Source organism: Blautia luti, from assembly GCF_013304735.1.
In the GTDB taxonomy this organism is placed as follows: Bacteria; Bacillota; Clostridia; order Lachnospirales; family Lachnospiraceae; genus Blautia_A.
Genome location: NZ_JAAITI010000001.1, coordinates 173,015 through 288,357 on the forward strand (window position 1 = coordinate 173,015; position 115,343 = coordinate 288,357).

General features: G+C 45.0%; 92 protein-coding genes (1 of these 92 cut by a window edge). 79 read left to right on the forward strand and 13 right to left on the reverse strand.

What is annotated here, in order from left to right:
- From tig to G5B06_RS00850, 20 genes are all read left to right on the forward strand, one after another.
- Positions 1-254, forward strand: the end of a protein-coding gene (gene tig / locus G5B06_RS00755) for a trigger factor (protein ID WP_173761813.1). Its footprint begins 1,033 nt before the window's first position; 254 of the gene's 1,287 nt are visible here — the last part of the coding sequence; its start codon lies off the left edge, out of view; its stop codon occupies positions 252-254.
- 24 nt (positions 255-278) lie between these two features.
- Positions 279-860 (forward strand): ATP-dependent Clp endopeptidase proteolytic subunit ClpP, encoded by a 582-nt coding sequence (gene clpP / locus G5B06_RS00760; RefSeq protein WP_015527365.1) that lies wholly within the window; start codon positions 279-281, stop codon positions 858-860.
- A 111-nt stretch (positions 861-971) separates the two neighbouring features.
- Positions 972-2,285: an ATP-dependent Clp protease ATP-binding subunit ClpX gene (gene clpX / locus G5B06_RS00765; RefSeq protein ID WP_173761814.1), complete on the forward strand. Its 1,314-nt coding sequence runs from the start codon at positions 972-974 to the stop codon at positions 2,283-2,285.
- Positions 2,286-2,302: 17 nt separating this feature from the next.
- Positions 2,303-4,615: an endopeptidase La gene (gene lon, locus G5B06_RS00770; protein WP_148445160.1), complete on the forward strand. Its 2,313-nt coding sequence runs from the start codon at positions 2,303-2,305 to the stop codon at positions 4,613-4,615.
- A 69-nt stretch (positions 4,616-4,684) separates the two neighbouring features.
- On the forward strand, positions 4,685-5,296 hold the full coding sequence (yihA, locus tag G5B06_RS00775) for a ribosome biogenesis GTP-binding protein YihA/YsxC (protein WP_148444973.1): 612 nt from the start codon (positions 4,685-4,687) through the stop codon (positions 5,294-5,296).
- 13 nt (positions 5,297-5,309) lie between these two features.
- Entirely contained in the window at positions 5,310-6,161 is an 852-nt protein-coding gene (locus tag G5B06_RS00780; RefSeq protein ID WP_148444972.1) for an energy-coupling factor transporter ATPase, read from the forward strand.
- Complete coding sequence (locus G5B06_RS00785) at positions 6,146-7,033, forward strand: energy-coupling factor transporter ATPase (protein WP_173761815.1); 888 nt, start codon at positions 6,146-6,148, stop codon at positions 7,031-7,033. Before G5B06_RS00780 ends, G5B06_RS00785 begins: the two co-directional genes overlap by 16 nt.
- Positions 7,030-7,833 carry an energy-coupling factor transporter transmembrane component T family protein gene (locus G5B06_RS00790; protein WP_148444970.1) on the forward strand — a complete coding sequence of 268 codons (804 nt, stop codon included), beginning with the start codon at positions 7,030-7,032 and terminating at the stop codon, positions 7,831-7,833. Before G5B06_RS00785 ends, G5B06_RS00790 begins: the two co-directional genes overlap by 4 nt.
- A 21-nt stretch (positions 7,834-7,854) precedes the next feature.
- Entirely contained in the window at positions 7,855-8,592 is a 738-nt protein-coding gene (gene truA / locus G5B06_RS00795; protein ID WP_148444969.1) for a tRNA pseudouridine(38-40) synthase TruA, read from the forward strand.
- Between the two features lie 26 nt (positions 8,593-8,618).
- The gene (locus G5B06_RS00800) at positions 8,619-9,953 is read left to right on the forward strand and encodes an MATE family efflux transporter (RefSeq protein WP_148444968.1); all 1,335 of its coding nucleotides are present in this window, start codon (positions 8,619-8,621) and stop codon (positions 9,951-9,953) included.
- A 166-nt stretch (positions 9,954-10,119) separates the two neighbouring features.
- Positions 10,120-12,531 (forward strand): glycoside hydrolase family 2 TIM barrel-domain containing protein, encoded by a 2,412-nt coding sequence (locus G5B06_RS00805; RefSeq protein ID WP_173761816.1) that lies wholly within the window; start codon positions 10,120-10,122, stop codon positions 12,529-12,531.
- A gap of 226 nt (positions 12,532-12,757) precedes the next feature.
- On the forward strand, positions 12,758-15,787 hold the full coding sequence (locus G5B06_RS00810; RefSeq protein WP_173771137.1) for a glycoside hydrolase family 3 C-terminal domain-containing protein: 3,030 nt from the start codon (positions 12,758-12,760) through the stop codon (positions 15,785-15,787).
- A 12-nt stretch (positions 15,788-15,799) separates the two neighbouring features.
- Complete coding sequence (locus G5B06_RS00815) at positions 15,800-16,219, forward strand: hypothetical protein (RefSeq protein WP_148444965.1); 420 nt, start codon at positions 15,800-15,802, stop codon at positions 16,217-16,219.
- A gap of 35 nt (positions 16,220-16,254) precedes the next feature.
- Positions 16,255-17,706, forward strand: coding sequence for a family 43 glycosylhydrolase (locus G5B06_RS00820; protein ID WP_148444964.1), 1,452 nt, complete (start codon positions 16,255-16,257; stop codon positions 17,704-17,706).
- Between the two features lie 13 nt (positions 17,707-17,719).
- Positions 17,720-19,300 (forward strand): MFS transporter, encoded by a 1,581-nt coding sequence (locus G5B06_RS00825; RefSeq protein WP_148444963.1) that lies wholly within the window; start codon positions 17,720-17,722, stop codon positions 19,298-19,300.
- 83 nt (positions 19,301-19,383) lie between these two features.
- Positions 19,384-20,112, forward strand: a complete 729-nt coding sequence (locus G5B06_RS00830; protein WP_330384873.1) for a LytR/AlgR family response regulator transcription factor — start codon at positions 19,384-19,386, stop codon at positions 20,110-20,112.
- Entirely contained in the window at positions 20,109-21,428 is a 1,320-nt protein-coding gene (locus G5B06_RS00835) for an ATP-binding protein (RefSeq protein ID WP_173771139.1), read from the forward strand. Before G5B06_RS00830 ends, G5B06_RS00835 begins: the two co-directional genes overlap by 4 nt.
- 268 nt (positions 21,429-21,696) lie before the next feature.
- Complete coding sequence (gene rplM, locus G5B06_RS00840) at positions 21,697-22,125, forward strand: 50S ribosomal protein L13 (protein ID WP_021650595.1); 429 nt, start codon at positions 21,697-21,699, stop codon at positions 22,123-22,125.
- A 16-nt stretch (positions 22,126-22,141) separates the two neighbouring features.
- Positions 22,142-22,534, forward strand: coding sequence for a 30S ribosomal protein S9 (gene rpsI, locus G5B06_RS00845; RefSeq protein WP_021977820.1), 393 nt, complete (start codon positions 22,142-22,144; stop codon positions 22,532-22,534).
- Positions 22,535-22,734: 200 nt separating this feature from the next.
- Positions 22,735-24,123 carry a sodium-dependent transporter gene (locus G5B06_RS00850; RefSeq protein WP_173761819.1) on the forward strand — a complete coding sequence of 463 codons (1,389 nt, stop codon included), beginning with the start codon at positions 22,735-22,737 and terminating at the stop codon, positions 24,121-24,123.
- A gap of 91 nt (positions 24,124-24,214) precedes the next feature.
- Here G5B06_RS00850 and G5B06_RS00855 read toward each other — a convergent pair whose 3' ends face one another.
- Complete coding sequence (locus tag G5B06_RS00855; RefSeq protein WP_173761820.1) at positions 24,215-24,556, reverse strand: VOC family protein; 342 nt, start codon at positions 24,554-24,556, stop codon at positions 24,215-24,217.
- Between the two features lie 224 nt (positions 24,557-24,780).
- On the opposite strand from G5B06_RS00855, the gene G5B06_RS00860 reads away from it, so the two are divergent.
- The 12 genes from G5B06_RS00860 to G5B06_RS00915 all read left to right on the forward strand — a co-directional run bounded on the left by G5B06_RS00860 (position 24,781) and on the right by G5B06_RS00915 (position 42,386).
- The gene (locus tag G5B06_RS00860) at positions 24,781-26,337 is read left to right on the forward strand and encodes an ABC-F family ATP-binding cassette domain-containing protein (RefSeq protein WP_118169371.1); all 1,557 of its coding nucleotides are present in this window, start codon (positions 24,781-24,783) and stop codon (positions 26,335-26,337) included.
- A gap of 35 nt (positions 26,338-26,372) precedes the next feature.
- Positions 26,373-29,408, forward strand: coding sequence for a translation factor GTPase family protein (locus G5B06_RS00865; protein ID WP_173761821.1), 3,036 nt, complete (start codon positions 26,373-26,375; stop codon positions 29,406-29,408).
- 344 nt (positions 29,409-29,752) lie between these two features.
- Positions 29,753-30,283, forward strand: a complete 531-nt coding sequence (locus G5B06_RS00870; RefSeq protein WP_244094396.1) for a CarD family transcriptional regulator — start codon at positions 29,753-29,755, stop codon at positions 30,281-30,283.
- A 136-nt stretch (positions 30,284-30,419) separates the two neighbouring features.
- Positions 30,420-30,920, forward strand: coding sequence for a transcription elongation factor GreA (gene greA, locus G5B06_RS00875; protein ID WP_021977826.1), 501 nt, complete (start codon positions 30,420-30,422; stop codon positions 30,918-30,920).
- A 252-nt stretch (positions 30,921-31,172) separates the two neighbouring features.
- A complete protein-coding gene (locus G5B06_RS00880; protein WP_119247776.1) occupies positions 31,173-32,993 on the forward strand; it encodes a Na/Pi cotransporter family protein in 1,821 nt (606 codons plus the stop codon).
- 179 nt (positions 32,994-33,172) lie between these two features.
- Positions 33,173-33,847 (forward strand): winged helix-turn-helix domain-containing protein, encoded by a 675-nt coding sequence (locus G5B06_RS00885; RefSeq protein ID WP_021977828.1) that lies wholly within the window; start codon positions 33,173-33,175, stop codon positions 33,845-33,847.
- Positions 33,844-35,199, forward strand: coding sequence for a sensor histidine kinase (locus G5B06_RS00890; protein WP_173761823.1), 1,356 nt, complete (start codon positions 33,844-33,846; stop codon positions 35,197-35,199). Before G5B06_RS00885 ends, G5B06_RS00890 begins: the two co-directional genes overlap by 4 nt.
- Before the next feature lie 144 nt (positions 35,200-35,343).
- Positions 35,344-36,267, forward strand: a complete 924-nt coding sequence (locus G5B06_RS00895) for a sugar phosphate nucleotidyltransferase (protein WP_173761824.1) — start codon at positions 35,344-35,346, stop codon at positions 36,265-36,267.
- 135 nt (positions 36,268-36,402) lie between these two features.
- Complete coding sequence (gene galE / locus G5B06_RS00900; protein WP_173761825.1) at positions 36,403-37,419, forward strand: UDP-glucose 4-epimerase GalE; 1,017 nt, start codon at positions 36,403-36,405, stop codon at positions 37,417-37,419.
- Positions 37,420-37,586: 167 nt separating this feature from the next.
- Positions 37,587-38,702 carry a UDP-galactopyranose mutase gene (gene glf / locus G5B06_RS00905; protein WP_148444955.1) on the forward strand — a complete coding sequence of 372 codons (1,116 nt, stop codon included), beginning with the start codon at positions 37,587-37,589 and terminating at the stop codon, positions 38,700-38,702.
- 126 nt (positions 38,703-38,828) lie between these two features.
- Positions 38,829-39,527, forward strand: coding sequence for a hypothetical protein (locus G5B06_RS00910; RefSeq protein WP_173761826.1), 699 nt, complete (start codon positions 38,829-38,831; stop codon positions 39,525-39,527).
- Positions 39,528-39,545: 18 nt separating this feature from the next.
- Positions 39,546-42,386 (forward strand): C1 family peptidase, encoded by a 2,841-nt coding sequence (locus G5B06_RS00915; RefSeq protein WP_173761827.1) that lies wholly within the window; start codon positions 39,546-39,548, stop codon positions 42,384-42,386.
- Between the two features lie 115 nt (positions 42,387-42,501).
- Here G5B06_RS00915 and G5B06_RS00920 read toward each other — a convergent pair whose 3' ends face one another.
- The gene (locus G5B06_RS00920) at positions 42,502-42,948 is read right to left on the reverse strand and encodes an RbsD/FucU family protein (RefSeq protein ID WP_021977839.1); all 447 of its coding nucleotides are present in this window, start codon (positions 42,946-42,948) and stop codon (positions 42,502-42,504) included.
- 275 nt (positions 42,949-43,223) lie between these two features.
- Between G5B06_RS00920 and G5B06_RS00925 the strand changes: the two genes are divergently transcribed.
- From G5B06_RS00925 to G5B06_RS00995, 15 genes are all read left to right on the forward strand, one after another.
- Entirely contained in the window at positions 43,224-44,075 is an 852-nt protein-coding gene (locus G5B06_RS00925) for a class II fructose-bisphosphate aldolase (protein WP_118061953.1), read from the forward strand.
- Positions 44,076-44,111: 36 nt separating this feature from the next.
- Entirely contained in the window at positions 44,112-45,137 is a 1,026-nt protein-coding gene (locus G5B06_RS00930; RefSeq protein WP_173761828.1) for a LacI family DNA-binding transcriptional regulator, read from the forward strand.
- The gene (xylB, locus tag G5B06_RS00935; RefSeq protein WP_173771141.1) at positions 45,137-46,654 is read left to right on the forward strand and encodes a xylulokinase; all 1,518 of its coding nucleotides are present in this window, start codon (positions 45,137-45,139) and stop codon (positions 46,652-46,654) included. Before G5B06_RS00930 ends, xylB begins: the two co-directional genes overlap by 1 nt.
- 2 nt (positions 46,655-46,656) lie before the next feature.
- Positions 46,657-47,709 (forward strand): galactitol-1-phosphate 5-dehydrogenase, encoded by a 1,053-nt coding sequence (locus G5B06_RS00940; protein ID WP_021977843.1) that lies wholly within the window; start codon positions 46,657-46,659, stop codon positions 47,707-47,709.
- Between the two features lies 1 nt (position 47,710).
- Entirely contained in the window at positions 47,711-48,640 is a 930-nt protein-coding gene (gene pfkB / locus G5B06_RS00945) for a 1-phosphofructokinase (protein ID WP_021977844.1), read from the forward strand.
- A gap of 58 nt (positions 48,641-48,698) precedes the next feature.
- Positions 48,699-49,700 carry an aldo/keto reductase gene (locus G5B06_RS00950; protein WP_173761829.1) on the forward strand — a complete coding sequence of 334 codons (1,002 nt, stop codon included), beginning with the start codon at positions 48,699-48,701 and terminating at the stop codon, positions 49,698-49,700.
- A 249-nt stretch (positions 49,701-49,949) separates the two neighbouring features.
- Positions 49,950-51,566: a response regulator gene (locus tag G5B06_RS00955; RefSeq protein WP_173761830.1), complete on the forward strand. Its 1,617-nt coding sequence runs from the start codon at positions 49,950-49,952 to the stop codon at positions 51,564-51,566.
- The gene (locus G5B06_RS00960) at positions 51,563-53,350 is read left to right on the forward strand and encodes a cache domain-containing sensor histidine kinase (protein ID WP_173761831.1); all 1,788 of its coding nucleotides are present in this window, start codon (positions 51,563-51,565) and stop codon (positions 53,348-53,350) included. The genes G5B06_RS00955 and G5B06_RS00960 overlap by 4 nt, the downstream gene beginning before the upstream one ends.
- Positions 53,347-54,354, forward strand: a complete 1,008-nt coding sequence (locus G5B06_RS00965) for a substrate-binding domain-containing protein (RefSeq protein WP_173761832.1) — start codon at positions 53,347-53,349, stop codon at positions 54,352-54,354. The genes G5B06_RS00960 and G5B06_RS00965 overlap by 4 nt, the downstream gene beginning before the upstream one ends.
- 157 nt (positions 54,355-54,511) lie before the next feature.
- Entirely contained in the window at positions 54,512-55,486 is a 975-nt protein-coding gene (locus G5B06_RS00970; RefSeq protein WP_118070955.1) for an ABC transporter permease, read from the forward strand.
- Between the two features lie 21 nt (positions 55,487-55,507).
- Positions 55,508-57,019, forward strand: a complete 1,512-nt coding sequence (locus G5B06_RS00975; RefSeq protein ID WP_173761833.1) for a sugar ABC transporter ATP-binding protein — start codon at positions 55,508-55,510, stop codon at positions 57,017-57,019.
- An 11-nt stretch (positions 57,020-57,030) separates the two neighbouring features.
- A complete protein-coding gene (locus G5B06_RS00980) occupies positions 57,031-58,008 on the forward strand; it encodes an ABC transporter permease (protein ID WP_173771143.1) in 978 nt (325 codons plus the stop codon).
- Positions 58,009-58,157: 149 nt separating this feature from the next.
- Positions 58,158-59,327: a substrate-binding domain-containing protein gene (locus G5B06_RS00985; RefSeq protein WP_059086069.1), complete on the forward strand. Its 1,170-nt coding sequence runs from the start codon at positions 58,158-58,160 to the stop codon at positions 59,325-59,327.
- 265 nt (positions 59,328-59,592) lie between these two features.
- Positions 59,593-60,996, forward strand: a complete 1,404-nt coding sequence (gene rhaB, locus G5B06_RS00990; protein WP_173761835.1) for a rhamnulokinase — start codon at positions 59,593-59,595, stop codon at positions 60,994-60,996.
- 24 nt (positions 60,997-61,020) lie between these two features.
- Positions 61,021-62,439, forward strand: a complete 1,419-nt coding sequence (locus G5B06_RS00995) for an arabinose isomerase (protein WP_173761836.1) — start codon at positions 61,021-61,023, stop codon at positions 62,437-62,439.
- Positions 62,440-62,549: 110 nt separating this feature from the next.
- Here the strand turns inward: G5B06_RS00995 and G5B06_RS01000 are convergent, their stop codons facing one another.
- Genes G5B06_RS01000 through G5B06_RS01010 form a run of 3 tightly spaced genes read right to left on the reverse strand, consistent with a single transcriptional unit; the run spans position 62,550 to position 66,343 of the window.
- Positions 62,550-62,933, reverse strand: a complete 384-nt coding sequence (locus tag G5B06_RS01000) for a DUF3783 domain-containing protein (RefSeq protein ID WP_148444941.1) — start codon at positions 62,931-62,933, stop codon at positions 62,550-62,552.
- 21 nt (positions 62,934-62,954) lie between these two features.
- Entirely contained in the window at positions 62,955-64,778 is a 1,824-nt protein-coding gene (locus G5B06_RS01005; protein WP_148444940.1) for a sensor histidine kinase, read from the reverse strand.
- Positions 64,775-66,343, reverse strand: a complete 1,569-nt coding sequence (locus tag G5B06_RS01010) for a response regulator transcription factor (RefSeq protein ID WP_173761837.1) — start codon at positions 66,341-66,343, stop codon at positions 64,775-64,777. The genes G5B06_RS01005 and G5B06_RS01010 overlap by 4 nt, the downstream gene beginning before the upstream one ends.
- A gap of 220 nt (positions 66,344-66,563) precedes the next feature.
- On the opposite strand from G5B06_RS01010, the gene G5B06_RS01015 reads away from it, so the two are divergent.
- The 11 genes from G5B06_RS01015 (at position 66,564) to G5B06_RS01060 (ending at position 83,471) form a co-directional block, all read left to right on the forward strand.
- Positions 66,564-68,069, forward strand: a complete 1,506-nt coding sequence (locus G5B06_RS01015) for a sugar ABC transporter ATP-binding protein (RefSeq protein WP_148444938.1) — start codon at positions 66,564-66,566, stop codon at positions 68,067-68,069.
- On the forward strand, positions 68,069-69,061 hold the full coding sequence (locus tag G5B06_RS01020) for an ABC transporter permease (protein WP_148444937.1): 993 nt from the start codon (positions 68,069-68,071) through the stop codon (positions 69,059-69,061). Before G5B06_RS01015 ends, G5B06_RS01020 begins: the two co-directional genes overlap by 1 nt.
- 3 nt (positions 69,062-69,064) lie before the next feature.
- Complete coding sequence (locus G5B06_RS01025) at positions 69,065-70,072, forward strand: ABC transporter permease (protein WP_173761838.1); 1,008 nt, start codon at positions 69,065-69,067, stop codon at positions 70,070-70,072.
- A 166-nt stretch (positions 70,073-70,238) separates the two neighbouring features.
- Positions 70,239-71,303: a substrate-binding domain-containing protein gene (locus G5B06_RS01030; RefSeq protein WP_173761839.1), complete on the forward strand. Its 1,065-nt coding sequence runs from the start codon at positions 70,239-70,241 to the stop codon at positions 71,301-71,303.
- 231 nt (positions 71,304-71,534) lie between these two features.
- The gene (locus tag G5B06_RS19170) at positions 71,535-71,666 is read left to right on the forward strand and encodes a hypothetical protein (protein WP_256442549.1); all 132 of its coding nucleotides are present in this window, start codon (positions 71,535-71,537) and stop codon (positions 71,664-71,666) included.
- Positions 71,663-72,895 (forward strand): AMP-binding protein, encoded by a 1,233-nt coding sequence (locus G5B06_RS01035; RefSeq protein ID WP_173771145.1) that lies wholly within the window; start codon positions 71,663-71,665, stop codon positions 72,893-72,895. Before G5B06_RS19170 ends, G5B06_RS01035 begins: the two co-directional genes overlap by 4 nt.
- An 18-nt stretch (positions 72,896-72,913) precedes the next feature.
- The gene (locus G5B06_RS19300) at positions 72,914-73,402 is read left to right on the forward strand and encodes an AMP-binding protein (RefSeq protein WP_173771147.1); all 489 of its coding nucleotides are present in this window, start codon (positions 72,914-72,916) and stop codon (positions 73,400-73,402) included.
- Positions 73,403-73,474: 72 nt separating this feature from the next.
- The gene (locus G5B06_RS01045; RefSeq protein ID WP_173771149.1) at positions 73,475-80,500 is read left to right on the forward strand and encodes a Cna B-type domain-containing protein; all 7,026 of its coding nucleotides are present in this window, start codon (positions 73,475-73,477) and stop codon (positions 80,498-80,500) included.
- A 63-nt stretch (positions 80,501-80,563) separates the two neighbouring features.
- Entirely contained in the window at positions 80,564-81,019 is a 456-nt protein-coding gene (locus tag G5B06_RS01050; RefSeq protein ID WP_173771151.1) for a hypothetical protein, read from the forward strand.
- 222 nt (positions 81,020-81,241) lie between these two features.
- Positions 81,242-82,387 (forward strand): hypothetical protein, encoded by a 1,146-nt coding sequence (locus tag G5B06_RS01055; RefSeq protein WP_173771153.1) that lies wholly within the window; start codon positions 81,242-81,244, stop codon positions 82,385-82,387.
- A 100-nt stretch (positions 82,388-82,487) separates the two neighbouring features.
- The gene (locus G5B06_RS01060; protein ID WP_173761843.1) at positions 82,488-83,471 is read left to right on the forward strand and encodes an AraC family transcriptional regulator; all 984 of its coding nucleotides are present in this window, start codon (positions 82,488-82,490) and stop codon (positions 83,469-83,471) included.
- A gap of 17 nt (positions 83,472-83,488) precedes the next feature.
- On the opposite strand, the gene G5B06_RS01065 is transcribed toward G5B06_RS01060, so the two are convergent.
- Entirely contained in the window at positions 83,489-84,166 is a 678-nt protein-coding gene (locus G5B06_RS01065; protein WP_173761844.1) for a GTP pyrophosphokinase, read from the reverse strand.
- Positions 84,167-84,730: 564 nt separating this feature from the next.
- Between G5B06_RS01065 and trpE the strand changes: the two genes are divergently transcribed.
- The 8 genes from trpE to G5B06_RS01105 all read left to right on the forward strand — a co-directional run bounded on the left by trpE (position 84,731) and on the right by G5B06_RS01105 (position 93,482).
- Positions 84,731-86,218 carry an anthranilate synthase component I gene (gene trpE, locus G5B06_RS01070; protein WP_173771155.1) on the forward strand — a complete coding sequence of 496 codons (1,488 nt, stop codon included), beginning with the start codon at positions 84,731-84,733 and terminating at the stop codon, positions 86,216-86,218.
- The gene (locus G5B06_RS01075; protein WP_173761846.1) at positions 86,215-86,793 is read left to right on the forward strand and encodes an anthranilate synthase component II; all 579 of its coding nucleotides are present in this window, start codon (positions 86,215-86,217) and stop codon (positions 86,791-86,793) included. The genes trpE and G5B06_RS01075 overlap by 4 nt, the downstream gene beginning before the upstream one ends.
- Before the next feature lie 13 nt (positions 86,794-86,806).
- The gene (gene trpD / locus G5B06_RS01080) at positions 86,807-87,820 is read left to right on the forward strand and encodes an anthranilate phosphoribosyltransferase (RefSeq protein WP_173771158.1); all 1,014 of its coding nucleotides are present in this window, start codon (positions 86,807-86,809) and stop codon (positions 87,818-87,820) included.
- The gene (gene trpC / locus G5B06_RS01085; protein WP_173761848.1) at positions 87,817-88,611 is read left to right on the forward strand and encodes an indole-3-glycerol phosphate synthase TrpC; all 795 of its coding nucleotides are present in this window, start codon (positions 87,817-87,819) and stop codon (positions 88,609-88,611) included. Before trpD ends, trpC begins: the two co-directional genes overlap by 4 nt.
- Positions 88,608-89,246 carry a phosphoribosylanthranilate isomerase gene (locus G5B06_RS01090; protein WP_173761849.1) on the forward strand — a complete coding sequence of 213 codons (639 nt, stop codon included), beginning with the start codon at positions 88,608-88,610 and terminating at the stop codon, positions 89,244-89,246. Before trpC ends, G5B06_RS01090 begins: the two co-directional genes overlap by 4 nt.
- A 1-nt stretch (position 89,247) precedes the next feature.
- Positions 89,248-90,432, forward strand: a complete 1,185-nt coding sequence (gene trpB, locus G5B06_RS01095; protein ID WP_148444925.1) for a tryptophan synthase subunit beta — start codon at positions 89,248-89,250, stop codon at positions 90,430-90,432.
- The gene (gene trpA, locus G5B06_RS01100) at positions 90,425-91,195 is read left to right on the forward strand and encodes a tryptophan synthase subunit alpha (RefSeq protein WP_173761850.1); all 771 of its coding nucleotides are present in this window, start codon (positions 90,425-90,427) and stop codon (positions 91,193-91,195) included. The genes trpB and trpA overlap by 8 nt, the downstream gene beginning before the upstream one ends.
- 199 nt (positions 91,196-91,394) lie before the next feature.
- A complete protein-coding gene (locus tag G5B06_RS01105; protein WP_173761851.1) occupies positions 91,395-93,482 on the forward strand; it encodes a hypothetical protein in 2,088 nt (695 codons plus the stop codon).
- 90 nt (positions 93,483-93,572) lie between these two features.
- Here G5B06_RS01105 and G5B06_RS01110 read toward each other — a convergent pair whose 3' ends face one another.
- Positions 93,573-95,033: a helix-turn-helix domain-containing protein gene (locus G5B06_RS01110; RefSeq protein ID WP_173761852.1), complete on the reverse strand. Its 1,461-nt coding sequence runs from the start codon at positions 95,031-95,033 to the stop codon at positions 93,573-93,575.
- A 268-nt stretch (positions 95,034-95,301) separates the two neighbouring features.
- Here G5B06_RS01110 and G5B06_RS01115 point away from each other — a divergent pair, with 268 nt between their 5' ends.
- From G5B06_RS01115 to G5B06_RS01140, 6 genes are all read left to right on the forward strand, one after another.
- Positions 95,302-95,988, forward strand: coding sequence for an acyltransferase family protein (locus G5B06_RS01115; protein ID WP_173761853.1), 687 nt, complete (start codon positions 95,302-95,304; stop codon positions 95,986-95,988).
- Between the two features lie 73 nt (positions 95,989-96,061).
- Positions 96,062-96,466 (forward strand): hypothetical protein, encoded by a 405-nt coding sequence (locus tag G5B06_RS01120; RefSeq protein WP_148444920.1) that lies wholly within the window; start codon positions 96,062-96,064, stop codon positions 96,464-96,466.
- A gap of 127 nt (positions 96,467-96,593) precedes the next feature.
- Positions 96,594-97,607 (forward strand): SH3 domain-containing protein, encoded by a 1,014-nt coding sequence (locus tag G5B06_RS01125; RefSeq protein ID WP_173761854.1) that lies wholly within the window; start codon positions 96,594-96,596, stop codon positions 97,605-97,607.
- 86 nt (positions 97,608-97,693) lie between these two features.
- Positions 97,694-98,314, forward strand: a complete 621-nt coding sequence (locus tag G5B06_RS01130) for a hypothetical protein (RefSeq protein ID WP_173761855.1) — start codon at positions 97,694-97,696, stop codon at positions 98,312-98,314.
- Between the two features lie 63 nt (positions 98,315-98,377).
- Complete coding sequence (locus G5B06_RS01135; RefSeq protein ID WP_148444917.1) at positions 98,378-99,454, forward strand: M14 family zinc carboxypeptidase; 1,077 nt, start codon at positions 98,378-98,380, stop codon at positions 99,452-99,454.
- Between the two features lie 200 nt (positions 99,455-99,654).
- A complete protein-coding gene (locus G5B06_RS01140) occupies positions 99,655-100,395 on the forward strand; it encodes a hypothetical protein (protein ID WP_173761856.1) in 741 nt (246 codons plus the stop codon).
- Between the two features lie 115 nt (positions 100,396-100,510).
- On the opposite strand, the gene G5B06_RS01145 is transcribed toward G5B06_RS01140, so the two are convergent.
- Both G5B06_RS01145 and G5B06_RS01150 read right to left on the reverse strand, forming a co-directional pair.
- On the reverse strand, positions 100,511-101,890 hold the full coding sequence (locus G5B06_RS01145) for an aldehyde dehydrogenase (RefSeq protein WP_173761857.1): 1,380 nt from the start codon (positions 101,888-101,890) through the stop codon (positions 100,511-100,513).
- Between the two features lie 37 nt (positions 101,891-101,927).
- A complete protein-coding gene (locus tag G5B06_RS01150; RefSeq protein ID WP_148444914.1) occupies positions 101,928-103,142 on the reverse strand; it encodes an iron-containing alcohol dehydrogenase in 1,215 nt (404 codons plus the stop codon).
- A gap of 205 nt (positions 103,143-103,347) precedes the next feature.
- On the opposite strand from G5B06_RS01150, the gene G5B06_RS01155 reads away from it, so the two are divergent.
- The gene (locus G5B06_RS01155) at positions 103,348-104,268 is read left to right on the forward strand and encodes an AraC family transcriptional regulator (protein ID WP_148444913.1); all 921 of its coding nucleotides are present in this window, start codon (positions 103,348-103,350) and stop codon (positions 104,266-104,268) included.
- Positions 104,269-104,406: 138 nt separating this feature from the next.
- The gene (gene glgP / locus G5B06_RS01160; RefSeq protein WP_173761859.1) at positions 104,407-106,674 is read left to right on the forward strand and encodes a glycogen/starch/alpha-glucan family phosphorylase; all 2,268 of its coding nucleotides are present in this window, start codon (positions 104,407-104,409) and stop codon (positions 106,672-106,674) included.
- A gap of 120 nt (positions 106,675-106,794) precedes the next feature.
- On the opposite strand, the gene nudC is transcribed toward glgP, so the two are convergent.
- Positions 106,795-107,631: an NAD(+) diphosphatase gene (gene nudC / locus G5B06_RS01165; RefSeq protein ID WP_173761860.1), complete on the reverse strand. Its 837-nt coding sequence runs from the start codon at positions 107,629-107,631 to the stop codon at positions 106,795-106,797.
- A 237-nt stretch (positions 107,632-107,868) separates the two neighbouring features.
- Between nudC and G5B06_RS01170 the strand changes: the two genes are divergently transcribed.
- From G5B06_RS01170 to G5B06_RS01190, 5 genes are all read left to right on the forward strand, one after another.
- Entirely contained in the window at positions 107,869-108,594 is a 726-nt protein-coding gene (locus tag G5B06_RS01170; RefSeq protein WP_244092718.1) for a TraX family protein, read from the forward strand.
- A gap of 234 nt (positions 108,595-108,828) precedes the next feature.
- Positions 108,829-110,067, forward strand: coding sequence for an ammonium transporter (locus G5B06_RS01175; protein ID WP_148444910.1), 1,239 nt, complete (start codon positions 108,829-108,831; stop codon positions 110,065-110,067).
- A gap of 54 nt (positions 110,068-110,121) precedes the next feature.
- Positions 110,122-110,481, forward strand: a complete 360-nt coding sequence (locus G5B06_RS01180; protein ID WP_015527276.1) for a P-II family nitrogen regulator — start codon at positions 110,122-110,124, stop codon at positions 110,479-110,481.
- Positions 110,482-110,686: 205 nt separating this feature from the next.
- Positions 110,687-111,499, forward strand: a complete 813-nt coding sequence (locus G5B06_RS01185) for a GTP pyrophosphokinase (protein ID WP_244092719.1) — start codon at positions 110,687-110,689, stop codon at positions 111,497-111,499.
- 47 nt (positions 111,500-111,546) lie between these two features.
- Entirely contained in the window at positions 111,547-112,329 is a 783-nt protein-coding gene (locus tag G5B06_RS01190; RefSeq protein ID WP_173761861.1) for an HAD-IIA family hydrolase, read from the forward strand.
- 131 nt (positions 112,330-112,460) lie between these two features.
- Here G5B06_RS01190 and sdaAA read toward each other — a convergent pair whose 3' ends face one another.
- Genes sdaAA through G5B06_RS01205 form a run of 3 tightly spaced genes read right to left on the reverse strand, consistent with a single transcriptional unit; the run spans position 112,461 to position 115,245 of the window.
- Complete coding sequence (gene sdaAA / locus G5B06_RS01195) at positions 112,461-113,330, reverse strand: L-serine ammonia-lyase, iron-sulfur-dependent, subunit alpha (RefSeq protein WP_173761862.1); 870 nt, start codon at positions 113,328-113,330, stop codon at positions 112,461-112,463.
- A 20-nt stretch (positions 113,331-113,350) separates the two neighbouring features.
- The gene (sdaAB, locus tag G5B06_RS01200) at positions 113,351-114,019 is read right to left on the reverse strand and encodes an L-serine ammonia-lyase, iron-sulfur-dependent subunit beta (protein WP_173771160.1); all 669 of its coding nucleotides are present in this window, start codon (positions 114,017-114,019) and stop codon (positions 113,351-113,353) included.
- A 5-nt stretch (positions 114,020-114,024) separates the two neighbouring features.
- Positions 114,025-115,245: a dicarboxylate/amino acid:cation symporter gene (locus G5B06_RS01205; RefSeq protein ID WP_173761864.1), complete on the reverse strand. Its 1,221-nt coding sequence runs from the start codon at positions 115,243-115,245 to the stop codon at positions 114,025-114,027.
- Between the last annotated feature and the right edge of the window lie 98 nt (positions 115,246-115,343).

The window sequence follows — 115,343 nt, forward strand, 5'->3', positions numbered from 1 at the left end:
TGGAAGACATGAAGCCACAGGCTCTTAAGAGAATCCAGACAAGACTTGTTCTTGAGAAGATCGCTGAGGTAGAGAACATCCAGCCAACAGAGGAAGAGGTTAACGAAGAGATCTCCAAGATGGCAGAGATGTACAAGATGGAAGCAGACAAATTAAAAGAACTCATCGGTGAGAACGAGATGGAGCAGATGAAGAAAGATATGGCTGTTCAGAAAGCTGTTACATTAGTTGCCGATGCAGCTGTAGAGGCGTAATAAACCTCGGAAATGGAGGGCAAAATGAGTTTAGTACCTTACGTCATTGAGCAGACCAGCAGAGGAGAAAGAAGTTACGATATCTATTCAAGACTTCTTAAGGACCGAATCATTTTCCTTGGAGAAGAGGTAAACGATGTCAGCGCGAACCTGATCGTTGCACAGCTTCTCTTCCTGGAAGCGGAAGATCCTTCCAAGGATATTCAGCTTTATATTAACAGCCCGGGCGGTTCTGTAACTGCCGGAATGGCAATCTACGATACAATGCAGTATATCAAGTGCGATGTATCTACTATCTGCCTTGGAATGGCAGCCAGCATGGGAGCTTTTCTCCTGTCCTCCGGTGCCAAAGGCAAGAGATACGCACTGCCGAATTCAACGATCATGATTCACCAGCCGTCAGGCGGTGCACAGGGGCAGGCTACAGAGATCCAGATCGTAGCTGACCAGATCGCAAAAACCAAAAAGAAGCTGAACGAGATTCTTTCTGCGAATACCGGACAGCCTCTTGAGATTGTGGAGAAGGATACTGACCGTGATAATTATATGACCGCGGAAGAAGCGAAGGCATATGGCCTGATCGATGGTGTTGTCATCCACAAATAATGCGTAAGAAAAGACTCCTGTAAAGACACAGGAGTCTTATCTTGCTTTAAAAAGGAATTTTAAATGTCTGCGAGAGACGGACATTTACGTTTAGAAAGGAAACAAAAAGATATGGCAGATAAAGTAAGAGAAGGAAAGGTAAGATGCTCCTTTTGCCATAAGACCCAGGATCAGGTACGAAAACTGATCGCAGGTCCGGATGGGGCATATATTTGTGATGAATGTATCGGTATCTGTTCCGAGATCATGGAAGAAGAATTCAATATGTATGATCATGAAGCAGATTACGAAACAGGGATCAACCTTCTGAAACCGGAAGAGATCCACAGTATCCTGGATGAATATGTCATTGGTCAGGACGATGCCAAGAAGGCACTTTCTGTGGCTGTTTACAATCATTACAAGAGAATTCTTGCTTCCAGAAATCTGGACGTTGAGCTGCAGAAGAGTAATATCCTGATGCTTGGTCCTACAGGTTCCGGTAAGACGCTTCTTGCACAGACACTGGCAAGACTTCTGAATGTTCCTTTTGCCATCGCAGATGCCACTACTCTCACAGAGGCAGGCTATGTTGGCGAGGATGTTGAGAATATTCTTCTGAAGATTATTCAGGCGGCAGATTATGATATTGAACGTGCACAGTACGGAATCATTTATATTGATGAGATCGACAAGATCACAAGAAAATCCGAGAATACATCCATTACCAGAGATGTGTCCGGTGAGGGCGTACAGCAGGCACTTCTGAAAATTCTGGAAGGAACCGTTGCAAGTGTGCCTCCACAGGGCGGAAGAAAACATCCACACCAGGAGTTTCTCCAGATTGATACTACCAATATTCTGTTCATTTGCGGTGGTGCTTTTGACGGATTGGAGAAAATCATTGAGGCCAGACAGGATACCAAATCCATCGGCTTCGGAGCAGAGGTTTCCGAGAAGGAAGACCGCAATGTAGGAGAAGTTCTGAAGGAAGTTATGCCGGAAGACTTTATCAAATTTGGTCTGATTCCGGAGTTTATCGGACGAGTTCCGGTTGTTGTGACACTGGATTCTCTGGATGAAGAGGCACTGATCCGCATCTTAAAAGAGCCTAAGAATTCCCTTACCAAGCAGTATGATAAGCTTTTTGAGCTGGACGGTGTGGAGCTTGAGTTCCAGGATGAGGCACTTGAGACAGTTGCCCGGAAATCTCTTGAGAGAAAAACAGGTGCCAGAGGACTTCGTGCCATCATGGAGCATACCCTGATGGATCTGATGTACAAGACACCTTCTGACGATACCATCCGCAAATGTATCGTCACAAAAGAGGCAGTGGAGGGAACCGGAGAGCCGGAGATCATCCACGGGGAGGCCAAAACTCCTGCCAAGAAAGCAGGACACAAAACATCCCGTTCGAGAAAGAAAGGCAAGCCGGAAACAGCTTGATGAAGGGAATGACATTCATGACAAATCAGGTCAATATATTGCCAATGATCGCTCTCAGGGGGACTACGGTCCTTCCGGAGATGATCGTACATTTTGATGTGAGCAGAGAGAAATCCATCCGTGCCGTGGAAGCAGCCATGCTTCATGACCAGAAGGTTTTTCTGCTGACACAGAAAGATCCTGAGGTGGAAACACCGGGACTTACCGATCTGTATCAGGTAGGTACCGTTGCCTATATTAAGCAGGTAGTGAAACTTCCGCAGGATCTTTACCGGGTTCTGGTAGAGGGACTGGACCGGGCGGAAGTCCTGAGTCTTGAGCAGGAAGAACCCTACCTGAAAGCGGAATGTGAGATCGTTACCGCACAGGAAGAGGATTATCCGGAGCCGGTCAAGGACGCCATGCTTCGCAGCATCCGGGAACTTTTCCAGAGATATTGCAGAGAAAGCGGAAAAGTAAGCAAGGATCTGGTAACACAGATTATGATGATCGAAGATGTTAGGGAGACCATCGACCAGATTTCTGTGAATCTTCCGATGTCCTATCAGAACAAGCAGAAACTTCTGGAAGCAGTGTCTCTGAATGACCGTTATGAGATCCTGGGTGCACTTCTTGGCAGTGAGATCGAAGTGATTCATATCACAAAAGATCTCCAGCGCAAGGTGAAATCCCACATTGATAAAAATCAGAGAGAGTATATCCTCCGTGAACAGCTCAAAACCATCCGTGAGGAGCTGGGTGAGGATAATACCGCAGATGATATCGAGGAGTTTAAGAAACAGCTGAAAGAGTTGGATGCATCCGATGAGGTAAAAGAGAAGATCTCCAAGGAGATCAGCCGTTTTAAAGGAATGGCAGCCAGTGCCGCAGAAGCAACCGTGCAGAGAGGCTATCTGGAAACCGTTCTTGCGCTTCCGTGGAATAAGAAATCCGAGGATTCCGAGGATCTTGAGAATGCATGGAAAGTGCTGGAAGAAGGCCACTACGGACTGAAAGAGGTTAAAGAGCGCATCATGGAATTTCTTGCGGTCCGGAAACTGACCCATAAGGGAAAGAGCCCGATCCTCTGTCTGGTGGGGCCTCCCGGAACCGGAAAAACTTCCATCGCACGTTCTGTGGCGGAAGCCATGAACAAGAAATACGTCCGTATCTGTCTTGGTGGTGTTCGTGATGAGGCGGAAATCCGTGGACACAGAAAAACTTACGTGGGCGCCATGCCTGGAAGGATCACGGTAGCACTGAAAGAAGTCGGAGTCAGCAATCCGCTGATGCTTCTTGACGAGATCGACAAAACCAGCAGTGACTATAAGGGAGATACCTCCGCGGCACTTCTGGAAGTCCTTGATCCGGAGCAGAACAGTAAGTTTAACGATCATTATGTAGAGATTCCTCAGGATCTTTCCGAGGTACTGTTTATCGCAACAGCCAATGATGTACAGGGGATTCCAAGGCCTCTTCTTGACCGTATGGAACTGATGGAAATTCCAGGATATACGGAGAATGAGAAGGAACATATCGCAAGGGAACATCTCATTCCGAAACAGATGGAGATCAATGGGATTCCGGAAGGAAAACTGGTGATCCAGCCGGCAGCTCTCGGCAAGCTGATCAACAACTATACCAAGGAAGCGGGAGTCCGTTCCCTGGAGCGGAATATCGGACGTATCTGCCGGAAGACAGCACGTGCCCTTATGGAAGAGGGCAAGGATAAAGTTGTGGTCACATCCAGAAATATTTCCAAATTCCTTGGAAAAGAACGCTACAACTATCTGATGGCCAATGAGAAAGATGAGATCGGAATCGCACGTGGTCTTGCCTGGACACAGGTAGGCGGTGATACCCTTCAGATTGAGGTCAACATCATGCCTGGAAAAGGAGAACTGCTTCTCACCGGACAGCTGGGCGATGTAATGAAAGAATCTGCTCAGGCCGGTATCAGTTATATCCGTTCCGTAGAAGATCAGTATAAGATCGATCCGGAATTTTTCCAGAAACATGATATGCATGTACATATCCCGGAAGGTGCCGTTCCAAAAGATGGCCCGTCTGCAGGTATAACCATGGCAACTGCCATGATGTCCGCAATTATCGAAAAACCGGTGCGGGCAGATCTTGCCATGACCGGTGAAATTACCTTAAGAGGCCGCGTGCTTCCAATTGGCGGACTGAAAGAGAAGCTGCTTGCAGCCAAATACGCAAAGATAAAAGAAGTCCTTGTTCCGGAAAAAAACCGTCCGGATATTGAGGAGATGGATAAAGAGATTATCCAGGGGCTGAATATCCAGTTTGTGGACAACATGAAAGAAGTTCTTGGTGAAGCTCTTGCATAGACAAAAACAGAAAAAACCCTGCCCTGTTTTTCAGGACAGGGCTTTTCCGAGAAAAGGGAGGAACAACGAATGGTAATCAAAAACGTATCACTGGATATTGTCTGCGGAATCACAAGCAAGATCCCGGACACAGGAAGGCCGGAGGTAGCTTTTGCGGGAAAATCAAATGTAGGGAAATCCTCCCTGATCAATGGTCTGATGAACCGCAAGGCTCTGGCAAGAACCAGCGCACAGCCTGGAAAAACACAGACCATCAATTTTTACAATATCAATGAAGCAATGTATCTCGTAGACCTGCCAGGCTACGGCTACGCCAAAGTCTCCGCGGCAGAGAAGGAAAAATGGGGAAAAATGATCGAGGGCTATCTTCATAATTCCAAAGAGCTCCGGGCAGTTTTTCTTCTGGTGGATATCCGCCACAAACCTTCTGCCAATGACAAGCAGATGTATGACTGGATCTGCCACAACGGATATGAACCGGTGATCATCGCAACCAAACTTGACAAGCTGAAACGCAGCCAGGTGGCAAAAAGCCTCAAGGAGATCCGTACCGGACTGGGCCTTCCGAAAGAAGGAAAGATCCTTCCGTTTTCAGCGGAGACCAAGCAGGGAAGAGACGAGATATGGGCACTGATCGACGAGTTGACCGGACTTGCTGAACCGGCAGCTACAGAGGATTAAGGAGAACAAAAAGATGGGAATTATCAAGGCGCTCAAGCTGGGATTTGACTATCAGAGATATGATGACGATGGCAATGTGGTAGACATGCAGCGTGCAGTCAATGATGTAAACCTGGACATTGAAGCAGGAGAATTTGTGGCAGTTCTGGGACATAACGGCTCCGGAAAATCCACACTGGCGAAGCATATGAATGCGCTTCTGATCCCAACAGAGGGAACCATGCTGGTGGACGGGATCGATACTGCCAGAGAGACCAAACTCTGGAAAGTACGCCAGAAGGCGGGAATGGTATTTCAGAATCCGGACAACCAGATCATAGGAACAGTGGTAGAAGAAGATGTGGGATTTGGCCCGGAAAACATGGGAATTCCTACAGACGATATCTGGAAACGTGTGGATGACAGTCTGGAAAAAGTCGGCATGACAGCTTATCGCTATCAGTCACCAAACAAACTTTCCGGCGGTCAGAAACAGCGTGTAGCCATTGCAGGTGTGATGGCCATGCGTCCGCGGTGTATCATTCTGGATGAGCCAACCGCCATGCTGGACCCCAACGGACGAAAAGAAGTTCTGGAGGCCGTGCGGGAACTGAACCGTAAGGAAAAAGTAACCGTTATCCTGATCACTCATTATATGGAGGAAGTGATCCATGCAGACCGTGTCTATGTCATGGACAGCGGAAATGTTGTAATGCAGGGAAATCCGAAGGAGATTTTTTCCCAGGTGGATACCCTGAAGAAATATGGTCTGGATGTACCGCAGGTGACACTTCTTGCATATGAACTGAAGAAATCCGGCGTGGATGTTCCGGATGGAATACTGACTACAGAGGAGCTGGTGAGCGCATTATGTCAATCGAATTAAAAAATGTAACCTATACCTACAGCCCCGGGACAGCCTATGAGAGCCATGCGCTGAAAGATGTCAGCCTTGTGATCCCGGATGGCCAGTTTATCGGAATCATCGGACACACAGGAAGCGGAAAATCCACGTTGATCCAGCATCTGAACGCTTTGGTACAGCCCACATCCGGCCAGATTCTGTATAACGGAGAAGATGTGTGGGCAGAAAAATACGACCGGAAGCAGCTCCGAAGCGAAGTCGGCCTGGTGTTCCAGTATCCGGAGCATCAGCTCTTTGAAAACGATGTGCTTTCCGATGTATGCTTTGGTCCTATGAACCAGGGACTTTCCAGGGAGGAAGCAGAGAAAGAGGCAAAACAGGCACTGACACAGGTTGGAGTAAAAGAGTCCAATTTCAAAAAATCTCCATTCGAGCTTTCCGGCGGTCAGAAAAAACGAGTAGCTATCGCAGGTGTACTTGCCATGAACCCGAAGATCCTGATCCTGGACGAGCCAACAGCAGGCCTTGACCCGAAAGGCAGGGACGATATCCTGGACCAGATCGCGGAACTTCATAAAGTGAGAGGAATCACCATTGTTCTGGTGTCCCACAGCATGGAAGACATTGCAAAATATGTGGAGCGTCTCATTGTTATGAACCATGGAGAAGCGGTATTCGATGATGAACCCAAGAAGGTTTTTTCCCATTATAAAGAACTGGAAACCATGGGACTTGCAGCACCGCAGATCACTTATATCATGCATGCTCTGAAGGAACACGGAATGAATGTGGATGCAGATGCCACGACAGTGGAGGAAGCCAGAAACAGCATTCTTGTCGCGCTGAAAGCAGCAGATTCTCCATTACTGAAAAAAGGAGGAGCGGAAAAATGATCAGAGATATTACTATCGGCCAGTATTATCCGGCCAAATCCGTTCTTCACAGACTGGATCCACGGACCAAATTTCTGGGAACTCTGGGATTTCTGATTTCCGTGTTCCTGTTCCATACATTTCTTGGATATGCGGTGGCAACCGTATTTCTGGTAGCCATGATCGCAATCTCCAAAGTTCCTGTGAAATTCATGTTCAAAGGTCTGAAGGCCATCGTGATGATCCTTCTGATCACCGTTGTGTTCAACATTATCCTGACGCCTGGTGAAGTGCTGTGGCGTTTCGGAATCATCAAGGTTACAAAGGAAGGCCTTGTTCTTGCAGGAAGAATGGCAATCCGTCTTGTTTATCTTGTGATCGGATCATCTATCATGACACTGACCACCACACCGAATCACCTTACCGACGGTCTGGAGAGACTTCTCCGCCCACTGAACAAGATCCGTGTACCGGTTCATGAGATCGCCATGATGATGTCCATTGCCCTTCGTTTTATCCCGATCCTTCTTGAGGAGACCGATAAGATCATGAAGGCACAGATCGCCAGAGGCGCGGATTTCGAAAACGGAAACCTGATCCAGAAGGCAAAAAACATGGTACCCCTTCTTGTTCCGCTGTTTATTTCTGCGTTCCGCCGTGCCAATGACCTTGCCATGGCTATGGAAGCCAGATGTTACCACGGCGGCGATCACAGAACTCAGATGAAACCGCTGCATTATGAGAAGAGAGATTACATTGCATTTGTAATCCTTGTGGCATATCTTGCAGTTGGAGTGGTGTTCCGTGTAGTGGGACTGTAACCACAGGAGGTATAGTATTTTATGAAACGAGTAGGACTTGTAGTGGCTTACGATGGAACGCATTATTCCGGCTGGCAGACACAGCCAAACGGAACGACCATCCAGGGTGTATTAAACGATACCTTAAGTGAACTGCTTGGAGAAAAGATAGAGACTATCGGTGCCAGCCGTACAGATGCAGGGGTACATGCCCTTGGAAATGTGGCGGTTTTTGATACCGAGTCCAGGATCCCCGGAGAAAAGTTTTCCTATGCACTGAACCAGAGACTTCCGGAAGATATCCGTATCCAGCTTTCTGAGGAGGTGGAGCCGGATTTCCATCCCCGCTACTGTGACAGTGAAAAAACATATGAGTACCGTATCCTGAACCGGAAATTCCCGGTTCCCACAGAAAGACTGTATTCGTATTTTTACCATTACAAGCTGGATGTGGAAAAGATGAAGGAGGCAACTTCTTATTTGATCGGGCGCCATGATTTTGCCAGTTTCTGCGGCTCCGGCGCTCAGGTGAAGACAACCATCCGTACCATCACTTCCATGGATGTGTGGAGAGACGGGGATATGGTGACCATCCGTGTTTCCGGAACCGGATTCCTTTACAATATGGTGCGTATTATTTCCGGTACCCTGATTGAGATCGGAAACGGGCAGTATCCTCCGGAACGGATGGACAAAATCCTCAAAGCCTGTGACCGGGCTGCAGCAGGCCCCACAGCTCCGGCACAGGGGTTGACACTGATGGGAATTGAGTTTTTCTGAAAAAGGTATGAAAAAGAGGCACTGAAATGAAAAATACACAGGATCTGCTGCATGGGAATATCCGGAGGGAACTGATCGCGCTGACCATTCCTCTGGTACTTGGAAATATCCTGCAGCAGTTTTACAACACCATAGATTCTTTTATCGTGGGAAGATATGTGGGAACGGAGGCCTTTGCGGGCATTGGTGTTGCGGGCAGCATCATGAATCTGTTTATCTTTATTCTCAATGGTGGATGTAATGGAATGTCCATTATTTTTGCAGAACTCTACGGGCAGAAAAATTATGAAAAACTTCGAAAAGAAAGCTTCCTTTCGCTGAGTGCGGGAGGGGGCTTTACCATTGTTTTGAGTATTGTAAGCCTTCTGGTTCTGTATCCGGTGCTGGGCCTGATCCAGACACCGCTGGAGGTAGAGCCTTATGTTGTGGCATATCTTCGGATCATTTTTATCGGACTTCCTGCCACCTTTCTCTATAACTGGTGCTCTGCGGTGCTTCGAGCTGCCGGGGATACGGAAACACCGTTATGGACCCTTTTTATTGCCATGTGCATGAATCTGGCACTGGATGTTGCCTTTGTGCTGGGATTACATATGGGAACTGCCGGAACTGCACTGGCTACTGTGATCGCCCAGCTTTTTTCTGCAGGAGTGTGTCTGTGGATCATGAGGAAAAAACATCCAATTTTTTTCTTCAGCCGGAAGGATATGGGAATGGATCTGCCGCTTCTGAAGCGGACAGCCAATTTCGGGGCGGTGTCTGCCCTTCATCAGTCCAGTATCTACATTGGAAAGATGCTGGTCCAGGGAGCGGTAAACTCCGGTGGAACAGAGATCATTTCCGCATATACGGCGACCACCAGAATTGAAGGATTTTCCAATTCCTTCGGAGACAGCGGTTCCACAGCAATCTCTGTATTCGTGGCCCAGAACCGTGGCGCAGGAGATAAAAAGAGAGCGCTAAAAGGATTTCATCAGGGGCTTGGGCTGATGATCGTATTTGTCATCATTCTGTCTGTCCTGCAGGCAACCCTGACAAGAGGCGCGGTACAGCTTCTCATGGGGAATCCGTCAGAAACCGTAATGAAAAATGCCGTATTGTATATGAATGTGGTATCTGTCTTTTATATCCTGAATTTCATCGGAAACGCAGGGGTGGGATTCTTCCGTGGAATCGGAAAGATTTCCGTCCCGGTGATTGGAAGCACGCTGCATATATCCATTCGAGTGGTTCTGTCTTATCTGCTCATCGGCAGAATGGGACTTGAGGCTGTCGCCTTTGCCACAGGAATCGGATGGATCAGCGTTGTGCTGTATCAGATCCTGGTTTACCGGAAGGTACGAAAAAAAGGATTTATATAATTAATAACTAAAATCGTCTCTCCGTGAACGGTCAGGTTTTGACCGTCAACTGTGTTTGCATTTTCGGAATGCAGCAGTTATAGTTTATTACAGAGAGAACGCAGCCGGACAACACAGAAGAATGTGCTGCCCGGTTTTTTATTGTATGAGAGAAAAGGGATAAAAGATGGAAAAAAGAGATTTTAACAAAAACTGGATCTGCAGATGTCTGACAAGAGAAGAACCGGAGAAAAAAGTAACGCTGCCTCATGATGCCATGCGCAGTGAGCAGCGCAGCGAAGAAAGTCAGGGAGAAGGAAATATCGGCTGGTATATTGGCGGCGATTATGAATACACAAAGAGATTTTTTGTCCCGGCAGAAGATGTGGATAAAAAAGCAGTTCTGGAGTTTGAAGGTGTATATCATGATGCGGAAATTTATATTAATGAAAAAAAAGCGGCATTTCGCCCCTATGGATACACAAACTTTTATGTGGAGCTGAATGAATTTCTACAGTACGGAGCAGAGAATACGATCCGCGTGATTGCCAGAAATGCAGATCAGCCCAACAGCCGGTGGTATTCCGGAACAGGAATTTACCGTCCGGTAAATCTCTATCTGGGAGAAAAAGAACACATTCCGGTAAATGGAATCCGCATTCAGACGGTCAGTCTGGAGCCGGCGCAGATTCAGGTGGAGGTGAAAACATCAATTCCAGGGACTGTGAAAGTTCAGATTCTGGATGGAGAACAGATCGTGGCTGCGATAGAAAAAATATCGGAAAAGAGAATAGTTTCCAAAAGTAATGGCCAGGAGCAGAAAGCAGTATTCCTTCTGGAAATCCCGGATGTGAAGCGCTGGAGTCCGGATTCTCCACATCTGTATACCTTAAATGCAGCATTTGGAAACGACCAGGTGACAGAGCATTTTGGAGTGCGCACCCTTCACTGGAATGAACGGGAGGGAATGACCATAAACGGAAAGCGGGTGATTCTCCGGGGAGCCTGTGTTCATCACGACAACGGACTTCTTGGAGCATGTACATTTCCGGAAGCAGAAGAGAGAAAGGTACGTATTCTGAAGGAGAACGGATACAATGCCATCCGTTCTTCTCATTATCCGTGCTCCAGAGCATTTCTGGATGCCTGTGACCGTCAGGGAATGCTGATGATGGATGAGTATGTGGATGTCTGGTATATTCACAAGACAAAATATGATTATGCCACAGAACTGAAGGACTGGTGGAAACAGGATCTTAAAGATATGGTGGAAAAGGATTTCAACCATCCGTCTGTGATTATGTATTCTACAGGAAATGAAGTTGCCGAGACAGCACAGAAAAAGGGAATTGCTTTTACCAGATGTATGACTGAATATCTTCACAGCCTGGATGGCACAAGACCGGTTACCTGTGGAATTAACATTTTCTTTAATTTCTTAAGTTCCATCGGTCTTGGTGTATACAGTGATGATAAGGCGGAAAAAACAGCAGAAAATGCGGCAAAAGATGCTTCAAAAAAGAAAAAGCCGGTAGGAAGTGAATTCTATAATACACTGGCATGCCTTGCAGGAGATTATTTCATGAAAATGGGAGCTACCCTTCCTCCATGTGACTGGAAGACAAAAGATGCCTATGCAGCCATGGATGTTGCAGGATATAATTACGGGATCTTCCGTTATAAACATGATTTAAGAAAATATCCGAAACGTCTGATTCTGGGAAGTGAGACCTTCTGTAAGGATGCCTATGATTTCTGGGAGATTGCAAAAAAGAATAACCGGATTATCGGAGATTTTGTATGGGCCGGATGGGATTATATCGGCGAAACCGGTGATGGTGCGGCAGAGTACAGTGATTATAAAGGTTTGGAGCCGCATACCAGAATGACAGGAAATAACGGACGTATTGATCTTCTTGGAAAACCAAGAGCCGAGGCTGCTTACACAAGAGTCGCGTTTGAACAGGCAAAGGGGCCTTTTATTGCGGTGAAGCCTGTATATCAGAAAGAAAAACTTCAGCTTACAGGATGGGCACTTACGAAAGCTGTGGAGAGCTGGTCCTGGCGTGGCTGTGATGGTGAGAGTGCAGAAGTGGAAGTTTTTGCCCGGGCAGCAGAGGTGGAACTTAAAATCAACGGAAAAACTGCAGGCCGGAAAAAAGTAAAAAAATGCAGGACAAAATTTAATGTAACCTATCATGACGGTGAGATCACAGCAATCTCTTACAGTGAAAACGGATGTGAGCTGGGACGACAGACATTGAAAACAGCAGAAAAAGATACGATGCTGTCGATTCATCCGGAAACGAAAACAGCAAAACCGGGAGAACTTGTTTTTATTCCGCTGCAGTATACGGACAGTCAGGGAAACTGGAAACCCATGGAAAAACATGAGCTAAAGGTTTCTGTAGAGAACGGAACTCTGGAAGGCCTTGGCAGCGCCTGTGCGTATGTGGAAGGAAATTATGCACAGGATACCACAAAGACGTATTACGGAGAAGCTATGGCTGTGATACGTATGAGAGAAAGCGGCAATGCAGTGGTACGTGTTGAGGATGAGAAGAATACATACAGCTGTATCGTCCCGATGCAAAGATAAAGATCCACAGGCAGACTACGGAACGTGCCTACTTTATACTTGTGAAAATTGCATAAAAACTATACAAAAAATATGTGCAATATTAATAATACATGGTGAAACTATACAAAAATCTGATTCCGATTACGTTCAAAAAATTACCGTTGGCGGTAAAAATGCAAAAGAGTGAAAATTCAATGCTATACTCCATACAACTGATAAACAGAACTTCGGGAGGAAAGAGAAGATGAAGAACAAACGATCCACAAGGGCTCTGCGTGGTCTTACAGGCCTCACATCCTCGCTGCTGGTAGTGGCACTTGGAACAACGACCATTGCCAATGCATGGGCATCAAAGATCAATGAATATCTGGGAACAACGAATATTTCCGTTTCCGGTGAGACCAGCGACAGCGATGATGCCTATTATTACAAGTCGGATTATGACAACACAACAGATCTTATCAATGCCAGAAATGATGTTATGACAAAGATCCAGGAAGAAGGAACGGTGCTTCTGAAAAATGATAACCAGGCACTTCCTCTTAAAAATTCTCCAAAGGTAACTCTTTTTGGAATGACAAGTTATGCGCCTGTATATGGCGGAACAGTAGGAAGCAGTTCCCCTGCAAAACAGGATTTAAGTTTCAAGGACTGCTTTGAAAATGCGGGAATTCAGGTAAATCCTACTATGTGGAGCTTCTATGAGAAGATGAGTAAAGATTACAAGCGTATGGCACTTGCACCAACATGGTTTGGTTTTACAGGTGCCGAGATGGAAGCTCAGACGATCCGTACAGGTGAAGTTCCTGTTGAGAAATACACAGATACCGAGCGTGGGAGCTACAGTGATTATAATGATGCGGCAGTTGTTGTGATCGGACGCCAGGGCAGTGAGGCCGATGATTTCGGAACCAGCACAGATAATGTGCAGGATGGTGACGGAACACATCTGGCACTTGGACTTCAGGATGTAGAGCGAGACATGATTAATGAAGCAAAGAAGAATTTTGACAAGGTTATTGTTCTTATCAACTCTGACAATCCTATGGAGATCGAGGAACTGAAGGAGGATAAAGATATCGACAGTATTCTCTGGATCGGTGAACCTGGAACTGTAGGACTTCAGGGAGTTGCATCCGTTCTCACAGGCGAGGTAAGTCCTTCCGGACATCTGCCAGATACTTATGCAGTAAGCTCTGTTTCCTCACCGGCTATGGTAAACTTCGGAAGCTATACGTTCACAAATGCCACAGAAGACAATTTTGGGGCATCCAATTACAGTGGCTCCAACTATCTGGTAGAGAGCGAAGGCATTTATACAGGGTATAAATATTATGAAACAAGATATGAAGACACGGTTCTGAAACAGGGAAATGCAGACAGTGCGGCAGGAGCTTCCAATGATAATGGTACCTGGAACTATGATGAGGAAGTTTCCTATGGATTCGGCTACGGACTTTCCTACACAACATTTGAGCAGAATATCAAAAACTTCGATTATGAGGGCGATTCCGTAACTGTTTCCGTTGAGGTGAAAAATACAGGAGATGTGGCGGGCAAAGATGTAGTACAGCTTTATGCACAAACTCCTTATACAGACTATGACGAAGAAAACAATGTGGAAAAAGCTTCCGTTCAGCTGGTTGGTTTTGAGAAAACAAAAGAGCTGAAACCGGGTGAGTCCGAAACTGTGGAAGTTATAGCTCCGAAGGAATATTTTGCAAGCTATGATTATACAACAGCAAAGACCTATATTATGGACGCAGGTGACTATTATTTCGCAGTTGGAAACGGCGCACATGATGCACTGAATAATATCCTTGCGGCAAAAGGTTATACAACTGCAGATGGTATGGATGCAGATGGAAATAAAGATCTGGCAGTGTCCTATAAAGAGGACAGTCTTGATACAACTACTTATGCAATGTCTTCTGCAACAGGAAATGAGATTACGAACCAGTTTGAAGAGGCAGATCTTAATAATTTTAAGGATGGAACAGTTACCTATCTTTCCAGAAATGACTGGGAGGCAACCTGGCCGAAAGCTTATGACAGTGTTGAAGCTACTGAAGATATGCAGAAGCTGATCAAAGGAGATACCTATACGGTTTCCAAAGACGATGACACCTCTGAGGTAAAATGGGGACAGGATGGTGATCTTCACATTATTGATCTGAAAGGCCTTGATTATGACGATGAGAAATGGGATCAGCTGCTCAGCCAGATCAGCCTGGACGAGGCATGCAATTTTATCCAGCTTGGTGGATCCGGTATTGAGCCGATCGCTTCCATTGACCTGGTAGGTGGCTGTGATGCAGATGGACCGAATGGAATTCTGGATGCATTTGGTGGAAAAACACTTTCTACTTACTGGAAAGCAAGCGAGTCCGGGGATCCATGTTATGTTTCTTCCAAGGATGAGAATGCATCTTATGAATGCGGAACATTTCCGACAGAGCCTACACTTGCGGCAACTTTCAATAAAGATCTTGCAGCGGAGCAGGGAGATATTTTTGCGGAGGATTCTCTGTGGAGCAATATCACAACCATTTATGCACCAGGACTGAACCTGCACCGTACACCGTACTGTGGAAGAAACCAGGAGTATTTTTCCGAGGACAGTGTCCTGACAGGAGAGCTGGGAGCTTCCGAGATCCTGAAAGCGCAGGAGAAAGGATGCATCCTTGCACCGAAGCACTTTGCATTTAACAACCAGGAAGTAAACAGAAGTGGTGTTGCTACATTTGGAAATGAGCAGGCACTCCGTGAAAACGAACTCCGTGGTTTCCAGATCAGCTTTGTAAAAGGACAGGCCCAGGGTCTTATGAACGCATACAACCGTATCGGCTGTACATGGGTTGGAATGAGCGAAGGTCTGAGCGCAGAACTTGTGAGAAATGAATGGGGATTCAAAGGCTGGGAGAATACCGATATGCTTTCCTCTGAGGATTATCAGAGATGGGAAGAGGGACTTCTTGCAGGAACAGATCTTCTTCTTAATACAAGCCTGGATTCCTACAGTGATCTGAATGCAAAGACTGTGAAGAATGATCTTGCCATCCAGAATCGGATCAAAGAATCTCTTCATTACACACTGTATGCGTATGTAAACAGCAACCTTATGAATGGTGTAACAGACAGCACAAGTGTAGATTATGTACTTACTGTATGGCAGAAAGGCCTGATCGGTGTGGATGTACTCTTCGGTGTACTGACAGTTCTGTGTCTGGCACTTTACATCCGTAAGGCACGTAAGATCAGAAAAGAGCAGTAGGAGGAAGAATGGATGAGCATCAAGGAATTTTTTGGAAAAGCAGCAGCCGGCATTTATGTATCAGGACTTTCTGTGATTGCCCTTGTGGTTGCACTGATCGGATATATTATGTATGGCACTGAAAAAAATAATCTGGAAGCTGTAATTATTGTATTTACCGTAATCGCTGTTGTGGCAGGACTTATGGAGATGATTCTGACACTGGCAAAGGGATACCGCCCCATGTGGGATAACATGACAATTGTTTATGCGATTCTGGAAGCTGTTGCAACTGCCATTTTTGCAAAAAACGCAGCATCTTATATTCAGAGCGTCAGCGTAGGTCTCGCAAAGCTGACCGTTTCTTTTGAGGTGGCTGTTGTAGCTTATGTACTGGCACTTGTGATTGCGATTATTTCCGGTTTCCTGAACAGAAGAAAAATGGAAGCGTAAAGAAACAGAATTGTATATTATATGGAGGAATTTTGATGAAAACAAAACAGGCATTCAACCCGTATCTGCCAAGCTACGAATATGTACCGGATGCGGAACCGCATATCGTAGACGGAAGAATTTATATTTACGGTTCCCATGACCTGTTTAACGGACTGAATTTCTGTCTGGGTGATTACGTCTGCTGGTCAGCGCCGGTGGATGACCTGGGCAACTGGAAATATGAAGGATGTATCTATAAGAGAGAGCAGGATCCCGCGGCACCGCGAATCCGTCTGACCAATGGCCTCGCTGCACCGGATATGGTGCAGGGGCCTGATGGTCGTTTTTACCTTTATTATTTTATGGGTGGAACCAAGATGATCTCGGTTGCGGTCTGTGACAAACCTGCAGGTCATTATGAGTTCTACGGCTACGTACACTATAAAGACAATACTCCAATTGGAAAAAAAGGGGAGCCATTCCAGTTTGATCCGGCGATTTTTATGGATGATGATGGAAAGCTTTATCTTTATACCGGTTTTGCGCTGCAGGGAAATCCGATTCTTCTGGATGGATCCAAACCTACAGAGCATGGACCGATGTGCTTTGAGCTGGATCCGTCAGATATGCTCACCGTAAAAAAAGGTCCTGGTTACATTGGCGTGGCAGGAGAGAAGGAGTCCAAAGGAACTCCATATGAAGGACATGCATTTCTTGAGGCAAGCTCCATGCGGAAATTTAACGGAACCTACTATTTTATTTACAGTTCCCTGAACAGTCATGAGCTCTGCTATGCAGTCAGCGACCACCCGACCGGCGGTTTTCAGTACGGAGGAATTCTGGTCAGCAACGGTGATATCGGACTTCCTGGGGTAAATGATGTAAACCATGCGAAAAACTCCACAGGCAATACGCATGGAAGCCTGATTGAGATCAATGGAAAATATTACGTTTTTTATCACAGACACAGCAACCGTAAGCAGTCTTCCAGACAGGCATGTGCAGAGGAAATCCAGTTTAAAGATGGAAAATTCTGTCAGGCTGAGATGACTTCCTGCGGATTAAATGGAAGTCCGTTAAATGGGACTGGACATTATCCCTCCTATATTGCCTGCAATGTATATGGAAAAAAAGGCACCCGTTTTTTAAGCATGCTGAAGCATCCGAAGGCTGGTCATCCTTATCTTACCCAGAAGGGCAGAGACAGAGAATCCGGTGAGGATCAGTATGTGGCACATATGTGTGATGGATCAGTAGCGGGATATAAATATTTTGATTTATCTGAAACAAAGGAAATTCGTATCAATATCTGTGGAAATGCCAGTGGAACGGTTTATATAAGAACCAGGGAAAATGAGAAGCCGGCAGCAGAGATCCCGGTAAAGGTATCCAGAGAGCGGAAAGAATTTTCTGCGAAACTTACCGGACTTGGAAAAAAAGAAGCATTGTTTTTCTGCTATGAAGGAAAAGGTTCTTTTGATTTCCACTCATTTGATCTGAAGTAGGAGGAAATATCTTATGAAAATCACAAAAATTGTGGAAAACCCGATTTTTCGTACAAAAATAAAATCAGATAATGTAAAGATACCTGAGATGATCATCGGATATTTCCTGGCACCATTTTGTGCCATGCTTGCGAATTCCATTTTCGGTGCTTATCTGAACCGTTATTATGTGGATGTTCTTGGCTGGACAAGATTTGGTGTGTTTGCGACTATGCTGCCGGTGATATCCGTGATCTTCGTTGTACTTGGAAATCTCCTGATTGGAAGATGGATTGATAATACAAGAACTTCCCAGGGAAAGGCAAGGCCATACATGCTGTTGTCTGCGCCGATGGTAGTAGTTGCTGTGATCCTTCTGTTTATGACTCCGACCGGACAGAGCGGGGGTATTCAGATGATCTGGATCGCAGTGTCCTATAACCTGTACTATGCGCTTGCCTATCCATGTTTTTACACAGCACACAGTTCCATGGTCGCGCTGTCTACCAGGGATTCTTCACAGAGAGGCATGCTTGCAACTTTTTCCAATGCAGCTATGGTAGCTTCCGCAGGGATCGGAGCAAGTATTGTGGTACCGGTTCTTCTGCAGAGTTATCTTTTTGTTGCAGAGAATGGCGAGATTAATGTTGAGGCAAGCTATGCACACTGGAGGATCATTTCCATTGTACTGTGTCTGTTCTGCTTCGTTGGCATTCTCTTGGAATATTATTTTACAAGAGAGCGTATCACAGAAGAAAATATCAACCTGAATATAAAGGAAGAAAAAATTCCGTTAAAGAAACAGGTGCAGGGATGCATCCGTAACAAATACTGGTGGATCATCATTCTCTATTTCCTGCTTTTCCAGATGGGACAGCTGGTAAAAAACAGCTCCATGAGTTTTTATGCCAGATGGATGTTTGACAGCGTGATTAATTCTGCCAATCCGGAACAGACGTCAGGAACTCTGATGTCAACCCTTGGACTGATCGGAGGAATCCCTACTGCCATTGGAATGTTTGTGGCATGGCCTATTGCCAATAAGCTTGGAAAAAAACGTGCAGTTGTGCTGGGACTTTGTTTTTCTGTTGTTGGAGGCCTGGTATGTTTTATTGATGTGCACAGCTTTATTCTGGTGTGTGTAGGCATGGTCCTGAAGGGCATTGGAAGTATCCCGGCCATGTATGTGACCATGGCACTTCTTTCCGATGTGCTGGATCACCTGGAAGCAAAAAACGGTTTCCGAAGTGATGGTTTTACCATGTCTGTTTATGGATCAATCATGGTAGGTCTTACTGGAATCTGTACGGGAATTATCAACGGACTTCTTACATTTGCAGGATATACCAATACCGGTGTTGCCTGTGATTCGTCCACACTTACCATTATCAATAATGTGGCAGATTATACGGGACAGGTGGTATACCGTCAGATGGGCGGAGTAGAGAATGTACTTGCTTTTGCGTTTCTTGGAATGGAAGTGATCACTTTTGCCATCATCGTATTTATGATGAGCAGACTGGATGTGGAGAAGCATATCGAGGAAGATCACAGGATCATCAAAGAGAATCAGAAAGCTGCAGTACTTGCAGCTGGCGGAACCTGGGAAGAATAAAGTTTGCGTCGGATATGACGGATTTTTCTGTTGTTTCAAAGAGGCTTTCTTGGTATACTGAACTCATGTGAAAAGTAGTTTTCATGGGGGTGAAGGCAGCGATGGTCCGCATTGCGGTAGTGGAAGACAGTGAGCAGGACAGAAGAGCACTTCTGGACTGTCTCCACAGATACGAAAAAGAACAGAAACTGAAATTTTCCATAGAGGAATTCCAGGATGGCGAGGATATTGTCACAGGATATTCTGCAGACTATGATTTGCTTCTGATGGATATCGAGATGACTTTTATGAACGGAATGAAGGCAGCAGAGAAAATCCGGGAGCTGGATAAGGATGTGGAGATCATTTTTATCACCAATGCACCTCAGTATGCCATACAGGGATATAAGGTAAATGCGTTGGATTATATGTTGAAGCCGATTTCCTGGTTCTCTTTCTCGGAGAGTATGGGAAGAGCACTTTCCCGTGTAAAAACATCTGCTAGGGAATATATCACCATTTCCCTGAAAGGCGGAAAACAGAAGCTGGATGTGTCGAAGATCTGCTATGTGGAGGTACAGGATCATCTTCTGATCTACCACACAACAGAGGGGGAATACAGCACCAAGGGAACTATGAAGGACGCAGACAGCCAGTTTGATCCTGTAAAGTTTTTCCGGTGCAACCGGTGTTATCTTGTGAATCTGGAATACGTGGAGAATTATGTGGGAAGTGATGTGTGCGTAAACGGCGATGTGATCCAGGTCAGCCGCAGCAGACGGAAACCATTTCTTGACGCATTAAATGAATATCTGAATGAGGTGGGCAAATGAATGCAGGAGAGGTGTTGAATACACCTGGTTATTACTATGCCATAGCTTATGCCATGTCCGGGCTTGTGATCGCAGGCTCCAATGAGAAGAAACGAAAAGGATGGAAGCTGGGAGTGGTAAGTTGCATTCAGTTTGCCCTCCTTTTGTTATTTATGACATGGACCCACGGAGTTGGTAAGGCATTGTTTCTTCCGGCTATGGTGGTGATTATCGGATTGATGTACGGGTATATTTATCTGTGCAACTGTTTCACAGTGAAGGAGGCCGGATTTTTCTGTGTGAAAGCATTTATAAACGGAGAATTTGGAGCTTCTCTGTGCTGGCAGGTCTTTTATTATATCCATGAGTTGACAGGATGCAGCTTTGGGTGGCAGTGGGTGATCATGGCAGTGGTTTATCTGGGATTATTCGGGTTGCTTTTTCTTATTGAGTGTTATCTCAAAAAAGATATCGAAGAGCTGAATGTGACCAGGCGGGAGCTGCTGGTTGTCGTGATCGTTGCGGCTGCTGTTTTCGGCATGAGCAATTTAAGTTATCTGGATCAGAACGGACTATTCAGCGGACGCTTTGCCATGGATATTTTTATTATTCGTACATTGGTGGACTTAAGTGGAATGGCCGTGCTGTATGCTTATCACATCCAGGTAAAAGAGATGCAGCTCCGTCTGGAAAAAAATGCTCTTCGTAATATCATGGAGATGCAGTATAAGAATTATCAGCTTTCCAGGGAGAGCATAGATGTGGTCAATCAGAAATATCATGACCTGAAGCATCAGATCAATCTTCTGAGAAGTCAGGCAGATGCAGGGAAATCCAGAGATTATCTGGACAAAATGGAGCATGAGATCAAGGTCTATGAGACGCAGAACAAGACAGGAAACCGGATTCTGGATGCGGTACTTACCAATAAATCCATGGTATGTCAGAAACGGGAGATCGAACTGAAGGTGATTATAGAAGGTCAGAGTCTTTCGTTCATGGATGACATGGATATCAGTGCGTTGTTTGGAAATATGCTGGACAATGCCATTGAGAGTGTCAGCAGGCAGAAAGAGAAGGAGAAACGTCTTATCTGGCTTTATGTTTCCAGGGAAAAACAGTTCGTGCGAATCCGGACAGAAAATTACTGCGATGAAAAGATCCGGTTTCGTAATGGAATGCCGGTGACTACCAAGAAGGATAAGAGGCTTCACGGTTATGGAATGAAGAGTATCTGCGCGACTGTGGAAAAATATGGTGGATCTACAGTAGCCTGTCAGAGAGATAACTGGTTTGAACTGAAGATACTGATTCCGATCAGTGGGAAGAAGGCATAAAAGTCAGAAAAGCAAACCGTAATAACATTGAAAATTTTGTTGAAAATTACACGAAAAAACAGTTGACATGCAGAATCCCTTATAATATAATAACTCAATGTGACGTAGTGCGAAGATGCTTGAGCCAATAGCCCCGGCGATGGCATTTTATCAGCGGTTTCGGACATTTCCGCGATTTATTTTGCACCCGCGTTTCCATTTACTTTTTTTCGCGGAAGTACCGCGGTTTGAGAAACATTATCGTTGATAAATAACAGGAGGTAGGACCATGCAGACTTATATGGCTAATCCGGATAAAATCGAAAGAAAATGGTATGTAGTTGACGCAGAGGGTTGCACTCTGGGACGTCTGGCATCCGGTGTTGCAAGTGTTTTAAGAGGAAAGAACAAACCTCAGTTTACACCGCACGTTGACACAGGAGATTATGTAATCGTTGTAAACGCTGATAAGATCAAAGTTACAGGCAAGAAGCTTGAGCAGAAGATTTATTATAACCACTCCGACTATGTTGGTGGAATGAAAGAAACCACATTAAAAGAAATGTTAGCAAAGAAACCTGAGAAGGTTATCGAGCTCGCAGTTAAGGGAATGCTTCCGAAAGGACCTCTTGGAAGAGCTATGAACAAGAAACTTTTCGTATACGCAGGACCAGAGCACAAACATGAGGCTCAGAAGCCTGAAGTTTTAACATTTTAATAGGAGGTAGAAAACATTGGCTAGCGCAAAATTCTACGGAACAGGAAGAAGAAAGAAATCAATCGCAAGAGTTTACCTGGTACCTGGAACAGGTAAAATCACTATCAATAAAAGAGACATCGATGAGTACTTCGGACTTGAGACTCTGAAAGTTATCGTTCGTCAGCCACTGGCTTTAACAGAGACAGAGGGTAAATTCGACGTGATCGTTAACGTTCGCGGCGGTGGATACACAGGACAGGCTGGAGCAATCCGTCATGGTCTTTCCAGAGCCCTTCTCGAGGCAGATAACGACTACAGACCAGCTCTTAAAGCTGCTGGATTCCTTACACGTGATCCACGTATGAAAGAGCGTAAGAAATACGGTCTCAAAGCTGCTCGTAGAGCTCCGCAGTTCTCCAAACGATAATCAGACCGATATATCGAATATCAGAACATCAAACCCCGGGAACCTTTTGGTTCCGGGGTTTTTTTATATGTAAGAAAAGGACATTATCCTTTCTTTTGACATTTCCCCCATTTTTTGATACTATATTATCATACGGACTTCCCATAGGCGCGATCCTGTGGGAGTTTTTTTTACACAGGAATTTAAGGAGGGTTTTATGGATGAGTGAAGTGAAAAAATCCGGTCACAGCCATCATCAGCGGGGACGTTTTTCCGGGAAGATCGGTTATGTGCTGGCTGTTGCCGGATCTGCGGTAGGTTTGGGAAATATCTGGCGTTTTCCTTACCTGGCGGCGAAGTACGGCGGAGGAATGTTCCTGCTGGTTTATATCCTGCTGACCGTGTCATTTGGATATGTGCTGATCATGTCGGAGACAGCGCTGGGAAGAATGACGCGTAAGAGTCCGGTCGGAGCATTTGAACATTTTGGAAAGAGCGCACCGTTTAAGATCGGTGGATGGCTGAACGCTGTGATCCCGATGCTGATCGTGCCGTATTACAGCACCATCGGTGGATGGGTTATCAAGTATCTGGTGGAGTATTTAAGAGGAAATGTGCAGAAGGTTTCCGAAGATGGTTATTTTGGAAGTTTTATTGCGGATTCCTGGCAGGTGGAAGCCTGGTTTCTGGTGTTTGCAGTGCTGGTATTTGCCATCATCCTTGGCGGCGTAAAAAATGGCGTAGAACTTATGTCAAAGATCATGATGCCGGTTCTGGTAGTTCTGGCTGTGATTGTTGCCATTTATTCAATGACACGGCCAGGAGCTATGGAAGGAGTAAAATATTTCCTGATTCCGAACTTTAAGAATTTTTCCTGGATGACAGTTGTGACAGCCATGGGTCAGATGTTTTATTCGCTTTCTATTGCAATGGGTATCTTATATACCTATGGCTCCTATATGCATAAGAAGCTGGATATGGAACAGTCTACCACACAGGTGGAAATCTTTGACACAGGGATTGCCATCCTTGCAGGACTTATGATCATTCCGGCTGTGTTTGCTTTTTCCGGCGGAAATCCGGAGACTCTGCAGGCGGGGCCATCGCTGATGTTTATCACACTGCCGAAGGTTTTTGCAACCATGGGAGTAGGAACCGGCGCAGGAATCCTGTTTTTCGTGCTGGTTCTTCTTGCGGCACTGACCAGTGCGGTTTCTCTGATGGAGACAAGCGTATCTACCTTTATGGATGAGCTTCACTGGGGCCGGGCAAAATGCTGTATCCTGATGGCAGTGATCATGTTTGTGTTCGGAACTGCATCTTCCATGGGATATGGGGTGCTGGATTTCCTGAAGATCTTCGGAATGAATTTCCTGGATTTCTTTGACTTTATGACAAACTCCGTGATGATGCCTCTGGCAGCACTTGCCACCTGTTTCCTGGTAACACGTGTTGTGGGATATGACAGGATCGCGGCGGAGATCGAACAGTCTTCGAAATTCCGCAGAAAAGGGCTATACAAGTTTTTTATTAAGTATCTGGCACCTGTCTGCCTGATCATTGTACTGTTAAGTTCCATTGCAAATGTACTGGGAATCATCAGTATGTAAAAAAATATTATAAAAATAAAAAGCGGATCTGGTGAGAATGAATTATAAAATAAATGATTCTCACACAGATCCGTTTTATATTGGATTTTTCTCAGTCGTTGACTTTCCAGTTAGCCAGCAGTTTCAGTTCGATCCGTGTTCCATCCGGAAGAGAAAACCAGTGGTCATTGATGGTTTTTACCGGATAAAATTTGATCTTTTCCATGGTTTCTTCCACAGAATCAACGGCGATGGAAATGTGGTCATATCCGTTCTCTGCCTCTGTGTTGATGTTGGAAACTTCGCAGAGCTGGATACCTTCCCGGAACCAGCATTTGCGCTCCGGTTTTTCCCCAATTTCCCGCCACATATGCATGTCAAAAACATCCTCAAAAAATTTCTGTGCATCTTCATAGGAAGAAGTACGGATCGCTGCATGATCGATCTTTGCCATAAAAATTGTGCCTCCTTTATATATGATGTATATGCGATTTTTTATCTGTTATAAGAATAAGCGATTTTGTGATAACTGGCAAGGAAAAAAAGATTGTTATACGAACGCAGAGGATACGGAGATTTGGCTTTACAGCAGAGAAGAATATCAAGTATAATACTATAGCATTATATAAAGGAAAACAAAATATAACACAAAAATCACAATAAAAAGGAATATAACAAATGAGTATTTTAAATGTAGAACACCTGACTCACGGATTTGGAGACAGAGCGATTTTTGAAGACGTATCTTTCCGGCTTCTGAAGGGAGAACACATTGGGCTTGTAGGAGCCAACGGCGAAGGAAAGTCCACATTTATGAGCATCGTAACCGGAAAACTGATGCCGGATGAAGGAAAAGTAGAATGGGCAAAAAATGTCCACGCAGGCTATTTGGATCAGCATGCAGTGCTGGAAAAAGGCATGACCATCGGACAGGTGCTGAAATCCGCTTTTGATCCCCTTCTCAAAAAAGAAGAGCGCATGAACGAGATCTGCGACAAACTGGGAACTGCAGATCCTGACGAGATGGATGCGCTGATGGAAGAACTTGGAACCATTCAGGATGAACTGACACTTCACGATTTTTACGCCATTGATGCAAAAGTAGAGGAGGTTGCCAGAGCACTGGGACTTCTGGATCTGGGACTGGACCGTGACGTTACAGACTTAAGTGGCGGCCAGAGAACCAAGGTACTCCTTGCAAAACTGCTTCTTGAGAAGCCGGATATCCTGCTTCTGGATGAGCCAACCAACTATCTGGATGAGGAACACATTGCATGGCTGAAAAGATATCTCCTGGATTATGAGAATGCTTTTATCCTTATCTCCCACGATATTCCGTTCCTGAATTCTGTGGTTAATATCATCTATCACATGGAAAATCAGGAACTGAACCGTTATGTAGGAGACTACGACCACTTCCAGGAAGTCTACGCGGTTAAGAAGGCACAGCTGGAGGCGGCCTACCGGAAACAGCAGCAGGAGATCAGTGAGCTAAAAGACTTTGTGGCAAGAAACAAAGCCCGTGTTTCCACAAGAAACATGGCCATGTCCCGCCAGAAAAAACTGGACAAGATGGATGTGATCGAGCTGGCAGCAGAGAAGCCGAAGCCGGAGTTCAATTTCCGCTATGGACGCACACCGGGAAAAATGCTCTTTGAAACACATGATCTGGTCATCGGATATGATGAACCACTTTCCAAACCGCTGAATTTTACCATGGAGCGTGGACAGAAGATTGCCCTGGTAGGAACCAATGGTATCGGTAAAACGACACTGTTACGAAGCCTTCTTGGCCTGAACAAACCGATCTCCGGAAGTGTGGAGCAGGGAGAAAATCTCGAAATTGGATATTTTGAGCAGGAAGTAAAAGGCGAGAACAAGACCACCTGTATCGAAGAACTGTGGCAGGAATTCCCGTCATTTTCCCAGTATGAGGTACGTTCCGCACTGGCAAAATGCGGCCTTACAACCAAACACATCGAAAGCCAGGTCCGTGTCTTAAGCGGTGGTGAGCAGGCAAAGGTCCGTCTCTGCAAACTGGTGAACCGTGATACCAATATCCTGCTTCTGGATGAGCCCACCAACCATCTGGATGTGGATGCAAAAGACGAGCTGAAAAAAGCTCTCCGGGAATACCGCGGAAGTATCCTTCTCATCTGCCATGAGCCGGAATTTTATCAGGATGTGGTAAATGAAGTATGGGATATGAGCAAGTGGACGACAAAGATTTTCTGATGATGTAATTACGATAGAAAAGAAAGGGGTATTTCATGGGTGAAAAACCTCAGAAGATACAAGAACAGAAACAAATAAGCCTGGGTGTGCTGGCTCACGTAGATGCAGGAAAGACAACTTTATCGGAAGGCCTGCTTTTTAAATGCGGAAGGATCCGGAAGATCGGACGTGTGGATCATAAAGACGCATATCTGGATACGTATGAACTGGAACGGGAACGAGGCATTACCATTTTTTCCAAGCAGGCAGTTTTTTCTATGGGAGCGTTTAATGTGACGCTTCTGGATACTCCAGGGCATGTGGATTTTTCTGCGGAAATGGAGCGCACACTGCAGGTGTTGGATTATGCGATTCTGGTGATCAACGGAGCGGATGGTGTGCAGGGCCATACCCAGACACTGTGGAGACTTCTTGAACAGTATAAGATCCCCACATTTCTTTTTGTGAACAAAATGGATCAGGACGGAACAGACAGAGAGGGTCTTCTTCAGGAGCTGAAGAAGAAATTAAGTGGAAACTGTGTGGATTTTGGTGGAGAACTGGAGTGCCACGGTGCAGAAGAATCCGGGAAAGCCATGCAGCAGGTGGATAACTTCGGGAAAACTTCCGGTGAGCCTGAAAATGAATCCGGAGTGGAAAAGCAGATGGATCATGATGGACGTTTTGCAGACAGCAAAAAAAGCGACTATATCAACGGAACCGATGATTTTCTGGAAAATATCGCCGTATGTGATGAAAATCTTCTGGAAAACTTTCTTGAAACAGGGATTATCAAAAAGAAAGCTGTGGTAAAGCTGATCCTGGAGCGGAAGCTTTTCCCCTGTTTCTTTGGCTCAGCTCTGAAAATGGAAGGCGTAGATGCATTCATTCACGGTATGGAAACCTATATGGCAGCGCCTGTTTGCCCATCTGAATTCGGTGCAAAAATTTTCAAGATCGCCAGGGATGATCAGGGTAACCGCTTGACTTACATGAAGATCACAGGCGGCAGCCTGAAAGTAAAAGAAACGCTTACCAATGCAGGGAGAAAAGGAATTCCGGAAGAAGAGATCTGGGAGGAAAAAGTGGATCAGATCCGCATTTATTCCGGTGCGAAGTTTGAGATGCTCAAAGAAGCGGAGGCAGGAACCGTCTGTGCGGTAACAGGCCTTACCGAAACCTATCCGGGAGAGGGCCTGGGTGTTGAGCGGGAGTCTGTCATGCCGGTTCTGGAGCCGGTGCTGAATTATCAGATCATCCTTCCGGAGGGCTGCGATGCCCACAAGATGCTGAAAAGCCTGAAAGAGCTGGAAGAGGAAGAACCGCAGCTTCACATTATGTGGGATGAGCAGTTGGGGGAAATCCATGCCATGCTGATGGGGGAGGTGCAGATTGAGATTCTGAAACATCTCATCTGGGAACGCTTCCATGTGGCTGTGGAGTTCGGAACCGGAAATATTGTATATAAGGAAACCATTGCCGCACCGGTGGAAGGCGTAGGACATTTTGAACCACTGCGCCATTATGCGGAAGTGCATCTTCTTCTGGAACCGGGAGAGAGAGGAAGCGGATTGCAGTTTTTTACAGCGGCAAGTGAAGACCAGCTGGATCGGAACTGGCAGCGCCTGATCCTCACCCATCTGGAAGAAAAAGAGCATCTTGGTGTACTTACCGGATCACCGATCACAGATATGCAGATTACACTTCTTACTGGTCGGGCACACCAGAAGCATACAGAGGGCGGAGATTTCCGTCAGGCAACTTACCGTGCAGTGCGTCAGGGCCTGAAAAAGGCGAAAACCGTCCTTCTGGAGCCATACTACAGTTTCCGGCTGGAACTTCCGGCCGAAAATGTAGGCCGTGCCATGACCGATATCCAGCGGATGCAGGGAAACTTCCAGGGACCGGAGACAGAGGGAGAACTGGCTGTGATCACAGGCAGTGCACCGGTTGCAAAAATGCGGGATTATCAGAGCCAGGTAATTTCCTACACAAGAGGAAAAGGCCATCTCACCTGTACGCTGAAAGGCTATGAACCATGCCAGGATCAGGAGCAGATCGTCCAGGAGATCGGCTATGATTCCGAGAGAGATCTTGAGAATCCTACGGGATCTGTATTCTGTGCTCACGGAGCAGGTTTTGTGGTTCCGTGGTATGAGGTAGAGGAATATATGCATCTGGACGGTGCAGAGATCCAGGACTGGGACGATGCGTATGATGATTCCGGTGACAGCAGTACGGGAACTGCGGAAGCTTCCGGAAGAGGATATTCCGTGCAGGGAAAAGATACACACAGTACCAGTTATGGGACAGGAAAAACCTCCCGTGGGAAATATACTTCGATGTATGGAAGCTACGAAGAGGAGAAAGAGCTGAAGGCAATCTTTGAGAAAACTTTCGGTCCTGTGAAATCGAAGAAATATAACAGCAACAGCAGAAGCTTCGGAAATCTGGAAAGCGGCAGCAGCTTTTACGGAAACAGTGGAAAACGCTCTCAATCTTCAGAACTTCCGGGGAAAACCAGTCAGGGTGCCTGGAGAAACAGCAATCCTGCCATCCACAGAGACGACTATCTTCTGGTAGATGGATGCAACATTATTTTTGCATGGGAAGATTTAAGAGATCTTGCCCAGGCTGATTTTCATGCGGCCCAGACCCGTTTAATGGACATATTAAGTGATTATCAGGGCATCAAAGGCTGTATCCTGATCCTGGTATTTGACGCTTACCGTGTGGAAGGCCATCCGGAGGAAACCTTCCAGTACCATAACATCCATGTGGTTTATACCAGAGAAGCAGAGACCGCAGACCAGTATATTGAGCGTACTGTCCATAAAATCGGACGGAAACATAATGTGACAGTTGCCACATCCGATGGCCTGGAACAGATCATCATCATGGGCCAGGGAGCTGCCAGAATCTCAGCCCGCGGTTTTAAAGAGGAGATTGCCTCCGCAAAGCAGCAGATGAGGGAAGAATGGCAGGAACGCCGAGACAGTAGCAAAACATACCTCTTTGACAGCATGACCCCGGAATTAAAGTCTCATATGGAAGATATCCGTCTGGGAAGAAAGAAAAAAGAAGAATTATAACAGATACCAGAAAGAACGGACTGTACACCGGGAAATAAAAAGGTGTACAGTCTTTTATTTTCGGAAAAATACCGGCTACAGGCTGTAAAAACTGCACAAAAAGTATAAACTCTCTATTATGAGCATATTTCACAAAAATAAAAAAGCTTTTTGAATTCTTTTGCAAATAAATGGGAAAAGTAGTAAAATAAGGATAGAATCCTCAGTGAGAAGCTCCCTGTCCGGATATATACCCTGGCAGGGAGTTTTCATTAGAGCAATTCAGGGACATTGAAATGCTCACAGAGCACAATAAGACGCCACGATAACAGAAGAAAAAGCAAAAAATGAAAGGATGTGGAAAAATGTTTGAAACAGGCGAATATGTTGTGTATGGCCGTACCGGAATCTGCCAGGTGACGGGAGTTACTACAATGAAGATGGACGGTTCCTCCTCGGAGAGACTTTATTATATATTAAGGCCGGGAGGGGAGACGGAAGGAAAGATTTTTACACCGGTAGAAGGCGGGAAACAGGTGCTTCGTGGAATCATTACAAAAGAAGAAGCTGAGAAACTGATCGACGAAATTCCTTCCATAGAGACACTGAGTATTGAGAACGAAAAATTCAGGGAAGACAGCTACAAGAACTGTATCCGCACCTGCGAATGCAGAGATCTTCTCCGGATCATCAAGACAATCTATATTCGCAAACAGGCCAGATTATCTCATGGCAAAAAAACAACCGCTACAGATGAACGGTATCTGAAACTGGCAGAGGATCATCTCTATTCTGAATTTTCCATGCTACTGGATATTCCCAAGGAACATATGGCAGGTTATATTGAACAGCGGGTGCATCAGCACAGAGAAGAAGAACAGGCCTGCGCTGTTTGACAAAGTGAGGCGTATCTGCTATGGTATTTCCGGTAACCTTTCGGGAAATTCTGTATCCGTGACACAGGACTGCAGGAAGTGTAGAACAGATGCAGGATCAGCCTGAATGCTGTAAAGAAAAGGAGATGCCAGAAGAATGAGAGAACAGCTTACCCGCAAGGATGTTGAAAAAATAGAGCAGGAGATCGAACACCGTAAACTGGTAGTCCGTAAGGAAGCCATTGAGGCAGTTAAGGAAGCACGTGCCCAGGGAGATTTAAGTGAGAACTTTGAGTACTATGCAGCCAAGAAACATAAGAACCAGAACGAGAGCCGTATCCGTTATCTGGAGAGAATGCTGAAGACGGCATCCATTGTATCCGATGATTCCAGAGATGATGAAGTGGGGATGGATGATATCGTAGAAGTGCTTTTTGAAGAAGACAATGAAGTGGAAAAGTACAAGCTGGTCACTTCCATCCGTGGAAATTCCATGGAGAACCGTGTCAGCATTGAATCCCCTATTGGAAAAGCACTTCGGGGACATCGCGTCGGTGACCGGGTCGAAGTGAAGGTCAATGATGATTACAGTTATTACCTTGTGATCAAGTCTATCGATAAAACAGGTTCCGAGGATGAGGAGATCCGCGGATTCTGATTGAAGCTTTCAATTACAGAAAACCGGTGTCCGATATATAGGACACTTCTCTGAAAATCCGGATTACCGGAGAATTATCACGAAAAAGAATCTAAGGCAGAAGACCTGCAATCAGGTCTTTTGTCTTATTTTTTTACATAGATTTTACATTCCGGTGGGGAAAACTTTACAAAGGGCCGCTATCATGAAAAACGTTGAAATGAGAAAAAAGGAAATCAAACATATCTAAAAGAGAAAGTGAAGGAGAGTATTATGGACTTTTTCAGCGTACTGGCATTGCTTGGCGGCCTTGCTATTTTCCTTTATGGAATGAACTTAATGGGAGACGGACTTGCGAAAGTCGCAGGTGGAAAACTGGAACGTATTCTGGAAACCCTTACATCGAGCCCGATCAGAGCGGTTCTTCTAGGAATGGGTGTAACCGCTGTGATCCAGTCTTCATCAGCAACCACGGTTATGGTTGTAGGTTTTGTAAACTCGGGAATCATGAAACTTTCCCAGGTAGTGGGAATTATCATGGGTGCAAATATCGGTACCACAGTAACATCCTGGATCTTAAGTCTTACCGGAATCCAGAGTGATAATTTTATTATCCGGCTTTTTAAACCGACATCATTTTCACCGATTCTTGCTCTGGTTGGCGTAATCCTGATCATGTTTACAAAGAGCCAGAAGAAAAAAGATGTGGGAACTATTTTTGTAGGATTTGCAATTCTGATGTATGGAATGAGCGCTATGAGCGGAGCCGTTGAGCCACTGGCAGATGTGCCGGAATTTACCGGGCTGCTTGTGAAATTTTCCAATCCTCTGCTTGGTGTTGTGGCTGGTGCGGTACTTACTGCGATCATTCAGTCATCTTCCGCATCTGTCGGTATCCTGCAGGCCCTCTGTCTTACAGGAATGGTACCGTTCAGTGCGGCGCTTCCGATCATCATGGGACAAAATATCGGAACCTGTGTCACGGCCCTTCTTTCTGCAATCGGTGCGAATGTAAATGCCAAACGTGCGGCAATGATCCACCTGTATTTTAACCTGATCGGAACCGTGCTTTTTATGGCAGTATTCTATACCGTAAACGCGGCAGTGCATTTTTCATTTATGCCACAGGCTGCAACACCGGCGGGAATCGCGATTCTGCACAGTACCTTTAATATTACAGCAACACTGGTTCTGCTTCCTTTTGGAAAATGGCTGGAGAAACTTGCCTGTCTTACCATCCGGGACAAAAAAGAAGAAACCGAGACAGCTGTGGCAGCAGATCCGGATTTCATGATCCTGGAGAGCCGTTTTCTGGAAAAGCCTTCATTTGCAGTTGAGCAGAGCCGAAATGCCGCAAAAAAAATGGCAGAGGATTCCCACAGAACTCTGTTTACAGCTCTGGATCTCCTGAAGCATTTCAGTGCAGACGGAAAGAAGGCAGTTGAAGAATCGGAAAAAAAGGTGGACCGTTACGAGGATGAGCTTGGAACCTATCTTGTAAAACTGAACCAGAAAGATCTTTCTGTGCATGACAGCCACAGCATTTCCATTATGCTTCACTGTATCGGTGATTTTGAGAGAATTTCCGATCACGGCGTGAATATTATGGAATCTGCCCAGGAGCTTCATGAAAAAGGACTGAAGTTCTCCGAAAAAGCTCTGGAGGAACTTCGTGTCATGGAACATGCGGTGGAGGATATCGTGGATATCGCCTATAAGGTTTACGAAAATCAGGATGTACAGCTGGCCCGTGAGATCGAACCTCTGGAAGAAGTGATCGATGAGCTGAGCAAGGAGCTGAAATACCGTCATATCCAGCGACTTCGCGCAGGAGAATGTACCATTGAAATGGGATTTATCCTTTCTGATGTGACTACCAGCCTGGAGAGGGTGGCAGACCACTGTTCCAACATCGGCGTCTGTGTAACCCAGGTGCATGAAGATTCCTTTGATACGCATCAGCACCTGAAACAGATCAAGCACAGCCCGGATGAAACATTCTACCGGGAACTGGAGCTGATTCGCAGACAGTATCAGCTTCCAACATTATCCGAAGAAATAGCAAAGGATAAAACAGTAACCGCTGGTGCATAAAAAACAGAATCATAAAAGGCTGATAGAAATGTCGGCTTTCATATGCCCTGGCTATCCGCAAAAGTGTGGAGAACCAGGGCTTGTGCAGTAAAAGGAAAATAGTTATACTGAAAACAGAAAAAATAAAAATACGGCTGACAAAAAAAACAGCCGGTGTAACGAACGGAGAGGGATGTGGAATGATCTACTGTGTGGAAGATGAACGAAACATCCGGGAGCTTCTTGTCTATACCCTGGAGACAACCGGATTCGAGGCAGAAGGGTTTGAGACAGGAGTGGAGTTTGACGCAGCGATGAAAAAAAGCCTGCCGGAACTGATCCTTCTGGACATTATGCTCCCGGGAGAAGATGGATATAATATTCTGAAACGGCTGAAAAGCGATACCAGGACCAGGGATATCCCGGTGATCATGGTCACTGCCAAAGAAGCGGAATTTGATAAGGTGAAAGGTCTGGAGGGCGGTGCGGATGATTATATCACGAAGCCTTTTGGAATGATGGAATTTGTAGCCAGGGTAAAAGCAGTTCTCAGGCGCTGCGCAAGACAGAACGAGGAGCGGGAACTGCACTGCAAAGACCTCCGGGTTAATGTAGCCCGTCATGAAGTCAGCTATCAGGGCGAATTGAAAGAGCTTACCAGAAAGGAATTTGAACTGCTGGAGTATCTTCTTGAGAATAAAGGCCTGGTTATGTCCAGAAATCAGATCCTGTGTCATGTCTGGGGATATGATTTTGACGGTGAGACAAGAACGGTGGATGTACATGTGCGAACCCTCCGGCAGAAACTGGGGGAGGCAGGAAATCTGATCGAGACTGTGCGCGGAGTCGGATACCGGATCGGAGATCACTTATGAAAAAAAAGATCCTGAATCATACAAGTATTATGATCGTCCTTGCTGTCCTGATCACCTTTCTGGCAGCAAGTGTAGTCACTTACAGTAAATTCAACACTTACATGCAAAATGGGGTCCGCGAGGAGGCCAGGTACATCTGCCTTGGCATGGAAGAATGTGGAGATACGTTTCTCTCAAAAAGACTGCGGGCAGTATCCTCCAGCCGTGTAACACTGATCCAAAAAGACGGAACCGTACTTTTTGATTCCCAGACATCCCCGGAAAAACTGGAAAATCACAGCAACCGTCCGGAGTTTATGGAAGCGGAAAAAGACGGAAAAAGTGAAAGTATCCGTTATTCCGAGACATTTGCCAAAAAGACTTTTTATTATGCGGTGCGGCTGGATAACGGGAATGTCTTAAGGGTAGGAAAGACGGTAGATTCTGTATATTCTACCTGGATTTCAAGCCTTGCGGTTCTTGGAATCCTGATGGTACTGGTCCTGATCCTGGAGTTTGCGTTTGTCGAGAGGCAGACCAGGGAGCTGATCAAACCGATCAATGATCTGGACCTGGAGCATCCGCTGAACAATGTGTGCTACGAAGAATTACGCCCCCTTCTTGTGCGGGTGGATGAGCAGAACCGTCAGATCCGGCAGCAGGTAAAAGAGCTGAAAGAGGCCGAAGAAATCCGGAAAGAATTTTCGGCCAATGTATCCCATGAGCTGAAAACACCGCTGATGTCCATTTCCGGATATGCGGAGCTGATGATGAACGGAATGGTTCCGGCAGATCATGTCCAGGAATTTTCCGGAAGGATTTATCATGAGGCGGTACGTCTTTCCAATCTGGTAGCAGATATCATACAGCTGTCCAGACTGGATGAAAGCAACAGTGAAGTTCCTTTTGAGGAAGTGGACCTTTATGAGCTTGCGGAAGATGTACAGAACAATCTCCGTCATCCAGCGGAAAAGAAAAATATATCCCTGGAGCTTACAGGAAGTTCCGAGAAGATCCAGGGTGTCCGTCATGTGCTGTATGAGATGTTTTTTAACATTGCGGATAATGCGGTGCGCTATACAGAACAGAATGGTCATGTGCGTATCATGGTCGGAAACCGTAAGGGAAATCCGTTTTACTGTGTGGTAGACGATGGAATCGGCATTCCGAAAAGTGAACAGGGCAGGATCTTTGAGCGTTTTTACAGGGTGGACAAAAGCCATTCCAGGCAGACTGGCGGAACAGGGCTTGGCCTTTCCATTGTAAAACATGGAGCAACCCTTCATCATGCACAGATCCATGTGGAAAGTGAGCAGGGTGAGGGAACCAGAATGGAGATTGTTTTTCCTGGAAAAGATCAGGCCCGGGGATAAAATGGAAAGAAGCAGTAGGATTTCCAGGGGAAGTGTAGTATAATAAAACGAGATTCAAAGGCCGGCCGGATGAGAATCTGACCGGCCCGAACTATGTAAGGGGAAAAATCCCCGAATCTCTAAAATAGCAGGAGGAACAAGATTATGAAAGAGCCGGTTCTGGTAGTAATGGCAGCAGGAATGGGAAGCCGCTACGGCGGACTGAAGCAGATCGATCCTGTAGATCAGGGAGGTCATATCATCATGGACTTTTCCATTTATGATGCAGTACGTGCAGGCTTTAAAAAAGTAATATTTATCATAAAAAAAGAAAACGAGCAGGATTTCTGCGATGCCATCGGTGACCGTTTAAGCGATAAGGTGGAAATCGTGTATGTCCATCAGGATCTGAATAATATTCCGGAAGGATTTAAGGTTCCGGAAGGACGTGTGAAACCGTGGGGAACGGGACATGCCGTATTAAGCTGTGCAGAGGTTATTGACGGCCCGTTTGTGGTGATCAATGCAGATGATTATTATGGAACACATGCTTTTCAGATGGCATATGATTTTCTGACCCAGGCACAGGAAGATACTGTTCCAGCCCAGTATATGATGGTAGGCTATCGCCTGGAGAATACACTGACAGACAATGGCTATGTATCCCGTGGTGTCTGCGAGACAGATTCAGACGGATACCTTGCGGACATCAATGAGAGAACTCATATCGAGAAACGTGATGGTGGAGCAGCCTACACAGAAGACGACGGAAAAACATGGACCAGCCTTCCGGGAGATACACCGGTATCCATGAACATGTGGGGCTTTACCGGCGGTTTTATGAAAGAGCTGGTAAAACGTTTCCCTGTATTCCTTGAGAAGAGCATTCCTGAGAATCCTCTGAAATGTGAATATTTCCTTCCGTTTGTAGTGGATGAACTTTTAAAGGAAAAGAAAGCAACCGTCAAAGTCCTTACCACACAGGATAAATGGTACGGAGTCACCTATAAAGAAGACAAACCGGTAGTAGTTGCGGCAATCCAGAAACTGAAAGATCAGGGACTTTATCCGCAGGGACTTTGGGATTAACCGGAAATTTCTGAGAAACTTCCAAAGATATGGGAAAAGTCAGGTAGTAAACCTGGGTTTCAGCTATTGTGGAAACAGTGGAACAGTGCTAAAATAAACAGGAACAGTTAGATCCAGTAGAGGAGGAGAAAAACTATGGCAATTTTAGTAACAGGTGGAGCAGGATACATTGGAAGTCATACCGTTGTAGAACTGCAGAACGCAGGATATGATGTTGTAGTAGTTGACAATTTATGTAATTCCAGTGAGAAGGCTCTGGACAGAGTATCCAAGATCACAGGAAAACCGGTGAAATTCTATAAAGCAGACATCCTGGACCGTGACGCAATGAATGAAGTTTTTGACAAAGAAGAGATCGACTCCTGTATTCATTTCGCAGGACTGAAAGCAGTAGGTGAATCCGTTGCCAAGCCGTGGGAATATTATGAGAATAATATCGCAGGAACCCTGACACTTGTGGATGTGATGAGAAAGCATAATGTTAAGAATATTATTTTCTCTTCCTCAGCGACCGTATACGGAGATCCGGCAATCATCCCGATCACAGAGGAGTGTCCGAAAGGACAGTGCACCAACCCATATGGCTGGACGAAATCCATGCTGGAACAGATCCTTACAGATATCCAGAAGGCAGATCCGGAGTGGAATGTAGTTCTTCTTCGTTACTTCAACCCGATCGGTGCTCATAAGAGCGGAACCATCGGTGAGAACCCGAACGGTATCCCGAACAACCTGATGCCATACATCACACAGGTTGCAGTAGGCAAACTGAAAGAGCTCGGCGTATTCGGAAACGATTACGATACACCGGACGGAACCGGTGTCCGTGACTATATCCACGTAGTAGACCTTGCTAAAGGCCATGTAAAAGCCCTCAAGAAACTGGAAGACAAATCCGGATTAAGCATTTACAACCTTGGAACAGGTAAAGGCTACAGCGTTCTCGACATTGTTAAGAACTTCGAGGCAGCTACAGGTGTTAAGATCCCATACGTGATCAAAGCACGCCGTCCTGGAGATATTGCAACCTGCTACTCCGATGCATCCAAAGCTGAGAAAGAACTTGGCTGGAAGGCAGAGAACGGGATCCGCGAGATGTGTGCAGACTCCTGGAAATGGCAGAGCCAGAATCCGAATGGATATGAGGATTAAAAATCGGTAAATACATAAAAAAGTGATATAATGGCAGACAGCTTTCCGGGTTGTCTGCCATCTTTTTGTGTAAATGTCTGCTTTCCTCAAGGGTGAAAAAAGAATACTTGCCAGACATACAGCACAGGTGTTAGAATAATCACATCAAATAACAAGGAGAAAACGAAATGTACGATTATCTTATCGTAGGCGCCGGACTCTACGGTGCTGTCTTCGCTCATGAGGCGAAGAAGGCGGGCAAATCTGTTCTCGTGATCGACAAACGCCCGAATATTGCAGGAAACGTATACACAGAGAAGGTTGAGGGAATCAACGTACATAAATACGGAGCACATATTTTCCACACCAATAATAAGAAAGTCTGGAATTATATCACACAGTTTGCAGAGTTCAACCGTTTTACAAACAGCCCGGTTGCAAACTATCATGGAGAGCTGTACAGCCTTCCGTTTAATATGTACACCTTCAATAAAATGTGGGGAGTTGTAACTCCGGAGGAAGCTGCGGATAAGATCGAGGAGCAGCGCAAGGCAGCCGGAATTACAGAACCGAAGAACCTGGAAGAGCAGGCAATCAGTCTTGTGGGAACCGATATCTATGAGAAACTGATTAAGGGTTACACAGAGAAGCAGTGGGGCCGTCCATGCACAGAGCTTCCTTCCTTTATCATTAAGAGACTTCCGGTTCGTCTGACTTTTGATAATAACTATTTTAATGCTCTTTATCAGGGAATTCCGGTTGGCGGTTATACGAAGATGGTAGCCAACCTTCTGGATGGCATTGAAGTTCGCCTGAACGAGGATTATCTTGAGAAGAAGGCAGAATATGACGCAATGGCTGAGAAGGTCATCTACACAGGTGCAATTGACGCATACTTTGACTACAAACTTGGAACACTGGAGTACCGTTCTGTCCGTTTTGAGAATGAGACTCTTGACAAACCGAATTTCCAGGGCAATGCAGCAGTAAACTACACAGACGTTGAGACACCGTGGACACGTATCATTGAGCATAAATGGTTCGAGTTCGGTAAAGATGAGGAAGGCAATGATCTTCCGAAGACAGTAATCAGCCGTGAGTACAGCTCCGAGTGGAAACCTGGAGATGAGCCGTATTATCCGGTTAATGATGAGAAGAACGGACAGCTCTATGCACAGTATAAAGAGCTGGCTGAGAAGGAACCGAAAGTAATCTTTGGCGGACGTCTCGGTGAGTACAAATATTATGACATGGATGCGGTTATCGCTTCCGCACTGGATATGTGTGAGAAACAGCTTGCATAAAAACATGATCAGGTAACATAACAAATGATAAAATCCTCTTATATTTCACATCAAAATCAGAAAAGAAATATAGGGGGATTTTGCATATCAGAAAAACACAGAGGTACAACTGGGAGATGGAGGAGTATGATGAAAGGATTCATAAGGCTGGCTGCTGCCGGGGCACTGATCTTGAGTTTAAGCGTTCCGGTATATGCAGATAAATCCGCAAAAACGGAACTGCCGGCGGAAACCACGGATTATTATATGACGGTGGATTCCGGCGGAGTGGGAGTGGATATCTATCCGGAAACAGATTCAAAAAGTGAAAAACTCAACGGAACAACCATAGAAGACGGAACGGTTCTTCATATAGAAGGAGAAACGGAGAAGAACGGAGAAAACTGGGGATATACAGAATATAAAGGTGGATATGGTTATGTGCCGCTTGATGAGCTGAGACCGTCCAAGGATGAAGAACTTGCCCAGGCCGGAATAACCGGAAAAGAAACAGCCGAAGAACAGCAGCAGACGCCGTCCGCAACAGAGACCCCGTCCGCAACAGAGACTCCATCGGCAACAGAAACTCCATCAGCAACAGAGATTCCAGTGGCAACAGAAACTCCGTCAGAGACACAGGAACCGTCTGTAACACAGCAGGTAGTGAAAATTTCACCGGTACCTTCTGAAGACGCCGCACAGAAAGAATCCAAGCCTGTAAATGGAACAGCGGCAACGTCTTTTAAAGAGGATAAAAACTGGTATTCCAGCCCATTCCTGTGGATCGGAGTGGTAACAGTACTTGCGGTAATTGGAATTTTTGGATGCCATCTTAAAAAACGTTAGAGAATACAGGAGGATCAGGTGAAGTACTTACAGCTCATAAGAAAAAAGTTACTGCCGCTGCTTCTGAGTGTGGCAGTTATAGGAAGTCAGGTTCCGGTTATGGGCGGAGACTTTGACGCAGAAGAAACAAAAGAAAGTATTGCCGCGGTATCTTCCGGGGAATCTGATGAAGAAGAGAATATTTCCGAAAGTGAAGTTACGGAAATTACAGAGGAAGCAGACGAAATCGAAGCTCCTTCTCCGGACAGTGAGCTGGAGCTTTCCGAGGAGGGAACAGCAGAAGAGTTTTCTGATTCCAAAGATGATACATTCGGAGACGGAAACAGTGAAACTGATGAAGAGGGAATCGAATATATCAAGGGACGCCCTCTTACAGAGGAAGAAGAACAGGAACAGCTGGCTCCTTTCGGTAATCTGCCCGCCTATTCCAAAGCTGTTGAGATTGGCAATGATATTTCGGAAATCCCTATGGGAAGAGCTGTTTCCTATCCATCTTATTATAATGCGGCACAGCAGGGGTATGTAACCTCCGTCAAGGATCAGAATCCATATGGAATGTGCTGGGCATTTGCGATGGCTGCTGTTCTGGAAACTTCTCTGCTGACACAGGGAGCTGGCACTTACGATCTGTCTGAGGAACATCTGGCATATTTTTTTGCAAACAGAAACAATGACCCGTTGGGAAATACTGCCGGTGATGTCAATCATCATTACGGAACCGATGATTATGGAAATGTGGACTATCATGAAGGGGGAAATGATCTCCTGGCATCCATATTTTTGAGTACCTGGTCAGGAATGACAACGGAGGAAGACGTTCCCCTGGCAACAGATTCCACACATACCCAGAAAACCGGAGTAATTCCGGATGCCTCCAAGGAATATGATGCAGTGGCATATTTGAAAAATGCATATTTTTCAGATTACTCCGTGAACGCATTGAAAAGTCTTCTGACAGCCAACAAGGCAGTTGCTGTGATGTATAATGCACAGAATGCTTATTATAATGCAAATACAGCTGCATATTCTTATCCGGAAGAAACCGATGATGTGAATCATGTGGTTACGGTTGTGGGATGGGATGATAATTATTCCGCAAAGAATTTCAATGCGTCCTCCAATGTGAAGAACAATGGCGCATGGATTGTAAAAAACAGCTGGGGAGCGAACTGGGGAAAAGACGGATATTTTTATATGTCCTATGAAGATGGTTCTCTCTGTGAACTGGTTTCTGCTACTGCGTCACGGAATCCGGAATACTCCAATAACTATTTTTATGACGGATCCTCCGGTCTTACAAGTATGAAACTGTACGAAGGGGAAAAAGTTGCGAATATTTATAAAGCCACTGCAGGTAACGGAAAGGCGGAACAGCTTGGAGAAGTAACTCTCGCAGCGATGTCAGGCAACAATTCCTATACCATACAGGTGTATACCGATCTTCAGGATTCCGGTGATCCCACCAGCGGAACACCGGCTTATGCAACGCCGTTTTCCTGTACACAGTCCATGGCTGGAGTTATGACGGTTCAGATTCCGAAAGTTGTGATCCGACAGAACAGTCTGTACTCCATTGTGGTGACAAACGCAGGAAACAGTATCGTGCAGTACTGCGTGGAAGCAAGTGCAAATTATGGATGGTGTAAATTCGAGGCATCCGTTCTGAAAGGCCAGGGATTTATTTATTATACGGACGATAATAGCTGGGATGATACTTCTATCTACAGCAGACCGTTGACACCAAGAATCAAGGCACATACCAGAACTCTGAATAACGAGGCCGAAATACAGCTCTCCAAAACATCCATGGAAATGTATGTAGGAGATATGGAAACTCTTACAGCTACTGTTACAAATTCAGAAATGACAGCTTCCGGAATCAGCTGGAAGAGTTCGGATACCAATGTTGCAACTGTCAGTGTAACAGGAACCATTACAGCGAAGCATCCGGGAACGGCAACCATATCCTGCAGTGGCAACAATGCCAAAGGAATCAAAGCTTCCTGCAAGATTACTGTGAAGCTGAAACAGACCACAGGCCTGAAGGTTTCCTACAGTGCCTACAACAAAATAAAAATAACCTGGGATTCAGTATCCGGTTGCAACCGGTATGTGATCTACCGGGGAGAAAACGGTGGAAAAAAAGTAAAACTGGCAACCATTAAATCCGATACACCAGGCTATACAGATACCACAGTAAAAACTGGAAACGTATATGCTTATAGTGTCAGGGCAGCATATGTCTATACCGGAAAAACAACGCTTTACGGAGCTTTTTCCACAACGGTATCCGGAAAGGCGGAACTTGCAAAAGCAGTGGCATCTGCCACAGCAGCCAGCGGACCGAAGAATACGGTTTCCTGGAAAAAAGTCGCCGGTGCCAGCGGATACCGGGTTTACCGCAAAATCAAAGGAAAAAACTGGGAGCGTCTTGCAGAAGTAAAAAGCAATGTGACCAGCTATCAGGATTCCAAAGTACAGGGAATTACAACGTATACCTATTCTGTGCGTGCATATCGCATTGTTGATGGAAAAAAGGTTTTCGGGGGATATCAGGCAAGTGACTATCTTCTGTCCTATCCTGCAACACAGAAGATATCCAGTGTGAAAAAAACTTCCAAGGGACTTAAAATCTGCTGGACTCCGCAGAAACGTGCGACAGCCTATGTGGTATACCGGAAGACAAAAAACAGTACATGGAAGAAAATTGCAACACTTTCCGGAGAAAACAAATCTTCATTTGAAGATAAGACGGCAAAGAAAGGTGTCACCTATTATTACGCAGTGCGCGCCGGAGTGAGAAATCCTCAGAAAAAAGTTCTCTGGGGAAGTTACGTGGCAAAATCCGCAAAAAGATAAAAAATAAAATAAACACAAAAATATAAAACTCCCGGTTTCGGCCCTTTCAGGTATGGAAACCGGGAGTTTTGGATGAATATGTGTATATGATATATCAGGCATTTCAGAAGAAAAATCAGTCGTTGTTGATGACAACGCCTTTCTGAAGCATTACATTGGCATAAAGTGCTTTCTCACTTGTGGAGATGATGCAGTATGCAGTTTTTGCTTCGTCATAGAATGCAAAACGCTCGATATTTCCGATGGCTTTCTCGCCACGCTCGTCATGTTTGGAAACGATCTCTTTATAGGTATCCCAGATCGGTGTCTCCACATCATCACCAGGCATTACTTCCATCAGGTTTACCGGATGCTCTACATAAGTATCCAGTGGGAAAAGTTTCAGGATGGCATCCAGGATCTCCGGAACGCCATGTCCGTCACAGCGGATTGTGATGGCATTTTTTCCCATGGATTCTACAGGGAAGTTTCCGTCAGCGATTACAAGACGGTCACTGTGGCCCATCTCACATAAAACTTTCAGTAATTCTGGTGATAAGATTTCAGGAATTCCTTTTAACATAATTCATATCCTCCTAAGATTATTGTGTACTTAATCGTGCCGGTAGCATCAGACGAACCTGTCCGGCCACAGGTTTGTATTGCTTTTAATTATTAATCTAACGGTATTTGGTCTTCTTTTCAAGGTAATATTTTCCTGTAAATGATGAAAATTTTATAGTTGACAGAAACGTTTCGGAGAGTTATGATGAACTCAAACAGAAACGTTTCGGTTTCTAAACCAAATGCAGAAATAATACAAAAAATAAACACAATAATTCCAAGGAGGAAAAGATTATGCCACTGGTTACATCTAAAGAAATGCTGTTAAAAGCACAGAAGGGCGGATATGCGGTAGGAGCTTTCAATGCAGAGAACATGGAAATGGTGAAAGCGATCATCCAGGCAGCTGAGGAGCTGAAAGCGCCGGTTATGATCCAGACAACACCATCTACGATTAAATATGGTACTGTTGAGACTTACGCAGCAATCGTAGCAGCAGAGGCAGCCAAGGCTTCTGTTCCGGTATGCCTTCATCTTGACCACGGCAGCAGCTTTGAACTTGCAATGCAGGCAATGCATGCAGGTTACACATCTGTCATGATCGACGGTTCCAAACTGGATTTTGAGGACAATATCAAAGAAACCAAGAGAGTTGCAGATGTAGCGGCAGCTCTGAATATCCCATGTGAGGCTGAGCTTGGTAAAGTCGGCGGTAAAGAGGACGACCTTGAGGCTGAGGCAGATACCAACACAGATCCGCAGGAAGCAAAGGAATTTGTAGAGCGCACAGGTGTTACTTCCCTGGCAGTTGCCATCGGAACTGCACATGGTTTCTATGTAGGAACACCGGTTCTTGACAAAGAGCGTTTAAGTGAGATCCGCGAAGTTGTAGATATTCCGCTTGTTCTTCACGGAGCATCCGGACTCAGTGATGAGGATGTCAGCGACTGCGTAAAACGTGGTATCTGCAAAGTTAACTTTGCAACAGAGCTTCGTGCAGCATACTCCAAGGCAGTGAAAGAGACATTTGCAGAGAACGAGAACACCATCGACCCGAAAGCATACGGAAAGAAAGCTATCCAGGCAGTGAAAGAACTGGTTGAGGCACGTATGAAAGTCTGCGGCTGCGATGGCAAGGCAGAATAAGGAATTTCAGTAAAAAGCAGAAACGGAGTGATCAGTATGGCAGCTACCATGAAAGATATTGCCAGGAGGACGGGACTTGGGCTTGCAACGATTTCCTCTTATTTTAATGGCGGAAACGTAAGAGAAAAAAACAGAGTAAAGATCGAGGAAGCCATCCAGGAACTGCACTATGAGGTCAACGAGGTGGCCAGAGGACTTAAGACCAATGCTACCAAGACCATCGGTGTGGTGATCCCGGAGCTTAACAATACCTTTTGTGCGGAGATCATCACAGAGATGGAGGATGTGCTAAGGAGTCACGGATATGCCACCATCGTCTGTGACTGCCGTACCGATAAGAAACTGGAGCGGGACGCGGTGGAATTTTTAAGCCGGAAACGAGTGGACGGGATCATCAGCATGCCGGTGGACGCCGAGGGCAATCATCTGAAAAAATTCCAGAAAATCGGGAAGCCCATCGTACTTATTGACCGCAGGATCCAGGAGCTTTCCTGTGACAGTGTCCTTGTGGACAATGAGAAGGCGGCTGAGGATGCCATGAGAGTCTTTTTTAAGGCCGGGCACCGTAAAATCGGGATCATCGGCGGCCCGGAGGGAATTTCCACAGCTCAGGAACGTCTCCAGGGGTACCGAAGCGCATATGAAAAAGAAAATCTTCCGGTACGGGAATCTCTGATCTATCACGGCGACTATACCATTCAGGGTGGCGTGAGAGGAATTGAGAAACTTGTGGCGGACAATCCGGATATGACAGCCGTATTCGTTACCAACTATGAGATGACCATGGGGGCGGTGATCGGAATGAATGAGCTGGATCTGAAAATTCCGGAACAGCTTTCCATGATCGGTTTTGATAATCTGCAGTTTGCCAGAGCCTGCAGCCCCAAGCTTACCATCGTGGCACAGCCTACATCGGGCATTGCCAGGGAAGTGGCGAGCATTATGCTGAAACGGCTGGGAGAGGCAGAGAGCGAAGAAACGGAGCCGATCACAGAGAAGCTTGGCGCGGAAATTATTATGGGGAAATCCGTGCGTGTGCTAAAGGAGAAGGAGAATTCATAATGAAACCATATTTACTTGGTATTGATATCGGCACCAGTGCCTGCAAGGTTGCGGTTTTTGAAAAGTCAGGAACCGTAGTGGCAGCAGCCAATGGTGATTATCCGGTATATTATCCGAAAGAAGGCTGGGCAGAGCAGAATCCGGAAGAATGGTGGAGTGCTGTCTGTCAGGCAGTAAAAAAAGTGATCGAAAAAGCCGGGATCCAGCCGGAGGAGATCGCAGGTATCGGCATTGACGGCCAGAGCTGGTCCGCCATTGTCATGGACAAGGACGGAAATGTTCTTACAAACACTCCGATCTGGATGGATACCAGAGCACAGTCCATCTGCGACAGACTGAACGAAGAAATCGGAGCGGACAAGATTTTTGAAGTATCCGGTAATTCTCTTCAGCCATCCTACACAACCGCAAAGATCCTCTGGTACAAAGAAAATCTCCCGGAAGTTTACGCAAAGATCGACAAGATCCTGCAGTCCAACAGCTACATTGCCTACAAACTGACCGGTGTGATGAGTCAGGATGTTTCACAGGGATACGGCCTGCACTGCTTTGACATGAGAAAAGCAGCCTGGGATGAGGAAATGTGCAAAAAACTTGGAATCCCCATGGGATTTCTTCCTGAGATCTGCGACTGTGACCATGTTGTGGGAACGGTTACAGAGAAAGCAGCAGAAGAATCCGGCCTTGCTGTGGGAACACCGGTTGTTGCCGGCGGTCTGGATGCGGCATGTGGAACGCTGGGGGCCGGAGTGATCCATCCGGGAGAGACACAGGAACAGGGCGGACAGGCCGGAGGAATGAGTATCTGCATGGACGAGTACAAGGCAGATCCCAGACTGATCCTCGGATATCACGTAGTTCCGGGACAGTGGCTCCTTCAGGGCGGCACAACCGGCGGCGGTGGTGTAATGCGCTGGTTTGAACGTGAGTTTGCAGATTATGAGCGCTCTGTAGCTGAGGAAAAAGGGTCTTCCCTGGATCAGCTCAATGAGATCGCGGAAAAAATTGCTCCAGGCAGTGACGGTGTGGTATTTCTTCCATATATGTCCGGCGAGCGTTCCCCAATCTGGAACCCGAACGCAAAAGGTGTATTCTATGGACTGGATTTTGCCAAGACCAAGGCTCATATGGTACGTGCCTGCATGGAAGGCGTGGCACTTTCCCTGAAGCACAACCTTGAGGTGGCAAAAGAGGCAGGAGCAGATGTGGAAGTTCTCCGCGCAATGGGTGGATCCGCCAACTCTCTTCTCTGGACCCAGATCAAATCCGATATTACCGGCAAACCGATCGTAGTACCGTCCTCCGATACAGCCACAACCCTTGGCGCAGCCATCCTGGCAGGTATTGGCGTTGGAATGTATCAGGATTATGATGAAGCCATCCGCCTTACCGTAAAAGAAACAAGAAGACATGAACCGAACCCGGATAACAGGGCCGTTTATGAGAAAACCTATAAAACCTATTTAAATCTCTATAAATCTCTTGAACCTATGATGAGAAATGAGGAGGAAAAATAATCATGAAAGCAGCAGTAGTAGTAGCAAATGAAGATGTCCAGTACCAGGAAGTGGAAGAACCACAGGTAACTCCGGGTCACGTAAAGATCAAAGTAAGATATTCCGGAATCTGTGGATCTGATATCCCTCGTGTATTAAACCACGGCGTACATTTTTATCCGATCGTACTTGGACATGAGTTTTCCGGTGATGTAGTGGAAGTCGGAGAAGGCGTTACCAAGGTAAAAGTCGGCGACCGTGTATCCGGTGCACCGCTTCTTCCATGTATGAAATGTGACGACTGCCAGAAAGGTAATTACTCCCTCTGCAAACATTACAGCTTCATCGGTTCCAGAGAGCAGGGAGCAAATGCGGACTATGTAGTAGTTCCTGAGAAAAATGCCGTACCGTTTGCAGACAATGTTCCATATGAGCAGGGCGCTATGTTTGAGCCTGCAACCGTAGCCATCCACGGTGTATTCCAGAATGATTACCACGGCGGTGAGTATGTGGCAATCCTGGGCGGCGGTACCGTTGGTATGTTTACCATGCAGTGGACAAAGATCTTCGGCTCCAAGAAAGTCGTAGTTTTTGATATCAGCGATGAGAGACTTGCCCTTGCAAAACGTCTCGGCGCAGATGAAGTCATCAACACAAAAGAAGAAGGCTACATGGAGAAGGCCATGGCCATCACAGGCGGCAAAGGATACGGCTTTGTATTCGAGACAGCCGGACAGGTTCCGACTATGCACATGGCATTTGAGCTTGCTGCAAACAAAGCCCATGTATGCTTTATCGGTACTCCTCATGAGAACCTTACTTTCACACCGAAACAGTGGGAGAATATGAACCGTAAAGAGTTCAAACTTACCGGTTCCTGGATGTCCTACAGTGCACCATATCCGGGACGTGAGTGGGATCTGACCGCGCATTACTTTGCAACCGGCCAGCTGAAATTTGATCCGGGCTTCATCTACAAGAAGATCCCGATGAGCCAGGCACAGGAAGCATTCCAGCTGTTCAAGACCCCGGGCCTTGTAAAAGGAAAGATCCTTCTTTCCAATGAGGAAGACTGATATGATCCTGACTGTAACGTTAAACGCTGCCATTGACAAGCGTTATGTAGTAGATGATTTTAAAGTGGGCGAAGTGAACCGGGTACGGGAATGTACCTATGTTCCCGGCGGAAAGGGACTGAATGTCTCCAAGCCGGCGTCCATTTACGGTGCCGAAGTGGTTGCCACAGGTTTTGTGGGCGGCCACGCAGGCAATTATATTGAAGATGCCCTGAAACCTTTTGGCATCAAGAGCGCTTTTTACCATGTGGACGCGGAGAGCCGTTCCTGCATCAATATCTGGGATGAAGTGAATCACGTGCAGACCGAATTCCTGGAGCCGGGATTTACTCTCACAGAGGCAGACTTTGAGGGATTTGAGAAAAAATTCCGCGAGCTTGTAAAAGACGCTTCTGTTGTTGCAATGTCCGGCAGCGTGCCCAAAGGACTTGACGGAACTGCCTATCAGCGTCTTGTGAAGATTGTCAAAGACGCAGGAAAACCGGTGATCCTGGATACCAGCGGAAAGCTTCTGGAAGAGGGAATCAAGGCAGCACCAACACTGATCAAGCCCAATATCGACGAGATCCGAATGCTTACGGGAAAGCACTGTGATGACATCAACGATATCATCGAAGCGGCAAAAGCCATCCATGCCGGTGGCGTGGAGATCGTAGCGGTTTCTCTTGGAGCAGATGGCTCCCTGGCAGTTGGCGAGGAGGGGATTTTCCGTGCGATAGTTCCGAAGATCGATGCAGTAAATACTGTAGGCTGTGGAGATTCCATGATCGCAGGTTTTGCCCTTGGATTAAGCGAGGGACTTTCCCTGGAAGAGACCCTGCGCAGGGCCAGCGCAATCTCAGCGGCAGCAGCCATGCGTGAGGAGACCGGTTTCTTTGTGATGGAAGATATGGAGAAACTTCTTCCACAGATTGAAATCAAAAAATTATAGAGGCTGTAAAACAAGTTTATAATAAGAAAAATTTTTTCATAAAAAAGGAGATGTAAAGATGGCAGAAGTTATCAATCCGGCAATCGTGCCGAAAGTGACACTTCCTTCCGGCGAACAGGTTCCATGCGTCGGAATGGGAACCTTCGGTTCCGACCGTGTATCCGCCGAGGATGTATCTGCAGCTGTTGCAGGCGCGATCCGCAGTGGTTACCGTATGTTCGACTGTGCCGCATGCTACGGAAACGAGCATGAGATCGGCCAGGTATTTAAGGATGCGTTCGACGAAGGCGTTGTAGAGCGTAAGGATCTCTTCATCATGACAAAAGTATGGAACGACATGCACAGAAGAGTAGAGGAAGCCTGTGACAAGAGCATCAAAGACCTTCAGTGTGACTATGTGGATATGTATTATATCCACTGGCCATTCCCGAACTATCATGCACCGGGATGTGATGTAGATTCCAGAAATCCGGATTCCAAGCCGTTCAGTGTTGAGGAGTTCATGGATACATACCGTCAGTGCGAGGCTCTGGTAGAAAAAGGAAAGATCCGTTACATCGGTATTTCCAACATGACCATTCCGAAACTTGAGGCAGTTCTTCCACTTATGAAGATCAAACCTGCAACCTGCGAGCTTGAGCTTCATGTATGCTTCCAGCAGCAGGAGCTTTATGATTACCTGGTAGCACATAACATCCAGCCGGTAGGTTACATGCCGATCGGTTCCCCACGCAGACCTGAGAGAGATATCTGCCCGGAGGATGTTGCAGATCTGGAAGTACCGGAAATGCAGGCAATCGCAAAAGCACATGGTGTTCACCCGGCTCTGATTGCTCTGAAATGGGCACATCAGAGAGGCGAGATCTCCATTCCGTTCTCTGTCCACAACTATGCAAGCAACCTGAAATGTGTCACAGAGGATCCCCTTACCGAGGAGGAAATGGCAACCATCGCAACTCTGGAAAAAGGCAACCGTCTTGTAAAAGGACAGGTATTCCTGTGGCATGGTGCCAAGGACTGGCATGACCTCTGGGATGAGGATGGCGTTATCGTAAAATAATAAAAGTACTGCAGTAAGATCCCGTGTCCCATATGTCGGATGCGGGATTTTTTTGTATTTAATTTGGACTAAGAAACTCCGTTGTAAATTTTAACCAAACATGTTACCATATAGAAAGAATTAACAGTTATTGTTCACAGAAAGAACAGTAATCTTTACCAATGAAAATGACAGAAACGGGGGGAGGATCTGTCAGGGGGATGTGCAATAAAAACAACAGAAACTGATCAGAGGGGGACGACAGAAATTATGTATCGTATTTTACTGGTAGATGATGAGATACTTGTTCGAGATGCGATCCGGGAGAATATTGACTGGAAAGCAATGGACTGTGAACTGGTAGGAGACTGTGATAACGGGAAGGCTGCAGCGGAATTTGTGCAGACACATCCGGTGGATATCGTGCTTACGGATATCCTTATGCCATACATGGATGGTATGGAACTGAGCCGTTTTCTCCATGATAATTATCCGGACATCGTGATCGTGATCTTTAGCGGGTTCGGAGAATTCGAGTATGCCAAGAAGGCGATCCAGTATGGTGTCAGTGAATATATGCTGAAGCCGGTGACAGCCATGGAACTTAGAAATGTTATCGGAAAAATGAAGGAGAAGGTGGACCAGCAAAGAAAAGAAAAAGAGAAGCTGGAACGTCTGACACAAACTTCCGAGAATTATCAGAAAAACGCTATTGTGATCCGTTCCAGAGCGCTGCAGGGCTTTGTGGATAATATCAAGACACGGCAGGAAAGTCTGGAAGAGCTTGCAGCACTGGGAATCAATCTTGAGGCAGCATGCTATCGTGTGGCTGTTTTTGATCTGGATCTGTATTCGGACGGCAGTCTGCTTACTGCGGAGAAACGCCAGGAGAGTGCACTGATGTCCTTTGTTCTTTTTAATATCAGTGATGAGATCATCAGCAAAGAAAAAGCAGGAGTGGCATATCAGGCCGGAAATAACAAGGTCGGTGCTCTTTTCATGGGAAACCGTACCAGAGAGTTCGAGCAGAAGATCATGGAGATCTGCAGGACGATCCAGGATAAGCTGAAGGAACTGATGTCGCTGGATGTTTCTATCGGTGTGGGAAGCTGGGCCAGGACCCAGCAGGAGCTTCGGTTATCTCATGAGCTTGCGGAGAAAGCGATCGAATACCGTTATCTTCTTGGTGGAAACCTTCTTATCAGTATGGAGGAACGGCCGGAGGAGAACCGTCTTTCCATCAAAAATCTTGTGGAGAAGCTGGTAGCTGCTCTGAAAGCGGGTAAAAAGGAAAACGCAGAGCATATTCTGGAACAGATTTCTTCTGAGATCAAGGAAGCGCGGGTGGATAAGAGCCGTGCCTGCGTGTATCTTCAGCAGATCATCCGTGCAGCAGATGAAACCTGTGAGGATATGGTTCCGGACAGCAGGCTTTTTTCCAAAAGAGATGCACTTTTGCAGCAGGTTACGGAGCAGAATTCTTTTGACAGTGCCTTTGCGCTGGTCAGAGATCATGTGGAAGAAATTTTCCAGACACTTTCCGATGCCAACAGTTCCAGCGGACAGCGACAGGCAAGGCTCGCCCTGGACTATATTCAGAAGAATTATATGGATCCGGATTTGAGTCTGAACAGCATCTGTTCCTATCTGAATATCAGTACCAGTTATTTCAGCACAATTTTTAAAGACCTTACAGGAGAAACATTCACAGAAGTTCTGATACGTACCCGAATGGAGAAAGCGAAGGAGCTTCTGGAAAATACAACCATGAAGAATTATGAAATTGCCGAAAAAGTCGGATTTGCAGACCCCCATTATTTTGGTATCTCCTTCAAAAAAATGACCGGCTGCACACCGACAGAATATGCAAGGGAGAAACGTAAATGAGAGATATCCGGTTTGCGGCAAAGATCATAGGAAAATTCAAAAGTATCCAGAGCGCGATCTTTGCGGTGGTGACGGTGCTGCTTTTAAGTGCGGTGCTGGTTATAACCGGTGTTTCTATGAGATATACCCGCAATTCTATTTTTGAAAATTCCTCTGTCTACACCCAGAATATCGTGCAGCAGATGAATCAGAATATAGATTCTTATATTGACTACATGGAAAATATTGCTTATATGATCTCCAGCAACGAGGATGTGCAGCAATATCTTTTCGGCGAAAATGTGGACGATGGCACAAGAGAACGTCTGATCAACCAGTTCAAGACAATTCTGGACGGGCGAAGTGATATCCGAAATCTGGGAATCATTGGAATTAATGGGCGGAAACTGATCAACGACGGCAAGCAGTCTGTGAATCCGGATCTGAAACTTTCCACCCAGGAGTGGTACCTGGATGCTTTGCAGAAGCCGGAAGGTCCGCTTCTTACATCTTCCCATGTACAGCATATCATCAGCGGAGAACGCCCGTGGGTAATTACTTTAAGCAGGGGCATCCGCAATTTTTCCAACAGCGGTGAAAAAGAAGGAGTCTTTTTTATTGACCTGAATTACAGTGCCATCAGTGAACTCTGTGATCAGAATACGATTGGGAAAAAGGGATATGCATTTATTCTGGATGAAAGCGGAAATATTGTATATCATCCGCAACAGCAACAGCTTTACAATGAATTGCAGACTGAGAATATCGACCTGATCGTGGAATCAAAAGAAGATACGGTGCGTACCGGAAAGGGAAACAGAGGAAAGCTGTATTCCATTTCCAGATCTAATAAAACCGGATGGACCGTTGTGGGCTGTATGAGCGTCAGCGAGCTTCTGCGAAAAAGTAATCAGGCGCAGAGTATTTATGTACTTATATCTGCACTTCTGATGATCGTGGCGCTGCTTTTTTCAAGATTTCTGGCAAAGAGTCTTACCTATCCCCTTCAGCGTCTCAGGGATTCCATGTCCAGGGTTCAGGAGGGGCATTTTGACGGAGCAGATGTGGAGATCGATTCGGAGAATGAGATCGGAAGCTTGACGAAGTCTTTTAATGTGATGACACATCGGATACAGGATCTGATGGAGCAGAATGTGAAGGAACAGGAAGCAAAGAGAAAAAGTGAGCTGAAGGCTCTTCAGTCTCAGATCAATCCGCATTTTCTCTACAATACCCTGGATTCGATCATCTGGATGGCAGAAGGCAGAAAGTACGAGGAGGTTGTTCTGATGACAGCATCCCTGGCACGTCTTCTTAGGCAGAGTATCAGTAATGAGGATGAAGTGGTTCCTCTCGCAAGGGAAGTAGAGTATGCCAAGGGTTATCTTACGATCCAGAAGATGCGTTACAAGGACAAGCTGGAATTCGAGATCGACGTAGAACCTTCTATATTAAATATCCCGCTGATCAAGCTGGTTCTCCAGCCAATTATTGAAAATGCCATCTATCATGGCCTGAAATATAAAGAGAGCAAGGGGCTTTTGCAGGTGAAAGGCTTTATGAAGGACGGAAATGCAGTCCTTCAGGTGATCGACAATGGTGTAGGTATGGATGAGGAAACACTGGAACATATTTATGATAAGCATAAGGTGAATTATCATTCCAATGGCGTTGGTGTTTATAATGTACAGAAACGTCTGCAGCTTTATTATGGAGAAAGCTACGGAATCACCTATGAAAGTGAAAAAGGTGTAGGAACAACTGCCACGATCACCATTCCGGGAATACAGGAGGAATCAATATGAAAAAACACAGAAAGCTCCTGACCTTTGGAGTGGTCATCTGCCTTGTGGCAGGACTTGTAGCCGGAATATTCTATTATAAACAGGCAGAAGAAGAAAGAAGATTATCGCTGATCTATATTCCAAAGGTTGTGGATGGTACCAACGATTTCTGGACTTCCCTGATCCAGGGAGCGGAGATGGCTGCAAAGGAATATAATGCGGATATCCGTGTATGGGCACCTGAGGAAGAGAATGATGTGGATGGGCAGAACAAGCTGATCGAAAGGGCAACAGAAGAAAAACCGGACGCGATCCTGATCTCGCCGTCCAGCTTCACTGAATCCGACCAGCTTTTGAAGAAGGCAAAGGAACAGGGAATACATATCGCATTTATTGATTCTTACACACAGGAAGAGGTCCAGGATCTTACCGTTGCGACCGATAATCTGGAAGCGGGACAGATCCTTGGCAGGTTTGCAAAGGATCTTGTGGGAACGGATGATCAGATTGCGATCGTTTCACATGTAAAGGGTGTATCTACAGCAGTTGAAAGAGAAAAAGGTTTCCGGACAGGACTTGGCAGTCTGAAGGATAATATCGTAGATGTGGTATACTGTGATTCTCGGTATGACAAGTCCTATGAGCTTACAAAAGAGCTGATGAAAAAATATCCGGATCTCAAGATGATCGCGGGAATGAATGAATATTCCTCTGTAGGTGCTGCAAGAGCAGTAAAGGCAGCAAAAGCAGAGAATCGGATCAGGGTGGTGGGAGTAGACAGCTCACAGGAGGCCGTCCAGCTGATGGAACACGGAATCTTCCAGGGAATCGTTGTACAGAAGGCATTTAAAATGGGGTATGTGGGTGTTCGGGAAACTGTTAAGATGCTACGTGGAGAAGACTATAAGAAGAATATTAATTCCGGGTGCCAGCTTGTGACTCCTGACAATATGTATACCAGTGAGATCGAAAAACTGCTTTTTCCGTTTAATACGTTAAAAACATATGGTGATCTTACACCGTAAATAGTCATAAATGCACAAAGAAAAAGGTTAAATATTTACCGTACAGTAAATATTTAACCTTTTTTTGCAAGATATTCTATTACAATTATTGACTTTTAACGGTATTATAATAACCAAGAAAACACAAGATACGTGCAAAACGTGAGGAGGGTAAAAATTGGAAAACTTAAAACAAAATCCAATCGTTAAGAAGCTCGGATTGAACAGAATACTGCTTGTCTGTGTTCTGATTCTTATGTTCCTGGTTTTTAAAGTAGTTCTTGGAAACAAGTTTCCGGCTGTTGATAGTATCAGATCTACTTTGAACTATGTGTACTTCCTGGGCTTTTTGTCACTTGGCGTTACATTCGTAATCGCTACAGGAGGAATCGATTTCTCCATCGGACCTGTAATGTTCTGCTGTGCACTGGTATCCGGTTACTGCATGACATCTTACAAGGTTCCATGTGCAGTTGCCATGATCCTTTGCATTCTGATCGGTCTCTGCTTTGGTATTTTCAATGGCTGGATGGTTTCTTACATGTCAGTGCCACCATTCATTATTTCCATGGCATCCATGAACATTGCAAAAGGTATTGCTTCTGTATTCACAAAAACACAGTCCGTAAGCTGGCCGGCAGCCAGTGAGGCAAACGGCTGGTTCCGTAATATCGTTTCCGTAAATGGCTTCCCTGTAGGAATTGTTATTTTCCTGGTAATGGCAGTTATCTGCGGTATCGTTCTTTACAACACAAAACCAGGACGTTACATCCTCTGCCTTGGATCTAACAAAGAGGCTGTCCGTCTTTCCGGTGTCAACACAAAGAAATGGGAAATGCTTGCTTATATGATCTGCGGATTCCTGGTAGGTATTGCAGCACTCTTCTTTGTAGCTACATACACAACTGTTCAGCCAGGTTATGGCGATCAGTACAACAATGAGGCTATTGCAGGCTGCGTTATGGGTGGTACATCCATGGTTGGTGGACTTGCTTCCATCGGCGGTACTGTAATCGGCGTATTTATCATCTCTCTTCTTCAGCAGGGCATTATGGCATTTGGCCTTGGTAAAGGACAGCAGATGATCATCACAGGTATCATCGTTATCGTTGCAGTTTATATCGACGTTTCTGCAAGACGCAGAAAGAACTGATCTTAGAGGGAGGATGCGACAATGGGTGAAGTTATTTTAACTATGAAGGACATTGATAAGTCCTTTCCTGGAGTTCATGCTCTGGATCACGTTAATTTCGAAGTAAAACGCGGCGAAGTACATGCACTTATGGGAGAAAATGGTGCCGGTAAATCAACACTGATGAAGGTTCTTACCGGTATTTATCAGAAGGATTCAGGTTCCATCGTTTACAAAGGACAGGAAACAGAATTCCACAATACACGTGAGGCACAGGATGCCGGCGTTGTAATCGTACATCAGGAGCTGAACATGGTAGGTGATCTTACTGTTGCTCAGAACATCTTCATCGGACGTGAGCCGAAGAAGGGTTTCCGCATTGATGACAAAAAGATGATCGAGGATTCCAAAAAGCTTTTTCAGGATCTGAACATTGAGATCAATCCGAAAGAAAAGATGAAAAACCTGACAGTCGGAAAACAGCAGATGTGTGAGATCGCAAAAGCAATTTCCCATAAAGCTGAGGTTATCATTTTTGATGAGCCTTCCGCAGCACTGACAGAGAAAGAGATCGCGGACCTGTTCGAGATCATCCGTGACCTTCGTAAGAAGAATCTTGGTATCGTATATATCTCTCACCGTATGGATGAGATCAAGACCATCACAGACCGTGTAACCGTTATGCGAGATGGTGGATATGTAGGAACTCTGATCACAAAAGACAGTACAAAAGAAGATATCATCAACATGATGGTTGGTCGTGTTATTTATGAAGATCCGAAACAGCAGAGTGCAGTTCCGGCAGATGCACCGGTAGTTCTTAAGGTTGAACATCTGAACGCAGGAAAGATGGTTCAAGATGTAAGCTTTGAACTGAAGAAAGGTGAGATCCTTGGTTTCTCAGGACTAATGGGGGCAGGACGTACCGAGACAGCCAGAGCACTGTTCGGAGCAGACCCGAAACAGAGTGGTAAGATCTCTGTTATGGGTAAAGATGGACAGCTTCACGAAGTTACCATCAACAGCCCGCAGGATGCTGTTAAATACGGTATCGGTTATCTGTCAGAGGACAGAAGAAGATACGGCTGTGTTGTACAGAAATCTGTAACAGAGAATACAACACTGGCAACAATGGAAGAGTTTACCAATGGTATTTTTATCAACAAGGCAAAAGAGAAACAGGTTGCAGAGAAATATGTAAATGAGCTTGCAACAAAGACACCGACCACCGATCAGCTGGTAGTAAACCTTTCCGGTGGTAACCAGCAGAAGGTTGTTATTGCTAAATGGCTGACACGAGACAGCGATATCCTTATTTTCGATGAGCCGACAAGAGGTATCGATGTTGGTGCCAAGAACGAAATCTACAAATTAATGAACAGACTGGCAGCAGAAGGCAAATCCATTATCATGATTTCTTCTGAGATGACGGAAGTTCTCCGAATGAGTGACCGTATCATCATCATGTGTGAGGGTAAAGTTACCGGATGTATTGATATCTCCGAGGCAACCCAGGAAAACATCATGGACAAGGCCACACGGAATATCAATTAAGGAGGAAAGTCATGACTAAGAAGAAAAAAAGTATTTTAAGTGATCAGAGATTTATTGTTTTGCTCGTTATCATTGTCCTGTGTGCAATATTCTCAGGCTTGAGTAAAGAATTCAGACAGTACACCACGATCCTGAGTATGCTGGATTTCTCATATTACGATCTTCTTATGGCGATCGGAGTTACATTCCCGCTTATCACTGGTGGTGTTGACCTGTCAATCGGAACTGGTATGGTAGCATACGCACTGATCGGCGGAACACTGATCAGAAACAACAATTGCCCGGTAGCTCTGGCAATGCTGATCTGTATTGTTCTTGGTATCGCAGTCGGTGCACTGAACGGTGTACTGATCGGTGTTATGAACCTGCCGCCATTTTTGGCAACACTTTGTACCTGTATGATTACCCGTGGTGCCGGATCTCTCTGCAGTGCGACACCTTGGCCGGGACTTACACAGCCGGGCGGATGGTTCCATACCATCTTCAAGGTAACAGTTGGTACAGGAAGAAGCGCTTCCCGTTATCCACTTGGTTTCCTCTGGATGATCATCCTGGTACTGGTTATGGAGTACATCCTGAACCACACAAAATTCGGTCGTTATACAATTGCAATCGGTTCCAACAAAGAGGCAGCAGCCCTTTCCGGAATCAATACAAAGTTCTATCACGTAATGGTATACGTTGTCTGCGGTCTGTTTACAGGTCTTGCGGCAATCGCATACGCAGCAGTAACACCTACTGTACAGCCTGGTACTGGTGCCGGACTTGAGATGGATGCTATCGGTGGTGTATTCGTTGGTGGTGTAGCAGCTACCGGTGGATATGGTTCCGTAATCGGTACATTCGTTGGTATCTTCGTCATCATGCTTCTGAAAACAGGTCTTCCATACATCGGCCTGCAGGCAAACTGGCAGCAGATCATCACAGGTATCGTTCTGATCGTAGCCGTTCTGATCGATATCCTGAAAGAGAAAAAAGCAGCACACTAATATTAAGAAGTGTGGTACAATAAGCAAGGATACTGTTCACAGAGAAATGTGAACAGTATCCGATAATCAAAGATGTGAAACGCCAAGGGGTAGCAATGGCGTATGAACATAAAAAAACTATATAATATATTTTAAGGAGGAAATATTATATGAAAGCAAAAAAGGTTATGGCATTAATGCTCTGTGCAGCAATGGTAACAAGCATGAGCGCAACAGCAGCTTTTGCAGCTGAGGAGAAAGAAGATGCAGCAACAGAGGAATCCGCAGATTCCACAGCAGCTGAGGATCCTACCGCACAGTTCGACGGACTGAAAGCAAACGAAGCTTATGAGTTCCCGATGATGGTTAAATCTTTCCAGTCCACATACTGGGATGCAGCTCAGGAAGGTATGAAAAAAGCATCTGAGGAGCTGGGCGTTACTTATAAACCACAGGGACCGAACAGTGAGTCCGATATCGCTGACCAGGTTAACATGATCAACACAGCTATCGCTTCCAATCCTGTTGGATTAGGACTTGCAGCTTGTGATACATCTTCTGTTACAGATGCACTTAAGACATGTGCAGAAAAAGGAATCCCGGTTGTAACATTCGATACAGGTATCGCTGATGCTCCGGAAGGATCTGTAGTATGCGAGGTTTGTACAGACAACGCACAGGCTGGTGCAGTAGCAGCTGAGAATATGTACAACTCCATTAAAGACGTTGTTAAAGATGCTGACGGACAGGTTATCATCGGTGAGGTTAACCAGGATGCAACAGCTCAGAACATTCAGCAGCGTGGTACTGGATTCATCAACAAGATGATCGAGCTTCTTCAGGCTGATGGCAAGACTGTAGCAGTAAGCGGTAACGAGTTCTATGTTAACGCAGCAGAGGGTGCTGATGCTGATGCTAAAGACGCAGACGTTGTTATCCAGGTAGCTGTTCCGGCACAGACAACTGTAGAGCTTTGCTCCACAGAGGCTCAGGCAATCCTTTCCCAGGAGAACTGTATCGCAGTATTCGGTTCTAACCAGGTTTCCGCAGAGGGTGTTCTTGCAGCAAATGCTAACCTCAACGTTCTTGGTTCTGACCCGGCAAACGGTGATGTAGTTGGTGTTGGTTTCGATGCTGGTTCTATCATCAAAGCAGCTGTTAAAGATGGCACATTCATCGGTGCTGTTACACAGTCTCCTCTTATGATGGGATACTATGCAATCTACGCTCTGACAGCAGCAGCAAACGGCCAGGAGCTTCAGGATGTTCCTACAGACGGTTACTGGTATGATGCAACAAATATGGAAGACGAGGATATTGCTCCTAACCTTTATGACTAATCATATAATCGATCAGATCGTGAAGTTGTAATGAACGCGGATTGCGTTCACGAACGTAAAAATAAGAGATCCGCTGGCTGATTCAGTCAGCGGATTTTTTAAACAAATAATGCAGTAGTTCATAAATAATCGCTGTATTATTTGCAAATAAAGACACTTTTTTTGACAAAAGAGGTTCTTATCACCGGAAGGATCCTGATGTATGATAAATACAACATCAGATATGAAAGTGATCAGAAGCTTACATATTGAGGAGGATTTAAAAATGGCAACATATTATTTAGCAGTAGATATCGGAGCATCCAGCGGACGTCACATTCTGGGACATATGGAAAACGGAAAAATGATCCTGGAAGAAATCTATCGTTTTGAGAACGGCATGGTTAAGAAAGACGGAGAGCTCTGCTGGGAGTTTGACCGCCTTTTCAACGAGATCGTAAACGGTCTTAAGAAATGTAAAGAGATCGGCAAGATCCCGGTAAGCATGGGTGTTGATACCTGGGGTGTTGACTTTGTGCTTCTTGACAAGAACGACAAGGTTCTTGGCAATACAGTAGGCTACCGTGATCATCGTACAGAGGGAATGGACGAGGAAGTTTACAAGACAATTTCCCTGAAAGATCTGTATGCAAGAACCGGTATCCAGAAAGCAATCTTCAACACTGTATATCAGCTGATGGCAGTTAAGAAGAAACATCCGGAGTATCTGGAGCAAGCGGAGACACTTCTTCATGTACCGGATTACTTCCATTTCCTTCTTACAGGAGAGAAGACCTGCGAATATACAGAGGCAACAACAGGACAGCTTGTCTGCCCGACAACCAAGGACTGGGATTATGAGCTGATCGATATGCTGGGATATCCGAAAAAGATCTTCCAGAAGCTGATCATGCCTGGTACAAGCATCGGACATTTAACAGACGCAGTAAAAGAAGCAGTTGGCTTTGATCTTGAGGTTGTAGCACCGGCTACCCACGATACAGGATCTGCAGTACTTGCTGTTCCTGCAAATGACGACGATTTCATTTACATCAGCTCCGGAACATGGTCTCTGATGGGAATCGAGAGAAAAGAGGCAGACTGCTCAGAGAAGAGCTGTGAGATGAACTTCACAAACGAGGGTGGATACGCAGGACGTTTCCGTTACCTGAAGAACATCATGGGTCTCTGGATGATCCAGTCTGTACGTCATGAATTTGATGACGCATACAGCTTTGCTCAGATCTGTGAGATGGCTGAGGAAGCAAAAGATTTCCCGTCAAGAGTAGATGCAAACGATGAGTGCTTCCTTTCTCCTGAGAATATGACAAAAGAGGTTCAGGACTACTGCCGCAGAACAGGACAGAAGGTTCCGGAAACTCTTGGTGAGATCGCAACCGTTATCTACACAAGCCTTGCAGAGTGCTATGCAAAGATAGCCAAAGAGCTTGAGGAGATGACAGGAAGAACCTACAGCCGTATCCATATCGTAGGCGGTGGTTCCAATGCAGGATACTTAAATGAGCTGACTGCAAAAGCTACAAAGAAAGAAATCCATGCAGGCCCTGGTGAGGCTACTGCAATCGGTAATATCACAGCACAGATGCTGAAGGCCGAGGAGTTTAAAACGATCGAGGAGGCTCGTACAACCATCCATGAGTCCTTCGGTATCAAAGTATACAAAGCATAAATAAAAATAATTGGAGGTTTTATTATGTTAGTTAACACAAAGGCAAAAGTTGGTGTATTTTCAATTGCTTTAGGCGCATATCTTCCGCAGTTCCCGTCACTGGTGCCGGAATTTGAGGCACAGTACGACGCATTCAAGAAAACAATCCCGGATACAGTAGAGATCGTTGACGGCGGAATGGTGACAACAAAAGAGCAGGCAATGGTGGCAGGAGATAAGTTCCGTGCAGCAGATGTTGACCTTGTATTTCTTCAGATGCTGACATACGCAACATCCTACAACATGCTTCCGGCGATCCGTGATCTGGATGTTCCGGTTGTTCTTGTAAACGTTCAGAAGATCAAAGCGCTGGATTATGAGCACACTGACATTGCCTCCTGGCTGGGTGAAGGCTATGCATGCGGTGCTGTAGGCGAGGCAGTAGCTGACCTTGAGAGAGCCGGCAAGAGACATGCCGTTATCACAGGTGTTGTAGAAGGCGGAGATCCTGCAGTTCAGGCTGAGATCGAAGACTGGTGCAAAGCTGCTCAGGTAAGAAGAAGATTCCGTGAGACTAACATTGCTCAGATCGGAAGACCATATCCAGGTATGATGGATCTTTACATTGATGAGACAAACCTCTATAACAGAATGTTCCTCTACACCAAACAGTTTGACTGGGAGAAAATGTGGGCAATCGCTGACGATATCACAGACGAGGAAGCAATCCGTGCAAAAGCACAGGATATCCTTGATACCTTTGAGATCGAGGGCGGCGGCACAATCGAAAAAGTATGGGATATGGCAAAATACGTAGTTGCTTTCGAGGAGTGGGTAAAAGACGAGCATCTTGGAATGATCGCTTCCCATTACGATGGATTTGCACAGGGTAAAGCTGGTGTCCTTGACAGTATGCTGATCCCGGCATTCTCCATGCTGATCAAACAGGGTACTGCATGCGCTGTAGAGGGTGACATGAAAGTTGCCATGGCAATGAGTATCTTAAAGACAATTTCCGGTACAGGCCAGCTTTCTGAGATGTACTCCATCGATTTCAACGATGACATCTGCATCATTGGACATTCCGGAAGTGGAGATGCTGACATCTCCGACAAGAAACCAACCATGAAAATCGTGCCGGTATTCCACGGCAAAACAGGCGGCGGATACCTGACACAGTTTTATCCATACACAGGCCCTGTAACCTACCTTGCGATCACTCAGGATAAAGACGGAAACTTCAAGTTCGTTGTAGCTGAGGGTGTAAACGAGGAAGGACCGATCCTTTCCTTCGGTGATACAAACATGAGAACACGTTTCACATGTGGCGCAAGAGAATTTGTAAATCGCTGGAGCGAGGCTGGCCCGACACATCACATGGCAGCTGCTACAGGAAGACACATCGACACAATCCTGAAAGTTGCAAAAATCTTCAACGTACCGGTAGATATCGTAACAAGATAATTATCAGTACCATAAAAAACGATAAATTCTTTCTTATAACCAACCTAAAACATATTCAAAAAAAGGAGACTGCAAATGCGGTCTCCTTTCCTTTTTTGATGGAAAATTTCTTATTTCTTATGCATCATTTTATGCTCTTTTGTAAGTTCGTCATGGAGCTGAATGGAAGACCAGTGCTGGGTCACAGGGGTGAGCATGGCTTTTAACGAAACCGAAGGAATCGCTTCTTCCCGGAAAAAAGCCAGGAACGCATCCATCTGCTCACTGGAAAAATTGTTCAGCACCATCATCTCATCACTGAAATTTTTGCCCAGATTAAACTGTGTGGAGGGCTGAAATCCCGGAAGTTCAAAGAGATAACCCAGAGGATGCAGAAACTCCGGTGGGGTGACGATCCGCACGTTTACTTTCTGACGGTTCAGATAGCGGCGGATGATCCGGAGACGGTCCGGATCATTGAAATTATATAGAAGTACTGTTGGTTGTGTATTCATAAGTAGGATACCTCCTGTAAATTACTCTTCTCTGTGTGCTGGAAAACGGATCTCCACTTCTGTCCCTTCGCCGGGATTGCTGGAATAGATAAGCCCATAATCCTTTCCATAAAGAATCTGAAGTCGCCGGTGTGTGTTGTAAACGGCAATGTTGGTGCCGCCGGACTGGCTGTTTCCCTTTCCGGAGAGAATTGTTGAAAGGATTTCCGGGGGAATTCCCACGCCGTCATCGGAAATCAGAAGAACGATGTCTTCGTTTTCCATCCATCCGGTAATGACAATGGTTCCGGATTTTGATTCTTTTTCCAGAATTCCGTGAAGAATGGAATTCTCCACAACCGGCTGAAGAGTCAGCTTCGGGATCTGGTATTCAGACAATTCATCCGGAATATCCGTGATCAGTTCAATACTGTCATGGTAACGCATATTCTGGAGCTGTACATAGATTGTCACATGTTCCAGCTCTCTGGCAATTGTGGAAATTCCTTTTTTGCGGCTGAGCGTCAGTTTATAAAAACGGGAAAGACTCTGTACTGCATGGCTGATTTCTTCTGTCTGTCCCTGCAGCGCCATCCAGTTGATCATGTCCATGGTGTTATAGAGAAAATGTGGATTGATCTGCGCCTGAAGGGAATTAAACTCCGCAATTCGGAGATCTTCTGCAGCTTTTGCCTGCTTTTCCATCAGTTCGTACATTTTTCTGGTCATATAGTTGTAGGTGTCAATCAGATCACCGATCTCATCATGTGCCTGTGGACTTTCCATGGGAGTTGGCGGTCCATGGCGGACAGTCTGCATCTGCCGGATTACCGAAGAGAGTCTTCCGGTAATGGAATGAGCCAGTACATTGGCAAAAATAAGGGCCAGAACAAGAAAACCGGCATAAAGCAACGCAATCTGAAGCATCAGATGATTGCTTTCGTGGATCAGTGGCGGAGCAGGAAGGATCGTAACCATAAACCAGTCCGTGTTGGAAATGCTGTAAAAACCGGCATAAACTTTTGTGTCCAGAATGTTCCGTTCAATGAAGTTGTTGGATGACATGAAGGACTCTTTGATAGTGTCGTAATCCAGCCGGTAAATTCCGGATAAGGACTGATCCGAGGTTGCAACAATGGCATCACGTTCGTTTACAATATAGGAGACACTTCCTTCCAGAGAAAGATTGTCGGAAAGAATGGAATTCAGTTTGCTGTCGGAAAAATATACTGCCAGATAAGCTTTATAGGCATTGGAATGATAATAAAGACTTAAAGGACAGATATACGCCATATCTCCGTAATTCTTTTTTTCCTGGGAACCAAGGTAAAAAGAAGGACAGAACATTTCCTGGTTTTCCCGGTTACCCTGAAAGATTCCGTACCAGTAAGTTCCTTTGGCCTGGCTGATAGGAGCCAGAATATTTTCTGTATTTGGATCATCATCCAGTGTTTCCAGTTCTTCCGGAAAATCCACGTAGATCCGTACATCCGTCACAATCGAATCGGTAGTGAGACGGCGGATGGCATTTTTGAAATCAATGGCATGGTTGGAAGAAGCCAGTTCTTTGGCGGAATCACTGACCGGCATATAAAACAGTTCCTGAAAAAAGGTCTGCCCTGTAATATTCCGGGTAGTAGCGAGGATCGTATCCATGGTTCGTTCGATCAGTGGCGCTGTTTTTGCGGAAGCATCCTGCTCCTGGCGAATGGTGTTGGACACCACCATGTTATAAAGCTTTCCATAAAAAAGAAATACAGTGAGAAAAGCAGGAAGTACCACGATGCTGATCAGCGCAATGGTAAATTTTGTCTGAAGTCTTAAGTTCAGATAGCCGTTTTTGAAGCGGCGCCAGAGGGCCCTCATGACATTTTCTCCCGGTATTCCGATGGGGAAAAGCCGGAGTATTTTTTGAAACTTTTTCCAAAATAATTTCCGTCCGTATATCCTACTTTGGAAGAAATCTCAGAAATCTTGTATCTGGGATCGGAAAGCAGCTGCTTGGCTTTTTCCATCCGGTATTCCGTCAGATACTGATTGAGAGTCTGTCCGGTCTCACTTTTGAAAAAGGTGCACACATAAGAAGCAGAAAGATACACATGGCTGCTGATATCTTTTACGGAAAGGGTATCATTCATGTAGTTCCGGCTGATGTAATCTTTGATCATAAAGATTGTGGAATTTTCCGGCTGGGAATTCTTTGCGTCTTCAAAATACTGTGCGGTTTTTTCTTTCAGAGATTCGTGGAGTTCTTCATAAGTAAAAGCATTGTCCAGAGTATCTACGATGAGATCCTGTTTTTCGTGGAAACCGGATTCCACCTGATTCTTTTTGCGAGCGGCGGAAAGTATGCTGAACAGCTGGTAATAAAGATCACGGATCTGGTTGGGCATAAAAGTAAGGTTTCCATTATAGTAGCCAAAAAGTTCTTCAAGAAACTGTCCGCAAGGTTCTTCCTCACCGGAGAGAAGATATTTGGAAAAAGTGCTTTCCGGGGATTGCAGAGTACCTGGAAGGGGCGGTTTGGGAGGCTGCTGATTTACGATATCTTCTGTGAGAAAGGTTTCTGCCGGAAAGAAAAAACAGTTCTGCAGAAGAATGACAGCAGAGGCATAGGACTGGTAAACTTTGGAAATATCGGTTACTGTGTTTCCGGCTGCAATCATATGTTTTCCGCAGGTACTGTACTGCCTGGAAATATAGCTTCCCACAGCGGAAAGTGTAGTTGGCGAAATCGGATTACTTCCATATATATGGTATACCAGATACTGTACCCGTTTTTCTGCAAATAGGCATTTCAGATGGTAATGTGCCAGGAAACGGGCAATCTCACGGTGGATATCTTCCAGAACCGCACTGGAAGATTCGGCGGTATTATTCAGTTTTACGATTATGGAGGTAAAATTTATTCCCGAATCCAGAAGTTCAGGATTTCCAAGCTCCAGGCACAGATCCACAATTTCCTGATTCGAGGAAGTGGAAGGAACGGTAAGCTTCAGTGCCAGCCTGGTAGAAGTTTCAAGGGAATGAAGGGCTTCGCCGCGGTGAGAGCGGAGTTTCTGTTTATAAAGGGACTGTGCCTCCAGGATCGCTTCCCGTATTTCCTCAGGATTTAAAGGTTTTTCAATGTAATTGACTGCTTTTAGTTTGATGGCGGCTTTTAGATATTCTTTATCTGAGTAACCGCTCATGAAGATAGGAATGCAGTCTGGCAGAATCTTCTCCAGACGTTCCAGCATGGCGATACCTGTCATCCGCGGCATCCGCACATCGCAGAGAATGATCTCAGGCTTATGCAGCCTGGCCATTTCCAGTCCGTTCATTCCATCGTCTGCCTGAAGGATTTCTGTGATCCCCAGACTCTCCCAGTCAATGGATGAGACAAGCCCGGTACGTGTAAGTTCCTCGTCATCAACGATCAGTAATTTCATATAGGATTCTCCAATCGGCAAAAATACTAGTATGTTGTTACAAGCGTTCCTATTATAGCATAAAATACACAGAAATACGAGCAGGCCGGATTTTATTATGGGTAATATTTTACAGGGAAAAGGAGAATATTTTACCCTTATCCAAAAATATTCCCATTATCAGCAAGGGAACCGGATGATAGAATATAACCAGATCAAAGGAAAGGGAGGAGAAAGAGCCGTGTCAGAATATGTTCTTGAATTAAAAGGTATTACGAAGATATTCCCCGGTGTCAAAGCTCTGAATAATGTACAGTTCCAGCTCAAACCTGGCGAAGTTCATGCGCTGATGGGTGAGAACGGTGCTGGTAAATCTACGTTTATCAAGGTTATTACCGGAGTACATAAAGCAGAAGAAGGTGAGATGTTCTTAAACGGACAGAAGGTTGACTTCAAAGGTCCGAAGGATGCCCAGGAAGCAGGTATCGCAGCCGTATATCAGCATCCGACATCATATCCGCACCTTACAGTTGCAGAAAATATTTTTATGGGTCATGAGATCATCAAACATCATATGATCCAGTGGAAAGAAATGAATCAGGAGGCGAACAAATACCTCAAAGAGCTGGATGCAGATTTCGATGCAACCGCTGAGATGGGTACCCTTTCTGTTGCACAGCAGCAGATGGTAGAGATTGCCAAGGCACTTTCCACAAATGCGAAGATCATCATTCTGGATGAGCCAACAGCAGCACTTACCAGAAACGAGTCCGAGAAGCTTTACACACTGGTTGACAAGCTGAAAGCAAATGGAGTTTCCATTATCTTTATTTCTCACCGTTTCGAAGATATGTACCGTCTGGCTTCCAGAGTTACCGTATTCCGTGATTCCCAGTACATTGGAACTTATGATGTAGACGGAATCACAAACGCAGATCTGATCAAAGCTATGGTAGGCCGTGAGATCAATGATCTGTTCCCGAAACCGGAAGTTGAGCTGGGAGATGAGATGCTCCGCATCGAACATTTTTCCAGAACAGGATTTTTCAAGGATGTTTCCTTTAATGTACGTGCAGGCGAGATCGTAGGTCTTACCGGTCTGGTTGGTGCAGGACGTACAGAGGTTGTGGAAGCTGTCTGCGGAATCACCCGTCCGGATGAAGGAAAAGTTTTCCTTGAGGGAAAAGAAGTTTACATCAAGACTCCTTCCGAGGCAATGGAAAAAGGTGTCATCCTTCTTCCTGAGGACAGACAGAAGGAAGGTCTGATTATGAGCTGGGGACTTGGAAGAAACGTAACACTTCCGATCATCAGCAAATATGCAAAATCCGGATTCAACGATGAGAAGGCAGAAAGAGAACTTTCCAAGAAACTTCTTGAGGAAGTTGATACCAAGGCGGTTGATATCTTCCAGCCGGCAAGCTCTCTGTCCGGTGGTAACCAGCAGAAAGTTGTAGTTGCCAAGGCACTTGCTCAGGAAATGAAAGTTGTTATCATGGATGAGCCGACCAAGGGTGTTGATGTTGGTGCAAAAGCTGAGATCTATGCGATCATGGGAGATCTTGCTAAAAAAGGATATGCGATCATCCTGATCTCTTCCGAGATGCCGGAGATCCTGGGTATGGCGGACCGTATCGTAGTTATGTGTAACGGCCGCAAGACTGGTGAACTGAGCAGAGATGAGGCAACACAGGAAGGAATCCTTGAGCTGTCCATGGAAAAGAGCACTGGAAAGGGGACTAAATAATGGAAAAGAAATCTGTCATCAAGAAGATTACAGGCTCCCGAGAGGCTCTGCTGGCAATTATCGTAATCGTGCTGTTTGCAGTTGTCACAGCGATCAGCCCGTCATTCCTTACGCCGAAGTCACTCATGGAGATGCTGAAAAATAATGCAGTAACAATGGTAATGTCACTTGGTATGTTATGTGTCATGCTGGTAGGCGGAATCGATATTTCCATCATGTCAACTCTGGCACTTTCCGGTATGTCCATCGGTATGCTCCTGAAATACGGACATATCACAAGTACATTACTTGCTTTCATCATTGCAATGGCAATCGGTATTGCCTGCGGACTTGTTGTAGGTCTTGTAATTTCAAGAGCAAACGTTCCGCCGATCATTGCAACCATGGGCTTTATGTACATCTACAGAGCAATGGGTTATCTTGTTTCTCACGGTGGTGAGTGGGCAAGTGCCGCAGCTCTTGGTGAGTTTAAGAATTTTGCAACAACCAATTTCCTTGGAATCAACAAGGTTATCTGGGTAATCATCATCTGTTATGTGGTATTCTTCTTCTTTATGAAATGGACAAGAACAGGACGAAGAATCTACGCAGTAGGAAGTAATGCAAGTGCAGCACAGGTTTCCGGTATCAATGCAAAGAATATCAACCTTCTTGTATATGTGATCATGGGATTCCTCGCAGGTCTTGGCGGAGCACTTCAGGTATCTGTTTATGCTTCTGCAATGCCGGATATGCAGTACGGCGGTGAGATGGATGTCATCGCAGCCTGCGTTATCGGTGGTGTAAGCATGAGCGGCGGACGTGGAACTGTAGTTGGTGCATTCCTTGGTTCCATCATCCTTGCAACCATCGCAAAAGCTCTTCCACTTGTAGGTATCAGTTCCCTGTGGCAGAACATGATCAAGGGTGTCATTATCCTGGTAGTAGTTGTGATCAATGTTGTCCTGCAGAGAATCGCAGACAAAAACGCATTAAAGGGAAGGGAGATGTAAATCATGGCTGGAAAATCTGGAAGAAGTATTAACAATGTGCCGGAAAATCCGATGAAACACATCATATTCAGTTGGGAAGGCATCCTGGTCATTCTCTTTATCCTGGTAAATATTTTCTGTGCATCATTTTCTGAATTTTATAACTTGAAGAGTGTTCTTCGTCAGATGCCGGTTTACCTTGCAGAGGTATTCATGATGTTCCCGATGGCGTACATCCTGGTATTAGGCGAGATTGATATTTCCGTTGGTGCGATCGTGTGTCTCTCCGCAACATTAAGCTGTATGGTCTGTAACACAAACGCTCCATTCATTGTAGTCGTACTTACAGCACTGGTTGTTGGTGCCCTCTGCGGTGCGGTTAACGGATTCATCCTTACCCGTTTCAAAGAGCTTCCTCCAATGATCGTAACACTGGCAACACAGATTATCTTCCGTGGTATTGCAGAGGTAACACTTGGTTCCGGCGGAAGTATTGCAGTTACAAATACAGATGGTTTCCGTGCCATCGGTGGAAAAGTCGGACAGGTTCCGTACATTCTTTTCCTGGTGCTGATCCTTGGTGTTCTCTTTGCAATCTTCCTTGGAAAGAGCACATTCGGACGTCGTACCTACGCAATCGGAACAAACCGTGTGGCAGCTTATTATGCAGGAGTTCATGTAGAGAAGATTCGTTTCATTATCTACACAGTTATGGGACTCATGTCTGGACTTTGTGCACTGTTCTTGGTATCATCTTCTTATGGTGCCAACACAACAACCGGTAACGGATTCGAGATGGATGCCATCGCAATGGCAGTATTCGGAGGCATCTCCTCCACAGGTGGTAAAGGTAACCTGGCCGGCGGTATCATTTCCGCATTCATCATCGTATGCTTACGAGTTGGTCTTGGACAGAAGAACGTAAACGCACAGGTAATCCTTCTTATCATCGGTGTACTTCTGGTAGCAGCAGTTGCTCTTCCAAACATCATCGGTGATGTAAAAAAAGCAGTAGCAATGAAGAAAAACTAAATATCACTTTTTGAACGCAGGTCGCGAAACGACTGCGTTCATGAGCAAGTAGCGAAGCGGATTGCGAATATCCGCTTTACACCCCATATGATTGTTAGCTGTTTCCATCGGTGTAGCGGAGGCAGCAGCATATAAAAAAATTATATTCTTATAGGGAGGAACAAAAATGAAAAAAAAGGTAATTAGCGCAATCCTTTGTGGAGCAATGGTTCTTGGTACAGTTTGCCCGGTTCTCGCAGCAGATGACAAATCCGAAGATACTAAGACAGAAGCAGCTGGAAATTCCGCAGAAGGCAAAAAGATCGCTCTGGTTGGTAAAGCAGCCGGCAACGCATTCTTCGAGATCGCAGCAGATGCTTTCAAATCAACAGTAGAGGCTGAGGGTGGCACAGTAGAGACTGTTTATCCTGAGACAGCAACTGCTGATGCACAGATTAAGGTTCTTGACAACCTGATTTCTCAGGACTTCGATGCAATCTGTATCTCCGCGAACGATGTTAACGCTCTTCAGGCTAAACTTGAGGAAGCTATGGATGCAGGAATCAAAGTATCTTCCTTCGACTCCGCACCGAACAAAGACAGCCGTGAGATTTTTGTAAACCAGGCTGGTACAAAAGAAGTTGCTCAGGCACTTATGGATGCAGTTCTTGATATTTCCGGTGGTGAGGGACAGTTCGCTATCCTTTCCGCTACATCTCAGTCCGCTAACCAGAATGCATGGATCGACGCAATGAAGACCATCATGGAAGGCGACGACAAATATAGCAAACTTGAGCTGGTAGACGTTGTATACGGCGATGATGAGCCACAGAAATCTACAGACCAGACAGCAGCTCTTCTTCAGAACTACAAAGATCTGAAAGTTATCTGTGCACCGACAACTGTTGGTATCGCAGCAGCTGCTAAATACCTTCAGGATAACGGATCTGAGTGCAAACTGACAGGTCTTGGACTTCCGTCTGAGATGCAGGAGTACACAGGTGATGATGCAGATCATTCCTGCCCATACTTCTATCTGTGGGATATGCAGGGCCTTGGAAAACTCAGCGCTTACACAACAATCGCTCTGATCAACGGTGACATCACAGGTGCTAAAGATGACAAGTTCACAGCTGGCGACCTTGGTGACTACACAATCACAGACGCTGATGACGGCGGTACAGAAGTTGTACTTGGCGCACCTCTGAAATTCGATACAAGCAACATCGAAGAGATGGCTAAACTGTACTAATCAGAAATCTGATTAACGGATTGACATTTTTATATGATAAAGTCCTTTTAAAAAGAGGTTGCTGTACTGTTCTGACGGTATGGCAGCCTCTTTTACTGATACTTGTCAGAGGAATCCAAAGGTGACAGAAAAAGAGACAGGAATAGCAGAAAAGACCTGCTTCAGATGGGTTACAGATAAAATTGGTTATGGTAAAATATAACAGAATATACAATACGGAGGAGATTTGCCATGAAACAGTCAGATTCATGCAAAATCTATAATAAACTCTGTAATAACAGCCGCAGTGATAACAGATTTCTGACCGGGGCTGTTTTTGTATTATCCAAAAGTATTGAACTTAAGAAGGAGATGAAAAAATGAATTGTGAAAAAGCACCTACAGGAAAACCAAGCGAAGATCGTCGTTGGATGCAGTATTATCCGGAAATGATGCTCAAAATGATTCAGAAACCAGAGTGTACCTTATGGGAATACCTGGAACAGCATTGTCCTGGACCAGATGTGGTGGCAATCCATTATTATGGAGAAGATATCACCTGGAAAACTGTTTTCGAGGAATCCGAAAAATGTGCGAGATCATTGAGGGCGATGGGATTTGGCGAGGGAGATCAGATTCCTGTATTTTTCAGATTGGTTCCAAACTTTGTATTCCTTTTACTGGCAGCAGAAAAAATCGGTGCTTCTCTGTTATGCAGAGATAACACACTTCTGGAAAACGTTGAGGCAGTCAGCAAAGCCGATGCAAAAGCAATTTTTGCACACGATTTCCTTGCACCGAAGGAACTGAGAACTTATTGTGAGGGAGCAGGCGTAAAGAAAGTAATTCTTCTGAATCCGATGTACTATGGAGATGAGAGTACACTTCCGGATTACATAAAAGAATCTCTGGATGAGAATTATCCGCGGGTAACGGCATCCGGAGAGAATACCATGACCTGGGATGAATTCCTCTCCATCGGTAATTATTACGTAGGAAAAGTAGAAGCGGAAAAAGATCTCAACAGACCGCTGTTCCGTGCTTACACAAGTGGTTCCACAGGCCCATCCAAACAGGTTATTCACTGTGCGAATAGTATGCTCGGTACTGTATGCCAGATGAATTTCTATGGTGGATCCGATGATGTCCGTCCAACCTGGATGGTAACCTGTCTGCCACCTGCACTGGTAGCCGTTGTTGTTTCCATGGTACTGCTTCCATTATCCTCAAATAAACTTCTGATTATGGATCCGTTTGTTGATCCGGAGGATGTAGACCTCGAGATGATGCGTTACAAACCAAACGGCTGGCCGATGATTCCGATGTTTATTGAAGCGGTTATGCGTAATGGCCGTGTTCCGGAGGATTACGACATGTCCCATCTTCTGGCAGCAGGAGCCGGATGTGAGGCAGTAAACAACAACCAGCTTGACCGTGTACAGGAATTTCTTCATAAACATAACTGTAATGTACGTTTTACAGTAGGATACGGAAGCAGCGAAGGTGGTTCCAACCTGACCTTCCAGATGGCTCCGAAATCTGTTCATAACGGAAATGTGGGAATCCCGATGCCGCTGAACGACATGGGCGTTTTCAAACCTGGAACACAGTAAGAACTTGGATATAACGAGATGGGCGAGATCTGTACTGTAGGTCCTGGAAATATGCTTGGTTATGACAGAAGAAGTGCCACAGCAAAAACACTCCAGAGACATGCGGACGGCAAGATCTGGCTTCATACCGGAGATATTGGTTATGTAGATGAGGATGGCGTTTTCTACGTACTGAACCGTGGTGCCGCATTCCGTTACGGTGGTGGTGAGCTTGCAGTACTTCCTATGGAGAACCGCCTTGCAGATGCCAAGATCAAAGGAATTAAAGATGAATTTTTCGTACTGATCGAGGATGAAGATCATGACGGATACTTTGTTCCATACCTCTATGTTGTTCTGGAGGACGGATACAAAGTTGATGATATCATTAAAGACGTACAGTCTTGTCTGGAACCATACATGTTTCCAGTTGAAATACTGGCAATTGATGAGAGACCTTTCTTCCACTTTAAGACAAACCGTATTGAGTTGTCCAAAGAGCTGAAGAAAAAGAATCACGATTGCTGAAAACCTGGTACTGTAAAAACAGTAAAAACCAGATGAAGCTGTAAAACAAAAAAAAGAAAGAAGGAGAGAAAAATGAGTACAAAATTACACTCAGGTCTGAAGCGCACCCTTGCATGGTTATTGACAGCTGCAATGCTTGCACAGGGATGCTTCGTTGTATCTGCGGATGATTTTTCAAGCGAGCCGGTGGCAGCGCAGGAAACTCAGGCAGATACACAGTCTGATGCGGAAGCAGTTGATTTTGACACAGATGCTGTTGAAACAACAGAATCATCAGACGATGTTACGTCAGAGGAAGATGAAATTGCTGCCCCGGACGTAGAGCAGGATGCTGATGTGGAAGATATTTCACAGGAGGCAGACAGCGAGGAGTTAACAGCTCCGGAGACCACAGATGACAATGCGGCAGCAGAGCAGAACGCATTTGATGACGGCAGCGCAGTTGCAGCATTTTCTGATGGTACAGAGACTACAGAAGATGAGACAGATGATTTAAAAGTTGACAATGGTTATGTTGATATTGCAGGAGGACAGCAGTACAGCTACTCACGTCTGTATGATAAAGATAGATATGTTAGGTATGCAATAGGAACATATCCGGCAAATGGAAGCAGTTTGACTCTTAGCGTTGGTGACAAAAGAGGAATGATGTATCATGCTTTGTATACTTCTACATCTTCCAAATATACAGACTATAAAAAAGCTAGCTGGTCAAAAGTTCGTGGCAATCATAGCAGTTCGATTTATAGTGTTGAATGGTCCAGTGATAATGAAAATATTGCAAAGGTTGTTTCTAATTCCGATTATGGTCCGTATACTACAGGTATGTGGGTTCAGGGTGTCAGTGAAGGTACAACCACGATCAGATCTACATTTATACCAGGTACATCCTATAAAGATAAAGTCAAAACAGTGACAAACACTTTTACTGTTACTGTTACAAAAGCAGCAGATCCGGTAAATATTGGAGATACTTCCAAAATTAAACTGACAGGAACAGCAACAACTCCTTATCTGACAACAAAAAAAACATCTACAGATGTAGCAAGCTTATGGGGAAGAACACCAGAGATTAACTATAAAGCTTCAGGAGATGGTCTTGAAAACTGCGATGCAAGTTGGAGAGTTTGGTCAGAGACTGGTATAATCGAACACCTGTTTTGTATCAACTTTGGAGAAATGGTTGGATTAACACCTCAAAAATCAGATAATACCACCTATACTCCATCCCCGTCTGACAGTATGTCGGATAAATTTTTACGCCCAGTAAATTCACCGGCAGATGGCATTTACCTTCGAGGTGACTTAGGTGGATATTGTTCCATGGTAGATGGTAATGTCGTATTCGACAAAGTTTCTCCAAGAGAGTCTATCTATGTGTATGCTTTTGGTGTAAAAGATGGAAAGAAAATCGAAGTTAGGGATATTAAGTGGGAATCCAGTGATCCATCTGTTGTAAGAGTTTATGATATCAGATCTGCGGTTCAGATTCAGCTGAGAAGTGATAAGGTTGGTGGTGCTGTGATCACAGGTACCTATCAGCCGACAGATGCTGAGGGAAATCCAGATGGTGATCCACTGACGATGAGTTTCCGCGTTTTTGTTAAAGGTTTCTATATTACTGAGCCAGCAGGAAGCGATGGTTCGACCAAAACTATTGAGTTATCTCTGGATGATGAGGATAAAAACAAGACAAAAGCGATTGCTTACAAAATGATCGATGGTAGCGGTGAAACCGGTGAGGCTGCAACTGCTGAGGGAATTACCTGGAGTATTGACAAGCCAACCGTTGCAACTGTTGACTCCGATGGTAATGTAACAGCAAAATCTGCTGGTGAAGCTACCGTAACAGGAACCTGTGCAAGCCCAAGCACAACAGATACGGTTAAGATCATTGTAAAAGGATCAGGAAGCCTTGCTTTTGATGCTACAGAGTACAACATCAAAAAAGCAGGAACTGCTACGATCAAGGCAACTGCAACTTCAAACAATTCTACTGTAAAAAATCCTGAAATCACATGGACAAGTGATGATGAGAAAATTGCGACTGTAGACGGTGGTAAGATTACAGGTGTCAGCGAAGGCACAACAACAGTAAGAGCATCCTGGACAGCTGACAATGGCAAAACTTATACTCAGAGTGCAAAAGTAAATGTTGTATACGATGGTCTGTATTTATCTGACAGACAGAATGAAGTAACTCTGGCACAGGGAAGTACACAGGAAATCGTATGGCAGCTCCTGAATATGGGCGAATATTCTAAGGGATCCACCGGAGAGGGATATAATGAGTCTTCAGATGTAACCTGGAAGTCAGCTGACGAAGCTGTTGCAACAGTAGATTCTGTTGGTGTTATCACTGCGAAGGATCTTCCAGAAGGTCAGACAACAGCGAGCACAACTGTTACAGTAAGCTACAACGGAACAAAAGTAAAAGATATTAAAGTAAATGTAACCGAAAACCAGAAAGTTGTTGTAAAAGGTGAAGCTGTAGAAATTACCGGAACTAAGGGTGAAACCAAAACCAACAATGCCGGTGAAGATATTACAGATACCTGGAAGATCGGTTATTTTGAAAACGGTCATGGAAGTCTGAATGCCCAGTTTTATGGTAACGGTATTTATAATATTGATATTGTAAAGCAGGCAGGAGAAAAAGTAAGCGTTACAGGAAAGACTCCATACAGTGGATATATTTATTTGAGCCATAAATATTATGTACCGATGGAAACTGGACAGCTTTATGGTGTATGGCAGAGTATCGCCATTAAGGTTAATGGTGAAGCAGGACTGTATCTGAACAAAAACTCCTTATCTATGAAGATGGGAGAATCCGGTACAGCAACAATCCTGGGTACCTTTATTAAGGAAGATGGAACAGAACTGGAACGAAAGTTCTGGGCAGATAAGAGTAATCCGAAGCTTTCAAAACTTGAGATGGTTGAAGGCGATACAAATATCGTTACAGCAAAAGCAGATCCGGAAGATGGAAGAATGCTGCATCTTACAGCTGTTTCTCCTGGAAAGACTACGATCACAATCAAATGTTATCCGTTTGATCCTACAGCTACCTGTGAGGTAGAAGTAACATCTGACGCAAGACTGGTTCTTACTCCGGCAGATAAATTGAGAGTAGTACAGGGTGATACACAGACAATTGAGGCAAAAGCATGGGACGGTTCCGCATATGTGGAAAATCCTGAAATTACATGGCAGAGCTACAATACAAAGATCGCAACTGTAGACGACAAAGGTGGAGTTACAGGTGTTAAAAAAGGATCTGTTGGTGTAGCTGCAACATGGAATGGCATTACATCTGACCCGGTACAGGTTACTGTAGTTCCAAGTAGAACACTCAATGTAACAACTACATGGGATGACGATAACAACCGTGATGGTAAACGTCCGGAAAAAACAACACTTCAGCTGACAACAACAGACGGTGAGAATGTTGGGGATCCGGTAGAACTCAACGCAGATAACGAGTGGAAATATACATGGAAGAATCTTGCATCTGAGGATGAAGACGGACAGCATATCTCCTATCTGGTAACTGCAGTTGAAGATGACACACTGACAGCAAACAACTATACAGCCGAAGTAACAAGAAGCTCCTCTGATGATGAATTTGTTGTTACTTACAAACACGAAATCGAAAAAACAGGCATCACCGCAAACGTGACATGGGATGATGCAGACAACCAGGATGGAATCCGTCCGAAGGAAGTAACCTTACAGCTCAAAGCTGACGGCGAAGCAGTTGGAGATGCCATCACTGTAAAAGCAGACAGCAATGGTAACTGGACAAAGACCTGGTCAGACCTTCCGGTAAATAAAGAAGGTGCAGTTGGTCAGGCAATCGTGTACACTGTAGAAGAATCCGGACTTCCGGACGGATATGCATCTGCAGTAGCAACTGATGAAGAAACAGGAGCTATCACAGTTAAGAACTCCCACACACCGGCAGTAAAAGACCTCACAGTATCTGCGAAATGGGATGACGCGGACAACCAGGATGGTGTTCGTCCGGCATCTGTTGACGCAGTTCTTTACGTAGGTGACACAGCAACAGACAAGACAGTAACTCTTACAGCAGAAGAGAACTGGACAGCAACCATCAAAGACATGCCTGTATACGCAGCAGGTAAAGTCGGCGAGGCAGTGAACTATTCTCTGAAAGCTGCAAAAGAAGTAGAAGATTATACAAGCGCAACAGACGGACTTACTCTTACATTTACCCATAAGGCAGCCGTTACAGCAGTAACCGCAACCATCACATGGGATGATGCAGAGAACCAGGATGGAATCCGTCCGGATTCTGTAACACTTCAGCTGAAAGCAGACGGTGAGTCAGTTGGATCCAGAATCACAGTTGATGGAACAAACGACAAGTGGACCAAGACATGGGATAACCTTCCGGTTAACAAAGCTGGTAAGAAGGTTACTTACACAGTAGAGCAGACCGGTCTTCGTTCTGAGTACACTCAGGCAACAGCCGGAGACGCAGCAACAGGCTTCACAATCACAAACAGCTACACACCAAAGGGTGTTGATATCGCTGTATCTGCAAACTGGGATGACCAGGACAACCAGGATGGAATCCGTCCGGAGGCTGTAGAGGCTGAACTTTATGCAGACAACGTATCTACAAACAAAAAGGTACGCCTTACCGCAGATACTGACTGGAAGGCAACCTTTGAGAAACTTGCAGTAAACAAAAACGGTAAACCAATCAACTATACACTTCAGGCAACCAAAGTTGAAGGATATGATCTGACAACAGAGGGAAGCGGAGCAGACGGCCTTGTTCTGAAATATACACACAAGGTAAAAGCAGTCGATGTAACAGCAACTGTAAAATGGGCAGATGGTGAGAACCAGGATGGAATCCGTCCGAATACTGTAAACTTACAGCTGAAAGCAGATGGCGAGAACGTTGGTGATGCAATTGTTGTCAATGCAAACAGCAATTGGACCAAGACATGGAGCGGACTTGCAGAGTATAAAGCTGGTAAGAAAGTTACTTATACCGTTGAGGCAACTGGAATCAGATCCGAGTATAAAGTAGAGATTACCGGAGATGCAGCAACCGGATTTACAGTTACAGCAACACACGTACCTGCAAAAGCAGAAGTAAAAGCATCTGTTGTATGGGATGATGCAGACAACCAGGATGGAATCCGTCCGGAGGCTGTAGAGGCAGAGATCTATGCAGGAGATGTATCCAACAGCAAGAAAGTAAGACTTACCGCAGAGAACAACTGGACAGCTTCCTTCGGTGAAATGGAACTGAAGAAAGACGGCCAGGAAATCAAGTACACTCTGGTAGGAACAAAAGCAGATGGATATACTTACACATGCACCGGAAGCGGAGCAGCAGGACTTGTCCTGACATACACTCACAAACCGGAAGTAGTAAGCGTTTCCGTAAACACAACATGGAATGACAAGAACAACCAGGATGGTCAGAGACCAGGATCTTACAGCGTTCAGCTGAAAGCTGATGGTGAGGCAACCGGCGATGTGATCACTCTGAACAGCAGCAACAGTTTTGCAAAAGTATGGAAGGATCTTCCGAAATACAAAGCAGGCAAAGTTGGCGAAGCAGTTAAATATGAGGTCGCTGTATCCGGACTTCCAGAGAACTATGAAACAAGAACAGAAGCAGACGGCAACACATTTAACGTAATCAACACTTACATCCCGGAGACAGTACAGATCCCGGTAAGTGTAAAATGGGATGATGCAAACAACCAGGATGGCAAACGTCTTGATTCTGTAGAAGCAGAGCTTTATGCAGACGGACAGGCAACAGGAAACAAAGTAACCTTAGATGAGAAGAACAGCTGGAAAGCTTCCTTCGCAAAGGTTGATGTCAAGAAAGACGGAAAGAGAATCAACTATACCGTTAAGACAACCGAAAACAAAGATTACACCATTACAACAACAGGCAATGTCCTGGATGACAATGGAGTTGTAGTTACTTACAAACATGTACCGGAGACAGTAAATGTATCCATCAAGAGTGCATGGAATGACGCAAACAACCAGGATGGAATCCGTCCGGCAACCATCAGCGTACAGCTTATGAAAGATGACAAAGAAGAGGGAGATAACATCAACCTGAAGATCGCATCTTCCAAGACATGGAGCAATCTTCCGAAGTACGCAAATGGAAAAGAAATCAAATATGCGGTTGCAATTTCCGATGTATCCGGTTATACTAAGAAAGTGACTGGAAGCGTTGCAGACGGCTATGTTGCAGCATTTACACACAGTGTTTACAAGACATCTGTAGTCGTACAGAACACATGGAGTGACCTGGACAATGCCCTTCTCACCCGTCCTTCCAGCTTAACCGTTCAGATCTATGCAAATGGTAAAGCAACCAGCAAGAAAGTAGTACTGAACAGTGCAAACAAGTGGAAAGCAACTGTATCAGGACTTAACAAGAATTCAGCAGGTAAGAAGATTGCCTACTCTGCAAAACTCGTTAAGACACCGACTGGTTACAAGGTAACAATTGGCAGCATCAGTTCCAAGGGCACAATTGCCATCAAGAATACATACACCAAGTTTACCAAGAAACTTACAGTTAAGATTTCCCCGACTAAAGTTACCTACAACGGAAAGACACGGAAACCTGCTGTGAAGTCTGTATACTATGGAAAGACTAAACTCAGCTCCAGCTACTATACAGTAAGCTTCAAGAACAACAAGAATCCGGGAATCGGTTCCGTAATTGTAAAAGGTAAAGGCAAATATGCTAAATATGCAGGTTCTGCAACATTCAGCATTCTGCCAAAAGCTCCGACAGGTTTAACTGCCAAGAGTACAGCCAAGAAACAGGCTACAGTAACTTGGAAGGGAAGCACAGGAGCAACAGGATATCAGATTATGATCAGTCAGAAGAGTGATTTCAGAAAAGGTACAACAAGAACCTTCACAATTAGAGATTCTAAGAGAAGAAGCGGTGTACCGAAACCGATGACCAGTGGAAGGACTTATTATATCCGTATCCGCAGTTACAAAACGACATCCAATGGTAAGACAGTATATTCCGCATGGAGTAAGAGCACAAAAACAAAAATTAAATAAGTAATTATTTATTTGGCGGATGGAGCGCAAGCGCCATCCGCTAAAGCAAGGAGAGGAGGAGCAATGTTTAAGAAATGGGCTGGCTGGAAGAAAGTTGCTGCCTGCCTGATGGGCGCTGCACTGCTTATGCAGGGCGGAAGCGTTGCCATGGGTGCGACAGAAACAGCTAAATATTCTTCCACAAAAGCAGAAAAGAGCAGTGTAAAGAAAGCCGCTGCGAAAGATGAAAAAGAAGATTCAACAGATGGGGAAGATTCTGCAGAGGATGAGGATTCCACAGAGGATACAGATTCCGCAGATACAGAAGATTCTGCAGACGCAGAAGATTCCACAGAGGATACAGATTCCGCAGATGCAGAAGATTCTACAGAGGATACAGATTCCACAGATGCAGAGGATTCTACAGAGGATGAAGATTCCACAGATGCAGAGGACTCTGCTGAGGATGAAGATTCCACAGATGAGGATCAGAAAGCAGACAGAGTAGAGGACAATGATGCAGATGCACAGGATGCATAAGGTAAAGAAGCAGATCCGCAGTCTTTAGGTTTAAGCACAACTGGAAGTGTAGATCATATCGATATCGGAGCACTTACAGCTGCAACACTGAAAGTTGGTGATAAGACTATCACACAGCCGGTAATCCTGACATTTGAGGATATTGCCAATGCATCCATTTCCGGAGATGCAGGTTTCTCAGCAGACCAGTCTTCCCTCAGTGGAAGTGTTGGTGTCAGCGGAATGGCACAGATCCGTGTTCCTGGAAATTATCCGGTTGGAACGAAGGAAGCACCAGCTGTTTATAGTGTAAGTGTAACTAAGGATGTTACATTTGTTGACCCGGATACGGGCGCAACTTATGTAAGAACTATTACATTCTCTACATCCTTTACATACTGGGATTGGACAAATGACTGTCCGAACCTTGGATTCAGAGTTAACTGGGCAGCAGGATATGTAATTCCTTGCTCAGGTATGGATATTGTACTGGGATGTGGGTATGATGAGATTCCGGCTCCGGAGCCAAGTGTGAGCCCAGAGCCAAGCGTAAGTCCTGAGCCAAGTGTGAGTCCAGATCCAAGCGTAAGCCCAGACCCGAGTGTAAGTCCGGATCCAAGCGTAAGCCCAGACCCAAGTGTGAGCCCGGATCCAAGCGTAAGCCCAGACCCGAGTGTAAGCCCGGATCCAAGCGTAAGCCCAGACCCGAGTGTAAGCCCGGATCCAAGCGTAAGCCCAGACCCGAGTGTAAGCCCGGATCCAAGCGTAAGCCCAGACCCGAGTGTAAGCCCGGATCCAAGCGTAAGCCCAGACCCGAGTGTAAGCCCGGATCCAAGCGTAAGCCCAGACCCAAGTGTGAGCCCGGATCCAAGTGTAAGCCCAGACCCGAGTGTGAGCCCGGATCCAAGTGTAAGCCCAGACCCGAGTGTGAGCCCGGATCCAAGCGTAAGCCCAGACCCGAGTGTGAGCCCGGATCCAAGTGTAAGCCCGGACCCGAGTGTAAGCCCAGACCCAAGTGTAAGCCCGGACCCGAGTGTAAGTCCGGACCCATCTGTAGAGCCGACAGACACACCAGAGCCAACAGATACACCGGTACCAATGAACCCAACAGGAACAGCAACACCAACTCCAACAGGAACAGCAACACCGGTACCTGGAACAACCAATAACGGATCCAATGGCGGTAATGGAACTACCACAAATGGAACAACAACTAACGGAACAACTACAAACACAACTTCCAATAACACAACATCCACATCTTCTTCCGATGAGGTAAAAACTGCAGATAATTCTCATATCGCACGTTATGGAATTCTGGTTGTATTTGCACTGTTAGATGCAGTAATGGCATTCTTTGCACTGCGTTTAAGACGTCGTGACGACTGATTTACAGGCAGAAGCATATAAGAACTGAATTTACAGACAGGAGATTGCATTTTGTGATCTCCTGTTTTGCTATAGAGAAAAGCAGCGATGGAGGTGCGTTATGCAGCAGGCATTACTGGATCAGCTGAGAAAAATAACCGAAGAAGAGCGAAAAATCCTGGATGGGGAAGCGGAGGTAGATAAAGATCTCTATACATCCGGAAGAGATTTTACCGTAGACAGTGGAAAGATGCTGAAAGAAGGCAGACTGATTGCGGTGCGTACCCATACTCGTTTTGTGCATTTCCCGGCGCACAGGCATAATTTTGTGGAAGTGCTGTATGTGTGCGAGGGATCGCTGACCAATATCATCGATGGAAAAAAAGTTGTGGTGAATAAAGGGGAGCTGCTTTTTCTCAACCAGTTTACGAAACATGAGATCCTGAAAGCGGGACAGAATGATATTGCCATCAATTTTATGGTGTTGCCGGAGTTTTTTGATGTGGCCTATTCCATGACAGGGAATGACAACATGCTGGCAGATTTTCTGGTGAATGTATTGCGCCAGGATGAAGAGCGGGGTGAATATCTCCACTTTAAGGTCGCGGAAGTCATGCAGATCCAGAACCTTCTGGAAAATATCATCTATTCTCTTGTAAATGGCGAAGAAAACCGGGAACGGATCAACCAGACCACCATGGGCCTGATCTTTATGTATCTGGTGGAATCCGTACAGTATGTGGAGATGCGCCTTCCCAATCAGTACGAAAATATGATCTCCATGACAACACTGGACTATATTGAGCAGAAGTACCGGACAGCTACCCTTACGGAGCTGTGCACCAGGCTTCATCTGCCTATGCATGTGCTCAGCAAGATGATCAAAAAGACCACAGGATTTAATTTCAAGGAACTTCTTCAGAGAAAACGCCTGAATAAGGCAGTAGAGCTGATGTGTGAGACGGACCTTCCCATCAGTGATATTATTGCAGCTGTAGGGTATGAGAATAACAGTTATTTTCACAGAGTGTTTAAAGAACATTATCATATGACACCGCGGGCGTTCCGGGTAAAGAACAGTGAAAAAGAGCAGGTAAGATTATAATCTTACCTGCTTTAACTTTAGATATCATGGAACCGTCCGATTTTATCTTTGATTCGCTGCATTTCATTATCCATATCAATGACAGCGCGGGCACAGTTCAGAAGCTCGCTGCTGACTTCCTCGTAACCATCCATTTCTTCAATATCCTGTTTATATCGGAGCTGATGTTCCAGTGTAGCCCAGAAATCCATTCCATTGGTACGGATCTGGATCTCCGCGCGCATGGGCGTTTTTCCCTTGGAGAAGAACACCGGGATTTCCACGATCATGTGATAGCTGCGGTAACCGTTTGGCTTGGGATTTTTGATATAGTCTTTTACCTGAATGACGGTGATGTCATCCTGCTTGGCGATAAGGTCTGCAATGGTGTAGATATCATCAATAAAAGCACAGACAACACGGATACCGGCTACGTCATTGAGCTGGTTCTGGATATTTTCGGCAGTGAAGTCATAGCCCAGTTTTTTTAATTTCTTGTAGATGCTTTCCGGTTTTTTGATTCTGGTCTTGATAAAGGAAATCGGGTTACGTTTATATTCTACGGAAAACTCATCATTGAGAACTTCCAGTTTGGTACGTACCTCACGGACAGTACAGCGGTACATCATCATCAGATCATTGAATCTTGCAGAATTTTTGATAAAAACCTGTGGATCTGGGGTATCCAGCCAGGTGTTTGTATTTTTTTCAGCCATGGTATTTTTCTGGTAAAACTCCCTTCTTAGGTAGGTTTTGTGATAATCACACTATCACAATTATAGAATAAAATGACATTTTTTTCAACTTTTGTATTGACATATTAAAAATCCTGTGCTATTTTATATAAAAAATTTAATCGAGTAAACCACTAAACCGTTGAAGCGGAGATAAAGGTACTCATGCGCGCACAGAGAGTCCGGGAGGGTGAGAGCCGGGCCGAGAAGCAGTTTACCAAATGGACCGCAGAGGGCACAGGGAAAGGTGTTATGGATACCGAGTATTCTGTGACGTGAAGGCATACGTCAGTTGCCGGGAATATGTAGGTATTCCGCTAAGTGCACGGATCGAACCGTGAATCAGGGTGGCACCGCGGGTGATTTGGAATTTGACGCTCGTCCCTGGCAGAACCAGATTCTGCCGGAGACGGGCGTTTTTTGAATTCCAATTTTTTCAAAACTGGAATGCATGAACAAGTAGTGAATGTGGATCGCGAATTTTCCGTATCGTACCGTTCCAACGTCTCCGGCACAGGAATGAAAAAAACTCAGGAGGGCCTGTATATGTATCCAACATTAGAAAAACTCAAAAGTATCGCACAGTCAGGCGAATACCGGCGCATCCCCGTATGCCACGAGCTGTATTCCGACCGCTACACACCTGTAGAAGTCATGAGAACCTTACGCACAGCCAGCAGACACTGTTATCTTCTGGAAAGTGCAAGCCAGACAGAAGTATGGGGACGCTATTCCTTCCTGGGATATGAGCCATCTATGGAAATCACCTGTACAGACGGAAATCTTCAGATCCGAAAGATCCACGAGGACGGAACCGAAGAAAAAACTGTACAGCAGGTAAAGCATCCTGGAGATGCCATCCGCCAGATCCTGAAAGAATACAAAAGTCCGGTGCTGGAAAATATGCCTACATTCACCGGTGGTCTGGTAGGATATTTTTCCTACGATTACATCAAGTACAGCGAGCCGAAGCTGAAACTTACCGATGAGACTGTACAGGATTTCAGGGATATGGACCTGATGCTTTTTGACCAGGTAATCGCTTTTGATCATTACAGACAGAAGGTACTTCTGATCACCGGTGTGATGACGGATGACCTGGAAAATTCCTACCGGAAAGCCGAAGAGAAGTTAAAAGAGATGGCAGATCTGATCCGAAACGGAAAACAGGATGAGTTTCCGTCCCTGAAACTTAAATCTTCCATTGAGCCACAGTTCCCAAAAGAAAAATACTGTGAGATGGTAGAAACCGCAAGACATTACATCCGTGAGGGAGATATCTTCCAGGTAGTCCTTTCCAACCCGATGCGGGCAAAAGCTGAAGGAAGCCTGTTTGATACTTACCGCGTTCTCCGGGCTACCAATCCTTCTCCGTATATGTTTTATTTTTCCAGCGATGATATTGAGATCGCAGGAGCATCCCCGGAAACACTGGCCAAGCTTACCGGAACGGAATTAAGCACCTTCCCGTTAGCAGGAACCAGACCAAGGGGCAAGACAAAAGAAGAAGACCAGGCACTGGAAAAAGGCCTTCTCTCCGATGAAAAAGAACGTGCCGAGCACAACATGCTTGTGGATCTTGGAAGAAATGATATCGGAAAGATCAGCAAGATCGGAACCGTAAACGTAGAAAAATATATGTGCATCGAGCGTTTTTCCCATGTTATGCATATCGGTTCCACAGTTACCGGACAGATCCGGGATGACAAAGATGCGGTGGATGCAGTAGATGCCATCCTTCCGGCAGGAACCCTTTCCGGAGCACCGAAGTTCCGTGCCTGCCAGATCATCCAGGAACTGGAACAGAGCAAACGAGGTATTTACGGCGGCGCCATCGGATATCTGGATTTCGCCGGAAACCTGGACACCTGCATTGCCATCCGCCTGGTTTATAAAAAGAACGGCGAGATCTGCATCCGGTCCGGAGCCGGAATCGTGGCAGAAAGTGTTCCGGAAAACGAATTCCAGGAATGCTGCAACAAGGCAAGAGCCGTTGTACAGGCAATCGAAACTGCACAGGAGGGACTGGAATGATAGTACTGATCGATAATTATGATAGCTTTTCCTATAATGTTTACCAGCTGATCGGTTCTGTGGAACCGGATATCAAGGTCGTAAGAAATGATGAAGTGACCATCGAAGAGCTGGAGGCCATGAAGCCGGAAGCCCTGATCCTTTCCCCGGGCCCGGGACGTCCGGAAGATGCAGGGATCTGCATTGAATCCATAAAATATTTCAAAGACAAACTGCCGATCCTGGGCATCTGCCTTGGACATCAGTCCATCTGTGAAGCATTTGGAGGAACCGTCTCCTATGCAAAAGAGTTGATGCACGGCAAGCAGAAGGAAATCCATAAAGTTGGTGAGAGTCAGATGTTTGAGGGCCTGCCGGAAACTTTCCTGGCAGCAAGATATCACTCACTGGCAGCAATCCGGGATACATTACCGGAAGAACTGGTTGTCACCGCAGAGTCTGAGGACGGCGAGGTGATGGCACTGGAACATAAAAAATATCCGATTTTCGGATTACAGTTTCATCCGGAATCGGTTATGACACCAGATGGAAAAACGATGATCGAGAATTTTATAAAAGTTGTCAGAGAGAAATAAGGAGGAAACCACAATGATCAAAGAAGCAATCATTAAACTTTCAAAAAAACAGGACCTTACATATGATGAAGCAGAAGCTGTAATGAATGAGATCATGGACGGAGCGGCAACACCGGTACAGATGGCATCCTACCTTACCGCACTTTCCATGAAAGGCGAAACCATTGATGAGATCACAGCATCCGCAGCAGGTATGCGTGCACACTGCATCAAACTTCTCCACGACATGGATGTTCTGGAAATCGTGGGAACCGGCGGTGACGGAGCAAACTCCTTCAATATTTCCACAACTTCTTCCCTTGTGATCGCGGCAGGCGGCGTTCCGGTTGCAAAACACGGAAACCGTGCAGCATCCTCCAAGAGCGGAGCCGCAGATGTTCTGGAAGCCCTTGGCGTAAAGATCACCATCCTACCGGAAAAAAGCGCTGAGATCCTGAAAAAGATCAACATCTGTTTCCTGTTCGCACAGAATTATCACATTGCAATGAAATATGTGGCACCGATCCGAAAAGAGCTGGGAATCCGTACAGTATTCAATATCCTTGGACCATTAAGCAACCCGGCAGGCGCAAACATGGAGCTGATGGGAGTCTTCGATCAGTCTCTGGTAGAGCCGCTGGCGCAGGTTATGATGAAACTTGGTGTGAACCGTGGAATGGTTGTTTTTGGACAGGACAGTCTGGATGAGATTTCCATGAGTGCACCGACTTCCGTATGCGAGATCAAAGACGGATGGTTCCAGTCCTACGAGATCACACCGGAGCAGTTCGGTTACACACGCTGCAGCAAAGAGGAACTTGCAGGTGGCACACCGGAAGAAAACGCAGAGATTACAAAAGCCATTGTAAACGGAACCGAAAAAGGACCGAAGCGTCAGGCTGTATGCATGAACGCAGGTGCCGCACTTTATATTGCAGGAAAAGCAGAGAGCCTGGAAGCCGGCGTGAAGATGGCAGAAAATCTGATTGATAGCGGAGCTGCAGCAGCCAAACTTCGGGAATTTGTGGAGGAGACAAACAAAGAATGAGTGAAAAAAACATTCTGGAAGAAATCGCAGAAAAAACAAGAGAACGTATCCAGAAGGAAAAACTTCAGCTTCCTCTGGAACAGCTAAAAACTCTGGCAGAAAAAGCACCGCAGCAGCCCTCTTTTCTGGAAGCTCTGAAAAAACCGGGCATGTCCTACATCTGCGAAGTAAAAAAAGCTTCCCCTTCCAAGGGACTGATCGCAGCAGATTTTCCATATCTGGAAATTGCGAAAGAATACGAGGCAGCAGGCGCATCCGCAATCTCCTGTCTTACAGAACCTTTTTATTTCATGGGAAGGGATACTTATCTTCGTGAGATCACGGAAATGGTGGATATCCCGGTTCTCCGGAAAGACTTTACGGTGGATAAGTATATGATCTATCAGGCAAAAGCATTCGGCGCATCGGCAGTGCTTCTGATCTGTGCCATCTTGGATGATCAGGAACTCCGGGAATACCGGGAGCTGGCAGAAGAGCTGGGAATGGATGCACTGGTGGAAGCTCACGACGAGGAAGAAGTGGCAAGGGCACTGAAAGCAGGAGCAAAGATCGTCGGTGTAAATAACCGGGATCTGAAAACCTTTAAAGTTGATATGAATAACAGCATCCGTCTTCGAAACCTGGCACCGGACAATGTGGTATTTGTTTCGGAAAGTGGAATCAAAAACGCCGGAGACATCGCTATTCTGGAAAGAAACCGGGTAGGCGCGGTCCTGATCGGCGAGACACTGATGCGAAGCCTGGATAAAAAAGCAGCGCTGGAAGAGTTAAATGGTGGAGTACTGAGATGAAAGAAGCATTGAAGAAAAGAACCAGGATCAAGATCTGCGGCTTGACCCGCCCGGAAGATATCCAGGCAGTTAACGAAGCGAAACCGGACTTTGCAGGATTCATTGTAGAATTCCCGAAAAGCCGGAGAAACGTCACAGTAGATCAGCTGCGGCAGCTCAGAGAAAAACTGGATGAAAGCATTTTGCCGGTAGGCGTATTCGTCAATGCACCGGTGGAGCTTCCCGCACAGCTTTTAAATGAAGGAACCATTGCCCTGGCACAGCTTCACGGACAGGAAGACGAGGCGTATATCAGACAGCTTAAGACTATGACGGACCAGCTTCTGATAAAAGCTTTTTCCATAAAAACAGAAGAAGATGTAAAGAGTGCGATCCGTTCGGAAGCAGATTACATTCTTCTGGATCAGGGATCCGGGGGCACCGGAGAGACCTTTGACTGGAATCTGGTACCGGCTATAAAGCGTCCCTGGTTTCTGGCCGGAGGCCTGGGATGTGACAATCTGGAAACAGCCATAAAAATGCTGCATCCCTGGGCAGCAGACTTAAGCAGCAGTGTAGAAACCGACGGTCACAAAGACCCGGATAAAATAGCAAAAGCGGTACAGACCGTGAGGAACATAAAGGAGGATTTTTAACATGTCAAAAGGAAGATTCGGCATCCATGGCGGACAGTACATCCCGGAAACACTGATGAACGCCGTTCTGGAGCTTGAGGAAGCATACAATCATTACAAAAACGACCCGGAATTCAACCGCGAGCTCACAGAGCTTCTCAATGAATACGCAGGAAGACCTTCCCGTCTTTACTATGCGGCACACATGACCGAAGATCTGGGCGGAGCCAAAATCTATTTGAAACGTGAGGATCTGAACCACACAGGTGCACACAAGATCAACAACGTATTAGGTCAGGTGCTTCTGGCAAAAAAAATGGGCAAGACCCGTGTCATTGCAGAGACCGGCGCAGGTCAGCATGGCGTGGCAACTGCAACCGCAGCAGCACTGATGGGCATGGAGTGTGAGGTTTTCATGGGAAAAGAGGATACAGAGCGCCAGGCACTGAATGTATACAAAATGCGTCTTCTCGGTGCAAAAGTCCATGCAGTTACAAGCGGAACTGCAACTTTAAAAGACGCCGTTTCCGAGACCATGCGTGAGTGGACAAACCGTATTGCAGATACCCACTATGTACTGGGATCTGTTATGGGACCACACCCGTTCCCAACTATCGTCCGTGATTTTCAGGCAGTCATTTCCAAGGAGATCAAAGAGCAGATGCTGGAAAAAGAAGGCAGGCTTCCGGATGTTGTTCTGGCCTGTGTAGGCGGCGGCTCCAATGCCATCGGAACTTTTTATAATTTTATTGAGGACAAAGATGTCCGGCTTATCGGCTGCGAGGCAGCAGGCCGCGGTGTGAATACCGCAGAGACAGCAGCAACCATCGCAACCGGCCGTCTTGGAATTTTCCATGGCATGAAATCCTATTTCTGCCAGGATGAATACGGACAGATCGCACCGGTATACTCCATCTCCGCAGGTCTGGATTACCCGGGGGTAGGACCGGAGCATGCACACCTTTACGATATCGGAAGAGCGGAATATGTGCCGGTAACTGACGACGAGGCAGTAGACGCATTTGAGTATCTTTCCAGAACAGAAGGAATTATTCCTGCAATTGAAAGTGCCCATGCAGTAGCTTACGCAAAAAAGATCGCACCAACACTTGGAAAAGACAAGATCATGGTAGTTACCATTTCAGGACGTGGAGATAAAGACTGTGCGGCAATCGCCCGCTACAGAGGGGAGGATATTCATGAGTAGAATCACAGAAGCATTTGCAAACGGAAAGGCATTTATTCCTTTTTTAACCTGCGGAGATCCGTCACTGGAGATTACCGAGCAGCTGGTATATGCAATGGAAGAAGCAGGCGCAGACCTGATCGAACTTGGAATTCCGTTCTCAGACCCTACCGCAGAGGGACCGGTGATCCAGGAGGCAAATGTCCGGGCACTGTCCGGAGGCGTTACCACAGATAAAATTTTTGCAATGGTAGAAAAAATACGTAAAAAAACAACAATTCCAATGGTATTTATGACCTATGCCAACGTAGTATTTTCCTACGGAACTGAGCGCTTTATCAAAAAAGCAGCAGAAGTTGGAATGGACGGACTGATTCTTCCGGACGTTCCCTTCGAGGAAAAAGAAGAGTTCGACGTTGTCTGCAAACAGTACGGCCTGGATCTGATTTCCCTGATTGCACCGACTTCCCATGAGCGGATCGCCATGATCGCAAAAGAGGCAGAAGGGTTTGTATACTGCGTATCATCCATGGGTGTTACCGGAATGCGTACCAACATCACAACGGATATCGGAGCCATGGTAAAACTGGTAAAATCCCAGAAAGATATTCCATGTGCGGTAGGATTCGGAATTTCTACCCCGGAGCAGGCAAAAAAAATGGCCGATCAGTCTGACGGAGCCATTGTTGGTTCGGCCATAGTAAAACTCTGCGGAACATACGGCAAAGATTGTGTGCCGAAGGTAAAGGCGTATGTGAAAGAGATGAAGGATGCATTAAGATAAGTTATCTGTTACGGACACATATATAGTTGAAGAAAAAATCTGTTTTACTGAGAGATCATGTAGAACAGATTTTTTTGTATTCAGGATTGTAGAGGAAAATTATAAGATATCTTGCTGAGTGCACAAAGAATCTTGTGAATATTTGACAATGATGGTATAATTTGCACAAGACATATCTGAAAAAAGGAGGATTTTGCGAATGAAGAAGAAAAGATTAAAACAGTTTGCTTCTGTAGTGCTGACACTTACGCTTGCTGTTCAGCCTGTTATTGCCGGCGCGCAGGAGCTGGATGTTCCGGCAGAAAATTTCGACAGTGCGGAAGTTTTTGCAGATGCGAAAGAGGAAGAAACAGAACCGGCTGCTACAGAAACGGAAAACGACAGCGAAGAGGAAAATCTGGAAATTGTGGGAGAACAGCCAGATCTGGAAAATCCGGAGAGTGAAGTGGAAGAGATAGACATTACCGATGATTTTTCAGATTCGGAAACGGATGAGATGCAGCTGGAATCTTCACAGCAGATTGAACTGGAAGAGCCGGAATTTACAACGGATGCGGCAGGAACCAGTATATCCGGGAATAACACGACAGCAGATACAGCATCGGTTATCAGTGTGAATGCAACCTATACAGATTATATAAAAAGTTATGATGATGTTAGCTGGTATAAATTCCGGATATCGAATCCAGGATATATTTCATTTAAATTTACCCATGATTATGTGGATTCCTCAGGAAATTACTGGGAGGCATATCTTTATGACATGGATAAATCCTGTTTAAACAGTTATGATTACCGTGGCACAGAGACATCGGTCACAGGAGGAAACATCGGCGTTCCGGCAGGTACTTATTATATAAAAGTAAAAAAAGGCGGAAGTGGATATAAAGACGTTAATTATAACATAAAAGTAAATTATACTTCATCCAGTATCTGGGAAAAAGAGTTCAACGATACCTATTCTTCACCAAATGTTATGACTCTGGATACCAATAAAACATATTACGGAAGCATAATGAAATATTCGGATGTAGACTGGTATAAATTTAAAATATCAAGTCCGGGATATATTTCACTGAAATTTGGCCATGATTATGTGGAAGAATCGGGAAATTACTGGGAAGCATACTTGTATAACCCGGAAATGAACTGTCTGAATTACTATTATTATCAGGGAAATAACACTTCAGCTACCGGGGAAAATATTGGTGTTCCGGCAGGTACTTATTATATAAAAGTGCAAAAAGGTGGAAGTGGGTATAAAGAAGTAAACTATAATGTAAAAATAAACTATACTGCATCAAGTGTCTGGGAAAAAGAGTTTAATGATGACTACAATTCCGCAAATACAATCAGTATCAATAAAACATATTATGGAAGCATAATGAAATACTCGGATGTGGACTGGTATAAATTTAAAGTATCAAAAATAGATTCTGTTTCATTAAAATTTACTCATAAATATATGGAATCAAATGGATACTACTGGTGTGTCGATCTGTACAATTCAAGTTTTTCGAAGCTGAAGACTTATGATTTGAGAGGAACTGATTCCTCGAAAACCATGCCAAAGATCCGTCTTTCAGCAGGAACCTATTATCTGAAGGTAGCGAAAGACGGAAGTGGCTATTCTAGTGTAGATTACACAATTAAAATAAATCCGTCTCATACGCATGCTTATAAAAATGTTATTACAAAAGCAACTCCGAAAGCCAACGGAAAGATCGTAAAGACTTGTTCCTGCGGCGCCACTAACGGAACGACAGTTCTTTATGCGGCGAACAAAATTTCACTGTCTCCGTCAAGTTGTACATACAATGGAAAAGTGCGAAAACCATCTGTAGTTGTAAAGGGAAGCAATGGTGCGGCAATCAATTCCTCTTATTACACGGTAAGTTACCCATCCGGCAGAAAAAATGTCGGAAGTTATGGGATAAAAGTAACTTTTAAAGGCAGCTACTATCAGGGATCTGTTACCAAGCAGTTTGTAATTAAACCGGCTGCAACATCCATTGCAGCAATTGCATCTGTATCAAAAGGATTTCGGGTAAGATGGAAAGAACAGTCTGTACAAACAACAGGATATCAGATTCAGTATTCAAGAAATTCCAATTTTTCCAATGGAACAACTGTATCTGTCAAAAATAACAAGAAGACAGTAGAAACTTGTAAGCGGCTGACTGGCAGCAAAAAGTATTACGTCCGGGTCAGAACATATAAGGAACTTAATGGAAAAACATACTATTCTGCATGGTCTGCGGCTAAGACTGTTACGACTAAGAAGTAGAAGGGAATATTATTTATAAATAAAAAGAATGCTGTTCTGTCATCAAATGAATGAAATGATGTAACGGCATTCTTTTTGATTTCTCATATATTATTTTGCCTCCAGTTGCCGGATCATACGGTCAATGATCGCAACAGCCTCATCCGGCGTGTAATAGACATCCGAATCCATGTCTGTCAGGAAATCCTGAAAAATCTGAAGGATAAAAGGTTCTGTAATGGCAAAGCACATATGCTCACCTGCATTTGTCTGATAGGTAAGAGAACACGTATTTCCACAAAGAGCCATTCGAAGATTTTCAGAAAGATGATTCAAAGGTTTTTTCAGGATCCGATAAGTACCATTCTGACAACACTGAGTTATTTCATGAAGGATACGGATACGTTGTTTCACAGTCAGAGGATGGTAAAACGTGGATGGGATTTCTTCGAATAATCCATCCTGCAGAAAGCGTGTCATACCATATTCTGTAAAGTATATGATAAATTTTTCATCTTTGATCCGTTGCATATTATCGATAAATAAAGTATCCGCCATAGAGATAACAGCATCTGCTCCGGGAATATTGTAATTAAAAATCTCTTCCAGCAGATCTCTTCGCAGAAATGGTAAAATACATGCTTCAGGTTGAATGAAAATTGATACATCGGCAGAAGCCCTTGTGTTTGCAACAAACTGGAAAAGGGACGGAAGATCATCTGCAACGATGGGAAAGGTCTGGAATACAGGCTGGCAGAGATCCTGATGGGAGCGGAAAAGATTCCACAATGCCTGTAAAATTTCCGAATCCTGATATAAAATTCCCATCTGATAATCGGAAGAACATGTAATGGCATATTCCGAAGTCAGAATCATATAAGGCAGTGCAGAGAGATTTTTAAAATGCGAAATCTCGTTTGTATAAAAGCAATGGATACGGTAATCCAGTTTGTTCATATAGATAGGAAAAAGATTTCTTAAATAATAAAGCTCATAAAGTTCATGGGCTTCTGTAAATTGTGCCGTACGGTTCAGACTGAAAATATGATCGATTTGCAGGGTGCCGGCAGGTTGAATGGTAGATAATAAATGGAGCAAGAAAGGATAGTCGGGCTGCAGAAAAAGAGAAATCCGGCCGTCCTTTTTTGATGCTTCGGAAAGTAAGATACGGCGAACAGAAGAATCCACTGCCTGCCTGGAATTCAGCAGAAGACAGTTTGGGGTGGTTGAAGGAGTTCCTGACATATTTTCCTGGAGAGGAGCACTATATGAAGCCGGAGTGGATTTATTGGGAAAATCGGATAAAAAACGTTCCATACTCTTTCGGATATAATAAGTATTTTCACCCATGCGTGCCATTTTCCAGGCTTCCTTAAATTTATATGTCTCAGGAGGGGTAAGCTGTATAAAACGGGCAATCTGCTCTACCAGCTCCATGGACATTGGTTCACGTTTTCCGTTAATGAATTTATAAACGGTAGAACGTTCCAGATTGCAGTAATGAGCAAGAGACATGACTTTAATATTTTTCTCATGGATATAATATTTAAATAAATCAGAAAATATAGACATATGTAAAAACCATTTCGTAGATACTGTAGATATTTAGAGTATAACATACATGTGGAAACAAAATTAGTCTATTTTTTTGAAAAATCATCAAAATCAGACAGAAAAACTGTCCACAAACTGCGCCCCATGTTGTGATTATCATAAAAGCTTCTTAAAATTGTATAAAGAAAGAGGAAATTTTTTGAAAAAATAAAAAAGACATTAAAGAAACAGGATGGAAGGAAAATGGAAATTTTTAAGAGCACTTTTTTATGCATCAGGAAGTAATATGCCGAAAGGAATTGATAAGCATTCTGTGCCAATGATTGGAATGACATGGTTTCTGGTGGCGTTATTTATCTGTCAGATTTGCTATTTATGCGTGAAGAAAGTATCTGAGGAATATAATATTTCAATGTGGATATTGGTAATTGCGCTGGCAATTCTGGCTGCACAGCTGAAAGAAAAGGTATGGCTTCCATTTGGAATTCAGACAGGCATGTATGGAATGCTTTTTTACCATATCGGATACATAATGAAAAAGAAACAGATATTTGAAAAGAATATAAAAGAAATATCTCCGGAAAGCATCATACTGGGGCTGTTCGTATGGGGAATATGTGCGAAGTGGGGCGGTGTTGCAATGCATAAAGCTGCTTATACCGGAGTTATTTCTGTGGCAGGCCCGGTATGCGGAACTTATTTTGTAGCAAAGTTTTCTCAGTTTATTAATGAAAAAAATAAAACAGCCAGTAAGTTTCTTTCCTGGTGTGGAAAGTTTTCATTATATATTTATGCGATGCATGCATTGGATCGTATAGTGCTTCCAACAATGAAAAACTTTGTTTCAGGCGTATTTACATGTCCATCAAAAAAAGCGGCACTGTTGCTTTGTACAGTCCGTGTTACGGTGGTACTTGTCAGTGCGATAGTTTTTGTAACCATAAAAACGGCATTCAATCGTAAAAAAAAGTAAAACCCGGCTGGTTCCTCTCATCTGGTAACCTATAGTCACTTCAAAAAATACCAACAGGTGGGAGGAAAAAAATATGAAGAAAACACAGATTTTTGCAGGGATTTTATGTTTGGGTATTACAGCGACACTGATGACAGGATGTGGAAAAAGCGAGACTGTTGTTTCGGATAAGGAAGATGACTGCATAGTTGTTGAACTTCCAGATGATTATGGAGTCAGAGATATTTTTAACATCGTATCCAGTACGGAGATTTCTGTGAGTGCGATCAGTGATCCGACGGTGGCACAGTTTTATATGATCGGAAAACTGGAAGATGGGGGTAGTGTAGTATGGAGGTCTAAGGAAGAACAGACTTTCGTGTACACGGAAAAAGAAGTGAAAGGTGTGGAAGTCAGCCATTATGGAAATGAGCTGAGAGATAAAACTCCGATATCTCTTGAGGAATTTGATGAGATATGTGAGAGTAAAGAAGGATGAAAAACCGTAATTATTTCGCTTAAAAAACAGAGGTGTTTTACAACAGTAACTTTTATGAAGCTGATTACAATGATATACTTTGTATAAGATACAGTTGAAAAACTGAGAAGACAAGGAGAGTGTGGATATGAGAAGAAAAAATGCTTTTTTAAGTTGCTGTCTAACATTATGTCTGGCTGTTGGAATGACTGTTTCGGTTCCTGTTTCAGCAGCTGCGAAGACATCAACTGAAACACAGAAGAGTTATCCGAAGTATGAGACATATTATGTAATGAATTGTAAAGAGAGCATTACATTACGCACTCAGCCGGATGTATCATCGGGTGAGCTTTGTCAGATTCCTTATGGTTCAGCAGTAAGTTATATTGAATCAGCTCAGAATGGCTTTTATAAAATTGTTTACAATGGAGCAACAGGATATGGACTTGCAGCATATTTATCAACAGATAAACCGGCAGATTCTTATTACAGCTCTTCATCACAGCCTTCTACGATCATGTATCCGACATACTATGTTGTAAATTGTAAGCAGAGCATTACATTACGGACAAGTCCAAGTACTTCTGCCAGTGAAATCTGCCAGATTCCACTGGGCTCAGCAGTAAGTTATATCGAGACAGCTCAGAATGGTTTTTATAAAATTATTTATAATGGAAGTACAGGATATGGACTGGCGTCTTATTTATCTATATATAAATCATCTGGTAATGTGACTTCCAGTTATTCATCAGCTTATCCGACATATTATGTTGTAAACTGCAAGCAGAGCATTACGCTGAGAACAAATCCAAGTACTTCTGCCAGTGAAATCTGTCAGATTCCACTGGGATCGGCAGTGTCTTATATCAGTACAGCTTCCAATGGATTTTATTATATTTCATATAATGGAAATAATGGATACGCATTGGCAAATTATCTGTCATCTGCGGGAAACAGTTCAGCTTATGATACCTGTCGTGTAGTAAACTGTAAAGAAAGTATTACACTTCGTCCGGCTCCGGATGTAGATTCAGGCGAAATCTGCCAGATTCCACTTGGTTCGACAGTCAGCTTTGTAGCAAGTGCCGGAAATGGTTTTTATGAAATTTATTATATGGGAAATCATGGATATGCGCTTGCGGATTATTTGGATTTTCAGTAAGAAGATAGTTCGATGATATGTAAGAATATAATAAATATGTTCGGGAAGGAATATTCACCGGGGAGTATAGTGAGGGAGGGATAATAATGAAAAAGAAATTTAAATATTTTTTAGCGATAATGTTATCAGTGATTATGTTGTTTTCATTTCCACTTTCTGCTTCAGCATTTGCCAGGAAGGATGTTACGAAAGCATATCAAAAATCAGTTGCAAAAATGATGCGAAATTTTGATTATTATATGGGCTTGGGATGCCTTAGGAATTATCAGTTTAAATTTGATGATTATGCCAAAACAACAATGGTAGCTATCCCTGACTACAAATTAAACGGTCAAAGTTTCTCTTATGTTAAGAAAAAAATACAGCCTCAAATGAAGCTGTATTTTAACACGACAAAAGTAACATTTAAAAAGATGAATACATATCGTTATTCCAAAAATCCAGCTTATCTGATCTACAATAAAAACAATAAGATCATCTATAAAATGGGAGATTGGGGAGAAGCGAGACCTAAAGGATCTGTCCGTAAAATAGTAAAAACAGGTTTGCAGACATATGAAGTTACATACAATGTGTATCTTTATAATTCCTGGGATAAAGTAAATTATGGATTGATGGGAACATATAAAATAAATCTCAAAAAATCAAATAATAAGAATGGATTTATTATTACAAATATGAAACAGACTGTAAACAAAAAACTGTAAACCTCAATAGTATCTGTGAGAATTATTTTCATAGAAAAGAGATCAAAAGTATGAAATAAAAGCATGAAAATAAAAGCATATATATTGGCTTTAAGCGCTATGGCTTTGGTATCAGAAATTTCGCTGAAACCATGTATGGCAGAAGATGAAATGCAAGGGGATTTTTACGCAGATCAGTATCTCGAGCAATATACTTATGAAAATATGCAAGATGATATTGAAAAGCTCCAGGAAAAATACGGGGCATATATTCAGATCAGTTCTCTTGGACAGAGTGCAGATGGCCGGGAATTATATGATCTGGTTATAGGAGATACAAATGCGGAAAAGAAGATTTTTATTAATGCCGGTATTCACGCAAGAGAATATATAACATGTCAGCTTGTAATGAAACAGGCAGAAGCTTTCCTGGAGCATATTGCAAATAACGATGATTATGAACAATTATCTGACTTACAAAATGTAGATGAGAAATCCTGTAATGAAGTTCCATACAAAGAAATGTGGGAAAACTGCCAGATCCATGTTATGCCTATGGTAAATCCGGATGGTGTTGCTATAAGTCAGAAGGGACTTTCAGGACTTCAGACAGAAGAGATGAGAACAAAAGTGACGGGTATTGCAGCACTTGATGGACAGGAAGCGCAGGGAGATTATCTGATAAACTGGAAATCAAATGGATGCGGAATTGATCTTAACCGTAATTTTGATGCACTGTGGGATTCTTATGCAGATCCTGTCGGACATCCCTCTTCGTCACATTATAAGGGACCATATCCTGGAAGTGAGAAAGAGACAGATGCAATGATCACACTTACTGAAGAACAGAATTTTGCCAGAACAGTAAGTTATCATGCACAGGGAAATGTAATTTACTGGTATTTCGGACAGGAAGGACAGCTTTATGAAGATACGAAGGCATTCGGAGAGCGGATTTCAGCATTAACCGGATATGTCATGGATGCAGATTATCAGTCTCTTGACCCTGCCGGTTATAAAGACTGGGCAATCAGCCAGAAAGGAATTCCCAGTCTTACTATAGAGGTAGGTAGAGATACAGTTCCGGTTCCGGAAGAACAATTTGATGAGATCTGGAATGCAAATAAAAATGTGTGGGAAGAATGTGTTTGTGCTGACTGATAAATAAAGGGAGAATGACTTCAGCAGGTATTCTCCCTTTTGCTATATGTTATATAAATTCCTGCTGTATAATTCAGATTGCAGCTCCAAAAGTTCTCAAAATTTATAAAAAAAAGTAAAACCCGACTATGACTATCCATCTGCTAATCTATAGACATATCAAAAAACACTAACGTGATTAGGAAAGGGAGGAAACACAAATGTTTATTATAGTGGATTTGGGAGCACTTATAATATTTCTGGCAATATTGGGAATTGGATTGGGGTATACGATCATCAGTAATATAGGACCTATATTATTTATGATTACGGCCATAATCGCATTTTTTGGTGGAGGCTACATATTTTTTTCCGGATTTACGAAGAAAACAATATCACACAAAATAGCAACCTGTGTAAAAGGTTTAATGATCATGACCATTTTTATGTATGTATTACTTATGATTGATTCTGCGGCCTGGGGAGATAATCTCTCAAAAGGAAGTTATATAGTAATAGGACATTTTGATTTTCTGATGAAAAATATATTTTTTACATCATTAATTGTTGGTCTTGTTTTGATTGAGGTTGCGTTAATACCTGGACAGATAAAAGTACTAGCAGATATTACAAGCAAAAAGGGAGAAGCAATTTTGAATATCATTTCAATTTTTCTGGTAATTGCAATCTATGTTGCTACATTTCAGATTACCGTAAAAGACAATTTTAATAACAACATGGGATTTTTTGCGGAGTTAAATAATCCAAAATACGAAGTAATGCAGAATGTTGATATAAGAAATGATGATCTTCTCTTTGTAAAAACAGGAAGTTTTAAAGCCGGCACAAAATTATATAGTTATGGTAGCAGCATGGAGTACAAAGATACTGAATATGTAGAAGTTACAGATGGAAAACAATTGGGTTATGTACGGGCCGAGGCTTTGAAAACGTTATATTAAAAAAGTAAAAGCCGGTTCATTTCTCTCAGCGGGTAATCTGTAGTTACTTCAGAAAATGCTAAAAGGCGGGAGAAAAAAAGAGGACGATGCAGCTATCATCGTCCTCTGTCTGTATCTATCGCATAAACACCCGCACCATCTTCTCATAAACCTTCCGATACTTCTGGTACCGCATAGGAAGATCAATCCAGGTTTTTTTATCTACAATACTCTTATAATGCGAAAATGTCCGGAAGCCGTCGATGCCGTGGTAGGAGCCCATGCCGCTTTCGCCGAAGCCGCCGAAGCCCATATTGCTGGTGGCCAGATGGATGAGGACATCGTTGATGCAGCCTCCGCCGAAACCGCACCGGGAAGTTACTTCCCGGGCGGTTTTTTCGTCGCTGGTGAAGAGGTAGAGGGCCAGTGGATGAGCCATGGAGTTGATCTTTGCTACGGCACTTCCGAGAGAGTCGTAGGTGAGGATCGGAAGTACCGGGCCGAAGATCTCCTGCTGCATAACCGGATCGTCGAAGGTTACGTTATCAAGAACCGTGGGTTCGATCTGAAGTGTTTCACGGCTGGAACCGCCGCCACAGACGGTTTTGGCAGGATCGATCAGGCTGTTGATACGGTCGAAATGTTTTTCGTTGATGATTTTTCCGTAATCCCGGTTTTTCAGAGGTTCTTTGCCATACTGGCGGCTGATCTGGCGGCGGAGTTCTGCTACCAGGGCGTCTTTGATCTCAGGGTCGCAGTAAATATAGTCCGGAGCCACGCAGGTCTGTCCGCAGTTTAAGAATTTACCGAATACGATACGTTTGGCTGCAAGACGGAGATTGGCGGTTTTATCCACGATGCAGGGGCTTTTTCCTCCAAGCTCCAGTGTGACCGGGGTGAGGTATTCCGATGCTTTCCGCATGACTTCCTTTCCTACAGCCTGGCTTCCGGTGAAAAAGATGTAATCGAAGTGCAGACTGAGAAGATGGGTATTTTCCGCGCGGCCGCCGGTAACAACCGATACATATTTAGGGTCAAAACACTCATGGATCAGAAGGCGGATCACTTCGCTGGTTGCCGGAGAGTAAGCGCTTGGTTTCATGATGGCTGTGTTTCCGGCAGCAATGGCATCTACAAGTGGTTCGATGGTGAGAAGGAACGGATAGTTCCATGGACTCATGATGAGAACCACTCCGTATGGAGATGGCTTGCGGAAACTGCGGGAATGGAACTGTGCCAGCGGAGTGGGAACAGTTTCTTCTTTTGTGTAGGAGCGGATATGTTTCAGCATATGTGTGATCTCGGAGAGCACCAGTCCAGTCTCGCACATATAGCTCTCGAAATTGCTTTTTCCCAGGTCTTTTCGGAGAGCCGCATGGATTTGTGCTTCGTGTTTCTGGATGGAGGCATGGAGGCGTTTCAGGGCGCTGATACGAAAATCGAGATTTAAAGTTGCACCGGAATAGAAGTACTGGCGCTGTTTTTCCAGAAGCTGGGTGATCTGTTCTTTTTCCATGGAATGATAGTCCTTTCTTATAAAATAGGATGCATGATCAGCGGTTACCAGCCGGCGGCATCAGTCTGTAATACAAGGTTTCCAGTTCGCTGGCATCCATCAGGACAGGAACCGGGTACAGAGGATTGGCCTCTTTGTCTGCGTAATGGGAAAGCTCCGGGATATCAGTTTCCTGGATTTCTGGAATATAATCTCCGATGCCGAAACGCTTTTTCATGTCTTTTACCGCGTCAATGAACATCCGGGCAGCAGTTTTATCATCCTCCTGTTTATCGCAGAGCCCTGCGGCCAGAGAAAGGTTACGGAGTTTATGGGTGATGCTGTCACCGTAGGTTTCCAGAACCATAGGCAGGATCACGGCATTGGCAAGTCCGTGAGGAACGTTATATTTTCCACCGAGGGAATGAGCAACTGCGTGAACATATCCCACATAGGATTTTGTGAAAGCGCAGCCTGCAAAATAGGAAGCGCGGAGCATATTTCGTCTTGCCTCAATATTATTGCCGTCTGTATAGGCGGTATCCAGATTTTCAAAGATCAGCTGGACTGCATCCAGGGCGTTTTTCCGTGTGCCTGGTGTGGTGGAATTTCCAATGTAGGCTTCCACTGCATGGGTTAAGGCGTCCATTCCGGTAGTAGCGGTGATAAACGGCGGAAGGCTTAAGGTAACCTTCGGATCAAGAACTGCATACCGTGGGATCAGTGGAAAATCGTTGATGGCGTATTTATGGCGGGTTTTTGCATCGGTGATCACGGCTGCAAGTGTGGTTTCACTTCCGGTTCCGGCAGTTGTGGGGATGGCGATGAGAAGAGGCAGTTTTTTGTGGACTTTCAGGATTCCTTTCATCTGTGCCAGAGACTGGTGCGGTTTGGCAATGCGGGCTGCGGTAGCTTTTGCACAGTCCATACTGGAACCGCCGCCGAAACCGATAATTGCCTGGCAGTCATTGTCCAGATACATATGAAGGGCTTCGTCTACATTGACGGTTGTGGGATTGGCTACGGTTTTGTCGTAGATCTGGTAGGAAATGCAGTTTCGTCTCAGAGTCTGCTCCAGGCGTTCGGTAAGGCCAAGACTTCGGATGCCTGCGTCTGTGATAATAAGCACGTTGTTATAACCTCTTTTTTCCAGAACTTCCGGTATACCTTTGACGCTTCCGATGATCTTTGGATTGCGGTAAGGCAGCAGAGGAAGGGCGAATTTAAAGACATTCTGGAAAATACGGCAGTAAGCTTTTTTTAATGGATTCATGGTGGTTATCGTTCCTTTTATAATCAAATTATTTTATTCTAAATATTATATATAGCAGTTGGGAGGGGAAAAGTCAAGATTGAGGTTGATAGCTGCCGTTTTTGTCAGTCATAAAAAGGAAAAGGAGAAAATATAATATTGTCATGGCTGGAAATATCCGTTAGACTAAGAGCAGTCGAACAAAACTTGACTCACGGAGGAAACCATGCCAGGAACAGATATATCCGAAAAAAATCCTCTTCACGTATCCGAAGTGGATGATAATTTAAAAGAATTAAGCCCCCACGGCTCCTTTGAGCTGCCGGTGGAGACGTACACGGGGGACTGTGAGATCTTCCATGCGCTGTATGACCACTGGCACAGTGAGATGGAGATCATGTATATTGAGAAAGGCAGCGGTTTTGCCAGACTGAACCGGGAGAGTATCCGGTTGAAAAAGGGAGATATCCTGATCGTAAACTGCGGGGTTCTTCACAGTATGCGGACAGATTTAAACAATCCTCTCTATTATAAAAGTGTGGTGTTTGGCCTGGGATTTTTGGCCGGGCAGCCGGGAGATATCTGCCAGGAATGTGTGGTCTCCCCTCTGATGGAAAACAGGGCAGAATTCTGTCATCATATAGAAGAAGGCGATTCCGGGTATGAGAAGCTTAAAGAGATTTTTATGGAGATCCATACCTGCCATACAAAGAAGAAACCGTACTTTTATGTGAAGCTGAAAATGCTGTTCTTTGATTTCTTTTACGAGATGCTGACGAAACATTATATCATTCCGGTAAGCACAGAGCAGAATAAAAGCCTTGCGGCAGTGAAGGAGGTTCTGGATCATATCAGTCTTCATTATCAAGAAAACCTTACGGTTTCGGAACTTTCCGGGCTGTCCAATTACAGCGAGTATTATTTTATGAAGCTTTTCCGCCAGTATACGGGAAAAACCCTGGTGGAATATATCAATGATTTCCGTATGGAGAAGGCGAAATATCTTCTTACCCATTCGGACGCACCGGTGACGGAGATTGCCATGAACGTGGGATTTAACAGTACAAGCTATTTTATCAAGAAATTTCAGCAGGCCAATGAGGTTTCTCCACATAGGTACAGAAAGAGCATGCGGCAGTCAGTCTGACAAATATTTTGTATATCATGACAGGATTGTTATATTTTTGCATTGCATCACATGATATCCTAATATCATCAAAAACAAAGCAAACAACCTTGTAAAAACACATTTCATCCCATAAAGATCCATGAAAGGAGATCAAAAATGGAAACATTAAGCAAAGTATTCGAAGACAAATATAACAAAAATGTAAAAGACTGTACAAACGAGGAAATCTATCACGGACTTCTCTCCTGGACAAAGGAGCAGCTGAAAGGCCGCGGATATCAGGAAGGAAAAAAGAAGATTTATTATATTTCCGCAGAGTTCCTTATTGGTAAACTTCTCTCCAACAACCTGATCAATCTCGGTGTTTATGACGAAGTTTCCAAATATCTCAAAGAAAACGGAAAAGAGCTTTCCATGATCGAGGAGATCGAGCCGGAGCCATCTCTTGGAAACGGCGGCCTTGGCCGTCTGGCAGCCTGCTTCCTGGATTCCATCGCAACTCTGGGACTTCCGGGAGAAGGAATCGGACTTAATTATCACCTTGGACTTTTCAAACAGGAGTTCAAAGATCATCTTCAGTTTGAGACACCGAACCCTTGGATCGAGCCGGAGAGCTGGCTTACAGATGCAGGCGTTTCCTATTACGTGCCGTTTAAGGGCTTTATGCTGAAATCCACACTGTATGATATTGATGTTGCAGGCTATGAGAACAAAGCGATCAAGCTTCGCCTTTTTGATATTGATATTGCAGATGAGAGCATTGTAGGCGAGGGAATCTCTTTTAATAAGAAGGATCTGCTCCACAACCTGACACTGTTCCTTTATCCGGATGACAGCGATGATGCAGGAAGAAAGCTTCGTATCTATCAGCAGTACTTCATGGTAAGCAATGCGGCACAGCTGATCCTGGATGAGGCAACAGCAAAAGGCTGCAATCTTCATGACCTTGCCGATTACGCAGTGATCCAGATCAACGATACACATCCGAGTATGGTAATTCCGGAGCTTATCCGTCTCCTCACAGAGCGTGGAATCGAGTTCGAGGAGGCATGCGAGATCGTATCTCATGTATGCGCTTATACCAACCATACCATTCTTGCAGAGGCACTTGAGAAATGGCCAATCTCCTATCTTGAGGAGGTTGTTCCGCATCTGATGCCGATCATCCGCAAGCTGGACGAGCGTATCAAAGCAAAATATCCGCAGGAAAATCTTGCCATCATCGACAAGAACGACCTGGTCCACATGGCACATATGGACATCCACTACGGATTTTCCATCAACGGTGTTGCATCCCTTCATACCGATATCCTGAAGGAGACAGAGCTTCATCAGTTCTATGAGATATATCCGGAGAAATTCAATAACAAGACAAACGGAATCACCTTCCGCAGATGGCTCCTTCACTGCAACCATCCGCTGACAGAGTACATCACCTCCATGATCGGTGACGGCTTCCGCAAGGATTCCTTTGAGCTTGACAAGATGCTTGGCTTCAAGGGAAATCAGGACGTTCTTGCAAATATCCTTAAGATCAAGCAGGATGCAAAGAAGAGATGTGCGGAGTTTATCAAAGCTAATACAGGTGAGGAGATCAACACACACAGTGTTTATGATATCCAGATCAAACGTCTTCATGAGTACAAACGTCAGCAGCTGAACGCACTTTATATCATCGACCGTTACCTGAAGATCAAGGCAGGTGAGAAGCCGCAGCGCCCGGTAACCTTTATCTTTGGTGCAAAGGCAGCTCCTGCATACGTTATCGCAAAGGATATTATCCACCTGCTCCTCTGCTTACAGGAGCTTATCAACAATGATCCGGAGGTTTCCCCGTACATGAAGGTTGTTATGGTGGAAAACTACAACGTAAGTGCAGCAGAGAAGCTGATCCCTGCCTGCGATATCTCCGAGCAGATATCTCTTGCTTCCAAAGAGGCCAGCGGAACAGGAAATATGAAGTTCATGCTCAATGGTGCTGTAACACTGGGAACCATGGATGGTGCAAATGTGGAGATCAGCCAGCTGGTAGGTAAGGATAACATCTATATCTTTGGTGAGTCCAGTGAGCAGGTTATCGAACACTATGAAAAGGCTGACTACTGCTCCAGAGATTTCTATGAGAAAGACGAGCGCATTCGTCGTGCAGTAGACTTTATCGTAGGAAACGAGCTTCTTTCCATTGGAAGTGAGGAGCATTTAAGAAGACTGCATCATGAGATCGTAAGCAAAGACTGGTTCATGACTCTTCTTGACTTCGAGGATTATGCGAAGGTGAAAGATCAGGCATTGTCCGATTATGAGGACAGAACCGCATGGGCAGAAAAAATGCTTGTAAACATCGGAAAAGCAGGATACTTCTCTTCAGACAGAACGATTGAGGAGTACAACAGAGATATCTGGCATCTGACAGCTGAGAAATAAAACGGTCTCAGCCAGGGTGTTCCGGCGTGTATGTGAAATAGAAAAATAGAGAAACACCGGCATTCAGCGTAAGTTGCTGAATGACCGGTGTTTCTCTATGAAATTAGATAAGTGGATGCTTCAGGCTTTTCCATGCTTAAACGCCATCATCATTTCCTTGGTAAGGCTGATATTGTCGCCCTCATCAGGAATATCTTCCCGGTTAAACCAGGAGGCCATGGAAAGTTCGTTGTGGTCTACAGTGAGAGTATCGTCACCGTCCAGATCGCAGTAGAAGCCGAACAGAAGAGTTCCGGAGAAGGACCATGGCTGGCTCTTGTAGTAGCGGAGATTTTTGACTTTTACGCCGATTTCTTCCATAACTTCACGGTGAACGGTCTCCTCGATGGTCTCACCAATCTCTGCAAAGCCTGCGATCATGGCGTAGCGGGTGTGGTTGCGGCCTTCATATTTGGAAAGGATTAGCTTGTCACCATTGGTAACACCCACGATTACAGCCGGGGAAAGTACCGGATATTCTCCGTTTCCGCAGGCTGGGCAGATCATCTTACGCTCTGCCTTATCATGTACCATCGGTTTGCCGCAACAGCCGCAGAAACGGCGTTTGCTGTACCACTGGAAAAGCTGGTATCCGGTGATTCCCGCAAATGCCAGATACTGTGGTTCAGCTGTACGGAGTACGCGGGTGATCTCAAACTGATAATCCGGCAGAAGACTGGTATCCAGATCCGGGATCAGGTAAAAATGTTCCTCGTCAACAGAGAAGAGATAGATATAATTTTCATACAGATTCCCGACTTTTCCCTCCAGCTCACCAAAGCTTGGAAGAGTCATGGTCTCGCCGTCTTTTTTCATAAGGATCTTACCCTCTTCATAGGCGAGGATGTGGCTTGATTTATCCGGAGCCACAGGTTTGTATTCGTTGTGATAGGTATGCGGTGCGATATCCTGGATCATGATCGATAATTCCTTTCCGAAGTTATTGTTTTTCAGTGTTTTCTGATAAGTTTTGCCGTATAAAATACAGCACGCTTTCTACAGTATAAGCTTACCGATGAAAAAAGGCAACCTTCCTTTTCTTAAGAGAAAAATCTGATAAAGTTTATGAAAATTGTGTAAATCCCATTGCCTGAGATCAAGAGAGAAGTGTAAGATAAGAGTATTACATAACGCACAGAAGGAGAACCTAACATTATGCCAACAACAGAAAAGCCGGGCCTGACCCGGGATGCCATTAAGTATCTGGCGATTTTTACCATGCTTTTGAACCATATTGCCAATGTACTTCTGCCGGAAAACACAATTCTCTGGGAAGTACTGGTGGATATTGGTTATTTTACAGCCATCACCATGTGTTATTTCCTTGTGGAAGGTTTCTATTATACCCATTCCAGAAGAAAATATGGCGAAAGACTTCTGATCTTTGCCGGAATCTCTCAGGTTCCCTATATGATGGCTTTCGGATTTTCCCAGCTGAATATGATTTTTACATTGTTTATCTGTTTTATGATCCTGGTGATTCAGGAAAAAATGATGGCAAGTCCATGGAGAGTTCCGCTATTGATCCTGCTTCTTTTACTGTCCGTTTTTTCGGACTGGGCGATTCTGGCGCCGGTTTTTACCATCTGGTTTTACGCAGGCTGGGGGAACCGGAAAAAGATGATAACCGCTTATGGAGTCGGTGCGATTCTTTTTGTGCTGTTTAATTACGGCTCCTATGCAGAAAAAATGGCGTCTGGCCCGGCGATGGTCCATGCATTGCTGTCTGCAGTTGGAATTGTAGTGTCGGGAATTATTATCCTGAACTTCTATAATGGAAAAAAATCCGAGAAAGCACCGAAGTTTTCCAAGTGGTTTTTCTATATTTTTTATCCGGCCCATCTGCTGATCTTAAGTATAGTCCGGATTATGGTACAGTAAGAAATAAGATAAAATTTTCTCAACATTTATAACCGGATAGATTGCCGAAAATAAACTCCATATCCACATAAAACATAGTAATTCTGTAAGAAAACAGAAAAATAACGGAAAAACTCTTGAAAACCGAAAAATTATCTGCTATGCTAACTGACATGACAAAGGCGTCTGGAAATTAAGTTTCCAGGCGCTTTTTGCGTTGCAGAAATAAGTGAGGGAATCGAGGAGGAAAGGATTATGAATGCAGGAGATACTGGCTTTATGCTGATCTGTACAGCCTTTGTGTTCTTTATGACACCTGGGCTTGCGTTTTTCTACGGAGGACTGGTCCGCAGAAAAAATGTGGTAAATACCATGATGGCCTGTGGGGCGATCATGGGACTGTCTGTTGTTATGTGGACATTGTTTGGATATTCGCTGGCATTTGGTGGAAACCATGGCGGGATCATCGGAGATCTGAGATGGTTTGCGCTGAACGGTGTAGGCTGGGAGCCGGGACCTTATGCGGATACGATCCCACATCTGGTATTTGTGGCGTTCCAGATGATGTTTGCCATGATCACACCGGCGCTGATCACCGGTGCCGTAGTTGGAAGAATGCGTTTTAAGGCACTGTTTTTCTTTGTTGCGATCTGGTCTTTGATTGTGTATTATCCGATGGCACATATGGTCTGGGGAGACGGCGGATTTTTGGCAGCCATCGGTTCTGTGGATTTTGCAGGTGGAAACGTGGTACATATCAGTTCTGGTGTCAGTGCGCTGGTTCTTGCCATTTATCTGGGACAGAGACGTGGCTATGCAAAAGCAACCTATCGTACACACAACATTCCATTTGTATTTCTCGGAGCAGCCATGTTGTGGTTTGGCTGGTTTGGATTTAATGCAGGAAGTGCCCTGAAAGCAGACGGTCTTGCAGCGCATGCTTTTATGACCAGCAGTATTTCTTCTGCCTGTGCACTTCTGACCTGGATGCTGATCGAGGTGATCCGTGAGGGAAAACCGACGCTGGTGGGTGCCTCCACAGGTCTTGTAATTGGTCTGGTAGCGATCACACCGGGGGCTGGTTTTGTACCGGTGTGGGCATCCTTTATCATTGGAATCCTGGTAAGCCCGATCTGTTACTTTACGGTGATCCTTCTGAAACAGAAACTGAAGATTGACGATGCGCTGGATGCTTTTGGCTGCCATGGTATCGGTGGTATCTGGGGCGGAATCGCCACAGGACTTTTCGGAAAATCTTCTGTTAATTCCGTTGCAAAATGGGATGGCCTGGTGTTTGGCGATTACCGGCTGTTTCTGGCACAGGTCTTAAGTATTGTGATTACCATTGCGGTTGCTATTGTGGGAACTCTGATCTGTATCGGAATCGTGCGGATCTTTACACCCCTTCGTGTAGATCCGAAGGAAGAACTGGTTGGTCTGGATGCAACCCAGCATGGCGAGAATGCATATCCGTCATTCAATGGATTTGACTGATCATAAGAAAAGAATTTTTTATGGCAATGATCGTGCGAAAATGGAGGAAATCGTATGCTTATAAAAATAGAAGCAATTGTAAGAGAAGAAAAAATGGAAGATGTCAAAGCCGCATTAAATGAGATCCAGGTAAACGGTTTTACCGTGACCCAGATCATGGGATGTGGAACCCAGCGTGGTTACACAGAATATGTCCGTGGTTCCAAGATCGATGTATTTCTGAAACCGAAGATCAAATTTGAGATCGTGGTATCTTCAGAGGACTGGGAGATCAAAGTCATTGATGCCGTGCAGAAAGCCGCCTTTACCGGCGATCCCGGCGATGGAAAGATATTCAGCTATGAGATCCGAAACGCCGTCCGCATCCGTACCGGCGAGACCGGATACGATGCGCTGCAGTCGGAATTCCTGTAAATTGTTTCATTAATATGTAAATGATGTGTGAAAGAGTCCTTCGGGAAGTCACAGGGATATCAGGAGATATGACCTTGAGACTTTTCGGAGGACTTTTTTACCACAGATTTAACAATAGCCTTACGCTGATTTGATGAAAAATATCATGTGGCCGGTATAATATATAAGATGTACACGAAAACTGAAAATAACAGATAAGGCAAAAATGACAAAAAAGAAATCAAAGAAAAAAATAAGTAAAAAACAGAAATCCATGAAAGAAGGATTCACACAGGCCAAAGAGGCGCAGAAGAAGGAAAATCCCAAAAAGGATGATCCGGCTCAGAAATCAGAGCAGAGCAAAGTTATGGATTCAACGGAACTGGAAAATCAGAAGCTGGCAGCAGAAAAAACAGCAGCTATCGCAAGCTACATCAAAGATCCGGACTACCGTCTCCGCTGCAAGGCAGCTATTGATATCCTTATGGCAAAACTGAAGATGATCAATGCGGAACTTTCCGGGCAGAAAAAACGTACCGTGATCAGTCAGATTACCAGTCGGATCAAAAGCGCGGAGAGCATTTACGCAAAACTTCTGAAAAAAGGACTGGAACCGGATTTCGAGACAGCCAGGAAAAATCTGAAAGATCTCATCGGCATCCGCGTGGTCTGTCCTTTTGAGGATGAACTTTACCAGGTGGCAGAATTCTTGGAAATGCAGAAAGATATCGAGATTGTCCGGATCAAGGATTATATCAGAAATCCAAAGAAAAACGGCTACAAAAGTCTGCATCTCATCATAAAAGTTCCCATCTATTCTGCAGAAGGCGAGCAGAAAGAACTGGTGGAAATACAGCTTCGGACCATTGCAATGGATTACTGGTCTGTGTTAGAATATGAATTGTATTATAAAAAAAGAGACAATGCGGAAATTGAAGCAGAATTAAAAAAATATGCAGAAGAAATTGCAAATCTGGATTACAGAATGCTGAAATTACGAAATAAGATCGAGAAGATCGTATACAAAGAAACGAATTAATCAGCGGATTCAGATTGCGAATATCCGCATCAGACAGGGAGGAATTTATGGAAACATTAAGATCCAAAAAAGGATTTATCTGCGATATGGATGGTGTGATCTACCACGGAAACAAACTTCTTGACGGAGTAAAGGAATTTGTGGAATGGCTTCAGAGAGAAGAGAAGAGCTTTCTGTTCCTTACCAACGCAAGCAGCCGTTCCCCGAGAGAACTTCATGAGAAGCTTCTCCGTATGGGACTGGATGTTGGAGAAGAACATTTTTATACCAGTGCACTTGCAACTGCCAAGTTCCTGCAGAGCCAGGCTCCGGGATGCAGCGCTTATGTAATCGGAGATCATGGCCTTTACAATGCTCTGTATGATGCAGGGATCACCATCGATGATGTTTCCCCGGACTATGTAGTTGTAGGTGAGACGACCACATACGGATATGAGCATATCTTACGTGCCATGAACCTGGTAAACAAAGGTGCCAAGCTCATTGCAACCAACACAGACATTACAGGTCCTATCGAAGGCGGAATCGCACCGGCCTGCCGTGCATTTGTGGCACCTATCGAGGCAACCACAGGCAAACAGGCATACTATGTCGGCAAGCCAAACCCTCTGATGATGCGTACCGGACTTCGTATTTTGGGCGTACATTCCAATGAAGCCGTAATGATCGGTGACCGTATGGATACCGATGTGATTGCCGGTATTGAGACAGGCCTTGACACAGTTCTTGTACTTTCCGGTGTATCCACAAGAGAAACCGTAGACAAATTCCCGTACAGACCGCGCCTGATCCTCAACGGGGTAGGAGACATCCCGACGCTGGAGAAATAAAAGATGTTTACGCATGAGATTATAAGCTAAACTTTATAAGAATAGAAAACGGAGAATTCCCGAAAGAAAAGTTCAGGAATTCTCCGTTTTTATTCATAGTTATAATGACGAACAGCTTATGAAAAACAGCATCAGCTGCAAAGATGACATCTCTCACATGCAGACGGTGTGGCCGCGCAGCCGCCAAGAGCAGTCTCACGAAGCTCGGCAGGAAGCTTTTTGCCCACGGTATACATGGTATCGATCATCTCATCCAGCGGGATAAACTGAGTGATACCTGCCAGAGACATTTCCGCCGCGATAAGGGCATTGGAAACACCGGCTGCGTTACGGTTCTGACACGGATATTCCACCAGGCCGCCGACCGGATCACATACCAGGCCCAGCATATTCATGAGAACCGTGGAAGCAGCATACGTACACTGCAACGGCGTACCGCCAAGAAGTTCCACAGCAGCAGAAGCAGCCATTGCGGAAGCGATTCCAACCTCAGCCTGGCATCCGCCTACGGCACCGGCGACAGTTGCGTTACGCATGGCAAGATAGCCGATGGCACCTGCATTAAAAAGTGCCTGGCGGATCGTTTCATCAGAAAATTCGTAAACTTCCTGAAGGGCAAGCATCAGTCCGGGAACGATCCCCGCACTGCCGGCAGTAGGAGAAGCAACGATAAGGCCCATGGAAGCGTTGGTTTCCAGAGTAGCCATAGCGTAGGTAATACTTCTTGAGAGGACATTGCCGCAGAGACTTTTTCCCTGGAACTGAAATTCGTAGAGCTTCCGGGATTCACCGCCGATAAGGCCGCCCATAGACTTTACCGGATTTTTGATCGGGGAAAAAGCAGCGTCCTTCATGATCTCCAGAACCTTGTCCATGCGCTGATCCACGATTTTGGCAGAGGTCTCGCCGAGGAGGATCTCACGCTGACGCATGACCTCGGAAATTGGAAGATTTTTTTCCTGGCAGAGAGCAAGGAGTTCTTTTGCATTTTTAAAATCCATGAAATGTTTCCTCCTTTTCCCTACATCTGGACAACCATGACGTCATGGATGTTGGTGTTCTGGTGAATGCTTTCTACGATATCTTCCGGAAGATGGCCGTCGGATTCCACAATGGTGTAGGCGGTGGTTCCCTTGGATTCACGGAAAAGACGCATGAAAGCAATGTTAATGTTACGTTCACTTAAGCATCTGGTGATGTAAGCCACAACACCAGGGGTATCCTGATGGATCACGATGATGGCGCTGTATTCGCCGGTGAAATCCACTTTTACGTGGTTGATCTCCACAATGCGGACTTTGCCTCCGCCAAGAGATTCGCCCCGGACCGTCATTTCCTGGCCCTGGTCATTGACCATATGGATATCTACTGTGTTGGGATGCACATCCGTTTCCACTTCATTGGGGGTAAAGGAAAAGTCAATTCCATTATCCGTGGCAATGTCAAAAGAATTCCGGATACGCATATCATCGGTGGAAAAGCCCATGATCCCGCCGAGGAGGGCACGGTCTGTACCGTGGCCTTTATATGTTCTGGCGAAGGATCCGTAAAGGGTGAACTCCACTTTTTTCAGGGGCGGCGTGATCATCTTCTGGGCAAGAAAAGCGATCCGCGCCGCACCTGCGGTATGAGAACTGGAAGGACCGATCATATTCGGGCCCATAACGTCAAATACGCTGATAAAAGACATTTTTCTTAATTCTCCTGTGGTGTTTTTACAATAAATTTCTTATAAATGGTATCAACGATTACGCCGATGGCATTGTCGCCGGATACGTTACAGGCAGTTCCGAAGGAATCCTGTGTAATGTAAAGGGCAACCATAATAGCGCAGATAGCGCCGTCCGGATCACCGGCTTCGGCTCCGAATACCATGTAAAGAAACGGAAGGGCAGTCATGATGGAACCACCTGGAGCACCCGGGGATGCGACCATGGCAACACCAAGAGTCATGATAAACGGAACAACAGTTCCGAGGCTGATAGGCAGCTGGTTCATAAGACAGACTGCTGTTGCACAGGCTGTGATGGTGATCATGGAACCGGCCATGTGGATGTTTGCACAGAGCGGAACTACGAAGTTACGGATCTGCTCGCATACACCGTCATTTTTTGCACATTCCAGGTTGACCGGAATGGTAGCTGCGGAAGACTGGGTTCCAAGAGCTGTGGTATATCCCGGGATCTGGTTTTTGATCAGGGTAAAAGGATTCTTCTTGCTTACAGTACCTGCGATCAAGAACTGGATCGTAATGCAGATCAGATGCATGATGATTACAACAAGGAACACTTTCCAGAGGATGCTTAAGATAGCAAATGTTTTTCCGGAAATAGTCATATCTGTGAAAGTTCCGCAGATGTAAAGCGGAAGCAGCGGGATGATAATGGTATGAAGGACTTTGTCAATGATCTTGGAAAAGTCGCTCATTCCATTATAAAGGCTGTTTCCCATCTCTTTTCCACGCATGGAAGAGAGACAGAGGCCCATCACAAAGGCAAGGGCAACTGCGGAAAGGGTATCCATGACAGGGCTCAGGGTAATACTGAAATACGGTGTCAGGGATGCATCAGCAGTAGCCGCGATCTGGTCCAGTGCACCTTCACTCATAAAGTGAGGGAACAGGTTGGATGACACCAGATAGGATGCGGAACCTGCGATCAGAGTGGAGCCATATGCCAGAGCCACTGTGATCAGAAGAAGCTTGCCTGCACCCTGTGAAAGATCTGCAATACCCATGGTCACATAGGCAAGGATCATCAGCGGGATGACAAATTTTAAAAAGGTACTGAAAAATCCGGAAAGGGTTACAACAAAGCGACAGAAGCCTTCCGGAAGGAACTGGCCGAACAGGATACCTACGATGATGGCAATGATCAGCTTCGGAACCAGTCCGATCTTGATTTTTTTCTTTTCCATTTGGATTCTTTCCTCCTAAGTATGAAAATATGTGGTTGCCTGGCAAATTCCAAAAGTTTTGGTGAATTTGCACAAAAATACGATTGACGTCTTCGTGA

Excerpts from the sequence above, each read along its gene's own strand:
- clpP (WP_015527365.1), top strand. The coding sequence starts at position 279 with ATGAGTTTAGTACCTTACGTCATTGAGCAGACCAGCAGAGGAGAAAGA.
- clpX (WP_173761814.1), top strand. The coding sequence starts at position 972 with ATGGCAGATAAAGTAAGAGAAGGAAAGGTAAGATGCTCCTTTTGCCAT.
- lon (WP_148445160.1), top strand. The coding sequence starts at position 2,303 with ATGACAAATCAGGTCAATATATTGCCAATGATCGCTCTCAGGGGGACT.
- yihA (WP_148444973.1), top strand. The coding sequence starts at position 4,685 with ATGGTAATCAAAAACGTATCACTGGATATTGTCTGCGGAATCACAAGC.
- G5B06_RS00780 (WP_148444972.1), top strand. The coding sequence starts at position 5,310 with ATGGGAATTATCAAGGCGCTCAAGCTGGGATTTGACTATCAGAGATAT.
- G5B06_RS00785 (WP_173761815.1), top strand. The coding sequence starts at position 6,146 with ATGTCAATCGAATTAAAAAATGTAACCTATACCTACAGCCCCGGGACA.
- G5B06_RS00790 (WP_148444970.1), top strand. The coding sequence starts at position 7,030 with ATGATCAGAGATATTACTATCGGCCAGTATTATCCGGCCAAATCCGTT.
- truA (WP_148444969.1), top strand. The coding sequence starts at position 7,855 with ATGAAACGAGTAGGACTTGTAGTGGCTTACGATGGAACGCATTATTCC.
- G5B06_RS00800 (WP_148444968.1), top strand. The coding sequence starts at position 8,619 with ATGAAAAATACACAGGATCTGCTGCATGGGAATATCCGGAGGGAACTG.
- G5B06_RS00805 (WP_173761816.1), top strand. The coding sequence starts at position 10,120 with ATGGAAAAAAGAGATTTTAACAAAAACTGGATCTGCAGATGTCTGACA.
- G5B06_RS00810 (WP_173771137.1), top strand. The coding sequence starts at position 12,758 with ATGAAGAACAAACGATCCACAAGGGCTCTGCGTGGTCTTACAGGCCTC.
- G5B06_RS00815 (WP_148444965.1), top strand. The coding sequence starts at position 15,800 with ATGAGCATCAAGGAATTTTTTGGAAAAGCAGCAGCCGGCATTTATGTA.
- G5B06_RS00820 (WP_148444964.1), top strand. The coding sequence starts at position 16,255 with ATGAAAACAAAACAGGCATTCAACCCGTATCTGCCAAGCTACGAATAT.
- G5B06_RS00825 (WP_148444963.1), top strand. The coding sequence starts at position 17,720 with ATGAAAATCACAAAAATTGTGGAAAACCCGATTTTTCGTACAAAAATA.
- G5B06_RS00830 (WP_330384873.1), top strand. The coding sequence starts at position 19,384 with ATGGGGGTGAAGGCAGCGATGGTCCGCATTGCGGTAGTGGAAGACAGT.
- G5B06_RS00835 (WP_173771139.1), top strand. The coding sequence starts at position 20,109 with ATGAATGCAGGAGAGGTGTTGAATACACCTGGTTATTACTATGCCATA.
- rplM (WP_021650595.1), top strand. The coding sequence starts at position 21,697 with ATGCAGACTTATATGGCTAATCCGGATAAAATCGAAAGAAAATGGTAT.
- G5B06_RS00850 (WP_173761819.1), top strand. The coding sequence starts at position 22,735 with ATGAGTGAAGTGAAAAAATCCGGTCACAGCCATCATCAGCGGGGACGT.
- G5B06_RS00855 (WP_173761820.1), bottom strand. The coding sequence starts at position 24,556 with ATGGCAAAGATCGATCATGCAGCGATCCGTACTTCTTCCTATGAAGAT.
- G5B06_RS00860 (WP_118169371.1), top strand. The coding sequence starts at position 24,781 with ATGAGTATTTTAAATGTAGAACACCTGACTCACGGATTTGGAGACAGA.
- G5B06_RS00865 (WP_173761821.1), top strand. The coding sequence starts at position 26,373 with ATGGGTGAAAAACCTCAGAAGATACAAGAACAGAAACAAATAAGCCTG.
- G5B06_RS00870 (WP_244094396.1), top strand. The coding sequence starts at position 29,753 with ATGTTTGAAACAGGCGAATATGTTGTGTATGGCCGTACCGGAATCTGC.
- greA (WP_021977826.1), top strand. The coding sequence starts at position 30,420 with ATGAGAGAACAGCTTACCCGCAAGGATGTTGAAAAAATAGAGCAGGAG.
- G5B06_RS00880 (WP_119247776.1), top strand. The coding sequence starts at position 31,173 with ATGGACTTTTTCAGCGTACTGGCATTGCTTGGCGGCCTTGCTATTTTC.
- G5B06_RS00885 (WP_021977828.1), top strand. The coding sequence starts at position 33,173 with ATGATCTACTGTGTGGAAGATGAACGAAACATCCGGGAGCTTCTTGTC.
- G5B06_RS00890 (WP_173761823.1), top strand. The coding sequence starts at position 33,844 with ATGAAAAAAAAGATCCTGAATCATACAAGTATTATGATCGTCCTTGCT.
- G5B06_RS00895 (WP_173761824.1), top strand. The coding sequence starts at position 35,344 with ATGAAAGAGCCGGTTCTGGTAGTAATGGCAGCAGGAATGGGAAGCCGC.
- galE (WP_173761825.1), top strand. The coding sequence starts at position 36,403 with ATGGCAATTTTAGTAACAGGTGGAGCAGGATACATTGGAAGTCATACC.
- glf (WP_148444955.1), top strand. The coding sequence starts at position 37,587 with ATGTACGATTATCTTATCGTAGGCGCCGGACTCTACGGTGCTGTCTTC.
- G5B06_RS00910 (WP_173761826.1), top strand. The coding sequence starts at position 38,829 with ATGATGAAAGGATTCATAAGGCTGGCTGCTGCCGGGGCACTGATCTTG.
- G5B06_RS00920 (WP_021977839.1), bottom strand. The coding sequence starts at position 42,948 with ATGTTAAAAGGAATTCCTGAAATCTTATCACCAGAATTACTGAAAGTT.
- G5B06_RS00925 (WP_118061953.1), top strand. The coding sequence starts at position 43,224 with ATGCCACTGGTTACATCTAAAGAAATGCTGTTAAAAGCACAGAAGGGC.
- G5B06_RS00930 (WP_173761828.1), top strand. The coding sequence starts at position 44,112 with ATGGCAGCTACCATGAAAGATATTGCCAGGAGGACGGGACTTGGGCTT.
- xylB (WP_173771141.1), top strand. The coding sequence starts at position 45,137 with ATGAAACCATATTTACTTGGTATTGATATCGGCACCAGTGCCTGCAAG.
- G5B06_RS00940 (WP_021977843.1), top strand. The coding sequence starts at position 46,657 with ATGAAAGCAGCAGTAGTAGTAGCAAATGAAGATGTCCAGTACCAGGAA.
- pfkB (WP_021977844.1), top strand. The coding sequence starts at position 47,711 with ATGATCCTGACTGTAACGTTAAACGCTGCCATTGACAAGCGTTATGTA.
- G5B06_RS00950 (WP_173761829.1), top strand. The coding sequence starts at position 48,699 with ATGGCAGAAGTTATCAATCCGGCAATCGTGCCGAAAGTGACACTTCCT.
- G5B06_RS00955 (WP_173761830.1), top strand. The coding sequence starts at position 49,950 with ATGTATCGTATTTTACTGGTAGATGATGAGATACTTGTTCGAGATGCG.
- G5B06_RS00960 (WP_173761831.1), top strand. The coding sequence starts at position 51,563 with ATGAGAGATATCCGGTTTGCGGCAAAGATCATAGGAAAATTCAAAAGT.
- G5B06_RS00965 (WP_173761832.1), top strand. The coding sequence starts at position 53,347 with ATGAAAAAACACAGAAAGCTCCTGACCTTTGGAGTGGTCATCTGCCTT.
- G5B06_RS00975 (WP_173761833.1), top strand. The coding sequence starts at position 55,508 with ATGGGTGAAGTTATTTTAACTATGAAGGACATTGATAAGTCCTTTCCT.
- G5B06_RS00980 (WP_173771143.1), top strand. The coding sequence starts at position 57,031 with ATGACTAAGAAGAAAAAAAGTATTTTAAGTGATCAGAGATTTATTGTT.
- G5B06_RS00985 (WP_059086069.1), top strand. The coding sequence starts at position 58,158 with ATGAAAGCAAAAAAGGTTATGGCATTAATGCTCTGTGCAGCAATGGTA.
- rhaB (WP_173761835.1), top strand. The coding sequence starts at position 59,593 with ATGGCAACATATTATTTAGCAGTAGATATCGGAGCATCCAGCGGACGT.
- G5B06_RS00995 (WP_173761836.1), top strand. The coding sequence starts at position 61,021 with ATGTTAGTTAACACAAAGGCAAAAGTTGGTGTATTTTCAATTGCTTTA.
- G5B06_RS01000 (WP_148444941.1), bottom strand. The coding sequence starts at position 62,933 with ATGAATACACAACCAACAGTACTTCTATATAATTTCAATGATCCGGAC.
- G5B06_RS01005 (WP_148444940.1), bottom strand. The coding sequence starts at position 64,778 with ATGAGGGCCCTCTGGCGCCGCTTCAAAAACGGCTATCTGAACTTAAGA.
- G5B06_RS01010 (WP_173761837.1), bottom strand. The coding sequence starts at position 66,343 with ATGAAATTACTGATCGTTGATGACGAGGAACTTACACGTACCGGGCTT.
- G5B06_RS01020 (WP_148444937.1), top strand. The coding sequence starts at position 68,069 with ATGGAAAAGAAATCTGTCATCAAGAAGATTACAGGCTCCCGAGAGGCT.
- G5B06_RS01025 (WP_173761838.1), top strand. The coding sequence starts at position 69,065 with ATGGCTGGAAAATCTGGAAGAAGTATTAACAATGTGCCGGAAAATCCG.
- G5B06_RS01030 (WP_173761839.1), top strand. The coding sequence starts at position 70,239 with ATGAAAAAAAAGGTAATTAGCGCAATCCTTTGTGGAGCAATGGTTCTT.
- G5B06_RS19170 (WP_256442549.1), top strand. The coding sequence starts at position 71,535 with ATGAAACAGTCAGATTCATGCAAAATCTATAATAAACTCTGTAATAAC.
- G5B06_RS01035 (WP_173771145.1), top strand. The coding sequence starts at position 71,663 with ATGAATTGTGAAAAAGCACCTACAGGAAAACCAAGCGAAGATCGTCGT.
- G5B06_RS19300 (WP_173771147.1), top strand. The coding sequence starts at position 72,914 with ATGGGCGAGATCTGTACTGTAGGTCCTGGAAATATGCTTGGTTATGAC.
- G5B06_RS01045 (WP_173771149.1), top strand. The coding sequence starts at position 73,475 with ATGAGTACAAAATTACACTCAGGTCTGAAGCGCACCCTTGCATGGTTA.
- G5B06_RS01050 (WP_173771151.1), top strand. The coding sequence starts at position 80,564 with ATGTTTAAGAAATGGGCTGGCTGGAAGAAAGTTGCTGCCTGCCTGATG.
- G5B06_RS01055 (WP_173771153.1), top strand. The coding sequence starts at position 81,242 with ATGGCACAGATCCGTGTTCCTGGAAATTATCCGGTTGGAACGAAGGAA.
- G5B06_RS01060 (WP_173761843.1), top strand. The coding sequence starts at position 82,488 with ATGCAGCAGGCATTACTGGATCAGCTGAGAAAAATAACCGAAGAAGAG.
- G5B06_RS01065 (WP_173761844.1), bottom strand. The coding sequence starts at position 84,166 with ATGGCTGAAAAAAATACAAACACCTGGCTGGATACCCCAGATCCACAG.
- trpE (WP_173771155.1), top strand. The coding sequence starts at position 84,731 with ATGTATCCAACATTAGAAAAACTCAAAAGTATCGCACAGTCAGGCGAA.
- G5B06_RS01075 (WP_173761846.1), top strand. The coding sequence starts at position 86,215 with ATGATAGTACTGATCGATAATTATGATAGCTTTTCCTATAATGTTTAC.
- trpD (WP_173771158.1), top strand. The coding sequence starts at position 86,807 with ATGATCAAAGAAGCAATCATTAAACTTTCAAAAAAACAGGACCTTACA.
- trpC (WP_173761848.1), top strand. The coding sequence starts at position 87,817 with ATGAGTGAAAAAAACATTCTGGAAGAAATCGCAGAAAAAACAAGAGAA.
- G5B06_RS01090 (WP_173761849.1), top strand. The coding sequence starts at position 88,608 with ATGAAAGAAGCATTGAAGAAAAGAACCAGGATCAAGATCTGCGGCTTG.
- trpB (WP_148444925.1), top strand. The coding sequence starts at position 89,248 with ATGTCAAAAGGAAGATTCGGCATCCATGGCGGACAGTACATCCCGGAA.
- trpA (WP_173761850.1), top strand. The coding sequence starts at position 90,425 with ATGAGTAGAATCACAGAAGCATTTGCAAACGGAAAGGCATTTATTCCT.
- G5B06_RS01105 (WP_173761851.1), top strand. The coding sequence starts at position 91,395 with ATGAAGAAGAAAAGATTAAAACAGTTTGCTTCTGTAGTGCTGACACTT.
- G5B06_RS01110 (WP_173761852.1), bottom strand. The coding sequence starts at position 95,033 with ATGTCTATATTTTCTGATTTATTTAAATATTATATCCATGAGAAAAAT.
- G5B06_RS01115 (WP_173761853.1), top strand. The coding sequence starts at position 95,302 with ATGCCGAAAGGAATTGATAAGCATTCTGTGCCAATGATTGGAATGACA.
- G5B06_RS01120 (WP_148444920.1), top strand. The coding sequence starts at position 96,062 with ATGAAGAAAACACAGATTTTTGCAGGGATTTTATGTTTGGGTATTACA.
- G5B06_RS01125 (WP_173761854.1), top strand. The coding sequence starts at position 96,594 with ATGAGAAGAAAAAATGCTTTTTTAAGTTGCTGTCTAACATTATGTCTG.
- G5B06_RS01130 (WP_173761855.1), top strand. The coding sequence starts at position 97,694 with ATGAAAAAGAAATTTAAATATTTTTTAGCGATAATGTTATCAGTGATT.
- G5B06_RS01135 (WP_148444917.1), top strand. The coding sequence starts at position 98,378 with ATGAAAATAAAAGCATATATATTGGCTTTAAGCGCTATGGCTTTGGTA.
- G5B06_RS01140 (WP_173761856.1), top strand. The coding sequence starts at position 99,655 with ATGTTTATTATAGTGGATTTGGGAGCACTTATAATATTTCTGGCAATA.
- G5B06_RS01145 (WP_173761857.1), bottom strand. The coding sequence starts at position 101,890 with ATGGAAAAAGAACAGATCACCCAGCTTCTGGAAAAACAGCGCCAGTAC.
- G5B06_RS01150 (WP_148444914.1), bottom strand. The coding sequence starts at position 103,142 with ATGAATCCATTAAAAAAAGCTTACTGCCGTATTTTCCAGAATGTCTTT.
- G5B06_RS01155 (WP_148444913.1), top strand. The coding sequence starts at position 103,348 with ATGCCAGGAACAGATATATCCGAAAAAAATCCTCTTCACGTATCCGAA.
- glgP (WP_173761859.1), top strand. The coding sequence starts at position 104,407 with ATGGAAACATTAAGCAAAGTATTCGAAGACAAATATAACAAAAATGTA.
- nudC (WP_173761860.1), bottom strand. The coding sequence starts at position 107,631 with ATGATCCAGGATATCGCACCGCATACCTATCACAACGAATACAAACCT.
- G5B06_RS01170 (WP_244092718.1), top strand. The coding sequence starts at position 107,869 with ATGCCAACAACAGAAAAGCCGGGCCTGACCCGGGATGCCATTAAGTAT.
- G5B06_RS01175 (WP_148444910.1), top strand. The coding sequence starts at position 108,829 with ATGAATGCAGGAGATACTGGCTTTATGCTGATCTGTACAGCCTTTGTG.
- G5B06_RS01180 (WP_015527276.1), top strand. The coding sequence starts at position 110,122 with ATGCTTATAAAAATAGAAGCAATTGTAAGAGAAGAAAAAATGGAAGAT.
- G5B06_RS01185 (WP_244092719.1), top strand. The coding sequence starts at position 110,687 with ATGACAAAAAAGAAATCAAAGAAAAAAATAAGTAAAAAACAGAAATCC.
- G5B06_RS01190 (WP_173761861.1), top strand. The coding sequence starts at position 111,547 with ATGGAAACATTAAGATCCAAAAAAGGATTTATCTGCGATATGGATGGT.
- sdaAA (WP_173761862.1), bottom strand. The coding sequence starts at position 113,330 with ATGGATTTTAAAAATGCAAAAGAACTCCTTGCTCTCTGCCAGGAAAAA.
- sdaAB (WP_173771160.1), bottom strand. The coding sequence starts at position 114,019 with ATGTCTTTTATCAGCGTATTTGACGTTATGGGCCCGAATATGATCGGT.
- G5B06_RS01205 (WP_173761864.1), bottom strand. The coding sequence starts at position 115,245 with ATGGAAAAGAAAAAAATCAAGATCGGACTGGTTCCGAAGCTGATCATT.